Source organism: Paenibacillus uliginis N3/975 (genome assembly GCF_900177425.1).
GTDB lineage: Bacteria > Bacillota > Bacilli > Paenibacillales > Paenibacillaceae > Paenibacillus_AQ > Paenibacillus_AQ uliginis.
The window spans coordinates 16,308-131,650 of record NZ_LT840184.1; the positions used below are offsets into that span (position 1 = coordinate 16,308).

General features: G+C 44.2%; 105 protein-coding genes, 6 pseudogenes and 3 riboswitches (1 of these 114 only partly in view). Of the genes and pseudogenes, 63 read left to right on the forward strand and 48 right to left on the reverse strand.

What is annotated here, in order from left to right; all coding sequences use genetic code 11:
- Positions 1 to 319 (forward strand): annotated as a pseudogene (locus tag B9N86_RS00070) (IS200/IS605 family accessory protein TnpB-related protein); the annotation flags it as partial.
- A 313-nt stretch (positions 320 to 632) separates the two neighbouring features.
- Here B9N86_RS00070 and B9N86_RS30880 read toward each other — a convergent pair.
- From B9N86_RS30880 to B9N86_RS00080, 3 genes and pseudogenes are all read right to left on the reverse strand, one after another.
- Positions 633 to 1,020: pseudogene (locus B9N86_RS30880) on the reverse strand (transposase); the annotation flags it as partial.
- A 106-nt stretch (positions 1,021 to 1,126) separates the two neighbouring features.
- Complete coding sequence (locus tag B9N86_RS00075) at positions 1,127 to 2,557, reverse strand: sensor histidine kinase (protein WP_208920009.1); 1,431 nt, start codon at positions 2,555 to 2,557, stop codon at positions 1,127 to 1,129.
- Positions 2,558 to 2,570: 13 nt separating this feature from the next.
- Positions 2,571 to 3,236: a response regulator transcription factor gene (locus B9N86_RS00080; RefSeq protein ID WP_208917044.1), complete on the reverse strand. Its 666-nt coding sequence runs from the start codon at positions 3,234 to 3,236 to the stop codon at positions 2,571 to 2,573.
- A gap of 193 nt (positions 3,237 to 3,429) precedes the next feature.
- On the opposite strand from B9N86_RS00080, the gene B9N86_RS00085 reads away from it, so the two are divergent.
- On the forward strand, positions 3,430 to 4,227 hold the full coding sequence (locus tag B9N86_RS00085; RefSeq protein ID WP_208917046.1) for a hypothetical protein: 798 nt from the start codon (positions 3,430 to 3,432) through the stop codon (positions 4,225 to 4,227).
- 137 nt (positions 4,228 to 4,364) lie between these two features.
- Here the strand turns inward: B9N86_RS00085 and B9N86_RS00090 are convergent, their stop codons facing one another.
- Complete coding sequence (locus B9N86_RS00090) at positions 4,365 to 5,939, reverse strand: L-lactate permease (RefSeq protein WP_208917048.1); 1,575 nt, start codon at positions 5,937 to 5,939, stop codon at positions 4,365 to 4,367.
- Between the two features lie 32 nt (positions 5,940 to 5,971).
- Positions 5,972 to 6,901, reverse strand: coding sequence for an L-lactate dehydrogenase (locus tag B9N86_RS00095; protein ID WP_208917050.1), 930 nt, complete (start codon positions 6,899 to 6,901; stop codon positions 5,972 to 5,974).
- A 235-nt stretch (positions 6,902 to 7,136) separates the two neighbouring features.
- Here B9N86_RS00095 and B9N86_RS00100 point away from each other — a divergent pair, with 235 nt between their 5' ends.
- The 3 genes from B9N86_RS00100 (at position 7,137) to B9N86_RS00110 (ending at position 9,960) form a co-directional block, all read left to right on the forward strand.
- Complete coding sequence (locus B9N86_RS00100) at positions 7,137 to 7,961, forward strand: Cof-type HAD-IIB family hydrolase (protein ID WP_208917052.1); 825 nt, start codon at positions 7,137 to 7,139, stop codon at positions 7,959 to 7,961.
- 58 nt (positions 7,962 to 8,019) lie between these two features.
- Complete coding sequence (locus B9N86_RS00105; protein ID WP_208917054.1) at positions 8,020 to 8,691, forward strand: YdeI/OmpD-associated family protein; 672 nt, start codon at positions 8,020 to 8,022, stop codon at positions 8,689 to 8,691.
- A 378-nt stretch (positions 8,692 to 9,069) separates the two neighbouring features.
- Positions 9,070 to 9,960 (forward strand): aminoglycoside phosphotransferase family protein, encoded by an 891-nt coding sequence (locus B9N86_RS00110; protein ID WP_208917055.1) that lies wholly within the window; start codon positions 9,070 to 9,072, stop codon positions 9,958 to 9,960.
- Positions 9,961 to 10,115: 155 nt separating this feature from the next.
- On the opposite strand, the gene B9N86_RS00115 is transcribed toward B9N86_RS00110, so the two are convergent.
- The 7 genes from B9N86_RS00115 to B9N86_RS00145 all read right to left on the reverse strand — a co-directional run bounded on the left by B9N86_RS00115 (position 10,116) and on the right by B9N86_RS00145 (position 17,115).
- The gene (locus tag B9N86_RS00115) at positions 10,116 to 11,420 is read right to left on the reverse strand and encodes an NtaA/DmoA family FMN-dependent monooxygenase (protein WP_208917058.1); all 1,305 of its coding nucleotides are present in this window, start codon (positions 11,418 to 11,420) and stop codon (positions 10,116 to 10,118) included.
- A gap of 271 nt (positions 11,421 to 11,691) precedes the next feature.
- Positions 11,692 to 12,519 carry an AraC family transcriptional regulator gene (locus tag B9N86_RS00120; protein ID WP_208917060.1) on the reverse strand — a complete coding sequence of 276 codons (828 nt, stop codon included), beginning with the start codon at positions 12,517 to 12,519 and terminating at the stop codon, positions 11,692 to 11,694.
- Positions 12,520 to 12,695: 176 nt separating this feature from the next.
- Complete coding sequence (locus tag B9N86_RS00125) at positions 12,696 to 13,385, reverse strand: Dph6-related ATP pyrophosphatase (protein WP_208917062.1); 690 nt, start codon at positions 13,383 to 13,385, stop codon at positions 12,696 to 12,698.
- A 199-nt stretch (positions 13,386 to 13,584) separates the two neighbouring features.
- Positions 13,585 to 14,613, reverse strand: coding sequence for an NAD(P)H-dependent amine dehydrogenase family protein (locus tag B9N86_RS00130; protein ID WP_208917064.1), 1,029 nt, complete (start codon positions 14,611 to 14,613; stop codon positions 13,585 to 13,587).
- 101 nt (positions 14,614 to 14,714) lie between these two features.
- Positions 14,715 to 15,548, reverse strand: coding sequence for a MerR family transcriptional regulator (locus B9N86_RS00135; protein ID WP_208917066.1), 834 nt, complete (start codon positions 15,546 to 15,548; stop codon positions 14,715 to 14,717).
- 36 nt (positions 15,549 to 15,584) lie between these two features.
- Complete coding sequence (locus B9N86_RS00140) at positions 15,585 to 16,496, reverse strand: alpha/beta fold hydrolase (protein ID WP_208917068.1); 912 nt, start codon at positions 16,494 to 16,496, stop codon at positions 15,585 to 15,587.
- A gap of 4 nt (positions 16,497 to 16,500) precedes the next feature.
- Positions 16,501 to 17,115, reverse strand: a complete 615-nt coding sequence (locus B9N86_RS00145; protein ID WP_208917070.1) for a TetR/AcrR family transcriptional regulator — start codon at positions 17,113 to 17,115, stop codon at positions 16,501 to 16,503.
- Between the two features lie 197 nt (positions 17,116 to 17,312).
- Here B9N86_RS00145 and B9N86_RS00150 point away from each other — a divergent pair, with 197 nt between their 5' ends.
- The 12 genes from B9N86_RS00150 to B9N86_RS00205 all read left to right on the forward strand — a co-directional run bounded on the left by B9N86_RS00150 (position 17,313) and on the right by B9N86_RS00205 (position 30,448).
- On the forward strand, positions 17,313 to 17,915 hold the full coding sequence (locus tag B9N86_RS00150) for a DUF1349 domain-containing protein (protein ID WP_208920010.1): 603 nt from the start codon (positions 17,313 to 17,315) through the stop codon (positions 17,913 to 17,915).
- Positions 17,916 to 18,132: 217 nt separating this feature from the next.
- Positions 18,133 to 18,390: a FeoA family protein gene (locus B9N86_RS00155; RefSeq protein ID WP_425298564.1), complete on the forward strand. Its 258-nt coding sequence runs from the start codon at positions 18,133 to 18,135 to the stop codon at positions 18,388 to 18,390.
- Positions 18,387 to 20,396, forward strand: a complete 2,010-nt coding sequence (gene feoB / locus B9N86_RS00160; protein ID WP_208917072.1) for a ferrous iron transport protein B — start codon at positions 18,387 to 18,389, stop codon at positions 20,394 to 20,396. The genes B9N86_RS00155 and feoB overlap by 4 nt, the downstream gene beginning before the upstream one ends.
- Positions 20,397 to 20,425: 29 nt before the next feature.
- Positions 20,426 to 20,623 (forward strand): FeoB-associated Cys-rich membrane protein, encoded by a 198-nt coding sequence (locus B9N86_RS00165; RefSeq protein WP_208917074.1) that lies wholly within the window; start codon positions 20,426 to 20,428, stop codon positions 20,621 to 20,623.
- 233 nt (positions 20,624 to 20,856) lie between these two features.
- Positions 20,857 to 22,449 (forward strand): helix-turn-helix domain-containing protein, encoded by a 1,593-nt coding sequence (locus tag B9N86_RS00170; RefSeq protein WP_208917077.1) that lies wholly within the window; start codon positions 20,857 to 20,859, stop codon positions 22,447 to 22,449.
- Positions 22,450 to 22,556: 107 nt separating this feature from the next.
- A complete protein-coding gene (locus B9N86_RS00175) occupies positions 22,557 to 23,531 on the forward strand; it encodes an ABC transporter substrate-binding protein (RefSeq protein ID WP_244562901.1) in 975 nt (324 codons plus the stop codon).
- Between the two features lie 105 nt (positions 23,532 to 23,636).
- Complete coding sequence (locus B9N86_RS00180) at positions 23,637 to 24,695, forward strand: FecCD family ABC transporter permease (protein WP_208920013.1); 1,059 nt, start codon at positions 23,637 to 23,639, stop codon at positions 24,693 to 24,695.
- Positions 24,696 to 25,730: a FecCD family ABC transporter permease gene (locus B9N86_RS00185; protein ID WP_208917079.1), complete on the forward strand. Its 1,035-nt coding sequence runs from the start codon at positions 24,696 to 24,698 to the stop codon at positions 25,728 to 25,730.
- Between the two features lie 31 nt (positions 25,731 to 25,761).
- A complete protein-coding gene (locus B9N86_RS00190) occupies positions 25,762 to 27,477 on the forward strand; it encodes an ABC transporter ATP-binding protein (protein ID WP_208917081.1) in 1,716 nt (571 codons plus the stop codon).
- Between the two features lie 31 nt (positions 27,478 to 27,508).
- Entirely contained in the window at positions 27,509 to 28,345 is an 837-nt protein-coding gene (locus tag B9N86_RS00195) for an ABC transporter ATP-binding protein (protein WP_208917083.1), read from the forward strand.
- Positions 28,346 to 28,388: 43 nt separating this feature from the next.
- Positions 28,389 to 29,396 (forward strand): ABC transporter substrate-binding protein, encoded by a 1,008-nt coding sequence (locus tag B9N86_RS00200; protein ID WP_208917085.1) that lies wholly within the window; start codon positions 28,389 to 28,391, stop codon positions 29,394 to 29,396.
- On the forward strand, positions 29,393 to 30,448 hold the full coding sequence (locus B9N86_RS00205) for an NAD(P)/FAD-dependent oxidoreductase (RefSeq protein ID WP_208917087.1): 1,056 nt from the start codon (positions 29,393 to 29,395) through the stop codon (positions 30,446 to 30,448). The genes B9N86_RS00200 and B9N86_RS00205 overlap by 4 nt, the downstream gene beginning before the upstream one ends.
- A 144-nt stretch (positions 30,449 to 30,592) precedes the next feature.
- Here the strand turns inward: B9N86_RS00205 and B9N86_RS00210 are convergent, their stop codons facing one another.
- Together B9N86_RS00210 and B9N86_RS00215 are read right to left on the reverse strand one after the other, a co-directional pair.
- Positions 30,593 to 31,117, reverse strand: coding sequence for a GNAT family N-acetyltransferase (locus tag B9N86_RS00210; RefSeq protein WP_244562902.1), 525 nt, complete (start codon positions 31,115 to 31,117; stop codon positions 30,593 to 30,595).
- A gap of 63 nt (positions 31,118 to 31,180) precedes the next feature.
- Positions 31,181 to 32,059, reverse strand: coding sequence for a hypothetical protein (locus B9N86_RS00215; RefSeq protein WP_208917089.1), 879 nt, complete (start codon positions 32,057 to 32,059; stop codon positions 31,181 to 31,183).
- Positions 32,060 to 32,273: 214 nt separating this feature from the next.
- Here B9N86_RS00215 and B9N86_RS00220 point away from each other — a divergent pair, with 214 nt between their 5' ends.
- Complete coding sequence (locus tag B9N86_RS00220; RefSeq protein ID WP_208917091.1) at positions 32,274 to 32,627, forward strand: winged helix-turn-helix transcriptional regulator; 354 nt, start codon at positions 32,274 to 32,276, stop codon at positions 32,625 to 32,627.
- 68 nt (positions 32,628 to 32,695) lie between these two features.
- On the opposite strand, the gene B9N86_RS00225 is transcribed toward B9N86_RS00220, so the two are convergent.
- Positions 32,696 to 33,247 carry a helix-turn-helix domain-containing protein gene (locus B9N86_RS00225; protein WP_208917093.1) on the reverse strand — a complete coding sequence of 184 codons (552 nt, stop codon included), beginning with the start codon at positions 33,245 to 33,247 and terminating at the stop codon, positions 32,696 to 32,698.
- Positions 33,248 to 33,396: 149 nt separating this feature from the next.
- On the opposite strand from B9N86_RS00225, the gene B9N86_RS00230 reads away from it, so the two are divergent.
- The 6 genes from B9N86_RS00230 (at position 33,397) to B9N86_RS00255 (ending at position 37,380) form a co-directional block, all read left to right on the forward strand.
- Positions 33,397 to 33,813, forward strand: a complete 417-nt coding sequence (locus tag B9N86_RS00230; protein ID WP_208917095.1) for a DoxX family protein — start codon at positions 33,397 to 33,399, stop codon at positions 33,811 to 33,813.
- A gap of 12 nt (positions 33,814 to 33,825) precedes the next feature.
- The gene (locus B9N86_RS00235) at positions 33,826 to 34,470 is read left to right on the forward strand and encodes an alpha/beta hydrolase (protein ID WP_208917097.1); all 645 of its coding nucleotides are present in this window, start codon (positions 33,826 to 33,828) and stop codon (positions 34,468 to 34,470) included.
- A 23-nt stretch (positions 34,471 to 34,493) separates the two neighbouring features.
- Positions 34,494 to 35,264, forward strand: coding sequence for a DODA-type extradiol aromatic ring-opening family dioxygenase (locus B9N86_RS00240; protein WP_208917099.1), 771 nt, complete (start codon positions 34,494 to 34,496; stop codon positions 35,262 to 35,264).
- A gap of 171 nt (positions 35,265 to 35,435) precedes the next feature.
- A complete protein-coding gene (locus B9N86_RS00245) occupies positions 35,436 to 35,834 on the forward strand; it encodes a hypothetical protein (protein ID WP_208917101.1) in 399 nt (132 codons plus the stop codon).
- Positions 35,835 to 36,007: 173 nt separating this feature from the next.
- A complete protein-coding gene (locus B9N86_RS00250; protein WP_208917103.1) occupies positions 36,008 to 36,925 on the forward strand; it encodes a helix-turn-helix transcriptional regulator in 918 nt (305 codons plus the stop codon).
- Positions 36,926 to 37,005: 80 nt separating this feature from the next.
- Entirely contained in the window at positions 37,006 to 37,380 is a 375-nt protein-coding gene (locus B9N86_RS00255) for a RidA family protein (RefSeq protein WP_208917105.1), read from the forward strand.
- A gap of 133 nt (positions 37,381 to 37,513) precedes the next feature.
- Here B9N86_RS00255 and B9N86_RS00260 read toward each other — a convergent pair whose 3' ends face one another.
- Both B9N86_RS00260 and B9N86_RS00265 read right to left on the reverse strand, forming a co-directional pair.
- A complete protein-coding gene (locus B9N86_RS00260) occupies positions 37,514 to 37,840 on the reverse strand; it encodes an ArsR/SmtB family transcription factor (RefSeq protein ID WP_208917107.1) in 327 nt (108 codons plus the stop codon).
- A gap of 5 nt (positions 37,841 to 37,845) precedes the next feature.
- On the reverse strand, positions 37,846 to 38,268 hold the full coding sequence (locus tag B9N86_RS00265; protein WP_208917109.1) for an SRPBCC family protein: 423 nt from the start codon (positions 38,266 to 38,268) through the stop codon (positions 37,846 to 37,848).
- Positions 38,269 to 38,527: 259 nt separating this feature from the next.
- Between B9N86_RS00265 and B9N86_RS00270 the strand changes: the two genes are divergently transcribed.
- Both B9N86_RS00270 and B9N86_RS00275 read left to right on the forward strand, forming a co-directional pair.
- Positions 38,528 to 38,863, forward strand: coding sequence for a zinc ribbon domain-containing protein YjdM (locus B9N86_RS00270; RefSeq protein WP_208920015.1), 336 nt, complete (start codon positions 38,528 to 38,530; stop codon positions 38,861 to 38,863).
- Positions 38,864 to 39,150: 287 nt separating this feature from the next.
- Positions 39,151 to 40,434 carry an RCC1 domain-containing protein gene (locus B9N86_RS00275; RefSeq protein WP_208917111.1) on the forward strand — a complete coding sequence of 428 codons (1,284 nt, stop codon included), beginning with the start codon at positions 39,151 to 39,153 and terminating at the stop codon, positions 40,432 to 40,434.
- A 17-nt stretch (positions 40,435 to 40,451) separates the two neighbouring features.
- On the opposite strand, the gene B9N86_RS00280 is transcribed toward B9N86_RS00275, so the two are convergent.
- A complete protein-coding gene (locus tag B9N86_RS00280) occupies positions 40,452 to 41,708 on the reverse strand; it encodes an MFS transporter (RefSeq protein ID WP_208917113.1) in 1,257 nt (418 codons plus the stop codon).
- 211 nt (positions 41,709 to 41,919) lie between these two features.
- Positions 41,920 to 42,969, reverse strand: coding sequence for a PocR ligand-binding domain-containing protein (locus B9N86_RS00285; RefSeq protein WP_425298589.1), 1,050 nt, complete (start codon positions 42,967 to 42,969; stop codon positions 41,920 to 41,922).
- A 222-nt stretch (positions 42,970 to 43,191) separates the two neighbouring features.
- Here B9N86_RS00285 and B9N86_RS00290 point away from each other — a divergent pair, with 222 nt between their 5' ends.
- Both B9N86_RS00290 and dhaK read left to right on the forward strand, forming a co-directional pair.
- Positions 43,192 to 44,328, forward strand: coding sequence for a glycerol dehydrogenase (locus tag B9N86_RS00290; protein WP_208920016.1), 1,137 nt, complete (start codon positions 43,192 to 43,194; stop codon positions 44,326 to 44,328).
- 1 nt (position 44,329) lies between these two features.
- Positions 44,330 to 46,090, forward strand: a complete 1,761-nt coding sequence (dhaK, locus tag B9N86_RS00295) for a dihydroxyacetone kinase subunit DhaK (protein WP_208917117.1) — start codon at positions 44,330 to 44,332, stop codon at positions 46,088 to 46,090.
- Positions 46,091 to 46,171: 81 nt separating this feature from the next.
- Here dhaK and B9N86_RS00300 read toward each other — a convergent pair whose 3' ends face one another.
- Positions 46,172 to 46,462 carry a transporter gene (locus B9N86_RS00300; RefSeq protein WP_208917119.1) on the reverse strand — a complete coding sequence of 97 codons (291 nt, stop codon included), beginning with the start codon at positions 46,460 to 46,462 and terminating at the stop codon, positions 46,172 to 46,174.
- A 142-nt stretch (positions 46,463 to 46,604) separates the two neighbouring features.
- Positions 46,605 to 46,922, reverse strand: a complete 318-nt coding sequence (locus tag B9N86_RS00305) for a hypothetical protein (protein ID WP_208917121.1) — start codon at positions 46,920 to 46,922, stop codon at positions 46,605 to 46,607.
- Positions 46,923 to 47,117: 195 nt separating this feature from the next.
- Between B9N86_RS00305 and B9N86_RS00310 the strand changes: the two genes are divergently transcribed.
- The 3 genes from B9N86_RS00310 to B9N86_RS00320 are packed head-to-tail and all read left to right on the forward strand — an operon-like array spanning position 47,118 to position 49,037.
- Positions 47,118 to 47,660, forward strand: a complete 543-nt coding sequence (locus B9N86_RS00310; RefSeq protein ID WP_210190692.1) for a bifunctional transcriptional activator/DNA repair enzyme AdaA — start codon at positions 47,118 to 47,120, stop codon at positions 47,658 to 47,660.
- Positions 47,657 to 48,565, forward strand: coding sequence for a DNA-3-methyladenine glycosylase family protein (locus tag B9N86_RS00315; protein ID WP_208917123.1), 909 nt, complete (start codon positions 47,657 to 47,659; stop codon positions 48,563 to 48,565). The genes B9N86_RS00310 and B9N86_RS00315 overlap by 4 nt, the downstream gene beginning before the upstream one ends.
- Entirely contained in the window at positions 48,558 to 49,037 is a 480-nt protein-coding gene (locus B9N86_RS00320) for a methylated-DNA--[protein]-cysteine S-methyltransferase (RefSeq protein WP_208917125.1), read from the forward strand. The genes B9N86_RS00315 and B9N86_RS00320 overlap by 8 nt, the downstream gene beginning before the upstream one ends.
- Positions 49,038 to 49,042: 5 nt before the next feature.
- Here B9N86_RS00320 and B9N86_RS00325 read toward each other — a convergent pair whose 3' ends face one another.
- The 3 genes from B9N86_RS00325 to B9N86_RS00335 all read right to left on the reverse strand — a co-directional run bounded on the left by B9N86_RS00325 (position 49,043) and on the right by B9N86_RS00335 (position 52,419).
- Positions 49,043 to 49,810, reverse strand: a complete 768-nt coding sequence (locus B9N86_RS00325) for a VCBS repeat-containing protein (protein ID WP_208917127.1) — start codon at positions 49,808 to 49,810, stop codon at positions 49,043 to 49,045.
- Between the two features lie 177 nt (positions 49,811 to 49,987).
- Entirely contained in the window at positions 49,988 to 51,112 is a 1,125-nt protein-coding gene (locus B9N86_RS00330) for an ATP-binding protein (RefSeq protein WP_208917129.1), read from the reverse strand.
- A 194-nt stretch (positions 51,113 to 51,306) separates the two neighbouring features.
- Positions 51,307 to 52,419 (reverse strand): amidohydrolase family protein, encoded by a 1,113-nt coding sequence (locus tag B9N86_RS00335; protein WP_208917131.1) that lies wholly within the window; start codon positions 52,417 to 52,419, stop codon positions 51,307 to 51,309.
- A gap of 310 nt (positions 52,420 to 52,729) precedes the next feature.
- On the opposite strand from B9N86_RS00335, the gene B9N86_RS00340 reads away from it, so the two are divergent.
- A complete protein-coding gene (locus tag B9N86_RS00340) occupies positions 52,730 to 53,086 on the forward strand; it encodes a nucleotide excision repair endonuclease (RefSeq protein WP_208917133.1) in 357 nt (118 codons plus the stop codon).
- 64 nt (positions 53,087 to 53,150) lie between these two features.
- On the opposite strand, the gene B9N86_RS00345 is transcribed toward B9N86_RS00340, so the two are convergent.
- The 5 genes and pseudogenes from B9N86_RS00345 to B9N86_RS00365 all read right to left on the reverse strand — a co-directional run bounded on the left by B9N86_RS00345 (position 53,151) and on the right by B9N86_RS00365 (position 58,878).
- Positions 53,151 to 54,359 (reverse strand): MFS transporter, encoded by a 1,209-nt coding sequence (locus B9N86_RS00345; protein WP_208917135.1) that lies wholly within the window; start codon positions 54,357 to 54,359, stop codon positions 53,151 to 53,153.
- Positions 54,360 to 54,411: 52 nt separating this feature from the next.
- Complete coding sequence (mraY, locus tag B9N86_RS00350; protein WP_208917138.1) at positions 54,412 to 55,374, reverse strand: phospho-N-acetylmuramoyl-pentapeptide-transferase; 963 nt, start codon at positions 55,372 to 55,374, stop codon at positions 54,412 to 54,414.
- 138 nt (positions 55,375 to 55,512) lie between these two features.
- Positions 55,513 to 56,868: a sodium-dependent transporter gene (locus tag B9N86_RS00355; protein ID WP_208917141.1), complete on the reverse strand. Its 1,356-nt coding sequence runs from the start codon at positions 56,866 to 56,868 to the stop codon at positions 55,513 to 55,515.
- 247 nt (positions 56,869 to 57,115) lie between these two features.
- A pseudogene (locus B9N86_RS00360) lies at positions 57,116 to 57,643 on the reverse strand (glycosyltransferase family 2 protein); the annotation flags it as partial.
- Positions 57,644 to 57,885: 242 nt separating this feature from the next.
- Positions 57,886 to 58,878, reverse strand: a complete 993-nt coding sequence (locus B9N86_RS00365; protein WP_425298590.1) for a glycerophosphodiester phosphodiesterase family protein — start codon at positions 58,876 to 58,878, stop codon at positions 57,886 to 57,888.
- Positions 58,879 to 59,034: 156 nt separating this feature from the next.
- Here B9N86_RS00365 and B9N86_RS00370 point away from each other — a divergent pair, with 156 nt between their 5' ends.
- Positions 59,035 to 59,721, forward strand: coding sequence for an FHA domain-containing protein (locus tag B9N86_RS00370; protein WP_208917145.1), 687 nt, complete (start codon positions 59,035 to 59,037; stop codon positions 59,719 to 59,721).
- Between the two features lie 104 nt (positions 59,722 to 59,825).
- Here the strand turns inward: B9N86_RS00370 and B9N86_RS00375 are convergent, their stop codons facing one another.
- Positions 59,826 to 62,018 carry a GH92 family glycosyl hydrolase gene (locus B9N86_RS00375; protein WP_208917147.1) on the reverse strand — a complete coding sequence of 731 codons (2,193 nt, stop codon included), beginning with the start codon at positions 62,016 to 62,018 and terminating at the stop codon, positions 59,826 to 59,828.
- Between the two features lie 36 nt (positions 62,019 to 62,054).
- The gene (locus tag B9N86_RS00380; protein WP_208917149.1) at positions 62,055 to 63,149 is read right to left on the reverse strand and encodes a GntR family transcriptional regulator; all 1,095 of its coding nucleotides are present in this window, start codon (positions 63,147 to 63,149) and stop codon (positions 62,055 to 62,057) included.
- A gap of 420 nt (positions 63,150 to 63,569) precedes the next feature.
- Between B9N86_RS00380 and B9N86_RS00385 the strand changes: the two genes are divergently transcribed.
- From B9N86_RS00385 to B9N86_RS00400, 4 genes and pseudogenes are all read left to right on the forward strand, one after another.
- The gene (locus B9N86_RS00385; RefSeq protein ID WP_244562904.1) at positions 63,570 to 65,126 is read left to right on the forward strand and encodes an extracellular solute-binding protein; all 1,557 of its coding nucleotides are present in this window, start codon (positions 63,570 to 63,572) and stop codon (positions 65,124 to 65,126) included.
- Positions 65,127 to 65,189: 63 nt separating this feature from the next.
- Entirely contained in the window at positions 65,190 to 66,125 is a 936-nt protein-coding gene (locus B9N86_RS00390; protein ID WP_208917153.1) for an ABC transporter permease, read from the forward strand.
- A gap of 12 nt (positions 66,126 to 66,137) precedes the next feature.
- A complete protein-coding gene (locus B9N86_RS00395; RefSeq protein ID WP_208917155.1) occupies positions 66,138 to 67,031 on the forward strand; it encodes a carbohydrate ABC transporter permease in 894 nt (297 codons plus the stop codon).
- A gap of 159 nt (positions 67,032 to 67,190) precedes the next feature.
- Positions 67,191 to 67,631: pseudogene (locus B9N86_RS00400) on the forward strand (hypothetical protein); the annotation flags it as partial.
- On the opposite strand, the pseudogene B9N86_RS30070 reads toward B9N86_RS00400, so the two are convergent.
- Positions 67,616 to 68,080: pseudogene (locus tag B9N86_RS30070) on the reverse strand (hypothetical protein); the annotation flags it as partial. The pseudogenes B9N86_RS00400 and B9N86_RS30070 overlap by 16 nt on opposite strands.
- 756 nt (positions 68,081 to 68,836) lie before the next feature.
- On the opposite strand from B9N86_RS30070, the gene B9N86_RS00405 reads away from it, so the two are divergent.
- The 8 genes and pseudogenes from B9N86_RS00405 to B9N86_RS00440 all read left to right on the forward strand — a co-directional run bounded on the left by B9N86_RS00405 (position 68,837) and on the right by B9N86_RS00440 (position 76,952).
- On the forward strand, positions 68,837 to 69,790 hold the full coding sequence (locus B9N86_RS00405; RefSeq protein WP_210190626.1) for a sensor histidine kinase: 954 nt from the start codon (positions 68,837 to 68,839) through the stop codon (positions 69,788 to 69,790).
- 5 nt (positions 69,791 to 69,795) lie between these two features.
- On the forward strand, positions 69,796 to 70,467 hold the full coding sequence (locus B9N86_RS00410) for a response regulator transcription factor (protein WP_244562905.1): 672 nt from the start codon (positions 69,796 to 69,798) through the stop codon (positions 70,465 to 70,467).
- Between the two features lie 192 nt (positions 70,468 to 70,659).
- Positions 70,660 to 71,676 (forward strand): alpha/beta hydrolase, encoded by a 1,017-nt coding sequence (locus B9N86_RS00415; RefSeq protein ID WP_208917161.1) that lies wholly within the window; start codon positions 70,660 to 70,662, stop codon positions 71,674 to 71,676.
- A gap of 60 nt (positions 71,677 to 71,736) precedes the next feature.
- A pseudogene (locus B9N86_RS00420) lies at positions 71,737 to 72,360 on the forward strand (hypothetical protein); the annotation flags it as partial.
- 212 nt (positions 72,361 to 72,572) lie between these two features.
- Positions 72,573 to 74,096, forward strand: coding sequence for an MFS transporter (locus B9N86_RS00425; protein ID WP_208917164.1), 1,524 nt, complete (start codon positions 72,573 to 72,575; stop codon positions 74,094 to 74,096).
- Between the two features lie 230 nt (positions 74,097 to 74,326).
- The gene (locus B9N86_RS00430; RefSeq protein WP_208917166.1) at positions 74,327 to 75,253 is read left to right on the forward strand and encodes an ABC transporter ATP-binding protein; all 927 of its coding nucleotides are present in this window, start codon (positions 74,327 to 74,329) and stop codon (positions 75,251 to 75,253) included.
- The gene (locus B9N86_RS00435; protein WP_208917168.1) at positions 75,250 to 76,017 is read left to right on the forward strand and encodes an ABC transporter permease subunit; all 768 of its coding nucleotides are present in this window, start codon (positions 75,250 to 75,252) and stop codon (positions 76,015 to 76,017) included. Before B9N86_RS00430 ends, B9N86_RS00435 begins: the two co-directional genes overlap by 4 nt.
- A 398-nt stretch (positions 76,018 to 76,415) precedes the next feature.
- A complete protein-coding gene (locus tag B9N86_RS00440; RefSeq protein WP_244562906.1) occupies positions 76,416 to 76,952 on the forward strand; it encodes an acyl-CoA-like ligand-binding transcription factor in 537 nt (178 codons plus the stop codon).
- 222 nt (positions 76,953 to 77,174) lie between these two features.
- Here B9N86_RS00440 and B9N86_RS00445 read toward each other — a convergent pair whose 3' ends face one another.
- From B9N86_RS00445 to B9N86_RS00460, 4 genes are read right to left on the reverse strand one after another with little or no spacing between them, the layout of a single operon-like run.
- Positions 77,175 to 78,188 carry a FecCD family ABC transporter permease gene (locus tag B9N86_RS00445; RefSeq protein WP_208917171.1) on the reverse strand — a complete coding sequence of 338 codons (1,014 nt, stop codon included), beginning with the start codon at positions 78,186 to 78,188 and terminating at the stop codon, positions 77,175 to 77,177.
- Positions 78,185 to 79,195 (reverse strand): FecCD family ABC transporter permease, encoded by a 1,011-nt coding sequence (locus B9N86_RS00450; protein WP_208917173.1) that lies wholly within the window; start codon positions 79,193 to 79,195, stop codon positions 78,185 to 78,187. Before B9N86_RS00450 ends, B9N86_RS00445 begins: the two co-directional genes overlap by 4 nt.
- A gap of 9 nt (positions 79,196 to 79,204) precedes the next feature.
- Entirely contained in the window at positions 79,205 to 80,140 is a 936-nt protein-coding gene (locus tag B9N86_RS00455; protein ID WP_208917175.1) for an iron-hydroxamate ABC transporter substrate-binding protein, read from the reverse strand.
- Positions 80,088 to 80,939 (reverse strand): ABC transporter ATP-binding protein, encoded by an 852-nt coding sequence (locus tag B9N86_RS00460; protein WP_208917177.1) that lies wholly within the window; start codon positions 80,937 to 80,939, stop codon positions 80,088 to 80,090. Before B9N86_RS00460 ends, B9N86_RS00455 begins: the two co-directional genes overlap by 53 nt.
- Before the next feature lie 152 nt (positions 80,940 to 81,091).
- Here B9N86_RS00460 and B9N86_RS00465 point away from each other — a divergent pair, with 152 nt between their 5' ends.
- The 3 genes from B9N86_RS00465 (at position 81,092) to B9N86_RS00475 (ending at position 84,003) form a co-directional block, all read left to right on the forward strand.
- A complete protein-coding gene (locus B9N86_RS00465) occupies positions 81,092 to 82,180 on the forward strand; it encodes an NAD(P)/FAD-dependent oxidoreductase (protein WP_425298565.1) in 1,089 nt (362 codons plus the stop codon).
- 195 nt (positions 82,181 to 82,375) lie between these two features.
- Positions 82,376 to 82,876 carry a sigma-70 family RNA polymerase sigma factor gene (locus tag B9N86_RS00470; RefSeq protein ID WP_208917181.1) on the forward strand — a complete coding sequence of 167 codons (501 nt, stop codon included), beginning with the start codon at positions 82,376 to 82,378 and terminating at the stop codon, positions 82,874 to 82,876.
- Entirely contained in the window at positions 82,873 to 84,003 is a 1,131-nt protein-coding gene (locus B9N86_RS00475) for an anti-sigma factor (RefSeq protein ID WP_208917183.1), read from the forward strand. The genes B9N86_RS00470 and B9N86_RS00475 overlap by 4 nt, the downstream gene beginning before the upstream one ends.
- Positions 84,004 to 84,140: 137 nt before the next feature.
- Here B9N86_RS00475 and B9N86_RS00480 read toward each other — a convergent pair whose 3' ends face one another.
- The 3 genes from B9N86_RS00480 to B9N86_RS00490 form a co-directional block, all read right to left on the reverse strand.
- Entirely contained in the window at positions 84,141 to 84,968 is an 828-nt protein-coding gene (locus tag B9N86_RS00480; RefSeq protein ID WP_208917185.1) for an alpha/beta fold hydrolase, read from the reverse strand.
- A gap of 342 nt (positions 84,969 to 85,310) precedes the next feature.
- Complete coding sequence (locus B9N86_RS00485) at positions 85,311 to 85,985, reverse strand: lysoplasmalogenase (RefSeq protein ID WP_208917187.1); 675 nt, start codon at positions 85,983 to 85,985, stop codon at positions 85,311 to 85,313.
- A 169-nt stretch (positions 85,986 to 86,154) separates the two neighbouring features.
- Positions 86,155 to 87,252, reverse strand: coding sequence for a PRK06851 family protein (locus tag B9N86_RS00490; RefSeq protein ID WP_208917189.1), 1,098 nt, complete (start codon positions 87,250 to 87,252; stop codon positions 86,155 to 86,157).
- A gap of 319 nt (positions 87,253 to 87,571) precedes the next feature.
- On the opposite strand from B9N86_RS00490, the gene rlmN reads away from it, so the two are divergent.
- From rlmN to greA, 3 genes are all read left to right on the forward strand, one after another.
- Positions 87,572 to 88,630, forward strand: a complete 1,059-nt coding sequence (gene rlmN, locus B9N86_RS00495; protein ID WP_208917191.1) for a dual-specificity RNA methyltransferase RlmN — start codon at positions 87,572 to 87,574, stop codon at positions 88,628 to 88,630.
- Positions 88,631 to 88,742: 112 nt separating this feature from the next.
- Positions 88,743 to 89,504 carry an AAC(3) family N-acetyltransferase gene (locus B9N86_RS00500; RefSeq protein ID WP_208917193.1) on the forward strand — a complete coding sequence of 254 codons (762 nt, stop codon included), beginning with the start codon at positions 88,743 to 88,745 and terminating at the stop codon, positions 89,502 to 89,504.
- 67 nt (positions 89,505 to 89,571) lie between these two features.
- The gene (greA, locus tag B9N86_RS00505; protein ID WP_208917195.1) at positions 89,572 to 90,054 is read left to right on the forward strand and encodes a transcription elongation factor GreA; all 483 of its coding nucleotides are present in this window, start codon (positions 89,572 to 89,574) and stop codon (positions 90,052 to 90,054) included.
- 136 nt (positions 90,055 to 90,190) lie between these two features.
- Here greA and yedF read toward each other — a convergent pair whose 3' ends face one another.
- Both yedF and yedE read right to left on the reverse strand, forming a co-directional pair.
- Positions 90,191 to 90,418, reverse strand: coding sequence for a sulfurtransferase-like selenium metabolism protein YedF (gene yedF / locus B9N86_RS00510; protein WP_208917198.1), 228 nt, complete (start codon positions 90,416 to 90,418; stop codon positions 90,191 to 90,193).
- Positions 90,408 to 91,562, reverse strand: a complete 1,155-nt coding sequence (gene yedE, locus B9N86_RS00515; protein ID WP_425298591.1) for a selenium metabolism membrane protein YedE/FdhT — start codon at positions 91,560 to 91,562, stop codon at positions 90,408 to 90,410. Before yedE ends, yedF begins: the two co-directional genes overlap by 11 nt.
- A 595-nt stretch (positions 91,563 to 92,157) precedes the next feature.
- Here yedE and B9N86_RS00520 point away from each other — a divergent pair.
- From B9N86_RS00520 to B9N86_RS00560, 9 genes are all read left to right on the forward strand, one after another.
- Positions 92,158 to 96,456 (forward strand): S8 family serine peptidase, encoded by a 4,299-nt coding sequence (locus B9N86_RS00520; RefSeq protein ID WP_208917202.1) that lies wholly within the window; start codon positions 92,158 to 92,160, stop codon positions 96,454 to 96,456.
- 220 nt (positions 96,457 to 96,676) lie between these two features.
- Positions 96,677 to 96,964: a DUF6509 family protein gene (locus B9N86_RS00525; RefSeq protein ID WP_208917204.1), complete on the forward strand. Its 288-nt coding sequence runs from the start codon at positions 96,677 to 96,679 to the stop codon at positions 96,962 to 96,964.
- A 177-nt stretch (positions 96,965 to 97,141) separates the two neighbouring features.
- Positions 97,142 to 98,458 (forward strand): XRE family transcriptional regulator, encoded by a 1,317-nt coding sequence (locus tag B9N86_RS00530; RefSeq protein ID WP_208920019.1) that lies wholly within the window; start codon positions 97,142 to 97,144, stop codon positions 98,456 to 98,458.
- 197 nt (positions 98,459 to 98,655) lie between these two features.
- A complete protein-coding gene (locus B9N86_RS00535; protein WP_208920020.1) occupies positions 98,656 to 99,075 on the forward strand; it encodes a hypothetical protein in 420 nt (139 codons plus the stop codon).
- A 253-nt stretch (positions 99,076 to 99,328) separates the two neighbouring features.
- A complete protein-coding gene (locus B9N86_RS00540) occupies positions 99,329 to 100,780 on the forward strand; it encodes an FAD-dependent oxidoreductase (protein WP_208917206.1) in 1,452 nt (483 codons plus the stop codon).
- A 197-nt stretch (positions 100,781 to 100,977) separates the two neighbouring features.
- A complete protein-coding gene (locus B9N86_RS00545; RefSeq protein ID WP_208917208.1) occupies positions 100,978 to 102,369 on the forward strand; it encodes an erythromycin esterase family protein in 1,392 nt (463 codons plus the stop codon).
- Between the two features lie 193 nt (positions 102,370 to 102,562).
- A complete protein-coding gene (locus B9N86_RS00550; protein WP_208917210.1) occupies positions 102,563 to 102,757 on the forward strand; it encodes a hypothetical protein in 195 nt (64 codons plus the stop codon).
- On the forward strand, positions 102,750 to 103,559 hold the full coding sequence (locus tag B9N86_RS00555) for a GNAT family N-acetyltransferase (RefSeq protein ID WP_208917212.1): 810 nt from the start codon (positions 102,750 to 102,752) through the stop codon (positions 103,557 to 103,559). Before B9N86_RS00550 ends, B9N86_RS00555 begins: the two co-directional genes overlap by 8 nt.
- Positions 103,560 to 103,847: 288 nt before the next feature.
- Positions 103,848 to 104,618 carry an SDR family oxidoreductase gene (locus B9N86_RS00560; protein WP_208917214.1) on the forward strand — a complete coding sequence of 257 codons (771 nt, stop codon included), beginning with the start codon at positions 103,848 to 103,850 and terminating at the stop codon, positions 104,616 to 104,618.
- 84 nt (positions 104,619 to 104,702) lie between these two features.
- On the opposite strand, the gene B9N86_RS00565 is transcribed toward B9N86_RS00560, so the two are convergent.
- Positions 104,703 to 105,032, reverse strand: a complete 330-nt coding sequence (locus tag B9N86_RS00565; protein ID WP_208917216.1) for a MazG nucleotide pyrophosphohydrolase domain-containing protein — start codon at positions 105,030 to 105,032, stop codon at positions 104,703 to 104,705.
- A 97-nt stretch (positions 105,033 to 105,129) separates the two neighbouring features.
- On the opposite strand from B9N86_RS00565, the gene B9N86_RS00570 reads away from it, so the two are divergent.
- Entirely contained in the window at positions 105,130 to 105,711 is a 582-nt protein-coding gene (locus B9N86_RS00570) for an LOG family protein (RefSeq protein WP_208917218.1), read from the forward strand.
- Between the two features lie 213 nt (positions 105,712 to 105,924).
- Here B9N86_RS00570 and B9N86_RS00575 read toward each other — a convergent pair whose 3' ends face one another.
- The 6 genes from B9N86_RS00575 to B9N86_RS00600 form a co-directional block, all read right to left on the reverse strand.
- Positions 105,925 to 108,243 (reverse strand): histidine kinase, encoded by a 2,319-nt coding sequence (locus B9N86_RS00575; protein WP_208917220.1) that lies wholly within the window; start codon positions 108,241 to 108,243, stop codon positions 105,925 to 105,927.
- Between the two features lie 104 nt (positions 108,244 to 108,347).
- The gene (kdpC, locus tag B9N86_RS00580; RefSeq protein ID WP_208917222.1) at positions 108,348 to 108,953 is read right to left on the reverse strand and encodes a potassium-transporting ATPase subunit KdpC; all 606 of its coding nucleotides are present in this window, start codon (positions 108,951 to 108,953) and stop codon (positions 108,348 to 108,350) included.
- 55 nt (positions 108,954 to 109,008) lie between these two features.
- Positions 109,009 to 111,042, reverse strand: a complete 2,034-nt coding sequence (kdpB, locus tag B9N86_RS00585) for a potassium-transporting ATPase subunit KdpB (protein WP_208917224.1) — start codon at positions 111,040 to 111,042, stop codon at positions 109,009 to 109,011.
- Positions 111,043 to 111,063: 21 nt separating this feature from the next.
- A complete protein-coding gene (gene kdpA / locus B9N86_RS00590; protein ID WP_208917226.1) occupies positions 111,064 to 112,743 on the reverse strand; it encodes a potassium-transporting ATPase subunit KdpA in 1,680 nt (559 codons plus the stop codon).
- 30 nt (positions 112,744 to 112,773) lie between these two features.
- Entirely contained in the window at positions 112,774 to 112,851 is a 78-nt protein-coding gene (locus B9N86_RS30885; protein ID WP_082112314.1) for a potassium-transporting ATPase subunit F, read from the reverse strand.
- 145 nt (positions 112,852 to 112,996) lie between these two features.
- On the reverse strand, positions 112,997 to 113,407 hold the full coding sequence (locus B9N86_RS00600; protein WP_208917229.1) for a hypothetical protein: 411 nt from the start codon (positions 113,405 to 113,407) through the stop codon (positions 112,997 to 112,999).
- A 122-nt stretch (positions 113,408 to 113,529) separates the two neighbouring features.
- A riboswitch (cyclic di-AMP (ydaO/yuaA leader) is annotated at positions 113,530 to 113,697 on the reverse strand.
- A 107-nt stretch (positions 113,698 to 113,804) separates the two neighbouring features.
- Positions 113,805 to 114,007, reverse strand: a riboswitch (cyclic di-AMP (ydaO/yuaA leader).
- Between the two features lie 329 nt (positions 114,008 to 114,336).
- Positions 114,337 to 114,500: riboswitch (cyclic di-AMP (ydaO/yuaA leader) on the forward strand.
- A gap of 116 nt (positions 114,501 to 114,616) precedes the next feature.
- Between B9N86_RS00600 and B9N86_RS00610 the strand changes: the two genes are divergently transcribed.
- Together B9N86_RS00610 and B9N86_RS00615 are read left to right on the forward strand one after the other, a co-directional pair.
- Positions 114,617 to 115,066, forward strand: a complete 450-nt coding sequence (locus B9N86_RS00610) for a hypothetical protein (protein WP_208917233.1) — start codon at positions 114,617 to 114,619, stop codon at positions 115,064 to 115,066.
- Positions 115,067 to 115,218: 152 nt separating this feature from the next.
- Positions 115,219 to 115,343 carry the beginning of a transposase gene (locus B9N86_RS00615; RefSeq protein WP_208917236.1) on the forward strand. It continues 199 nt past the right edge of the window, so 125 of the gene's 324 nt are visible here — the first part of the coding sequence; it begins with the start codon at positions 115,219 to 115,221; its stop codon lies off the right edge, out of view.

Below are 115,343 nucleotides of genomic sequence, written 5' to 3' on the forward strand. Positions count from 1 at the left end.
TCATCGGAGGATTAAGGACTTGTTTCACAAGACGAGTCATTATATTGTCAGACTAGCTGCCGAGGAGAAGATCGGGACAATCGTCATCGGATACAATCAGGGATGGAAGGTGGAGTCCGATATGGGGCGGAGCAACAATCAGTCGTTCTGTTACATTCCACATCAGATGCTTGTTTCGATGATCCGGTATAAAGCCGCGGCACTCGGAATCGAAGTGATTCTCACCGAAGAGGCGTATACGTCGAAGGCCAGTTTCCTGGATCACGACCCATTGCCCAAGTATGAAGAAGGAGTTACAAGGGCCTTCTCGGGCAAGCGGCAGAGATGATACATCAGAAACCCCCACTTCAATCGAAGCGTCAGCATAGGTAAGTGGTGGGAGTATTCATATGTGTTGAATTCAAGGGATAACTCAGACTTGAATCCAGAAGAAACAGATGTATATCAAGAAGATAGAATGATGCAAAATCAAGAGGAAATATCTCCTCCTTATCAAGACAAGATGGGTCTGTAAGCGGCAAGACAGGGCCTTAGTTCAGATTCAGAAGATATACAAATTTAAAGGGCTGTCCCAAAAGGTAACCTCGCTTTAATCAAAAAGATACGAAAAATAAAGAAATGACGGTGCAGGGTTATTCCCGCACCGTCATTTCTTTATTTCGATCTATTGCTGATTTCTTGATTAGATTATGGGCGAGTGGTAGCCACTAGGGCCTCTAGGCTCACTTTCAGCAAGCCGCGAAGCAGAAAATGACGGAATCCCCGGTTATTCTTTATTTGCACGAATACGCTCTCCGGTTCAATCATTCGTCTGAAAGGGCAGCGCGTAATTTTCCTCACTTCGGGGATTTTCCAGTACTTGCTGATTGTAGGCAGGTACCTGAGATTGACTCGAATCCCCGATTGCCTTTCGCTTTTGGTCGTTTCCTTACTTTCAAAACGAAATATTAGTTTCTTTCCGCCCGCACATGTCCAAGAGTCTGCGTCCTCGTCATAATGCCAGTTATCGATCTTGCTGATGGGGGCAAGGGCGGTCGGAGGAACGATTCGTACACGCAGCGTCTAGAAACAGACAAAGGGGTGTCCCAGGTCAACGGACCTTTTGGGACACCCCCTTTTTTGTTGCTTACTTTATTGATAATGGAATAGTAACTGTGAACTGTACTCCTTGTTCTGTATTCTTCATAGAATACGTAATAGAAAGGGCTTCAAAAATTTGCTTTACAATATATAAACCTAAGCCACTCCCCCCCGTATTTCGATTTCTTGATTTTTCGATTCGATAAAATGGTTCGAAAATATGTTGTATTTCCTCTTCTTTAATTTTCACACCTGTATTGATGACTTTCATTTGGATGTGGTGTTGTTTTGAATCTTGAGTTAGCTTTATATATACTTTCTCGCCATGCGGTGAATACATAATCGCATTATGAATAATATTTTTACAGGCTTTTTCTAAAAGAATACGATCTGTATACACGGTAAGGTGAGAATCAATCTGTTTTATGATTTGAATGTCTTTTTGAGAAGCAAAAAAACCGAGATTTTTTATGAGAGCATCCATTAATTCCGAGAGATTTACTTCTTCTAATTGTAGTTTAAAGGTGTGTTGTTCAAGTTTTGACATGCTTAAAATCTCACGAACCAGTTGTTCCATACTTTCAATAATTTGGTGATTTTTCTTTAAATATTGGTCACGATTTTGATACGGACCAATATTGTATATCATCCCTTCTAAGTATCCTTTCATAACCGTAAGAGGCGTTTTTAATTCATGCGCGACAATCGCAAAAAATTCCCTGCGTTTTATTTCTATCTCTCTCTCTTTTTCAATATCGCTTTTTAATTGTTGATTCGCTTTTTGTAAATCAAGCATCGTTTGTTGTAAATTAATTGACATCTCATTCAAGCTTTTGGATAACTCCCCCAATTCATCATTGGAACGAACTTCAATTTTTTCGGAAAAATCCAAGTTCGCCATCTTTTGTGCTCCTTGATTAATGTAAAGGAGTGGTTTTGTAATGAACCTCGAATACAAATAAGCACTTCCTATCCCAATAACAACGACAATGAGACTGATATAGGGGAGAAAAAGCGCCAAGACCTGTGAAGCTTCACTAATAGGTTGAAATGTGGCGGACACGAAGAGTGTTACGTTACTATCTTGGAATGGAATGGGCACGGCAGCATCATATGAATTGGAATTCCCCGGCGGCTTTGTTACACCGAACTTTATATCATCAGGTGATGATTGGGAATCACTTTGGATAAAAGACAAAAAAGGAGAAAAAATAATGGTTCCCTCTTTATTTTGAAGGTAGAGCGTTGCGTTATTTTTTTGTGCGTACTCTTCAAGAAGCGGTATGGCCTTTTGAAAAGTGAGATCCTTAGATTTATCAATTATTTCTTCTATTCCTGTTTGAAGCTGATTTGTTTTATGCTGCTCATAAAATGAAGGGAGAAAGAAGTATAAAGTTAAATAAATCAGGACTGCAAAGGCTAACAAAATGAGAGATGTAGTCAGGAAAAGTTTATAGGTAATTCGCTTCAACTTCATCGTTCTTAATATCTTATTCATCAATTTTATAACCGATTCCCTTCACTGTTTTAATGTAGGGGATATCTAATTTTTTTCGTATGTTTTTAATATGTGTATCAATAATACGTGTTTCTCCGTAATAATCGTATCCCCAAACTTTTTCGACAATACTTTCCCTTGTGAGTACTTTTTTCTCATTTTGAAGCAGTAGTTGTACAATTTCGAATTCCTTTGTCGTTAATGGGATTTCAACCTCATTTACATAAACTTTATATGCATCGCAATCGACTTGTATTTCTTTGAAAACTAAATGATTACTCGTACTTAGATCATTGCTTCTTCTCAGTACAGCCTCGACCCGTTTAATCAATATATGAAAAGAAAAAGGCTTCGTAATATAATCATCGATTCCAAGATCAAAGCCCTTCAATTGATCCTGTTCTTCTTCTAATGCGGTTAGCAAAATGATAGGTACATTTGACTGATTTCGAATCATTTTAGCAACTTCAAATCCGTTAAGGTTTGGCATCATTACATCCAAAAGAATTAAATCAAAAGATTGCTTATTAAATAGTTTCATTCCCTCTATTCCATCTGATGCAACCTCAACATTATACTGTTGTGTCATTAAAAATTGTTTAATTAATTCCTGAATGTCTAGGTCATCTTCTACCACAAGAATATGAAAGTTCTTCAATATATCACCTCGTGTAGTATTATAACCGCGTTATCTGTAGTTTATGTGGAGAAACATTCGGTATAAATACATAGATAGATAGCGGTCAGCGCCGAACGCACCAAAACTCTACCTGATCTCCATCCTAACTCCAGATGATGGAATTACAATGAAGGCGTCAAGAAAAATACATTTACGAAGGAGATTGATTACTATGAAAAAGAAATTGGCTACTACTGCTTTAGGTGCTGTTTTTGCTCTTGCCTCTTATGGGTCTGTATTCGCTGCTGAAGCACCAACAACACAAACTATTGGAAATGGACAACAGGTAATACAAGGAGAAGTTAGTAAACCTGCTAACCTCGATGACGCTACTCTAGAAAAGGTAAAAGCGATTTTGAACCAATCACAAGCGGGTACACTCACTAAAGAGCAAGTGAAAACACAACTTCAAGCTCTTGGTATCGATTGGGAGATTGATTTCAGTGGAGCTAAGGACATCAAAGTAGAAACAAATAAAGTGATTAAACTAGATAACCTCGATGACGCTACCCTAGAAAAGGTAAAAGCGATTTTGAACCAATCACAAGCGGGTACACTCACTAAAGAGCAAGTAAAAACACAACTTCAAGCTCTTGGTATCGATTGGGAGATTGATTTCAGTGCAGCTAAGGGCGTCAAAGTAGAAATAAACAAAGTAACAAAGCCAGATAACCTCGATGACGCTACCAAAGAAAAAGTACAAGCGATTTTTGATCAAGCACAAGATGGTACACTCACTAAAGAGCAAGTAAAAACACAACTTCAAGCTCTTGGTATCGATTGGGAGATTGATTTCAGTGCAGCTAAGGGCGTCAAAGTAGAAATAAACAAAGTAACAAAGCCAGATAACCTCGATGACGCTACCAAAGAAAAAGTACAAGCGATTTTTGATCAAGCACAAGATGGTACACTCACTAAAGAGCAAGTAAAAACACAACTTGATGCGGTTCTTGGTACCAAAGCTAAATAGAGACACTTAGGAGATAAGCGAAAAAGGTTAGGAAAGAAGAATAGGAGTTAAGAATAGTAAGCGAAAGACGTGTACGAGCTTGATCACTGATAACGATCAAGCACGTCACGTCTTTCGTCTTTTCATGAAAAAGTAAGCTACAATAACAACGACAATACAAATGTCCAAATACATACAAAGGTTAAGAAACCTATGCTATATTTTAAAACCATTTTCGTTAAAACAGATTCTTTACCTGTTTCGCCAACAGCAGCTGTTGCAATTGCAATGGATTGTGGAGAAATTAGTTTTGCCATAGTGCCTCCTGCAGTATTAGCAGCAACTAATAATGCTGGATCTGTTCCTATAATATTACCTGCTGTTGCTTGAATTGGCGCAAACAATGTATTATTGTTCACGACAGACCCCGTCATAAATACTCCTATCCAACCTAAGATTGGCGATAGTAATGGAAAGAAATTTCCGGTTGCTGCAATCTCTTCACCTATTGCACTTGTTAATCCGCCATAAGTCATTAATTTAGCGATACCTAGTATTGCACAGATCATCACGATAGGAATCCAAAATTCTGCAACTGTTTTTTTAAAGAGCGTAAATCCTTTTGAGAAACCGATAGATTTTGTAGTTATTATTGTGATTAGGACTGCCAATAAGATGGCTGTACCTGTTGCACTTATTAAATCAATTTTTGAGGTTAGCGTTGAGCCTGGTATTTTAAAGGTCAATGTAGTAAAATCTAGAGCCCCGCCTTCTGCAAACAGACCCTTAAATGCAGGCAGACTCCATATTAAAACAAATATACTTAATAAGTAAAATGGAGACCAAGCCTTGATAATATTACCTACAGTATGTTTTTCCGTTTGAACCGCTTGATCATTTAGTGAAAAAATACGCTTCGGCTTCCATTTTCTTGAAAATAATGCCAATATCCCTAGAGCTAGTAATGAGGGAATGATATCAGCTAATTCAGGTCCCATCAGTAATGTAACAATAGCTTGAGATACTGTATAGGTGGTAGATACCACCAAAATGGCAGGCAGAACTTCTTTAATCCCTTTGAACCCATCAATTAACAAAATGAGTAAAAACGGAATTGTAAAATTAATTATAGGTAACGTAAATGCCGTCATCATGGATACATCCATGGAAGTAACATTACCCTCTAAATTTAAGGTGCCTATTATGCCAACAGGAATTCCGATTGCACCAAATGCCCCAGAAGCACCATTAGAGATTAGACATAGCATGGCAGCTTGCAGTGGTTTGAATCCTAAGGAAACTAATAGAACGGCGCAAATTGCGATGGGTACACCAAAACCCGCAGCACCTTCAAGAAAGGCATTAAAACAAAAACCAATGAGTAAAAGCTGAAGACGCTGATCTTGTGAAACTCCGGCAATACTTGCACGTAATATGTCAAATTTTCCGGATTTTACAGAGGTCTTATATAACCAAACTGCCATTATAATAATGTAACCAATTGGCCAGACTCCTTGAATTGCACCTTGTATCACACTGCCAATGGATTCACCAAATGGTAAATCAAATACCAACATCGAAATCAAAAAGGTAACCACCAAGTTTAGTAAGGCTGCATGGATCCCTTTCATTTTAAATACGGTCAAACATAAAAGAAATGAGATAATGGGAATAGCTCCAACAAGTGAGGAGATCAACAGATTATTAAACGGGTTAAAGGTTTCTACTAACATGTTAGACTGCTCCCTTTTGTATATTTTTCACTTTAAAATAAGCCGCTCCCAATTTCTTTTAATGTTTTAACCGATTTTGCGAGCTTTTCTTTTTCAATATCACTTAATAAAATCTCAACGATGTCTTTTTTTCCTGAGCGATTTATGATTGTTGGGACACCAATATAGACGTCAGTGTGACCGTATTCACCTTCTAATAGTGATCCAACCGGTAATACTACATCTTCATTTTGTAATATTGCTTTCGTTATTCTCGCTAACCCCATGGCGATCCCATAGTATGTTGCACCTTTAGATTCAATAATTTGATAAGCTGCATCACGAACTTGTACAAATATTTCGTCTTTTCTTCTATCTGTAAAATGATTCTCAATAAATTTTCCTGAAACATTTGCCGAACTCCATACTGGAACAGCTGAATCTCCGTGCTCACCAATGATATAAGCATGAACACTTGTGGGAGCTACATCGAGTTCTTCACCTAATAAATAGCGAAATCTTGCACTATCTAAAATGGTACCTGAACCAATAACTTTTTCTTTAGGTAAGCCAGAAAACCGCCATGTTGCATAAGCTAAAATATCTACAGGATTCGTAGCTACTAAAAATATTCCATTAAAGCCAGAATCCATAATACTTTTTACAATCGATTTAAAAATATTCACATTTTTGTTGACTAAATCAAGTCTCGTTTCCCCAGGTTTTTGTGCTGCTCCAGCACTAATCACAACAATAGCCGCATCTCTACAATCCTCGTACGTACCAAATTTTATTTTTATCGGAGAAGGTGTATAAACAATTCCATGATTTAAATCCATGACATCACCTTTTGCCTTCTCTTCATTTAAATCAACAAGGACTAGTTCATCACATAAACTTTGATTCACTAAAGTAAACGCATAGCTTGAACCAACGGCCCCTGTCCCAACTAAAACGACCTTTCTTCCTGATGTAATATTCAAATTTATGACCTCCAGTTAAGGTGTTTTCATCATCATAATTTTTAACGCTGAAGTGTATTTTTCCCAAAAGACGATATTCTAGACCATTTAAAAAAGGTAAATTTTATGGAATGTAGTATTGGCAAGCAATAGAGTTCAATTATGAGGAACGAGCGAACTAGCGTACCTTATCGCTCTCGAGAAATGATATAGTAGAAATAACTACTCTATTAGATAAGTAAAGGGATGTTGCAATATGAAATATAAAATGATTGTGTTGGATTTAGACGATACACTGCTTCGTGATGACGGGACGCTCTCTTCCCGTAACAAACAAGCGCTGATGGCTGCTCAAGAAGCTGGGGTTAAGGTGGTTTTAGCATCAGGGCGGCCAACCTATGCCATGAAAGCACTGGCAGAAGAGCTGGACCTAGAACGATTTGGAAGCTATATTCTGTCGTTCAACGGAGCGAAGATCATTAACTGGAGGTCGCAAGAAGAGGCGTTCAGCAGTACATTAACGCCTCAGATGGCTCATGCCCTATATGAAATGAGTATAGAAGAAGGCGTATCCGCTCTAACTTATGTAGGCGATGATATTGTGACGGCATCAGTGAACGAATATACTTTGATCGAATCGCAAATTACAGGGATGAAGGTTGTTGAGGTGTCTAGCTTCGTAGAGGCTGTTCAAGTACCTGTCGTTAAGGTGCTGATGGTGGCAGAGCCAGATAAGCTGGTTCTAGTCGAGGAGAAATTAAAAGCGAAACTGGCAGGGCAACTCAACGTCATGCGCTCTAAGCCTTTCTTCCTTGAGTTTACGGAAGATGGCGTGAACAAAGGGACGAGCTTGAATCATCTAATTCAGCAGCTTGGGATCGAGCGATCTGAAGTCATTGCGATGGGCGATGGATATAACGATGTTGCGATGCTCGAATTTGCAGGCCTTGGGGTAGCCATGGGCAATGCACCGGAGGAAATTATACAATTGGCCGACTATGTTACGGATACTAACATGAACGATGGCGTGGCCAAGGTAGTAGAAGAGTTCCTATTAAAGGATTTGGTCCAGACAACGTAATCATCATTCAAATAATTAATAAATGAAAAGATTTGAATACGTAGGGGATGAAGCACAATTGTCTAAATCAATCGTAGAGAAGCTGAGCTTACAAAAGTACGAGCAAGTAGCGATATTGAATCAGCCTGAAGGAACAAATTATTTTGCAGAGCTGACAGGCTATGATACGATGCTCAAGGAGCATGCATATGATCTCATATTTGCTTTTGTGTTAGATATAGAGTCATTAAAGGAACTTGTTGACCTTGTAATTGAACGGCAGCATCTTAATACAAATGGATATCTCTTTGCCGCATATCCTAAAAAGGGAAATAAAGTATACCCCACGTTTATTCATCGCGATGATTTGTTGGAGGGCCTAGGTAGCGACGAAAAAGGATATGTCGGGACAAGCAATATTAAATTTGCGCGCATGGTCGGACTGGATGATGTCTTTACCGTTGTCGGTTTAAAAGAGGACGCTAAGGGTAAGGCCCAGACTTCTTCAAAACCAAGTCAATGTGTAGATGATTATATTTCCTTGATTCCAAGTGTGGAGAAGGATTTGGAGGATACACCAGAGCTGCTTGCCTTATACCAGTCGCTTACCCCTGGGTACCGTAAGGATTGGGCCCGTTATGTATATAGCGCTATACAAGAGGCAACAAAAGCAAAACGCCGCGAAGAAATGAAGATGATTCTTCAGGCGGGTTATAAGAGCCGCGAGCTATATCGCAAAGAACATGCATAGCTCAAGGAAACAATAGGGGCCGTCCCAAAAGTGGTAACCTCACTTGAGGGATAGTTCACTTTAATCAAAAAAAGCTAAAAAAAATAAAGAAATGGCGGTGTAGAAAGTTACTCCTGCACCGTCATTTCTTTATTTTGATCTATAGCTGCTTTCTTGATTAAATTATGGGCGAGCACGAAATAGCGTAGAGGACGAAGCGATTCCGGAGAAGCGTGAGCGGTAAAAGCTTTCCCAAGGAAAGCTCGCATCGAAAGCATACGATGTGTGGGCGAGCACAAAAAGAAGAAGGAGCCATTCTCATGCATCTATTTTCAAGTAAACTCGACACTGTTACTATATTTTTGTTGATTGATAAATAATAATTAGAAGAGGTATTTCATGAATATGATTAACGTCGATTTAGTTGTAAGATTAATAAATGAACAATTTCCCGAATGGTCTGGTTTAGAGGTTAGACCTGTACAATTTAGTGGGCATGACAATAGAACTTTTCATTTAGGTGAGCATATGAGTGTCAGGTTACCAAGTGCAGAATCCTATGTCCCTCAAGTTGAAAAAGAACAAATATGGCTACCCATACTACGCCAAAAACTTTCTTTACCCATTTCTACACCATTAGCTAAAGGTAATCCGAATGAAGAATATCCATGGCCTTGGTCGATCAATAAGTGGCTAGAGGGAGAGACATTGTCTCCAAACAATATGAATGATCTCAATCAATTGGCGAGGGACTTGGGGACGTTTTTAATTGAATTACAATCGATTGATGCGAGTGGAGGTCCGTTAGCTGGGGCGCACAATTTCCACAGAGGCGGAAATATAGTTGTATATGATGAGGAGTCTAGATATGCAATTGAGAATAATAAAGATACTTTTAATGAACACGTATTGAAAGAAATTTGGGAACTGGCATTAGATTCTAAATGGGAGTCAGATCCTGTCTGGGTTCATGGTGATATAGCGCCAGGAAATATATTGGTTAGAGATGGAAAACTTTCTGCAGTCATTGATTTCGGAATATTGGGTGTAGGAGATCCTGCTTGCGATGCTGCAATGGCATGGACATTTTTTGATAATGATAGTCGAAAGATATTCAAGCATGTATTAAATATGGATGAAGGAACTTGGAATAGAGCAAGGGGATGGGCGCTATGGAAGGCTTTGATCACATACAATGGTAACAAAAATTCTAACACAGCAATCGCAGAAGAATCCTATCATGTTATTAATATAATAGTAGATGATTACAAATCAGAGAAAATACAATAATGATTTCAATCTTCGAATGGAGTTTTAGACCAAAGAGCCAGTTACGAATCAAAATTTTATGATGATAACAGCGGCTTCCTTTTTAAACAAACTGGGCAGCACCTCCAAGCTTTTAGCTTAGAAGGGCTGTCCTATGTTTTAATAAGTATCAGGTGTTAAATACCCAAATGTGCCCTCAGAGTCGAACCTGCATATTCGCTTCTGAACAAGCCTCTTTCAACCAACTGCGGCATCAGTTTTTCAAAAAATATTTTCATGGATTCTTCTGAACCGCCCGGAAGAGCTATAAATCCGTCAATAGCCCCAGCCTCAAACCGCTCAATAATATCGTTCAATACGTCCTCAACCGTTCCAACGGAAACCCAGTGAGCAGATCCGACGACCTCGGGCCTTGCCAACACCTCTTCCACTGTAGGCTGATGGTTTGTAATATACCGGCGCAACAGCTCAGCATGTGTCCGGCTGCGGACTGGCTGATTCGGATCGGGAAGCATATCGGCAGTTACGCGATGATCCAAAGCAAAGCTGCTTAAATCAAGGCCCAGCACTGACTTGAGCGATGCATGTCTGCGCTCCACACTCAAGTGCGCATGTGCAGACTTATGTAATTCATGCGCTTCCTCGCGAGTTTCAGCCAAGAAAAAATATAATCCAGGCAAAACTTTGATGGCGTTCGGATCGCGTCCATGTTCCTTGGCTCTTCTTCTCAGATCATTTCGCAATTCCACTCCGGATTCAAGGTCTGGCATCGCCGCAAAAATAGCATCCGCTATTGAAGAGGCGAAATTTCGTCCTGTATCTGACGCGCCTGCTTGAAATAATGGAATGGATCCCGATGTATGGGCAGGCAAAGTAAGAGGTCCCTGGACACTGAAAAAATCACCTGAATGATGAATTGCGGAAACCTTATCCTTATCAGAAAAAATGCCTGACTCGCGGTCAATCACAATGGCTTCATTCGGAAAACTTTCCCAGAGCTTGCGTACGACATCAGTAAATTCCATTGCTTTCGCATATCTTTCTTGCGGTGAAGGCATAGGCGAATCACCGAAATTTTCTGCGCCTTCAATCGAAGTTACGATGTTCCAGCCAGCGCGCCCGTTGCTAAGCCAGTGCAACGACTGAAGCTGCCTTGCGACAACATACGGCGGATTGAACGTGGTGGAAACCGTTGTAACCAATCCAATCCTCTCGGTTTCACGAGCAATTGCCGCAAAAATCATTGTAGGGTCGGGACTGCCAAAATTAGCGGAATCGCCCAGCATCTGCGGACTAACATAAAGATAATCCGCCCTGAAAAGAAAATCGAGCTTTGCCTTCTCCGCCATCTTTGCCAAATCAATGTAATAGTCAATTGACCCCATCTTTTCCACACCGCTGTCTGGGCGCCGCCAACCGTCTCCTTTCATCCAAGTTGCAGATAAGGACAATCCAATACATAATTGTCTATTTGTAGTCAACTCTACCAACCCTCCTCTATAGAAAAATAATTTTGCGCCTAGGAAATATTCCGATCAGTGCATGCTCAAGAAGGCGAAGCCAACCGATTTAACATCCAGCACAGATGCCTCTCCATGGCAACAAGCACCCCGGTGATCATAATGCGACCTCCGAAAACGTTAATAATGATTCTCATTATCAATATAAAGTGTAGCAAGGACTATAAGAAATGCAAATACACAAATCGCGAATGCTATATGTAGGATTATCTAATCCAGGCTTGCTGTGTGATTATTTATGATGTTCTAAGTTATGTGCGTATGCAGAGGGAGACACACCGAATTTGTTTTTAAATACTCTACTGAAATATAGCGGATTGGCATAACCGACACTGACAGCAATATCGCGGATGGGAAATTGACCTGCTTTAAGTAATTCACTCGCTCTTTCCATACGATAATGAATGACATAGTCGATGGGACGGAAACCCGTATATTTGTGAAAGAAGTATGAGAAGCGTTTGGGACTCATAGCATGCAAGTTAGCTAACTCATCGAGTGTCAACGGATTCATGTAATGCCCGTTAATGTATGCAATAGCCTCTTCTATCACTCTTTTACTTGGAAAACTGCCGCTCTCCCTATACCTGCAACCCACCAGAACTTGATACACGATGCTTAAGAATAATTCCTTGACACGAAGTTTCCCAATCCCTCCAAGTGTATGGGCATTCTGATGGAGCAGGATCAGTAATTCTATCACTCTCGGATTTGTTCCCGGTTCAAGCTTAAAATGAGAGTCGCATTCATGACCTCTATTTTCATCACCTATCTTGTCCAATCGATAAAAAAGTGAATAGTACTCGAACTCTGATTGTCCTATAACTTGGGAGTTAAGTTGCATGCCTGGAGCCGCATGAAATACTGATCCTGGAAGTAATTCGTAAGCAGTTCCGTTCACACACATTCTAGCTTCTCCACGAATGATAAATAGAAATCCATGCTTTACGGTCTTAAAGTCACGCAATATACTTTTCGGCTGGATGACTAAACGGTAGACACTTTCTATATCACAGGAACCACTAGCAAATATCTCGGCTAATTTATTCAAATCTATCATGTACTGCACCTGCTCCCTGCACGATTAACGAGAATTGGTACGAAGTGGTTGAGGAAGTGAATGGAGATGATTTAATGAGGTGGCTTAATTATAAAGTGGTCTAATCCCAAGGAGGGCACTCTACGTCAGTACCCTCCTTGGGATTAGATATTTCCGTATCAGGTATCCGTGTCCACCTACTTATCTAACTCTAAAGGCAAAAAAACATAATCCCCATTCCTCAGAATCTCACATGAACGAACGGGAATAGGATGTTTAAAAATAGGTCCATCGATTACGGTAGTATGGAACTCTCCGCCTTCTCCACATGGGTCAATGCCGCGAGCTTCAAGCTCTTTTACATATTCATGAGTCAACGTTCGGCCTAAATCGTCTTCCTGCATTCCTAGCGATAGATTTACAGTAACAACGATCGTTACAAATCCCAGATTGATGAATTCATCGACAGCTTCTCGGTGATCCATTTCCCATAGGGGCATCCCAAGCTTTAATCCCGCATTTTTCGTAACTTTGTCATGCCAACAGCCATGGGCAGGCATATCCAAGTCTCCCGTTACTAACACTTCGGCTCCCTGATCTTTAGCTTTTTCTAAAAGGCCCATATAAATGGTTTCATAATCATCCCAGCTCGCAGCAGCAGTATATACAGGCAACCCTATGGATTCAGCTTGGGCTTGTATTAATTCCGGCGGCATTCCGTGGGATCTGGAACGTTTTCCTTCCTCCTCCAACATCATGATAAGTCCAACGGCTTCTCCAACCTTCATTGCTTTATATAGAGCTAGAGTACTATCCTTTCCACCACTAAAAGAAGCTATAAATTTATGCCCGCGAGCACCATTTTTCCAATCTACTATTTCTGTCATGCATTTCTTACCCCTTTGCTGTTTTTTTTGCACAATGTTTGTTAATGAACAGGTTTAGGTAATGTACGTAACTATTATGAACGAATTACATGCCTCTGCCAAATGGTTGTTCCAAAATGTATCTTTACATGGTGTAGGAAGGGGGGGGATGCAGAAAAAGGCGACAGCTGCGAGCCGTCGCCTTTAGACAAACTTTCATTTATTTAACGTAGTAATGAAGAGGGTATGTGCGGTACTGGGCTGGAGCCATTTTCTCGGTTGTGTGGAAGCCAGCCGGAGCCTGAAGCAACTCAGGGATACGGTTGACCACTGTTGCGCATGTAAGCTCTACCGTTGCCGGGCAAGAGATGTTGACCTCTGTTTTCGGCTCGCCTTTAATGACCCAATCGTTGTGGTCCACTTCGTCCTCAGCATACACTTTGCCGATACACTCTGTTACGATGACCGGTCCTTGATGGGTGACGGTTGTGACGACCGCGGACATGCCTGTGGCATCACCAGCAGGAATTGTTTTGCCAAGTGTGGTGGAATGAAGATCTTGATCATGCGTCATCGGAATCAATTGTTGATCCATCGATTTAATGGTCCATCCGAACTGTGAGCACAACCATTCATTGGCGTTTCTCATAAAGGACGGAAGATCATTGTTGCTGGCAATCTTCTCTTCGAATTCCTTAATCGTTAAGCCTGCTCCGTGAACCTCTGCAAGCGCGATGCCGTACTCTTCGACATTGTAGCTGGACATGCCTTCAATTCTAGTAATCTGATGCGTTGCGCCCGCTAATACGGTGATTAAGTTACCCCAGAACACATCCTGATATCCCGAACCGGTTAAGGTGCAATTGTTGTCTTTAGCAAGCCGGTCCAGACGGTTGGTCAGCGCAGGGGAGGTTGTCCAAGGATAGAACGCTTCTTCACACGTACTAATTGCGTTCACGCCGTGACGAGCCGCCAATTCAAAAGCGTCATACATATCTGTCATTAAGCTTGTCGTGGAAATGATGCACACTTGTGCGTCGCATTCTTTAAATACTTGCTCAGCGTCGGAGCGGATAGGAACATTCAATTTCACGCCCAAACCTGCTACCTCACCTGCATCTTTACCAACGACGTTCGGATTCATATCGATCGCGCCTACGATTTCTGCACCTTTTTCATACAGATATCTGAGGAAAACCTGACCCATTTTACCGCAGCCGTATTGAATGACTCTAATTCTTTCTTTCATGTGGACAACCTCCTACATTGTTATTATTTTCACAAACTATAATGTTAATGATGTTGGGAGCTCCTTATGTCCTTATCATAAACTCTATAGTAACTATAGAGTCAACCTCTTTTGATCGGAACTTGCAATTTCATAAACATATTCCGCTCGTCATGATGAAATACCGGTAATTCCACCACCACTTCACAAATGTAATCCCCAATCACCTCATAACCGTGCTCATGTACATAATCGAATAATTTGCCCGCATACTTCTGCTCATGAAAGAAACTATCGCAATATATGCACAAATAGTCGTGTTCCGGGATGATCTCCACGCCTGCCTGCATTTCAAAATCGGGATCTACGAACAAAAAAACTTCCGTCGATACAAAATGTCCCCGTTCAATCGCTTCTTGCCGGATAATAGAGCCGACATTGCAAAAGTATGCCATTGGCAAATGGTTGACGATCGCCTGGGCACGCAGCTCCCGCAGTATATATTCGTACGTTTCAAGCGTATTCTCATAAATATTGACGTTGCTGTCGTAGCAATAAATTTTGCGCTCCGGAATGCGCTCCAGAACGATATGCCCTTCGCCCGGAGCGCTCATATATGTGTCGTAATTTTTAATGCTGACTTGGACCGCTTTTTTCATCTGATCTAGTTCCTTCATTTTGTGCTCAATGAGAACCGCTTGCTGCCGCAGCATCTCGGGGATAGATTCAACATTTTCGCTGTCGAACCAAGCTTTTATATTGTCCAACGACATGCCTAAATATTTCATATAGTTGATCATATCCAGTCTGGCGCATTGCTTGATTCCGTAGTAACGGTAACCCGTGCTTTCATCAACATACTCAGGCTTTAACAGCCCCAGCTTGGCATAATAGCGCAGCGTTTGAACAGAGGTGTTATTCAATTCGGCCATGCGGCCGATCGATAGTTTATCCATAACGATAGATCCCTTCTCAATCACGCTTAGTCATATCTAATGTTTGTTGGACTCTATGGGGTGGTTTCCAAGAAAATCAATGACAAGCTCGTTAATCTGTTGTTTCTGTTCAACACTTAAAAGATGCCCTGCCTTAGGGATGGTTGCTATCGTGACATCTGGAATGATGCTCGCCTTCGCTTGAACTGTCTTGATGGAATGGCGGTAAATGACTTCGTCTTCCCCGACCATGAATAAAGTAGGGACTGGGAGCTGTGACAGTTCTTCTTCAGTGAATACGGCAGGAAGCAGCCCGAGTCGAGGGACGCAGCTCTGGTAGCTCGCTGTAAGCAGTGATTTATAGGACTCGGGAAGTAGACTCAGGTTATTATGTTTCGACATGCACCATGTGAATGCGCGATCAATAAGCCACGGTTTTGGGAACATCACAGGAGGAAACATCTTTACATAGAACATCCTTGAAAGCGGCGCAAAGGAGCCCGCAGGTGCCAGCAGCCCAAGCGAATGTACATGCGACGGATGCGCTACCGTAAAATTCAAAGACAAAAAACCGCCCATGGAATGCCCCAATAAATGAAACGCGCCCAATTGCAGTTCACGGACTAGCTCCAACAGCCATTGCGCTGCTGCTTCTTTGCTTGAAAGCGGCTTTAGGAGTGTACTTCTGCCAAAGTCTCCAGGGACATCAATGCAATGAACATAATAATTCTTGGACCATTCAGCAATGTTTGCACTCCACATGAGCGAGGTTGCGGTCATTCCGTGAATGAGCAGCAGAGGTGGATTCGCCTTATTACCGCATTTGATCATATGAGTACTTCCGAAGTCAGTTGTAACAAAGCAGGATTCGTAAGAAACAGGCCACTCACTCAGCGCTCGGTCATAAGCGGCTGTGAAGTGCGCTCTCGCACTAACGCTTCTAAATATAGATAAATCCTTCGTATCCATCAACTCACTCCTTTAAAGATGATGTATCGATGAAAATTCTCAAGATCTGATCTACCTGTGGAAAGTCTTCCAACAACGGGTAGGTTAATTGGGTAAACACAACACCGTTCAGCATCGAAGAGTACATAAGAGCTTGCTCCGATGGATCCACCTTGATGAATTCACCCTGCTCCTGACCTTGCTGGAACAGATGCTTAAGCAATTCCAGACTCTTGGCTGAATATTCTTTTGAAATCGCTGATGCCTCTTCCGGGACCGTCTTGGACGTATTGGTTTGCAGCGCGATCAGAAAGAAATGACCGCTCTCCCGAGTGTGAGCAAAAATCCCTTCCGTCATTGCCTTTAGACGTTCATAAGGGCTTCCGTTGCTGTGCACAGCTTGATGAATTGTTTCATAGGAGGTAATAAATGCAGTCTTTGCTAACTCAATATAAATATCTTCTTTGGAAGAAAAATAATGATAAATCAAACCGTGGCTTAGTTGAGCTTCACCCACAATATCGCTTACTTTCGTACCCGCATAGCCCCGCTCTCCAAACACCTTCGCCCCGGCTGCCAGTAGTTGCTGTTTACGTATATCACGAATTTGCTGATTCTGTTCATCCACTCTGGGAGACATGGTGTAAATCCTCCTTGACGAAAATGTTATTTATAAGGTGATCGTAACCATTTTTGATTAATTAGTCAATCAAAAAAATGAAGGTCCGACTCTTCATTGCGATGTCTTCGGAAGCGTAGTAATGTTGAGGATATGGAACACATTGCAACATGTATGATTTAAACGAAATGACTAAATTGGAGGCTGTTATTCCCATGATGAATGTATCTTATATTCCTGATTTTGTTGGTAAGCTTACCATAATGAATGAGCCGTCACATTGGAGCGTGAAAGATGAATCTTTACTCGTCCATACACAATCCGAAACGGATTTTTGGCTGAAAACCCATTACGGATTCGAAGTGATGAACGGACATGTCTTTTACGAGTCGATTGAGACGGACTTCACGGCAGAAGTATCACTTAGTATGCAGCCCGTATCAACCTATGACCAGGCGGGACTGTTCGTCATGGTGTCGGAAACATGTTGGTTGAAGACATCGCTTGAATATATACCGGACGGTCCATCACACTTGGGGGCCGTCGTCACCAATCATGGATATTCGGATTGGTCCACCCGAAATTACGAGAACGCGCATGTCACGAAACCTTTAGCATTCCGAGTCGAGCGTAAGCACGGCGATTATACGATCTCGGCCAAGACGCAGGGTAACCCAGATGAGTGGGAGCAGATCCGGATCTCTCATTTGCACGAAGACCGGCATCCCAATCCGGTCAAAGTAGGCATCTATTGCTGCAGCCCGACCCCAAATGGCGGTTTCGAGACTCGCTTCTATTCTTTTTCTATAGAGAAAAAGTAGCTTGGTGTTTCTAACGCTAAGAACAGTTCAGCCCCCGAACGCATATGGTCGGGGGCTGATGCTCTCTGCCGGTGAAAATTTAAAGCTAAAGACTAGGGCGTTTTTTCTTTTGATGGAAAAGCATCCTAAACCCTTTTCAGCATTCATTATTTATATGTAATAATTACAATATAAAACTATTGCCATATGAGAGTTGTTGCCCTATAATCCAAGGTAATTGATAATAATTCTCATCGAGGTGTTTGAAGTGAAACTAGCGGATATAAACATCAATGCACCGGTTACGATTGTGGAGTTGGGCTGCAGCAATCAGCTGGTCTGTAGACGGCTTAATGATCTGGGGATCGTCGAGGGCTGTCAGGTTTGCATTAAACAGAGGCTGCCATTTGGAGGCCCTATTACGCTAGAGGCTGATGGGCAGTGGATTGCTATTCGCCGCAAGGAAGCTCTTCAGATTGTAGTGGAAGCCGTATGAGCGAGATTGTTTTGGCAGGCAACCCGAATACCGGAAAAAGCTCGCTGTTTAACATTTTGACCGGCTCCTATGAATATGTGGGCAACTGGGCCGGAGTTACAGTCGAGAAGAAGGTTGGACAACTGAAGGCAGGAAAAGGTCAGCTTATCGATCTGCCGGGTCTCTATTCCCTTAATCCTTTATCACATGACGAGGAGGTCGCCTCCCGTTTTTTGCTAAACGAATCATTTGATTCCATTCTAAACGTGGTGGATGCCTCTCAAATTGAACGAAACCTAAACCTGACATTGCAGCTACTGGAATACGGCAAGCCCGTTGTCATCGCTTTGAACATGGTGGATGTGGCGAAGCAGCAGGGGATTGAGATAGACATCGAACGATTGTCCGAGCTGCTGAAGACACCCGTCGTTCCAGTGGTGGCCCGAAGCGGGAAGGGCTGTGATGTACTGCTTCGCATGATTACGGGAGAGTCGTCTGGAAATGCTTGTGAAAAAACGCACATGCTTTCCTATGGAGAGCTGTTAGAAAAGGCGTGTACTGAGCTGACTGCCAAGATGCCGGATCATATCGTCTCCCCGCGCTGGATGGCTGTACAGTTTCTGGAGGGGAACTCGGTTGTACGCGCCGCGCTGGAGAAGGTGATCGACTCCAAATGGCTGAATCAGTTCTATCAGTCCACGGAGCAGTCCGTTATGGAAGCGTATGGTGGAAAGAAGCTGTCCCAGTACATCCGCAATAAACGAAGCGATCATATAAAAGAGATCCTCGCACAGTGTCTGACGCGGACAGAAAGACGCAGTAATCTGTCGGAGCGGATTGATCGGGTCGTTACGAACAAGTATTTAGGCATCCCGATTTTTCTGATGTTTATGTACCTAGCGTTCAAGCTGACGTTTGAATGGCTAGGCAACCCGTTATCCGACCTGGTCGATGGGTTCATTAATGGTGCACTGAGGAATGGAACGGAGTGGCTGCTGAATGGTGTTGGAGCTACATCTTTTATTAAAGCGATCATATTTGATGGGATTTTTGCCGGTGTCGGTGGAGTCCTCGTATTTGTGCCTCAAATCTTCATCTTGTTCTTGATTATTTCCTTTATCGAGGATTCCGGTTATATGGCACGGATTGCTTCGGTCATGGACCGGCTGATGGAAGCCGTCGGTTTGAACGGCAAAGCATTCATTCCTTTGATTATCGGTTTTGGATGTAATGTACCGGGTATTATGGCGGCCCGGACCATCGAACAGCCGAAGGAAAGACTGCTGACGATTATTCTGTCACCGCTTATGTCTTGCTCGGCCAGATTATCGGTGTACAGCCTCTTTGTCGGTATCTTTTTCAAGTCCAATCAGGCACTGATTGTCCTGTCGCTGTATGTGATGGGCATTGTGATAGCGCTGCTGCTCGCGAAGCTATTCTCTTCAACCATTTTGAAGCAGCAGGAGTCCATGTTTGTCGTGGAGCTGCCGCCTTACCGGATTCCGCAGTGGAAGACGCTGGCCCGCAGCACCTGGGAGAAGGGAAAAGGCTTTGTACGGAAAGCGGGAACATTCATTTTCGGTGGATCGGTAATCATCTGGCTGCTAAGTTATGCAGGTCCGGGCGGGTTCGATGTACCGATGAACGAAAGCTTTTTGGCGAAGATCGGCGGAGCGATCGGCTATCTGCTGACACCGCTTGGCTTTGGTACCTGGCAGGCCGGCGCAGCACTGATCACGGGGTTTTTGGCGAAGGAAGTGGTCGTATCGACGATGAACATCATTTATTCCGCTCCGGATACAGCGGCACTGCAGGGGCTACTAGCTGGACATTTCACGGCGCTTCAGGCCTATTCCTTTATGGCGTTTATCCTACTGTATGTACCTTGTCTTGCTACTGTCGGGGTCATTCGCAAGGAGACGATGTCCGCACGCTGGACCTGGTTTTCTATCCTTTACTCGCTGGTGATTGCCTACGGCATTTCTCTGGCTATTGTAACAGTCGGAAGGGCTCTGGGCTTTCATTAAAAGCTTGTAGAGAAAGGAAGTGATGGGCCATGCTGGCAAGCATCTTGATCGGTGTGCTGATCTTCGGTTATGCCGGATGGACACTGCTCTCTTATGTGAAAAAGACGAAAAAAGGAAAATGCGCCGGCTGCTCCATGGCCAAAACATGTGCATCAGCTTGCGATGAGGTGTCTGGTCCACCTGCGACGAATACCCCGTCAGATATGGACTTATATAGCAGAGGGTAGCCTATTAGCGATGATAGGAAATCACTTGTCAAACAATGCTGAACGTCAGGAATAACCTGTTTTATGGAATAGGTTATTCCTGGCGTTCGTTTTTGTCCCTGCAGCTTTTCAGCATAAGTGAGTGAGTTCATTGATGAAGATGATTGCGAAAATACCAAGAAAAATATAGAATTCATTGAGAATGATAATCAATTAGGGAAAACGGGGGAATCTTGCCTTTGAAGGAGGATAAGATGTTACGACAGAACAGAGTGTATAGCTTAAAAAAGGGCAGTCATATATGTACCGATGTCAGGGAGGAAGCGGAATACGAAACAGAACTGACAGTTCTTTTTATTATTTTATCTGGAGCGGCCGAGATTCAAAGTGGAGACCAAATGTTTAACCTTGAGAGCAGCTCGGTGTTGGTCATGAACCCTCAGGAAAAGGTGAAGATCCGAAATATAGGAGGAACAGAACTTATTTATAATGTGTTCTTTTTTTCAATATATGAGCTGATTGGAGTGTCAGAAAAAGAACTGCGCTATCAACATGTATCGGATTTATTTCCGCACAGTGGTTTGTTTTACAGTCAGGTTTCAGCAGAGGTGAAAAATATAGCTGCTCAGCTAATCAAAACAGCTGCGGAAGAAGCCGAAAATTCAAAAGCTATTCATATGCTAAATGATTTGATCGCAAAAATTGAGGATGAATACCTTTCATTGGGGCAGCGTACATTTAGCTCGTCGTTTCATTCCATCTTGCAATATATTTCTTTACATTCTCATCAAGCCTTGTCTAGGGACGCGGTAGCCAAATACTTTGGTTATCACCCAAATTATTTTTCTGAACGGTTTAAAAAGGAAACAGGTTGGAGCTTCTCTGACTATTTGTCGCAAATTCGTATGGATAAGGCTAAGGTCTTTTTGCTTGAACATACGCTGACGATTGGGGAGGTTGCGCGTAAAGTAGGTTATCAGGATGGCCTTTATTTGAGTAGGAAATTCCGTAAGCAGAATGGAATGTCGCCAAGTGAATTCAGGAAAGGAAGAGAATTTGAGCGAATCTTTACCTTTCAGTTTACAGGTGCATTGCTGGCGACAGGAATAAAGCCGGCTGCAGTTCTCTCATCGTATTCGAATGTCCCTGAGCTGTTAAGAGAGGAAGTAAGCTCATCGATCCAACTAGCTCCGGATAGACTGCCTACGATTGAACAATGGCGTGATCTCAAGCCGGATTTAATTATTGCCCCTACTTACTTATATCCGAATCAAAAGATCATCGAGGAGATGGAGTCCATAGCACCCATCATGATGCTTGATTGGGATACACATGACCGGTTGGAAGAAGTAAAGATTATCGGACGGATCGTTGGAAGAGAAGCGCAAAGTAACGAGTGGATTCAGGCATTTGAGGAGAAAGCGGAAAGTGCCCGGAAAATGCTGAAAGGAGCATTACAAGAGGAAGAGACAGTCGGGCTATATGAGTTAAGGGATAATGGGAAGGTAGGAATATGGAGATCAACAGCAAGAGGAGCTTACAATCTGTATACCATGTTGAAGCTGACTCCTGCCAAGCGGATTCAAAAGGAAGTACTCGGGCCCAATAAGCATCTTATCATTTCCGAAAATGAAATTTCTGCGTATGCAGCGGACCATATGTTTGTTGTCATCCATACCGCCATGCAAGCGTCAAGAATTGTTGAAACTGAACATTGGCGTCAGCTGCCCGCAGCAAAAAACGGGCAAATCTATCTCTTACGCCTTGAAGATTTTTGGGCCAGTGAAGGTGTAGCTTTAGAGAAACAACTGGATATTCAAGTGAAATGCATTTTGAACAGATCCTAGACCTGACATTTGTCCATATTAAATTAGTTATCATTGTCTATGTCCTTTGATAAATGCTCTTGCTACAATTGAAAATGGTTATCATTATCATTTGGATTATTAGGAGAGTGAGGATAATTATAGATATATATAAGAAGAGTTTGGTGCTCCTGTCTGTTATCTGTCTTGTCGTATTGACAGCCTGCAGCAGTAAAGAGGTTAGTCAAAGTTCAGAGGTTAAATCAGTAGACAATAAGGCTGCTGTTGCTGAAGGAACGCGTGTCGTACAGACGGTTAATGGAGAGGTGGAGATTCCAGCAAATCCTCAGCGGATTGTGACTCAATCTGGGCTATTAGCTACACTTCTGGCTTTGGATGTGAAGCCGGTTGGGGCAGAGAGTAGGGATATTAAAAATCCTCATATTCAAGCTTTAGTTGAAGGTGTAGAGAATATTGGTGAAGGAACAGATTATGAGAAAATTCTGGAGCTTGAACCAGACTTAATCATTACGCAAATTCATGATGCGGGCAATTATGAGAAGTTATCAAAAATTGCCCCAACCGTTGTATATCCATACTTAACGTTTAAGAATGTCAAAGAGGAAGTACAAGAAGTCGGGAAGCTCATTGGAAAAGAAGAGCAAGCGAAGGAATGGGAAACTCAGTTTGACACCAGGATGGCAGCGGCTAGAGAAAGAGCTCAGGCAGTCGTCGGGGATCAGACCGTATCACTGATCGGTGCGTTTGAGAAAGATATTTATGTATATGGAGATAGTTTGTATCGGGGTGGAGAAGCATTATATCAATATTTGCAACTAACACCGACAGATGCAATTGCTAAAGAGGTCATTGGCAATCCGGATGAATTCCTCAAAATCTCATATGAAGTGCTTGATGACTATGCAGGGGATTATATTTTTGTAGATGAGTCAAAAGGGGGAAGTTTAAATATCAAGAGCCCCATTTGGAACAACCTTAAGGCAGTCAAAAATAAGCAGGTGTTATTCCCAAAACCAGAACGCTTCTGGCCGTATGATCCCATTTCTGTGGCCAATCAAGCGGAGGAATTTGCCGATATGCTGGAAGGGCTTAAGAAGAAATAGTTTACTCGTATCTAGTTTAAGGGGATCTCTATGCTCTTTTTTTAATTGAAAATGATAATCAATTTCAATTAAAAATGGATAAATTAAAGTAAAGGTGAATGGATGATGGGAATGACTGCAGTGAAGGTAGATGGAACGGGGATTGAAGCAGAGGAACCTAAGCTCCGTTCACGTCCGATAGCCGCAACGATCATTATGATAGGTGGAATTGTCGTACTCCTATTTAGTATTGCTCTTTCAATCTCTTTTGGAGCAGCTGATATTAAATTGTCTGTCGTATGGGATTCTGTTCTTCATTTTAATCCGGATCTTAATGATCATCAGATTATCAGAGAATTGCGGATGCCAAGAGTACTAGGGGCAGCGATGATAGGTGCAAGCTTTGCGGTTGCAGGTGCCATTATGCAGGGTATGACAAGAAATCCGCTCGCTGATTCGGGGCTGCTCGGTTTGAATTCAGGTGCCGTATTGGTGATGGCGCTGTGCTTCGCCTTTTTTCCAGGGCTCCCGTATACGTATTTAATTCTATTTTCATTTATCGGAGCCGCAGTCGGAGCGGGACTTGTGTTTGGCGTTGGTTCCATGGCTAAGGGTGGTTTGACACCGCTGCGCCTCATACTTGCTGGTGCAGCAGTCAGTGCGTTGTTCAGTGCCTTAAGTGAAGGGATTGCTTTATATTTTCGGATCGGGCAGGATCTTGCCTTTTGGTATGCGGGCGGAGTAGCAGGGACGAAATGGGAGCAGTTGAAGATTATGATTCCGTGGGTTGGAGCTGCGATTCTTGGTGCCATTATGCTTTCCCGATCGATTACGCTGCTTAGTCTTGGTGAGGAGATTGCCTCGGGGTTAGGACAAAAAACAAAACTGGTTAAGCTTATAGCAACGATTCTGGTGCTGATACTAGCTGGATCGGCCGTTTCCGTTGTTGGTGCAGTCGGATTTGTCGGGCTTATCATTCCACATGTAACCCGATATTTAGTTGGGGTTGATTACCGCTACATTATTCCATGCTCTGCAGTCCTTGGAGGTCTATTGCTTCTGTGGGCCGATTTAATCGCCAGGATGATTAATCCGCCTTATGAAACACCGGTCGGTGCATTAATTGCTTTAATTGGGGTACCGTTCTTCCTCTACCTTGCTCGTAAAGAAAGGAGAGGATTATAAGTGGAATTATCTGATTTATCACCTGCCGAATCCAGGAAAAGAAAACGGAGCATAACGACGTTGACCGTCTTTATGGTTTTAATTGTTGTTGCCTTTATTATCAGTGTGAATACAGGGCATATCCGATTAACACCTATAGAGTTAATTAAAACGTTATTTGGTGGGGGTACGGATAAGCAAGAGCTGATTTTGTTTGAGTTCAGGCTTCCGCGTATTATCATTTCTGTTCTTGTCGGAGCTTCACTTGCGGTTTCTGGCTGCGTCATGCAGGGGCTTTCCCGAAATGCACTGGCAGACCCCGGAATTCTCGGAATTAATGCGGGAGCAGGGCTCGCCGTCATGCTTTACGTTGCTTTTTTCCCAACAGAAACGGTTGGTTCTGTGATGCTCCTGCCGATATTGGCCTGGTTGGGAGCTGGCTTTGTCGCTGCTTTAATTTATGTCCTATCGCTCAAAAAAGGAGAGGGCTTGTCACCTACCAGACTCTTATTAACGGGTATTGCTGTGGCTGCAGGTATTAGTGCGGCTACGATTGTGCTGACTATACGTTTCACTCCAGAGCAATATCAGTTTGTTGCAACATGGATGGCGGGAAGCATTTGGGGTTCAAACTGGAAATTCGTTGGTTCCCTGCTTCCGTTTGTTATTATTCTATTGCCATTTGTATGTTATAAAGCTCGCGTGTTGAATGTATTAAGCCTGGGCGATCAGATGACGATCGGACTAGGAGCTTCTGTGGAAAAAGAACGCTTGGTTCTTCTCGCAGCAGCGGTTGGATTAGCAGGCTCTTCTGTATCTGTTAGCGGTGGCATCGGGTTTGTCGGATTGATTGCCCCCCATCTTGTTCGCCGTCTGATCGGTCCGCAGCATCAATTCCTACTTCCAGGATCTGCTCTGGCAGGGGCGCTGCTCGTTCTGGTTGCGGATACCATTGGGCGCTGGATTATACAACCATCGGAAATTCCAGCAGGTATTGTTGTTGCTGTAATAGGAGCACCTTACTTCCTATACTTACTTGCTCGTTCAAAAGCTTGATGATTCCCAAAGGAGGGAGACCTTACTCCATATGTTGAAGCAATTTTTTTCTTATTATCAGCCATATAAATGGTTGTTTATTGCAGATTTTACTTGCGCGATTTTAGCTGCTTTATTGGAGCTTGTTTTTCCTCTAGCGATAAATAGAGTGATTGATGACTTATTACCAAGCGGCAACTGGAATTTCATTATATGGGCGTGTGTCGGCTTACTTGGGATATATGTGCTTAGTTCTTTCCTGCATTATGTTGTTACCTATTGGGGACATATGCTGGGGATTAATATTGAGACAGATATGCGAAAAAAATTGTTCAACCATGTCCAGAAGCTGTCTTTTCGATTTTTTGACAATAACAAAACAGGGCATCTCGTTTCACGGATGACCAATGATTTAATGGATATTGGGGAAATTGCCCACCATGGCCCGGAAGATTTGTTTATTGCGGTGATGACCCTGGCTGGAACCTTTGGCTTAATGCTGTCGATTAATTGGAAGCTTGCCGTTCTGACATTCATTATTATTCCATTCTTGATTTGTTTATCTATTTATTTCAGCAGGAAAATGTCGCGGGCATTCAGCCAAATGTTTGCCGACATCGCCGATTTTAATGCCAGAGTTGAAAATAATGTGAGCGGAATTCGTGTCGTAAAAGCATTTGCTAACGAAGATCATGAAATTGATCAATTTGCTGTAAACAACGGGCGTTTCCGCACAACGAAGCTTGTTACTTATAAGGTGATGGCCTGGAACTCATCAATCAGCCATTTGCTGATGAAGGTTATATCGATTTTTGTACTAGGATGTGGTACGTGGTTTGTCATCCAAAAGCAAATGACGTTTGGTGAATTTATGGCTTTTGTACTCTTATCTAATATCTTTCTTACTCCGATTAAACAGATTAATTCGGTCATTGAAACTTATCCGAAAGGAATCGCTGGTTTCCGCCGTTATTTGGAACTGCTTAACACCGCACCGGATGAAGAGGATGTACCAGATGCTATTAAAGTTCAACATCTAGAGGGTGATATTGAGTATGAGGATGTTACGTTCGGTTATGAAGGCAAAGGAAAAGTGCTCAACCATATTAATTTTTCGGTCAAGAAAGGAGAGACGGTAGCCCTTGTTGGCCCATCGGGAGCTGGAAAAACGACAATCTGCAGTTTGCTACCAAGATTTTACGATATTGATTCAGGCAGCATAAGGATTGATGGCATGGATATTAAAAATATGGCTATTCAATCTTTGCGCCAGCAAATAGGGATCGTACAGCAGGATGTATTTCTATTTGATGGATCGATTCGAGAAAACATTGCCTATGGAAAGCTTGATGCGACAGAAGAGGAAATATGGGATGCTGCGAGACGGGCACAGATGGAAGATTTGATCCTCGGACTTCCAGACGGGTTGAATACATTAATTGGTGAACGTGGCGTCAAGTTATCCGGAGGACAGAAGCAGCGGCTTTCGATTGCTCGGATGTTCCTGAAAAACCCGCCAATTCTTATTCTGGATGAAGCAACATCTGCGCTGGATACGGAAACGGAGGCGGCGATTCAGAAAGCGTTAAATGAACTGTCTCAGGGACGGACTACGCTCGTGATTGCGCATCGCCTCGCTACGATAAAAAATGCAGATCGCATTCTAGTCATAACAGAAGAAGGTATTCAAGAGCAGGGATCACATAAGGAACTGCTTGAAGCAGGAGGCACATACAGCAGACTACACCATGCCCAATTCCACATGTAGAAGAAGATTAGATAATAGGAGGAAATAGATAATGGCTGATCGTTTATCAACCCAAGACTTAACCATCGGCTATGGGGATCAAACAATCGTCGATAAGCTGAATTTATCTGTACCGAATGGGAAAATCACTGCCTTGGTAGGAGCGAATGGTTCTGGCAAGTCAACCATTTTGAAGACGATGGCACGCATCATGAAACCTATGAGTGGGGGAGTGATGCTTGACGGGCAGATGATTCATACAAAATCAACTAAAGAAGTGGCCAAGGAATTAGCCATTCTTCCCCAAAATCCGACCGCACCAGACGGATTAACTGTATACGAGCTGGTCGGCTATGGTCGCTATCCGCATCAAAAAGGAATGGGCACCATGACCAAGGAAGACCGCAAAATCATTCACTGGGCGATAAAAGTAACCGGAATGACGGAATTTTATGATCGGGCTGTTGATCAGTTATCAGGAGGGCAGCGTCAGCGGGCATGGATTGCCATGGCGCTTGCCCAGCAGACAAGCATCTTGTTTCTTGATGAACCGACGACTTTTTTGGATATGGCCCATCAGCTTGAAGTACTAAAATTGCTGCAAAAGCTGAATAGAGAAGAACAGAGGACAATTATAATGGTCGTTCACGATTTGAATCATGCGGCTAGATTTGCCCATCATATGGTGGCGATCAAATCAGGAGCTGTAGTGAGTTCTGGAGCACCAGTAAAGGTGGTTACCCCTGAAGTGCTGCGCGAGGTATTTGCGATCGAAGCAGATATTATCACGGATCCACGTACAGGCGGCCCGCTTTGCTTGCCATATGAATTAGCAAATGGATCGGAAAAGAAACCAACAAACATAAAAGCATTAGCAGCAGCTTACTAAAATGGTCGGCCGAATAGAAAACTAAATAAAGGATTGAGTATACATGTTCAATCGGAATATAAAAAGATCAGGATCTTGGCTGCTTATGTTTTGCCTGTTGCTCTTTCTTGCCGCTTGTTCAAGCGAAGGCGCCAACAATACAAGTACAAATGAAGTGAAAGAAGAACAAACATCAGAACAGCCAGCTGAACAAACAGCAGAAAAAGATATGAAGAAGACACGAATCATTTCCACGGTAACAGGTGATGTTGAAGTTCCTACCCATCCTGAGCGTGTTATTGTCGACTGGGATCTTGGCCATGTGCTGGCACTAGGGGTAGAGCCAGTTGGGGCTTCCAAAACGATTCTAGAGTATGGACGGTTTCTTGAGCCGTACGTAACAGATCAGACCCAAGATATCGGTGGGGATGGTCAAGTATCTGTAGAAAAAATGCTTGCATTAAATCCTGATTTAATTATTACTTGGGATCCTAAAATGGTTGAGAAATATAGTAAAGTAGCCCCGACCGTCGTGTATGATACAGGGAAATATGACAACATTCATGATGAAATTACGGCAATGGGTGAAATATTGAATAGACAAAAAGAAGCTGAAGAATGGCTCACTTCTTTTGAAGAACGTGTCGAAGTCGCCAAGGAAAAAATAAGAGGAGTGATTCCAGAAGATGCTACCTTTTCCATTATTGATGTGGCTACTACGAAATCCACCATTGTTGTCGGTGAGTCGGGAGAGCGTGGTGGAGATGCCCTGTATCAGATTTTGGGCGTTACGCCGCATCCTCGAGTAAAGAGCGACATCATTGATAAGGGAGAAATCAGACTTGATGTATCGTGGGAAAAGGTAGGCGACTACGCTGGTGATTATGTCTTTATGGTTAGAAATGATGTGGGGAGCGAACTCGAATTGCCAAGCGTTTGGAATTCGCTCGATGCTGTGAAGAATAAGCGTGTATATGAACTAGATATGAAAAAATATTTTACGAGTGATCCATTATCAGCACTGTTACAAGCAGAGGAAATGGCAGCACTGTTAACAGGGGGACCGAAATGACGGAGGAGTTAGAGTTATTTGACGTAACGATTGTTGGTGGGGGACCTGCCGGGTTGTATACCGCTTTTTATAGTGGAATGCGTGATTTAAAAACCAAAATTATTGAGTATGGACCAGAGCTTGGGGGAAGAATGCTCATTTATCCAGAGAAGATGATATGGGATGTGGGTGGAGTTACGCCAATTCTATGTGAACAATTAATCGCTCGATTAGAAGAGCAAGCAAGAACTTTTGATCCAACTATCGTATTGAATCAGAAGGTCGAAGGGCTAGAGAAATTGCAGGATGGAACCTTTATGTTAACGACGGCAACTGGTGAGAAGCATCATACAAAAACGGTTATCTTAGCAATCGGGTATGGTGTACTAACTATGCAGAAGCTGGAAATCGAAGGAGCAGACCGCTATGAGGTCACAAATTTACACTACACGGTACAAGAGCTTGACGTATTTCGTGACAAGCATGTGCTGATATCTGGCGGAGGAAACTCAGCGGTTGATTGGGCTAATGAATTAGAACCCATCGCTGCAAGTGTAACCGTCGTGCATCGACGCAACGACTTTGGCGGACTCGAAAAGAATGTTATTAAAATGAAAGAATCTTCTGTGGATGTACGTACACCTTATGAAGTTGTACAGCTGCACGGTAATGAAGATATGATCGATCACGTAACCATTTCTCATTCGGAAACAGGTGAAATGGAGAGAATCTCTGTGGATGCCGTTATTGTCAATCATGGGTTGAAGTGTGATTACGGCGCATTAACCGAATGGGGATTGGAGATGGAAGATGATGTAGCGGTTGTGAATGCCAAAAGGGAAACGAATATCCCTGGTATTTATGGCGCAGGAGACTTCATTGATCATGAGAGCAAGGTGAGATATATTGCTGGGGCCTTTACAGATGGAGTTCTCGCATTAAATAGTGCTAAGTTACATATCGACCCAGATGCACCGAAAGCGGCATACGTTTCTTCACATAATATCCGGTTTAAAGAACGAAACAAACAGCTTGGGTTGCATGATGAAGATTACAGAGAAGTAAAAGGGTAGCAGGAACAGGAAATATGGATACAGGGAAAAATCCCTCAGGTCACTTAAGGACTTGAGGGATTTTTCTTATTACCGAAAAGTTTCAACGGCGATCGGAGGAATAATCCGCATTGGTAGTGATGCTCAGGCTAAATAAACGTAAATTTAGCTTGAGTGAAGATCTTTAAGGTACCATATATCGCATGAAAAATGCCCGGTGTCACCAAGGGGCTTGTTTAGCTTTACGAAGTTGTATTTCTGGTAAAAGCGGTTTGCAGCTTCCATATTGCTTAAGGTTTCGAGGTAACACTGTTCATAACATGTTTGTGCAAACTCTAGTGCCGTATTCATGAGCTTGTGTGCGATTCCGGTTCCCCTTGCCTCTTGCAGGCAGTACATCTTCTGCAGCTCACAGACACCTTCAAGCTTGTCCATTGGGCCGATGCCGCAGCCGCCTACAATCCTACCATGATGTTCGGCAACCCAGTACCTGGAGTTGTTTCCTCTATAGACTTCTGATAAAGAGCCCAGTAGTGGATCTTCCCACGCCAAGCCCGCTCGATCTCCGCCATATTCTTTTAAACAAGTTCTAATGACGTTCTCGATAGCTTTATTGTCCTGCTCTTGAATCTCTCTTATGATCATATCTCTCACCGCCTGAATGTATGTAAGGGAACGTTTATCTATCATATCATGGAAAATGCATAAAAAAATCATCCTTGAAAACAAGGATGAGAGATTGAACGATTATTTTTAATGGGAGAGGGCATCTACGATTTCTCGATCCAGTGCCTCACCCTTTAGGATCTTAGCCTTTAACTCATCTGTCACGACGGGCCGCTGAAAGCGTACGAAGTCAAATTCCACATCCAGATCAGCATGGTCTTCTTTACTATTATATACGGTTTCGTTAAATGTTTTAGCATCAGTACTAAATGATTTGACAGTGTTGCCATGCGCGTTAATCCCTACCTGAAGAGTCTTTGGTAGTTCTGGGAGGTTCACGCGTCGATGAAGGGTCCAGTTGTCATCATGGTCAAATTTATAGAACTGGAAGAACCACGGTCCAACTTTTGCGATCTTGAGCTGAATCCAATCGGTTGCTACAGGAGTTATTGTATAAGTAAACTGGCTTTTTAGGTTAATTTTGCTATCTAACACTAATTCATTAGCTGTATCTGGGGTACCGTAATTGAGATAAATCCAATTTTCCTGTTCCGGTTTCCAATTAGAAGCTGTTGTGTTTTTGGGCTGTCTTACAAGGAGACCAGCGAGTTCAAAAATTCCTGTAGGGCGTTCTGATTGTTTACCGGACACTTTCAAGCGTGTTGTAACGATAAAGTCACCATTAATTTCTTTGAATGCATACACGCCTCGGAAGTCTCCGTACCATGTACCTGTCTTTGGAATTAAATGAAGTGCACCAGGTTTGCTCTTATTAATGTCCAGTACTTCAACTTGGCTTGGCCATCCTTCGACTTCATGATGCAGCTTCCAATTCGATAGAGAATCTTTATTGGTGAACTCATCACTTAGTTCGATTAAATCGTCTTTCGGTTTGGACTCCGCAGAACCCAGTGCCACGGATGCTGAAGTGAAGGTAATACAAGTAGTGAGTAAGAGAACCATCATTTTACGCATTAAAATAACACTCCTTATTTGTATTAGTCGATTGGAAAACATCAGAAGGGATTGGCCGATTCCCTCGTCGTTTTCCTTGTACATGAGTGCTCTATAATTGGTATAATAAAGCTGCAGCTTATTGAAAATTATAGTTGTAATGGTTATGTATGGCAATAAGTTACAATATGGTTATAGAGTTACTTTGAGGTAAGGAGGAAGCATAATGGTATCGGATAAATGCCCGATTGAAGTGTCGATTGAAGTACTTGGGGGGAAATGGAAACCGTTTATTTTGTATTATCTGCTCAATGGCACTAAGCGATTTTCGGAGCTGCAGCGATATATTCCCAGTGTCTCTCCGAAAGTACTAACTCAGCAACTTCGTGATCTTGAGGAGGATGGAATTATTGTTAGACATGTGTATCCGATTGTTCCACCCAAAGTTGAATATTCTTTAACTACCTATGGTGAATCCATTCGTCCTGTAATTGATATTCTTTTCAATTGGGGAACAAGTCATTTGGAACTAAGCAGGATAGAATCAACCTGTAATCACAAACTAGCTAAAGTCAAGTGAATATCAATAAAGAAAGAGAGGCAGAGTGCCTCTCCTTTTTAATTGAATCAAGAAAAGGTAATGCTTATTTACAGCAAATCCCCTTGATGATCTGTTTCTGTGTAGACGGAAATTAATACAATCGCTTGTTCATCACCGATATTTTTTACCAAATGGGGTGTGCAGGCGTTCCAGGAGAATGAATCCCCCTCCCCAAACTCAGCGTGATCTTCCCCTTGCTCGGCGTAGATTTTCCCTTTAATGACCACATGTACTTCTTCACCCTCATGAGCATGCGGAACTTCACCCGTTGAAGCTCCGGGAGGGAACTCAACAAGCATCATTCTTACATTTTTAGTAGAGCTCAGATGCTCTACCTTTAAATTCTCGACTCCGCTTGTCGTGATCTTTCTTTCCTCTTTTCGAACAATACCCATACGTTCTTCTTTTTTCAACAATAAATAAGCCAGAGGTACCTTCAATGCTTGTGCAATATTTTCTAACGTCGCGATAGATGGTGAGGTTTTATTCGTTTCAACCTGGCTTAAGAAGCCTTGGGATAAGCCTGTTTCTTCGCAAATTTGAGCGATAGTAATGTTTTTGCGTTTTCGGATTGCTCGTATGTTGGAGCCGATGTCCATTGTCTTCACTCGCTCTCAAAATATTTGTAATACAGAATATATATTTATATTAACAAATTTATTATTGACACACCATAGCCCTATGATATAAATTACTCATATGAAATATATTTTATTATTACTAATATTTTAGATTGGAGAGATAAAGAATGACGAAAATGACAGGGGTATCTACTATTATGCGCGTGGTGCTGGGAATTATATTTCTTGTCCACGGAGTAAGTAAGTTTCAAATGGGGTTAGGCAATGTGGACGCGTGGTTTAGCTCGATGGGCATTCCTGGATTTATGGCGTATGTTGCCGCAATTATTGAACTGGTCGGGGGTATTATGCTTATTGTCGGATTGTTTACCCGCTCTGTCTCGGCTCTGCTTGTCCTCATCATGATTGGCGCAATTGTTACAGTAAAGCTGTCTGCAGGACTGCTTGGAAACGATCAGTCGCCTGGGTACGAGTTGGAAATCGCTTTGATGCTCATCTCCTTGCATCTATTAGTAGCGGAACCTACAGCTCTTTCGGTTGATCATTTTATTCGTAACAAGCGCAGTGCCGCAATCCAAAAATAAGGAGATAATGAGATGACACCAGCTTACCAATATGACATTCAACTGCCACGTCATATGGATCCGGACAAAACATACCCAACCATCTTTACACTGCATGGGAAGGGATCTAATGAGGAAGATATGTCTGGTTTGGCTGCTCCATTGGCCGCCGATTTTATTATGATCCATATTCGAGGGAATCTTATGTTTGGTCCTGGGTACCAATTTTATGAGTTAAAGAGTTTAGGAAATCCGGTTCGGGAGATGTTTGATCAAGCGGTTCAGCAGCTGGAAAAATTCATCCATTATGCGTCGGATAAATACCCAGTCGATGTAAACAGGCGTTATGTGCTCGGCTTTAGCCAAGGCGCGATCTTATCAATGACACTTGCGCTTACGATGGGGGATCGACTGAAAGGAATTGTCGCGTTAAACGGATATGTGCCTGACTTTGTAAAGGGAGAGTACTCACTGCAATCGGTTAGAGACGTATCAGTATTTCTCTCTCACGGGGAGTTAGATCCGGTATTTCCTATTTCGATCGGGCACGAGACAGCAGCTTATTTTCAACCACGGACACCGCATCTGACTTTCAATACCTATCCAGCCGCTCATGGCGTCTCGGAGGAGAATCAACGTGATTTTGTTAGATGGTTGAAGCAGGATGTTAGTATTTAACTAAATAAGGAGTGAATCGCTTTATGATGCCATCTTATTTTATCGCGCATGGTGCGCCTTCTCTTGTTCTTGAGGAACATGCCTACACTGATTTATTGAAAAATTTTGCGGCCTATACAACGAAACCAAAAGCGATTGTACTATTTTCCGCTCATTGGGAAGAGCCTGTTCAAACCGTGAGTGCGGTAGATGAGTATAGCACCATATATGATTTTGGCGGATTTCAGGATGAGCTTTACCGGATAACCTATCCGGCCAAAGGCGATCGATCCCTAAGCAACCAGATTCAATCGTTGTTCTCCAAGCAAGGGATTGAGAGTGCATTGGATGAGAAAAGAGGGCTCGATCACGGCGCTTGGGCTGTTCTCAAGCTGATCTATCCCAATGCGGATATTCCGGTTGTAGCCCTCTCCGTCAATCGTTACCTGACCAATGAACAGCAGTATGAAATCGGTAAGGCTTTGTCGTCACTCAGGGAACAGGATGTTCTCGTTATTGGGAGTGGGGGGACCGTACACAATCTAATGGGATTGAATTGGCGGTCGGAAGGCACGGACGCTTGGGCTGAAGAATTCGATAACTGGCTGCAGAGCAAATTGGAGACGTGGGATACTACTTCTTTGTTTAACTATAGAGATCTAGCACCTTATGCCCGGGAAGCCGTGCCGTCCAGTGAACACTTTATCCCGTTGTTAATTGCGATGGGGGCTGGTGATGCAGGCCGAAAAGCTCGTCTACTTCACCGAAGCTATCAGTACGGCAATTTAAGCTTGAGCTGCTGGCAGTTTGATTAAAATGAAGGCGGAATGAATGTAGATTCAGGCTTGAAGGGCACCCTGCCCGAGGGTGTCCTTTTTGTATTGCTTTTGTGGAGATCCTTTATAATTAAAGAGAAATGTTGTATATTGGATGTTTAATGTAACCTTGGGTTCCTTAGATATATTTAATTATGAGGAGGAACAATAATGTTAAAGAAAACATCGGTTTATATAGGGACTTTGATACTTGGAATCGTTCTATACTTATTAAGCTTTATATTTATGGGAAGTGACCTCAAAGCCATATCGGATATACTTATTGGCGCGGGTGCTTCACTATTTGTAATAAGTACAGTCAACTTGTTTACAAAATATTTTGAGCAGCGTAATCCTGCGGTAACGAAGCAAAGCCGAACGGAATACAAAGATGAGCGGAGCTCATCCATGCGCTACAAGGCAAAAGCTAAAGCGGGGGATATGATCCAGTGGCTTGTATTGGGGATTGCTTGCTTATTGATTGTAATCGACGCGAGTTTATGGGTGATCATGGTAACTTTAGGTGTGTTTCTTTTGTACAGTATATTAAACCGAGTATTTTACGAATAGATACCAAAAAGAAATGTAAGTTGGTTGGGATAAGCCGCTCTTAGGAGTGGCTTTTTGCGTTCCATTTTAAAGCAGAGGTCGATGACATGATTAGGTGAACCGTATCATAAGCAGTGGCACAGCCAAATGTTATAATTTTTAACAGAGCCTCATTGCGAAGAGGGTGGTTATTTTTGAAAATAGATAGGTTGCTTGGAATCTTGATCTACCTTTTAAATCGTGAAACGGTTAGTGGACGGTCACTGGCGGAAAAATTTGAGGTATCCTCTCGTACAATTCAACGGGATATCGAAACACTGAGCATGGCTGGTATTCCAGTGACTTCAACACAGGGTACACATGGCGGGTATAGCATTATTAACAGCTTTAAAATGAACAGGCAGGTCTTTAGTACAGATGATTATGTTCTCATCATAACAGCCTTAAAAGGATTATGTTCAGCATATGAAAGTAGACAGATCGAAGCTACATTTGAAAAGCTGCTGTCACTTTCACCGAAGGATGAGCTTGTTCAACAAAGTATTCATCTTGATTTTAGTGTGCTGCGTGAGGGGTTTGATGTTAGAGATTATTTGACCAGTATAGAAACAGCAATTCGTAAAAGAGTTGTAATTGAATTTCAATACACAAACGCTGAACATTTTAAATCACGAAGATTTGTTGAACCCGTAGCGGTCACGTATAAGTGGTATTCATGGTACTTGTTCGGGTTTTGCTGTGAGAAGCAGGAATACCGTATGTTTCGTCTTTCAAGAATTCGAGATTTGAAATTAACATGTCAGGGCTTTTCCAATGTACATGATAATGCAGAAGAGCTTTTAGCCGAAAAGCAGGATACCCGGCCGTATATGAATATTAAACTGGCATGTCAGTCTGACATCAGGATTTCGATCGAAGAAAGCTTTCCTAATTCACGTATAACAGAAACCAGTAATAACGAGTTAATGGTTGAATTCAGTGTTCCGGAAAATGAGAGAGGATGGTTTGGAACCTTGCTCGGGTATGGCAATAAGGTAACCGTTTTGGAACCTGAGAAATTAAAACACACATTGATTACATATGCTAAGGACATTTTACAAAAATATTGTTGAATGACGACATAATGTTGTCTGATATCCTCCTTTATACTGAGCTTAATCTATGAAAATGGAATATGAAGGAGATGACGTAATTGGGTGAAATTATAAGATATGATGTAAATGAAGAAAATGCATACTCTGGTTATGTTGAAGCGGGTGATTTCATTTTTCTCAGCTTTTGCGTTGGTAATGTTGGTCAATCGATTGAGCAGCAGGTTGAAGGAGCCCTTGATCATATGAGTGACAGACTACAGAGGGCGAACCTGACATTGGACTCTATAGTTAAGGTGGATATTTTGCTTCGGGATGTCTGGGATATACCTGTAATGGAAGAGGTTTTTAAACGTAGATTTAAAGGTAACTTTCCGGCTAGAAAAACCATTTCTACCGAGTTTGCACATTGTGGCGGCCCAAATGGACTTAAGGTTCAAATTGATGGCGTGGCATACAACCCCAAGCCAAACTGATAATGGTGATACACCGTAAAGGAACCCCTCCTTTAAAAGGCGATCAGGCATGTACTACTAATGAAACGTAGAAAAGGTAGAAACATCTAAAAAGGCCCGTATTAGCTCTGTAACGAGCTAATACGGGCCTTCACTAATCAATATCGCTCTCTACGAATTCTTTAAGAGCAGCAAGCCTATCATCCCAATACTCATCAAAAAAGGCGAGCCATTGCTTTATTTCGGCCAGGGGTTCTGGCTGAAGCATATACCGTGTTTCCCGTCCTACCCTCTGACTACTGACAAGGCCTGCTTCATTCAGCACTTTCAGATGTTTATTGATAGCGGTACGGGTGATCGGAAAACATGCAGTCAATGCGGCAATCGGCATTTCTTCATCAGCAAGCAATTTCAACAACCTGCGGCGGGTCGGGTCTGCTATTGCTTGAAATACATCATGTTTTGACGCGGATGCTTCCAATAATCTTAAGCCTCTACGTATTTAACAAGGCTTTCGTTGACAATGCTTTCCCATCCGCCGTTCATAACTTCACGAATGACGGAGTGTGGTTGTCCAAACGCTGTGACTTTTTCAGCATCCCAACCTGAATGAATCAGAGTGAACTCTGTCTTTTCGTCTTCTAACGCCTTTAGTTCAAAGGTAAGGTGCCAATCTTTATCCCAGTCAAACCCGACGCGATTCGGAGGGTCAATTTCAGTCACTTTACAAGGTGAATCTCCGAATTGGCCCGCATGAAGTATGAATTCATATCCTATAATAGGTTCAAACGTATTTCCCATCCACCATGAGGCAATACCTTCTGACGTTGCAATAGCCTTCCATACTTTTTCAATGGGTGCGTTAAGTGTAATGGTTTTTCGTATTTCTGGTATTTCTCGATTGTCCATAGTTATGCCTCCTTGGTTTATGTGACACCAAAAGGTGTCATTATTAATTATAACACCTTTTGGTTCATGTAGGAACCCTTAATACGACGTGTGAATCACAAGCTGAATATTCGTAGTGTATCCCTCGTGATCAAGCTTATCCATTAACAAATTATGATGTGCGGCTCATATGCGGGGATATATTTAATTGTAAATGTAGGCAGGTCTATGGCAGAATAGTATGAAATACGAACAACAAAGAAATGGAGAACCTAAAACAATGTCTAATTTGCCAAATTGTCCAAAATGTAATTCAGAATACACTTATGAAGATGGAAATCTTTTTGTTTGCCCGGAATGTGCTCATGAATGGGGCCTGGAAGCCGAAAACAGTGAAGATACCAAAGTCGTCAAAGATGCTAATGGAAACGTCTTGAACGATGGTGATTCTGTAACAGTCATCAAAGACCTTAAAGTAAAAGGAAGTTCATCTGTCTTGAAGATCGGTACGAAGGTTAAAAATATACGTCTGGTTGATGGGGATCATGATATTGATTGTAAAATCGACGGGTTTGGGGCTATGAAACTAAAATCAGAGTTCGTAAAAAAGATATAAAGTCCTATTAACTCAAACATAGTACAGAGTGTTATATATATATGAAAATATCGGTCTGATGACCGATATTTTTTTATTTCCAGAATGTTATCTCCTTAGTAATAAAACGGTCCAACGTGGTATAAAAGCTACTCTGCCGCCATAATCTAACGACATAAGATTACAGAAGAATTCTGCTCATATCATGTTGTCATATGACAACACTAATGACAACACTCACTATATCGATTTTGAGCATTGAACTATATTAATAGCAACAATTTAATTTAAAAGGAGTGATGTGGAAAATGCACCCAATCCAGAATAGATGGAAAATGGTTCTTAACAAGACATCTGTGATCGGTTTGTTTCCGGTAATGGCTACCTCTAAAGCAGGTTCAGCTAAAGAGCTGAATATGATAGAAGTCAGTTCTTCAGATGACCACTTCCTTGCTCTTATGAGTGATGGAACGGTAATGGCTATGGGCTGCAACCAAGATAATCAACTAGGGAATACAACGATGGTTACAGAGCAGGCTGCCCACCTTGTGGTAACAAGTGAAGAGGGAAGATTCTTATCCAACATTAAGGCCATTGCCGCAGGGGGCTTTCATAATCTTGCTTTGGATGATCGAGGTCAGGTTTGGGCTTGGGGAGATCACAGATCAGGTCAGTTAGGCATTGGATGTATGAATGATACAGATCATATGAAGACAGCAACACGTGTTGCATTTCCTCAGGGTGTAAATATTGTAGGCATCTCGGCAGGAGCTGCTTTTAGCCTGGCATTAGATGATCAGGGTCATGTCTGGGCTTGGGGAGATAATGAAGAAGGGCAACTGGGCATCGGATACCACAACAATGGGGGATCACAGCATAATCCGATACAAGTAACGACAGCAGATGGAGTGTTAAACGATATCCAATCGATATCAGCTGGTCAGTATCACAGCCTTGCTCTGGATAAAGAAGGTCGGATCTGGGGCTGGGGAGCGAATTGGAATGGCGCTCTGGGATTTGATGAAACGATTCATTTGGAGAGCGTAGTAGAGGAGATTCTGTTGTCGTGGGGGAATGAAGTAAGCTTCAACTTGGGTGAAGTGGTACGCACGGATCATTTTTACACGTTGATGGATTATATGACTGAATACTATAAGGATGAAATGATCTGGAACTTTGCCAAGCCGATGACGAATGCGGGTGATGTATTCTCCGAAGTGTTTACAGGGAATATGCAGAGCCAAGTGGTAAAAGCGGACGGTTCTGTATGGGCTTGGGGTTACGTGGAAGATCAAATGAATGATGTGGGAAAATATTTAAATTATGAAATAATCGAGTTCAGAGCGGATATATCAACAGGTGTGGAAGCCTTCGATCAATCTTTGTTAGGGCATACTTTGATTAGCAATGGATCAAAATGGAGCTTAGCCCTATGTGAGAACAGCACCCCGTACTTACCCATCAAATTAAATGAAATTATCAAGTTCCACATGATTACAGGTGAAGGGTTTTTCATGATTTGCCGTGGCAGCTACGATTCAGAATGGTCACTCCAAAATAATTACATAAATTATGAAGCGATTTCGATATAACGGGCAGGAAACGCCCATCATGGATTTGAATGAACGGTTGGGCGCTCCACATAAATCTTAAATAACTGAATGTATAGAACAACACTAATTAATGCAAAAACGAGTATGATGCTAAAAATTCCCATAGGTGGAACCCAAGTAGACAGAAAAACGGTCATAGGCGCTAAAAATCTTCCGATCGTAAACTGTGAACTGTTTGCTCCCATGTACTGCCCTCTAGCATGCTCTGGGGCATAACGACTAATAAAGCTCTCTGTCACCGGGGAACGTACAATTTCGCCAAATGTAAAAATAATCGTAACGAAAAATAAGAACCAAATATTCGTGTTTAGTCCTAGTGCGAATGTGCCTACCCCGGACAACAGCGACGAAAGGATGAATACGTTACGCTCCCTCCAATTTCGAAACCATTTCGTAACAGGAAGGATAAATAGAACAAATAAGAGCCCATTTAACCCCAGCAACCACCCAAATATTTCTTTGCTTGTAAGCATAAATGAATCACCATTCCAAGTGAATAGGGCCTGAGACGGGACATAATTGATCACGTACACCGCCAAATAGAGATCCAATTGCATAATGGTCACGAGCGAAAAAATACCTGCCAAAATATACACTAAAAATACTTTATCGCGAAAAATGATGCCATATCCTTTCCATTGTTCCTTGAATACATGGGACATTGATTTCGAATGTTCCATTCTTTTGGCTGACTGTGGTAATGTTTCATGAACCATGAAATAAATGGCGATGAAATACAACAACAAGACGAAAGCACAGGTCCATAACAGTTCATGCCGGTACTGGAAGAAGAAAATGGCCCCCAGCGCAGGCCCGAGAACAGCACCGATGTTATTGGCAGTTGTAAACGTTGCGAAGACCTGCCTGCGATCTTGTGCAGGAACCAGGTCAGCGACCATAGCCGAGCTAGCGGGTTTATAGATTGTCCCTCCTAGTCCAATGCCGATAAATGCAGCATAATCAATCCAATGAGAAGGAGACATCGCAAACAGTACAAACATCACCGTCTGAAGCGAAGCTCCAAGCAGCATGACAGGACGCCGTCCTAATCGGTCCGCTAAAGCTCCCCCAAGCAGGTTACCAATGATGCTGAATATCGGGGGAACCATCATCAAGATTCCGGCAATGTGGTTACCTAATGCAGCACCAAAATATACCGCTATAAAGGGAAAGTACATCCAAAACAGCATATTGAACAGTGCTTCACCGATTAACCGAACTTTTAAATTGTTATCCCATAAACGAATTTGCATAAGAACCCCTCTTTTAATCATTTCTCCGGCCGGGTATTCCAAACTATAGAATATTTTCCTGGTAAAATATAGACTTATAATGATCGTTGATTTATACTAATAATATGAAAGTCGAAAATACCCCGATTTAATTTAAGTGCTCCAAAAAACGAACATTTGTTCTAAATTAAAAAGACGCTCCCATCGAGAGCGTCTTTTTTGGTGCAGATTTTTACTCCACATGATTTCCTTGATAAACCGTTCGGTAAACGGCAGGTGTTAAAGCTTCGAATTTCTTAAAGGTTTTAATAAAATATCCGGCATCACAAAATCCCAATTCATCACCGATCTGATTAATGGATAGATCTGTTGTTTCCAGAAGCTGTTTGGCCCATTCAATTTTTAGACGTGAAATGAAGACGGAGAAGTTTTCACCGGTTTCTTTTACAAAGATTCGGCTGAAATAGCTTGGACTAATGTGACACAGCTTGGCCATCTCACCTAATGTTATATTTTTATTTTTATGATGATAAATATAGTCAAATGCCGGCTGCAGCAGCTTATTGGAAGAACGGAATTCATTCGAGGTCGTCTTTTTTATTTTATTCTCAATTAATGTACTGGAAAGCTCGTGTTGAATCGCTTGTATGTTCCGGTACGTACGATCCGAAGGACTGATGGAATCTTGAGACGGGTTATCGATGTCCAGGGTTAAAGCCTTCTTGTACATATCGATGGTTGAGCTCTTGGTTATCGCTTCTTCCACAATATAGTTGCACAGATGAAATAACATATCGGCGATGGTCGTCACTTCTTCGTATGACAAGGTAGGCAGAGAAAGATAGTCCTGTTTCAACGTTTTGAACTTTTTATTCGTTTCGGAATTGGACGGACGAGTTACGATTTGTTCAAGCGGCTGAGGGTGATCGGTATCACGCAGCTTGATTTGCCCTGCCATGATCGCGCCAATGTATTGATTATCGACAATGATCGGAATGGCAATATCGATAATATTGAAATGGCACATATAAATATACGGTTTATTTAGCCGTACAGCTTCCAAGCCTCCTCTGGCATCACATTTCTGACAGTATGGAGACAGTGAGGGATCTTTTCTGACGGACTGGCAAAAGGATTGACAGTAGCTATGTTTCGTAACAGGAACCCCTTTGTAGTCGACGGTAATAATGGCCATTTTGGTGACCAGCGCAAGGGAGTCCTGTAACGTATGCCACTTCTCCAAATCAATAAGTTTATCTAACTGAAATAATGAATTTTTCATCATGGCTCACTCCCTATAGATTGCTGCGCTTGTGCAATAGTACTGAATAAATCTATTCAATTATACTATGATAACCTGCCAAGAGGACAAGATTATACGATTTGTCAGCTATATGACAAAAAAACACAATCTGAAAGCGCTTAAATACAGGGGTATAGTTCAATGATTAAAATTTGTGGAAAGACTATAATGGAAGCAATGATAGCAAGGGAGGAATTTATGATGAGAAAAGCGTTTATTAGCCCAACGAAGTATGTGCAGGGAGAAGATGAGCTGTTAAATTTGGGGTATTTCGTAAAGACATTCGGGGATTCTGCTTTGCTTATTGCTCATCCAGATGATGTAAATCGGGTCAAGGATAAACTAAAATCTACTATAGATAAATTTAATATCACATTGGTTGAAAGCAACTTCCAAGGAGAGTGCTCCCGCGAAGAAGTGAAGAGACTGCAAGAGCTGGCGAAAGAAAAGGCCTGTTCCTGTACGATTGGATTAGGCGGAGGAAAAGCGATTGATACAGCGAAATGTGTAGCCGAAGGCGAAGCCTTAATCATCGTTCCAACGATCGCAGCAACCGATGCACCAACGAGTCATTCCGCAGTTCTGTATACACCGGAAGGCGAATTTGATGACTATGCATATTTTAAACAAAGTCCTAGCGTGGTAATGATTGATACAACCGTTATTGCCAACGCTCCTACAAGATTTTTGGTGGCAGGTATGGGAGATGCACTCTCTACCTATTTTGAAGCCAGAGCTACTGCAAGATCGTACTCGAACGTTAATGCCGGATTACCGTGTGGTGTTCGAGAAGGAGTATGTGGTGAGGCGAAAGGAACTAATACCGCGCTGGCACTGGCCAAGTTTTGCTATGAAACCTTATTGAAGGATGGTTTACAGGCTAAAGTAGCTTGTGATAGCAATATGGTTACGCCTGCGCTTGAGAATATTATCGAGGCAAACATCCTTTTATCAGGACTCGGTTTTGAAAGTGGAGGCTTAGCTGCGGCTCACGCCATTCACAATGGATTGACTTCACTTGAAGGAACCCATCATTATTACCATGGTGAAAAAGTAGCCTTTACAACCATTGCTCAGCTGGTCCTCGAAAATGCAGATAAAGAAGAGTTGGATGAAGTATTGGCTTTCAGTTCAGCGGTGGGTCTTCCAATATGCCTTCCTGATCTTGGAGTCGATAGCGTAACGTATGAAGAATTGCTGACTGTAGCGAAAAAAGCTTGTATTCCGGAAGAATCCATTCATTCGATGCCATTCCCAATCACGGAGGAAGCGGTGGCAGCAGCCATTATGGTAGCCGACCAGCTTGGCCGGAAATACAAAGCAAGCAAGGAGGCATAAAATGAAAAAAATTATAAATAAACCCGAAACATTAGTAAGAGAGATGTGTAACGGCTTAGTTCTGGCACACCCAAACCTGGAGTTTAATAGCAAGTATAAGATCATTAAGAAAAAAGAACTCAACCAGGAAAAAGTAACGCTGATCAGCGGTGGTGGCAGCGGTCATGAACCGGCGCATGCCGGATTTGTCGGCAAAGGTATGTTGGATGTGGCTGTCGCTGGCGATGTATTTGCTTCTCCTTCCCAAATTCAAGTGTATCAGGCGATTCGGTCCTCAGCATCCAATAAAGGAACGCTATTAATTATCAAGAACTACAGCGGCGATATTATGAATTTCAAAAATGCGGCTCACCTTGCAGGTGAAGACGGCATTGTAGTCGATTTTGTGAAAGTGGATGATGATATTGCGGTGGAGGACAGTCTCTATACCGTTGGAAGAAGGGGCGTAGCGGGAACGGTCCTGGTCCACAAAATAGCAGGCGCAGCGGCTGAGGCGGGCATGGCTTTGGATCAAGTGAAGGAAGCCGCCCAAAAAGCGATAGACCATACGAAAAGTATTGGCTTTGCGTTTACTTCTTGCACAGTTCCTGCCAAGGGAACCCCAACGTTTACTCTTGAGGACAATGAAATGGAATACGGTGTCGGCATTCATGGCGAACCCGGAATCCGCAGAGAAAAGATCGTTCCGGCTGATGAGTTGGCGGGCCGAATGGTGACCGCATTGTTGGAAAGCTTGAAGATAGACGATGATTCAGAGCAAGAAGTTGCTGTATTGATCAATGGTTTTGGAGCATCGCCGATGCAAGAATTGTATCTGTTAAACAACTCGGTCATCCGTGAATTGTCATCCCGTAATAAAAAGATCTATAAAGTTTTTGTGGGCAATTTCATGACGAGTATCGATATGGCCGGCGCGTCTGTTTCGATTATGAAACTGGATGATCAGTTGAAGCAATTGTTGGCTGAACCATGTGATACACCAGCGCTGGTTGTTCATGAGCCTTTCGAACAGGTCAACTTCACTGAGGTTGTATTGAAACAAGAGGAGAATAAGTCTGTATCCTTTACTTGTGAGACGAATGAAGATTATGCCACCATAGAAAGTAATCAATTTTCTTTAAACAATCTCATTTATCTCATCGACAAGATGAGTGAAGTCATCATTGAGAATGAGGTGCCATTCTGTGAACTGGACGCACATGCGGGTGACGGTGATTTTGGCATGAGTGTGGCAAAAGGATTTAAGCAATTAAAAACCGAGTGGAAAGACATTATAAGTAACCATACAACGGATATCGGGGATTTTCTGGATGCTTGCTCCTTGGTCATTATGGAGCATTGCGGAGGAGCTTCCGGCCCGATCTGGGGATCGGCATTCCGGGCAGCCAGTAAACATGCCGGGGATAAACAGGAGCTATCGGTTAAGGAGTTTGCCGGCATGATGTCCGCCGTGGTGAAAGGGATTCAAGATACAGGCGAGAGATCGTTTGGCCGGGGTGCGGTTGTTGGTGACAAAACATTGATTGATGCACTTGCACCTTATGCTGAATCTTGGGAACAGAGTGCCCTTCAAGGCGATGATATTAAAACTGCGTCGGCGAAGGCGGCAAACGCGGCTGTACAAGGGGCGAAGCAGACAGAAAGTATTGTTGCCCGTATGGGACGAGCCGGTACTGTGGGTGAGCGAAGCATTGGTTATCCCGATGCTGGAGCTTACGCCTTAGGGGTTATTTTCACTCAGTTAGATCAAGCTTTACGGTAACTGAATGAAATCTGCCATTGAATTAGAAAGCAGCACAGACGGAGTTCTGTGCTGCTTTTTTTGAATATAAGAAAGTACTTGCTAGAAACATGTAAAGGACTCGATACTTCTTAAATCAAATCCGGAGTAAACCCATCTTCTCCCGGTCCATCTGAAGCCGGCAACGGAAGTGCGGCCGACAAAAGTGGGGAAAAACCAAAAGCCCATTCCGAATCTCGGCCAAATAAAGGTGTTTCGGAACAAACAGCCTGAAATCGCACCAGGGTCGACGGCAAATGTTGTAGCGACAGGCTTTTGGGGGGTAGCTTGAGGGGGCGGGGATGTCGGTGCCTGCTGCGGTCCCTGGGGTCCTTGCGGTGGCATGAATGCCATGAATGATCACTCCTTCTGTAGGATGTAATGAAATCCGAACTGAGCTTTTGAAAAGCCCAGCGTGTATGTGGTCGACCGCCATCATGTGGCGCCTCACTGCGCTCTTGTCATGTTGTACGAGTGAGAGCGTGTTGCCCTAATTCTAGAGCAACAGCAGAGTGATCACGAGCAGTTCGTACAGGACAAGGGGTAAAATAACATCATTGTAGTAATTAGGACCGAAGCCACGCGGACTGCCTTTACCTGGCAATTTTAAGTATAAAATGCCATTATCACAGTGTGCGATGAACCCTTCGAAAACGTCTCCATCGAGCGTTTCCACGCGAACGAGTTGATTGACATGCTGTCTGCATATATGGTGTATGTGATCACGAGTGGATTTTAAGGAGTGAATATTGTTCGATCCAACTTGATGCAAGATATGCTCCTGATGCCCGGAGCCGGGGTGCTGAATGCTCATCGTTTAGACCTCCATCTCTGGGTGTTTATCCATATCTGCAATATATGCGGATGACCATAGGGGGGTGCATCTTCCTTAGACCATAAGAGCAAAAATGAGGACGAATTGAATAGGAATTCCTTGATACAATAAGGTCAGTAACGTGAAAGGAGGCGGAGAATAATCGTGGTTCATATCCATCTTTCTTTTGAAGAAATGTGGGAGAAAATCATTGCGTGCGACCGCATGTATGACGGGTTATTTTTTACAGCAGTGAAAACAACTAAAATTTACTGCCGTCCTTCCTGTAAATCAAAAAAGCCGAAAAAGATAAATGTAGAGTTCTTTCATGACATTGGGGAAGTTGAAAAGGCCGGCTATCGTGCTTGCAAAAGATGTCAGCCAGAGGTTGACCACTCTCCTCATGTTGGACTTGTCCGAGATGTCATAGCCTTTTTAGTAAACCATTATAAACAAAGGCTGGAATTAAAAGATATTTCAAACCACGTCGGTGTAAGTCCCTATTACCTTGAACGACTGTTTAAACAGGAGACATCAGAAACTCCCCGCACCTACCTGGATAAAATAAGAGTTGATAAGGCGGCCTATTTATTAACCAATACATCTGGAACAAATCTTGAGATTTGTTATGAGGTCGGATTCCAGAGTCCTTCCAATTTTTATAAGGTGTTTCGCCGATTGCAAAATTGCTCTCCCAGTGAATATCGAAGCTTGAATAGTAAGGGGGAGCAGCAATGAAAGGGATTCAATCAGAATCTTATATAGAGATTTGTCCACCAACCGAATTCGATTTTTCGGAGTGTTTAGTGTTCTTAGGAAGGTCTGAGCATGAAGTACTTCATCAGATCAAGGATGGTTGTTTATATAAACTGGTGAAAATAAATGACGAAATAATTTTATTGATAATTCGGAGCAGCTCAGGATCAATTCAGATACAATTTCCGATGGGGCCCCCAGCTAATAGTACCTGTGCAGAAGTGGTATCTTTTATACGGGAATGGTTTGATTTGGATCAAAATTTAGGTGATTTTTACAACGCGGTTAGTCAAGATATGGTGCTGGGACAGCTTATCCATAAATATTACGGATTACGGATGATGTGTATTCCAGACTTATTTGAAGCTTTGACATGGGCCATTATGGGACAGCAGATCAATCTAACATTTGCATACACATTAAAGAAACGTTTGACGGAGCACTTTGGGCAATGTCTTGATTTCGAAGGGGAAACCTATTGGCTGTACCCGACATGTGAAAAAATAGCAGCCCTAGATGTTGAGGATCTGAGGAAGCTTCAATTTACGGTTAGAAAGGCTGAATATATTATAGGAATTGCTAAAGCCATGGCTAATGGTGAAATTACGAAGCAATCGCTCCTTCAGAAACGAGATTATGAAAAAATAAAACAATCATTGATGGACATAAGAGGAATAGGGGCATGGACGGCCGATTATGTGATGATGAAATGCTTGCATCTTCCCGCTGCCTTTCCAATGGCGGATGTGGGACTTCAAAATGCGTTAAAGATCCAAATTGGACTTGATCGTAAGCCGACAATCGAGGAAATCAAAGAAATGGCAGCTCATTGGGAAGGTTGGCAGGCATATGCCACCTTTTATTTATGGAGGTCTTTATATGAGTGAATTGTATCAATTGGATTACGAATCACCAATTGGAGTTATCGAAATCATTGGAACAGATGAGGCCATTTACTCTATTATGTTCTCTGAACGAGATACCATAGTCCATATGAAGCAACAGCAAACTCCCAAGGTGTTGGTCGATTGCTGTTGTCAGCTTGATGAGTATTTCAGAGGTGAGCGCAGTGAATTTACGTTTCCCTATCGATTTGTAGGAACCGATTTTCAAAAAAAGGTATGGAATGCTTTGACCGGAATATCCTACGCCAACACGGGGTCCTATAAAGATATTGCTGTCTCCATTGGTCATGAAAAAGCCATTAGGGCAGTCGGAAGTGCAAATGGTAAGAACAAATTAAGTATTGTCATTCCTTGCCATCGGATTATCGGTTCGAATGGACAATTGACAGGTTACGCAGGTGGCTTGTGGAGAAAAGAATGGCTTCTTCAGCATGAACGTACGACGAGCGTATGAGGAAGCTAATAAAGCGCGATTAATTTTGTGCCGAGGATGGATACAGTCAGTCTTACAGACTTGAAGGCAGAACCGTCCCATGACAAAAGATTCTCGACATAGCCCAATGTATCAGCATTCGTTGGTCCAATGATACGCTGGAGAGCAAGTAAATCATAACTCGACCCCTTAATATCAGTAACGATAGGGTATAATGCCCCCAAAGCAAGCACTTCGCCGCTTACAGGCTGCTTAAGCTTCCCTTGATCCGTGTAAAGCGGTGACAAATAATCATAGCCTCGGTTGCTAATATCGATTGTAAACAGGATGTCCAGTTGAGGACTTCCGACACTCACCTTATAAAAGTCTTCATAATTAACCTTAAACTGATAAAGTTCATTATACTTTTGTACGTTAAACAGTTCGTGCAGATGGTTATTGCGGAATGAGTAGATATAAAAGAAGCCGTATCCTCCACTGCCTCCTGATTCCATGCCTAAAAATATGTCCGCGACCCGATCCTTGTTAAAATCACCAAGAAACAGCCCAGCATTATATCCGGCATTGTCTGGAGGATGAACGGCTGTTGTTTGTTTAGTAGCTCCATCCTCGATAATGATCGTAATATGGTCAGCAAACATGCTGGTGGGGTCTTCTTTATTACCAACTAAATACACGGTATCCAGCACACCGTCCCCATTAACATCGCCGCGTTTCATGTCTAACAAGACTGAAGGGCGAGCTTGTCGATAGGATGGATATCCCCAGTAAGGGCTGTGATTTAAATATCCCATAGGACATCTCCTTGCTCATTGTAATATCGTTCTGTTTATCAGAGCCATGTGTTACATGAAAGGCCTCCGTTATGAAAAAGGTATCCACATGCTCCATCGTATGCGAATGCCTATATGGAGGTGCTGCGTCTTACAACAACAAAGGGAGCATCCCAGGTGGACACTCCCTTTTTTAGCTTATTTCATATCACAGTTGTTGAAGTGTACGGATAAGCGAGGATAATTTACGGAGATTTCATTCGTGATTTCCGATACAACACTTGGGTTAAAAGTCGATGTGAAAATGTCACGATCAGGCAAGAAGGTGACACGGGTACCTGTTTCATTCGTTACACCTACCGTCAACAAGGCTGTCTGTGGGATTCCGTGTTTGTACTCCTGACGGAATACCTTGCCCTCTCGCCGAATTTCAACGGTAAGCTTTTCTGAGAGTGCGTTGACAATCGGAATGCTAATCCCCTTTTCACTATTGGGGGCGTTGATGGACCCACTATGATATTGACTTATTTCAGTTAAAACCGCCTGTACCCGAGGCTTCTCTGTATTTGGCAGAGCTTGAACTGGAATACCTCTACCATTGTCAGCCACCGTAACACTGCCATCATGATGTAGAAAAATGTTTACCTGTGAGCAAAATCCGGCTTGATGCTCAAGAATTGCATTCTCTAATACTGACCGAAGGAGAAGGTGAGGATTATACTCATCCGTCGATTGTCCCAAATATGCTCCGGCATTGTTCCTGGCTTCTGTTAATTCTATATAGTCACTCGTATCAAGTAAGTCTGAAACGGCAGCCAGTAACAGGAGGAGTGGGAGTGCCCGATGACCCGGGAGAGTGTATCTTCCGCCGCGTTCCTCTTGAACAAGAAGGTCAGCACCTTGCAAGGCTTTTATGTGATGGTAGAGTTGTCCGGTTGTGCCCATATTCAAGCGGTCTACGAGTTCAGTACCTGTAAGTGGTTCTTTTAAAACAGATCTCAGAATGTCCAACCGTTGTTTGTGGCCCAGAGCGGACAAAATTTTGGCTACTTTATCTCCGTCGAGATCAAGTAATTGACCCACATGCCTCTCTTGTGGTTCCCATCTGTAACGCCTTTTATCTCCGCGATATTGACCTGAGTAAAATACTTTGCCCGTATCTTCATCTATCTGGTTGTTTTCCACTGATATTGTGTCTGATTCATCTGCTTTGACCCGCGAAGCTTGATTCAAATGGTTGTGTGCGATTTGTCCGACAAGCTCTTCAATTTTATTCATCTGAATTTTTAAAGTATCTAATTCTTGACCAAAATCCCGAGACATGAAAATCACCTCATCCATATTATTTAAAAACGTAATTACGTAATTAGATAAATTATATCATGTTGGAAGGTGTTTGTAAATATAATCCAAAAAAGTTCAGAGGAGCCACAGTATTTTATTGATTGATGTACTCAAGACGAAAAAACTGCCAGCCCATAAGCCAGCAGTTCGTCGATTTATGTATAGTAATAATTTTATTTTGCTTTCTCACTAGTCTGCTCCAGCTCAAATATCAATTCATTGGCCATCCGCTTGTTCAAGCGATAGGTTTTCTTTTCGCCTAGTTTGGCAGAAAGCTCTTTAATCTTTGCAATTTGAGTGTCTGTTGGGGGCTGAAGCTCAATTAATCGTTCATAGTTTTGATAAGCTGCTTTTTGTGCGGTTTCCGGGGTAAGGAGATCAATGATTTCGTATAAAGCATGGGCAGCATGAGATGCGTTTAAGCCATATCCCGAATCTGTCGATAACATAAACCGATCCGGATACTGCTCCATGAGCGGTACATAATCCTCCAGCTTATGCTTACTGTCAGGACTATACGCGGTAAAGCCTGCGAAAAAATCGATGTACAGATTTGGGTACTTTTCCAATAGCGGTTTTATATTTTCGGGCATATTATATGCATTGGCATGTCCGAAAATAAAAGTCGTATCCGGGTGCTGTTCTAACGCTTGCTTCAGATGCTCAATGGGCGGGCCATTTGGTGGATCGATATGCAGCAGAACAGGAACGCGGTAGGTCGCCGCCAATTCATAGATTTTGGGAAGATAGCCGTCATTCGGATGCTCGGATTTCCACTCTAATTTGGAGACAATCGGCGAGTAGGTGGAGGCGGCAGCGATTTCGCCAATGTTTAGATAACCCTGCTCCAGATTTTCCTTCACCACGGATAGGCCCTCTTCGTCATAGACCGGGAATCCTGCAAAAGACGGGTAAACATGGGACGGGTTTTTTCGATAGTGATCCCAAGCCAGTTGATCCGTCACTTTAGCACTCGGTTCGGAAATGCTTCCGAATAATACGATTCGATCAATTCCATAGTCGGTCCATGTCTTCACCGCATTAGGATTACTAGCGTCATGGTTGTGAATATCAATGAGTGTGATGTCCCGGTATAACTCTTGTACATCCGAACTCGTATCCTTAGATGTACGAATTTTCTGGATCAAATCCAGTTCCTGACTTGGCTTATAGTCTGTAAGAGGTTCAACAATTACGTTACTGCCTGACCCTGATGAACATGCGGCTAGAACTGAAACACCGAGGCTGAGTATACAAAGTGTGTTTCGCAGCTTCTTTCGAGGCATTTTTCTTTCCTCCATTATCACAATTATTTTTTTGTTTTCCCGCTGCCTCATGCCTATGCCTTGTTTTATCTGGGGAAACTTTACATTTTATAAATAGAGTATGTGGTAAAGCCGCTGTAAACTCAACTGTTAGTTTGACAAGCCCGGGTATAACATATAATTGATGGCTATTTAGACCGTGAGAGGGCCATGTCGACCTAATTCATCCGGAAACACAAGAAGATTATGCGTATAAGCATCAAAGCCAGTGGTTTCGCGTTTGTAAGTGTGATAGTATTTACATCTATATAAGATGAGGAAGTGAGCTTTAGTGATAAACATAACCATTCCAACACCGGATGTTACCATTACCAAACAAGATGCTCCAGAGCTAAGTCATATTTACGGATTTACGGATTTTCACCTGATCTCCAGAGAAAAGGGTGGGATCTTTATGTTTTACAACGATAATGACGAGCTGTTGTTCGTTGGAAAAGCTAGAAAGCTGAGACCTAGAATCAAGAAACATTTCGAGGATTCTGTGTCCGTGATCAAGAACCATAGAAACGAAGTTACGAAAATTGAAGTGTGTATTATCGAAGATGCAGTTCACAGAGAAATCTATGAAACGTACATTATTAATGAGCTCAAGGCCAAATACAACGTAGATAAAGTGTTTTTCAAATAATTAGTAGACAATAAAAAAGCAATAGACGCAGCCTCTCAGGACTACGTTATTGCTTTTTTTGTGTTTAACGGGCTTGCAACGCACTATGTTTACGTTCAACGATGTAGCAGGCCGTACCCAGGATTAGACCGAGCCCTACAAGCAGCGCACCAACCCAAAGAAGGGATGTTATGGACAGATGTGTAATGACCCATCCTCCAATGAAAGCTCCAGCGGCATTACCCAGATTACCGGCAGAATGACTGGAAGTAGAAGCAAGCGCTGGAGCGGCCTGGGCCAGACTCATAATCCGTACTTGCAGTCCCGGCATCACTGCGAAGGAAGCAGTACCCCATAGAAATATAGTCAGTACGGCAGCTAGCGGACTATACACGGTAAAGGTAAAGAGGGTAAGGATGACACATATTGAAAAATATAGCCCCAGTATAGAAGGCATCAGCTTCCAGTCTGCAAGCTTGCCGCCAACGATATTACCAATCGTGACGCCACAGCCGAACAGGACCAGAATCCAGGTTACACTATATTCGGCGAAACCGGTCACTTTTACGAGCAGGGGAGTAATATACGTAAATACGGTGAATAAGCCGGCGTTGCCTAGAGCGCCGATTAGCAGGTATAGGAGCAGCTTGGGCTGAATCAGAGCGGAAACCTGCTGTACAAGACTAGCCGGTTTGTCTTGTTTCATATGCGGAATGAAGGCAATAATGCCGATCAGTGCCACAACACCCATGATTGCAATTGCGCCAAAAGAAGCCCGCCATCCCATGTTTTGTCCGATGAATGTACCCAGAGGAACCCCAATGATATTAGCAATGGTTAAGCCCGCCATCATAATGGACACAGCCCCGGCACGCTTATTCGGTGGCACCAGATTAGAGGCGATAACGGCGCCAACCCCGAAGAACGTCCCGTGGGTTAATGCAGTTATCATGCGGGCTATCATTAGTACAGCATAATTCGGAGCGAACACAGAAATGCCATTGCCTAGAATGAATAGAACCATGAGTAGATACAGCAGCTTTTTTTGCGGGATTCGTTGTGTAAGGATTGTCAGAATGGGAGCACCCACGGCTACCCCTAGAGCGTACATCGTAATGAGTTGTCCTGCGGTTGAAATGCTAACATGCAGATCATCAGCTACATTGGGTAGAATCCCCATAATAACAAATTCAGTCATGCCGATCGCAAAAGCGCCTGCCGTAAGAGATAGTATAGAGACAGGGAATGGTTCTTTACGTACCTGTTTTCTGTTCATACTTTGAGTTAGATTCATGGTGAAGATGTCAACCTTTCTTCTGTCTATAATGAAGTCACTTGGATTACATTTATGAATTTCCACCGAGTACATACTTCCATAGAAGCCAGCAAATAAGCACTGAAAACCAGGAGATAAAACCAAACACCATAACAATCTTGTTCTCGCTCCAGCCATACTTGAGATTGAAGTGATAATGAATAGGGGCCATCCGGAACAGCCGCAACTTCGTACGTTTGTAATACCAGACCTGCAAGATAACAGATAGCTGTTCTGCTAGATAAACAGAGAACAGGATCGGGATCAAAATCTCAACCTTCTCGATCACTGCCAAAATGGAGAGTGAGCCTCCAATCGCGAGTGATCCGGTATCGCCCATAAATGCTCGAGCCGGATAAATATTGTACAGAAACAGACCGAGCAGACAGCCAATCATAACGAGCGAGAATACTTGTACTTCGGGTCTCTCTGAAATCAGAAAGAAGAAAAAATAGGTCGGGATCGACACATTAATTAACAGTCCATCCAGCCCGTCCGTAAAATTGATGGCATTGGCGGAGCCGACCACGAACAGCAGCATGACCGGCAGATATATATAAATGGGCAATTGCAGCTGGAATTCCTGGAACAACGAGATGTTACTTGTCAGACCAAACGAACGGAACAGCACAAATAGCAGCGCCCCAGTAAATGCAAATTGAAAAGTGAGTTTCATGCGACCAGAAATACCTGAGGGATCCTGAAACACGGCCTTTTTGTAATCGTCCATAAAGCCGATGGAGCTAAACAGTATAAACGTAATGCATAAAAACATCATTAGAGGGGTGGGATGAAACTGAAGTGACATCGCTACACCTGTCAGCAAAATAAGGCCTGCCATGAGCGGTGTTCCACGCTTGGCTTGATGGTCTGGTGGCAGTTCCGTGCGAATTGGCTGCGTAAGCTTCAGCGTGTGTAATCCTTTAATGAGCAGCGGCGTCAACACCGCGACTAGTAAGAATGATAAACCAGACACGCCTAAAATCCCGAACATATAATAAACACCGCTTCCTGACGGATTGTCCTTTTTTATTATGTAATTCGATTATATGGACAATTATTCCTTTTGTGAACAATAAAATAAGCCACTCCTTAAAGGAGTGGCCTTCTTTCACGTTATCTTGATGCAAGTTTATTCAAAATTAATAACTCCCGTCGTATGCAGCAGCACGAGGAACACGAGAATCGGTGCTACATATCGCAGCATGAAGAGCCATACACGGAACCAGCCGGATTTCAGGCCTGCGCCTTCGGCGGCCCCTTTCCAGTAATATCCCGCAAAGATCGTAGTTATAAGTCCGCCGATCGGAAGCAGGATGTTGGAGGTGATGAAATCCATCCAGTCAAAGAACGACTTTCCTCCGATATCGTCAAGTAATGGTACCGTACCGAATGACAAGACGGATGGAAGACCGACCAACAGAATGGACACGGTTATAACGATTACGGACTTTGTACGGCCCCAGCCCCAACGTTCCATAGCGTAGGACACCGGTACTTCAAGTAGTGAGACGGTAGAGGTCAATGCTGCGAACGAAAGCAGGACAAAGAACAGACCGCCGAAGAATGTACCAAATGGCATGGCCGAAAAGGCTGCTGGCAGGGCGATAAAGACAAGTGATGGTCCTGCGTCCGGCTCAATACCAAAAGAAGCGGTGGTTGGGAAAATAATGAGACCTGCAATGAATGCATAGATAAGGTCACCGGCTCCAATGGCAAGTGTTGCCGTGCCGAGCGATTGACGCTTGTCTACATAAGCGCCATAGGTAAGCAGAATACCCATGCCCAGGGATAGTGAGAAGAAGGCATGTCCCAGAGCGACCAATGCAGCTTCTGTAGACAGCTTGGAGAAGTCCGGGTTCAGGAAGAAGGATACCCCGGCTCCTGCCCCTGGCAGTGTAACCGCTCGGATCATGAGCACGATCAACAGCATAATAAGGCCCGGAATCAGTATTTTGTTAAACTTCTCAATACCTCCGGATATACCGCGTGCCACGACAAACCCTGTAAGCGCAATGGCTACCACCTGCCATACCATCGGCATATAACCGCCAGTAAAGGCAGTAAATTGCCCTCCGAAATTAGAATCCACAAATAACTGCCCGCTGAACGATAAAAACGCATAATGAAGCGTCCAGCCTGCGATAATGACGTAAAAGGACAAGATGATGAATGGCGCAATAACCTGCAGCAGCCCTAAAGGACCGAATGCCTTGGGCCCGCCTGCCTTGACATAAGAAGTTGCGGCACTTCCACGCCCGGCACGTCCAATTGCAAGTTCAGCCAGAAGCACAGGCAGACCGATAATGATCAGGCAGGTGATGAAGAGAAGGAAAAAAGCCGCTCCACCATGCTCCCCGGTAATGTACGGAAATTTCCACATGTTCCCCAGGCCTACAGAACTTCCGATTGCAGCCAGAATAAAACCCATTGAAGAAAAACGATCATTCTTACCGGGAGCTGTCGGATTCCCTTGTTGTAAACTCATAAATTAACCCCCAGTCGATTGTATTACAGTATTAAAGTTTCTTTATTATATTTCATATCGTGTCAGAAAGTAATGAGTAAAATCTCTAAACCTTAGATAATATACCTATAACTTCTATAGGTTTTCCTTATCAACAGTTACCCCGTGATGGTTACGGTATAATCGCCACTCGCAATCAGATCGGACAGTATTTAGAAAAAGAGCGCTGATTCACTTTGTGAATCCAGCGCACCACATATCACTCAGATTAGCCAAACCGCTGCGTTTTATACCACTTGTTTTGTCGGCCTGTAATCTTATCCATAATTATGGATATAAAAGCTTTTATAGAAACAACCAAGAATAGCTGCGCATAGGTGAAGTAGGATATACAGGATAAAATAAAGTTACGTGTATTGCTTTGTCCGATGTCCGCGGCCAAAGCCAGATTGATCTGCAGCACATAAATGTAATACATGAGCGCCCAGGCAATGACCAGGTATACATACACATCGCTTTGGAACTGAAATGGAGATACGACATTCGGGTTAAACAGAGCAATAATCTGGTAAACAATGTTCGATACAAACAGGATATCCGAGACAATGATAGCAATCATGAACCAGAAATAACTGGCAGCGTAATATAAAACCTGCATCTTGATACGCCAGCTTGACCGGTTGAACAAGTGATGGATATTGTCCGTCACAACCCGGTAGTTACCCTTGGCCCAACGTTCCCGCTGCTTCATATATACACTCAGCTGTTCCGGTTCCTGCTGATAGGCTTCGGCTTGCCGGGTGGGTATCCGCTTTTCGTTGTTAGCAGAACCGCATCTATATAACTCTACCTGTTTATTTCTAAAATAGGAATGGGGGAAAATTTCTATTCATGGGATACAAACTTCAATAACTTTATATAAAGAAGCTGTACCCTATACTGTCAGTCGAGACAGAAGGCACAGCTTTACTAGAGTTGATTCAGACTCGTAAGGAAGTTGTACTCAACGAGATTAGTATTCATATTCTAAATATTTCCTTATGGTTTCAACTCGCCTAGTTTCAGTGCCGGAGCGATCAAATCAATGCGATTTGTCCACAGGCCGCCGCTATAATCAGTGGGCAGTCTTTCCAGGTCCTGCTCTGAATCAAACCCTTCCGACCATCCGCCGTTACCGGCCACCACAATTACCCGCGTATTTACACTATCCATACGGTTCAAAAATTTATCCGGCCATCCCCATAAGTAACGGGCATATTTTTCAGGAATATGTAGCTGAGTATTGCGGCATACCGAGGGTATATATCCCGTCCAGCTAGCGCCTGTATAGGAAACGAGGCAGCTCTTCAGGGTAGCCTTGGACATAACCCGAAGAGAAGGGAGCTGGGCTTTCAAGGTACTAATGGGTGCATCATCACCATACACCGTAAGCTTACTCAAATGCTCTTCCGGCAGATTTTGAAGATACTCCGCCAGTTGAGCCCCTTCTTTTGCATCGCTGCTCTTGATATGGATCAGGAAAGAGCTGTCCGGGAATGTGGATAGAACCTCGCTCAAGGAAGGCATAAGACCCGTTCCTTTACCCCGAAACGGATAAGTAGCTCCTTTGTCAGCCGTGTATCCATAACCGATGTCTATGTTTTTCAGCTCTTCCATGGTATAATCCATGACCATGCCTTGTACGTTCGTACGGCATCCTAAGGTCCAATCATGAAATACGGCAAACTGACCGTCCTTTGTCGGTTTGATATCCAGCTCAACCAGGTCCGCTCCCGCGTCAAAGGCGGCTTCCATGGACGGAATTGTATTTTCCAAATAGGGATGCTCCGGCTCGTAAATGCGAGAGGCCGTGCAAGTGTCCGCTTCAATGCCCTCCATGGTAAATGTTTGGCCAAGACCGCGGTGTGCAAGAAGTAAAGGTTCACCCGTGCGTTCTTTGGTAAGAAGTGAAGTATTATTTAAAAATATAAATATGAACAGTACGAGAATAAACGGTATAATTTTCTTCCATCTTTTTTTGTTTTTCACTATCCGATCCTCCACAATCTGTTTACAATATACAGTAATAAAGACCCTCATATTTAATTTTATCCATATGGAGAGCTCACTCAATAGCTGAACCATAACAATTACATGATAACGATCTGATAATAGCAATATAATGATAAAGATACGGGAGGGCTAGTTATGGATAAATCCTCCTTTTTGATGGTGGAACGGGGAAATCCTTACGAGCGGGGGGATATCATTCCGCTGACAAGCAAGATGATTATTTTGGGCAGAAAGGGAAAGCAGTGGGATCCCGATATTTCCTTTGATAATGTGTTTGTGTCCCGGAAACACGCAGCTCTATTGTATAAAAACGGGCGCTTCTTCATTAAAGATTTGAACAGTAAGCATGGGACTTTCGTGAATCAGGAACGGCTGGCGCCGAACGGGGAAAGACCCCTTCAAAATGCGGATTCGGTTGCGCTGGCGGGTGATTTGATTGTTTTGTCGTTCTCCATCCTCAGCATGGATGAAACGATGGACATTACGCCGCTGATGAAACAAATGGCGGTTGTTGAGGCACCCGGCGGGGTTAAACTGGACCCGTTCAAACAGGAGCTTGTTTTCGGAGAAGACGTTTATGCTTTTTCAGAAAAAGAGTATAAATGCATGGAGATGCTGATCCATCATAAAGGGCAGTTCGTGTCTAAGGAACAGCTAAAGCTGGAGGTATGGCCTGAACGAAGTTATAGCATAGGAGAGATTCCGGATGTGAGCGCGGAGGAGCTAAATGCCCTAATCTACCGGGTAAGGAAGAAAACGCGTCATATTTTGTCTATTGAAAGTATCCGGGGGAAAGGATACATACTGCATTCTAAAGATTAGATGACGGCTATATTAAAAAAGGGACATCCCCGAGACCAGTAAATCTGGCTTGCACGGGATGTCCCTCTTTTCTTGTTAAATGGAGTGCATAATATGATTAATCGTTATTTTTTTGAAATCGAGAATGGAATCTCGTCTTGTTCATATTGGCGGAAGCTAGGAGCCAACCCAAGGCGGAAATCCAGTGTTTTGCCATCCATTATATCCTCATGCTTAATGTACAGCTTGGTGTAGTCTTCGCCGTCCAGCTTAACATTCGCTACGAAATTGGACTGAGGATTATTGTTGTCGGTATGAACCTGCATTTGTTTGCCGTTTGGAAGTTCAATCGTTACGCTGTCGAATAGCGGAATACCGAGTACATATTCACCGCTTCCCGGACATACCGGATAGAAGCCCATGGAGCTGAATACATACCATCCGGCCATACTTCCGTTATCCTCATCACCTGGGAATCCGTCAAAGCCGCTGTTGAACAGGTTCGTCAAAATCTGCTTGATCACAACCTGGGACGAAGCCGGCTGTCCGACATAGTTGAACAGATATGGAATATGGAAGCTCGGCTGATTGGAAATCGCCACCTGTCCGAAATCGATCGCCGCCATTTCACTCATTTCATGAATTTCAAAGCCGTAACCCTTCACATCAAAGTCCGGAGCTTTGTTGCACAATTCGGTTATTTTGTTAAAGAATCGTTCCTTCGATCCATAGCCTTCAATCAATCCTTCGAAATCTTGGAATACCGCAAAGCTGGTCTGCCACGCACTACCTTCGGCATAATCAAGTCCCCAGCTTGTATCGTTGAAGTCCGGACGGAATTGTCCATTCTGGTCCTTAGCCCGCATAAACCCGGTTTCGGCATCAAAAATGTTGCGGTAGTTCAGCGCGCTTTGTCTGTATCGATCAGCCAATTCGGTGTTCCCTAATACATCCGCTACCCGGCTGATACAGTAATCGCTGTAAGCATAATCGAGCGTATGGTTGACGCTTTCGTGATAGTTGCTTGGAACATAACCGTATTTCAAATAATCCAGAGTGCCCTGGCGACCGTAAATGTTCATTTCGCTCTGTGTTGTTGCTGCCTTCAGCATCGCTTCAAGCAGTTCTGGCAGCAGAGGATCGGCAATGCCTTTTACGGCTGCGTCAGCAATAACGGCATCAATCAGTGTACCAGGCATCAGACCGCGCTCATCCGGAGACAGCCATTTTGGCAAGAAGCCGGCTTCTCGGTACGAATTCAGATAGCCCTCCAGCATTTCCTTGTACTCCTGAGGGGCAATAATGGAATAGAGCGGATACACTGTTTTGTATGTATCCCAGAATCCGTTATTGGTGTATAGAATGCCTTTCTTAACGGCTTTGGCGGTCGTATCGTAATGAATCGGTTCCATATTACCATCCAGCTCATAGAACTTTTGAGGGAACAGGAACATGCGGTACAAGCATGTATAGAAGGTCTTTAAATATTCTTCATTGTGATGTGTCACTTTGATTTTGTTTAAATAGTGATTCCAAGCGTTAGCTGCTTCTTCTTTCATATTTTCAAAAGAGGTTGCAATCTCCCGCTGGTAGTTGAGCTCCGCCTGCTCGAGGCTAATAAAGGAGGTGGCAAGTTTGACCTCCAGCGTATCTTTCTCACAATCCGTAAAGCGAATGACAGCATGCTGATCGGTTCCTTCCAGCACTGCAACGTTCTCTAGTTGTTCTTTGGCATTGTAAAAGCCAGAAGTGGATGGATCGATGTCCTTGTTGAATGTCATAACTATATATATTCCAAAATTCTCGTCCTGACAGCCGGAGAAATTGCTAATAAAGCCTGAGACTTTACGGCTTGCTGCATCCCATTGCAGCGAGCTTTTCCCTTTAGCGTTCAGAACAAGACCTGCTTGTTGACTGGAGTTGTATTTAATTCGAAGCGATGCACCGTAACAGGACGGAACGAGTTCAGTCGTTATGTTGTAACGCTGCTGCTTTACGCGAACATAATGTGGTTTGAAGATGGCTTCTTCAGGACGATAGGAGCTTTGACAGGAGAAGATAGACCCTCTGATCTTGTCATCGGCAACCGGCGTCATTAGGAAATGGGCGAAGTCTCCCATCCAAGGACTCGGCTGGTGTGTCAAGCGTATTCCTTGAAAAACACGGTCATTCGGATTGAAGAACCAGCTTCCCTGATCGTTGGTTTGAACAACAAAGTGATTCATACCAAAAGGTACCGAAGTGTACGGCAGCGTATTGCCGTTCGAATACGAATGTTTGTTGTTGGAGCCTTGTCTAGTATCGATATAGTGCAGCATGCTAAGCGTCTCCTTTAGTAATGAAAGTGATGGATATTACAATCTCCTTACGGTCTGTCGTTCGATGAGCTTGACCGGAACGACTACGTTTTCCATTGATTGTTCGTGAGGCTTCTCAATGAGCTGTATTAGGCTCTGTGCAGCCCGATATCCCATTGTGCCAAAGTCTTGTGAAATGGTAGTCAGCTTGGGCTCTACAAAGCTTGCGAGATGGATATTATCAAATCCCACAATGGAGAAATCGTCGGGTACAGACAGACCCAGCTCCTTGGCGATTTGAATAATCTCTATGGCGATAATATCATTCTCAGTGACTATTCCTGTGATTCCTTGCTCCAAGATCGTTTGAATAAAGCGGATATAATACTCTCTCCCGTTGTCATCATCGTGCTTTAAATAACGTTCGGTTACGTCATTCACGCTCTGATCAATCAAATCATAATCAAACAACGCTTTTAAATAGCCAAAGTATCGTTCGCGTATCGAAGAGGAATATTCCACTTTTAGCGAGGAGATAAAGGCTATTTTTTTGTGGTTGTTCTCGATTAGATGCTTGGTTGCCTGGTAAGCACCATCAAAGTTATCCGACACAACGGACAGAAACGGAATGCCTTCAACACCTTTATCCATCGTTATAAAAGGGAATTGGGATAAATGACATTGGTACAAAATGCCGAGGTCCGAGATGCTGCTCACGGGATAAAAAATGATGCCCGAATTCGAACTTTGAAGAGCAGCCTGCAGCAGTTTCCCTTGTCCGACAATCGTGTTGGACTGGATATTGAGGGTGTATTCTGTTCCCGCAAGGTATTCATTGATTCCCTTTTCGTAATCGCCAAGACCCGGATTATGAGTGAACGGCAGGATAAGTAAAATCTCTTTGCTGGCTTTATCCAAGGAACGATTGGCCGGAAGCACGGAATTGACAAAGCTGCCCTTGCCCTGTACGCGATAGATCAGATTGGCATTCTCCAGTTCGGTGAGTGCTCTCTTGGATGTAATTCGACTCACGTTGTATTTTTTGGAGATTTCGGCTTCTGTTGGAAGTTTGTCACCGATCTTTAGTTCACCAGATTCAATCTTCGTTTTTAAGGCAATGACGATATGTTGATATAGTGGAATGTTTCCCATGTACAGTCCCCTTGCTAAATTTGATATATCATTTAATTATGGATATGTCAAAGTATTGTAAATATTTTTTGAAAGCTAAATCGTTGTTACATTGAACTTTTAGAGAGTCATCAAAACACATCCGCTAAAGGGCATCAATAACCGTGATACCATGGGATTATTCAATAATGCTTCTCCATGATAGCTTTCACTTGCAGTTCAACTCTTAGGTTTCAAACCCTGAGAAAGGTCTTAGTCTCATAGTATATATATGTGCTAAAGATTTCAAGGATAATCGCTTACATCACCAAAAAATAGAAATGTAAGCGCTAGACAAATACGATAGTATATCATATAATCAGTTTGTAATTGAACATGATATATCAAATATTGGGGGTTGGTTGAGTGTTTACTTCGAAAAAGGGGAAAGTTGTAATATCAATGTTGCTAGCATCGTCCCTGCTCGTTACAGCTTGTGGTGGTAAATCAGAGGAAGCGAAGAAACCGGATTCTGGTGATGCGAGCACGAAAACGACAGAAATTTCGCTCTTAAGACCAAGCTGGAACAACCTGCGGCCTGCATCAAGCGATTTGTGGATGTGGAAAGAATACGAGAAAATGTCCGGAATTAAAGTGAACTGGGAAGAGCTCACGGATATCGGCGAGAAGAAAAACGTCATTTTGACCAGAGGCGATCTGCCTGATGCGTTCTATCAAGTGGACTGGAACAATGGAGAATTGCTGAAATACGGTAAGCAAGGTCTGTTCTTGCCGCTGGAGGATTTGATCAAGGAGCATGCGCCGAATCTGCAGAAGTATCTCGAGGAGAACGAAGATGTAAGAAAAGGGTTAACCAGTGCGGATGGTCACATCTATGCAACTCCTTATCTCGACCCATATCCGGAAGGTAACCGGACGATCCGCTTGTGGATCAACAAGAAGTGGCTGGACAACCTCGGCATGGAGGTTCCTAAGACCACTGTCGAGCTGGAAGAGGCTTTGATGGCATTCGTTACGAAGGATCCAAACGGCAATGGCCAGAACGATGAGCAGGGCTGGTATATGCCAAGTGGTTCGCTTGGCTGGACCTTCGAGCAGATGATGATGGGTTCCTTTGGCATTGGTAACGGCGGCCGCAAGGCATTAGGTAACTTTATCTATGTTGATGATAACGATGAGATTCAGCTTACGATTACAGCCGACGGGTATAAAGAGCTTCTGAAGTACGAGAACCGGATGTACAAAAACGGGGCTATCAACAAGCAGGCTTTCAGCGGCGTTGACTATGACAAATGGACTGCTGACGCTGCAAAAGATACGGTCGGCGCTTGGAACTGGGCGGCACCGGATTATGTCGGCGAGAGCGTAAAGGATGATTTTGTCGCAATTAACGTTCTTGCTGGTCCTAACGGAGATACCGCTTCCCTGACCGATTCCCAGGTTGCGGGCGCATCCAGTCTTGTCGTCACGAAGGATGCGAAGGACCCAGGAGCTATTCTGAAATGGGTTGACTATTTCTACAGTGAAGAAGGCAGCGTGTTTGGCTATCTCGGTAAAGAAGGCGTTACCTACAATATGGAAGACGGCAAGATGGTCTACATCGATGAGATCTTGAACTACAAAGATGGTATCGGGCTCGGAGCATTCCAGCACGTAGATAACGTGTATGGCGGGTATTTCCCATACATAGAGCTTTCTCCGGAAGTTAGAGCGGCTGCAGGCAAAAAAGAAGCAATGGTCTACACGGATTTGACGGAAGAGACATTGCCAAGTGTAATGCTGCCAGACCTGCCGGCAACCATCGAGGAAGCGAATGAATCCTCCTCTATTCTTGCAGACGTAGGTAACTTTGTCGGACAGATGCGTGTTGAGTTTGTTACAGGCACCAAGGATATCGACAAAGAGTGGGATAACTACATTGCGCAGTTGAAAAAAATGGGTTCGGATAAATACTTGGAAATCAAGCAAACGCAATACAAACGTTATAAAGAGAGCTAAACGATCTGTTGTTTGGGGAGATTCTTAGGGAATCTCCCCAAATTTTAAGGAGAGGGGAAAACTATGGAATCTTCACTTCACAAGAAAAATCTTCTTAAGCCGAAACGCAATTCATTTCGGAAGCATAAATGGTTGTATATCATGATGCTTCTGCCACTAACCTCCTTGATTATATGGAACTACATCCCGATGTACGGGATTATTATTTCGTTTAAAGACTACTCTCCAGCACTCGGAATTATGGACAGTCCGTGGGTGGGCTTTGCCCATTTCGAAAGATTTTTTAACGCCTTCTATTTCTGGGATGTTATTATCAACACCCTGCGAATCAGTCTGTACAGCCTCCTTGTTGGCATTCCGCTGCCGATTATATTAGCTGTCATGTTTAATGAGCTTCGCAGTAAGAAGTATAAGTCTCTTGTACAAACCATTTCCTACATTCCTAACTTTATTTCGATTGTTATCATTGTCGGTATGGTTACGTTTTTTACGTCTCCGGTCGACGGTGTTATTAATGCCATAATTGAGTATTTCGGCGGCACGCCAATTGATTTTATCGGCGATCCGAAGTTGTTTCCACACGTTTTTGTCTGGTCTGGTATTTGGCAGACGGTCGGTTGGGGGACGTTGATCTATACCGCTGCGATGTCCGGCATTCCGCAAGACCAATATGAAGCCGCTTATCTTGAAGGTGCATCCCGAATGCAGTGCATTCGCCACATTACGATTCCGGCGATCATGCCGACCATTGTGATCTGCGCCATCTTAGCCACCGGGTCCGTCATGTCAGTTGGATTCGAAAAGGTACTGTTAATGCAGAATGATGCAAACCTTGCTACATCCGAGGTTTTGTCAACATATACGTATAAAGCGGGTATTTTGAATGCGGAATATAGCTTCTCTGCTGCTGTGGGCTTTTTTAACAATATCATTAACTTTATCGTTCTGTATCTGGTGAATAAATTCGCTCAGAAATTTAGTGAGACAAGCCTGTGGTAAGGAGGGGCAACTATGCAGTTATTTCTATCTAGAGAAGACAAAATTTTTAATTGGATCAACATATCAGTGATTGGAATCATTACACTGATTATTTTGTATCCATTATTGTTTGTTGTGTTTGCATCGCTCAGTGATCCCCGTCAAATATTCGACAATGCCTTATTGCTCTGGCCTCGAGGCTTTACATTAGAAGGATATAAGCGGGTGTTTGATAACCCGGATATATGGATGGGCTTCAAAAATGCTGTGATCTACACCGGGCTGGGAACAGCCGTTAACGTCATGATGACAACGCTGGCGGCATACCCGTTATCCCGGCGGGATTTTCGGGGACGGAATTTTATTACGATCTTGTTTACGTTCACGATGTTCTTCTCCGGCGGTCTGATTCCTACGTATTTGGTTAACCAACAATTGGGCATTATCAACACCATGTGGGTTATGATTCTGCCGGGTGCGGTCAGCGTATACAACATGATTATTATGCGTACCTACTTCCAGCAGAACATTCCCGTAGAGCTGGAGGAAAGTGCATTTATTGACGGAGCTACCGATATGCAGCTGCTGATCAAGGTTGTATTGCCACTTTCAACGCCAATTATCGCGGTAATGATGATGTTCTATGGCGTGGGCAGATGGAACGGTTATTTCGATGCCATGATTTATTTGTCGGATCGTGACTTGTTCCCGTTGCAGCTGATTTTGAGGGAAATCCTCGTACAGAACCAGATGGGCGATGTGGCCAATCAGGCGATCATGACCAGCAACCAAAGCGAGGTCAATATGATCAAGCAGTCAATCAAGTATGCTGTGGTTATTGTATCCAGTATTCCGGTACTTCTTTTCTATCCGGTCGTGTCCAAGTATTTTGAAAAAGGGATTATGATTGGTGCTATCAAAGGTTAAGTATCATACGCTCGTTCTGTGTTCCATGAAAGACACCATTCTTTATTCCTGTGATGGGAAATAGAATGGTGTTTTGTTCGTGCCCCTGAACACTTGCCCAGGCCTCTGCATAGCATATAACACAACTTTTAGCGGCTTCGGGAAGGGTGTGGCCTTGCGATGGGCATTCATTTGACGGCAATTCATTATGTGTATCTGGCGTTTATCGTGTTTATTATGGCGTTGCTGATCCGGCGACGGGATACAACGATGATATGCGTAGCTGGTATTTTTGCGCTGGGGGTGCTGGCGACCGAGACGCTGGCCGGATCGGTATCCGGTATATTCAATTCCTTTATTTATGCGACAAAAGAGCTGATGGGAACCATTATGATCATCTCGATCATTGTAGCCATGAGCCGGGTTCTCATCCTTACGGGCATTAATGAGACGATGGTGTCACCGCTGACCCGCTTCCTGCGAACACCTGCAATGCTATACTGGGGTATTGGTATCATCATGATGATCACGTCATTTTTCTTCTGGCCGTCTCCGGCGGTGGCGCTGATCGGTGCTGTACTGCTACCAGTGGCAGCCCGAGTAGGACTGACTGCACTAGGCACTCCAAGACTTGGGAGGCCCGCACGAATTGCAACAGGTAAGAGAACAGCCCCTAACAGTGCCACAGCTGGTGATGGCCAAAAGAACCACGAAATAAACATCATTAACAGACCAATCGTCCAGTAAGCAAGTGCAGGTGTTTTAATGATTTTTGTAAAAGGAGCAATCATGACCTCATTAATACCAGAAATCCGACTCATGGCAACGATAATAGAAATAATAAGAATAATCGACAACAGCTCTGTAATGGCATAAATAAAACTATTAAAAACACCACTAATGGACGCAGTTAAATCGCCTGTAGCAAAGATTGCTAGCATGAAGATGCCTACTACACAAATGAGGGTGGTATCGCGACGTTTAACCATAAAGCCAATGATAAGGACAATAAAAACAACGTAAATCCAATGGAGAGCCGTGAATTCTATCCCCGTACTTTTCCCCCTCAAAATTCAAGTCTGGTTCTATAGAATATGAAAAAGGTTGGTGATGAATTTGAAAAAATTCACCTTAAGTAGACTTGTTATATGATTTGATAATTGAAAAAGTATATATTTTAGTTACTTCTGCAAATGCTGCTTTAATCTCCTCGATTGTATAAACATCTTCAAGTATGAAGTGTCTCACCTAAACTAACTGGAGTTTCAGTGAAGAAGGAAATGGTATAATTAAAAAAATATGTATATGATAAGTTATAATGTCCTAAATTTATTTTAATTAAAAATACAACGGGTAATTTTCTATAAAAAATCTATTCAACAAAAGGAAATCATCTCTACATTATTTAGTGGGGGAGAAATTAAATAAGGGATATTAATCAGAGTTGTAATAGAGGATAGTAGTTAGAAGTTTAGAACAAATAAATACAAAAAAGAATTGAAAATGTTGACTCTTTTGAAACTACAGTACAGTTTTAATTTATCATCTCCAGGTAGGATTCGAAAATGATTAGTATTAGGAATGATGGTATATACACCGAAGATGGGGGAATAAAAGTGGAAGCAATAATAGATCAAAGGAAATGGCATTGGCCCGACTATTTTCTATTTCTCATGCGTACGGTATGGTTTTCTTTTAATGGATACGCGATATTCGTTAGTACGATTGGTTCGGAAAAGTGGATTATACTTTTATGGGCTAGTTGTTCTTATATCATACCCCATCTATTTTATCGGCCTGGGCTTATAAAGTTCCATTATTATTTAATGGCCGAGGTGTTGTTAACGGGGTCTTTGTTTATTTACTTATCAAGACAGTATGATATATCAGTGACTTACAGTTTTTTACTTGTGCCTATCCTTACTCTTGCTTATGCTTGTCAAGTTAAGCCATTAATTTGGTTAGGACCTTTCGCCGTATTAGCTAGTACATGGGCAGGCAGTCTCTTTACTAATCAGGATTTCTTTAAACTCTTCATTGATACTACTATTTTTTATGGTATTGGGTTTTGCTTAGGAAGGATGACCATCGTCAATAAAGCTAATAAAGAGTTAATTGCCTCTATAGAGGAAAAAAATAAGGATTTGGAGTATTACTCCAAAAAAATTGAGGAACTGACGATAAAGGAAGAACGAAATAGAGTTTCACAAGATTTGCATGATACGGTAGGCCATATTTTCACATCGGTCATAACAAGCTTAGATGCCCTTCCTTTTCTATATCGGGCAGATCAAAAAGAAGCAGAAAAAAGTATAAAAGAGATTTCAGATTTAGCACGGAATGGCTTGAACGATGTGAGAAAGACAATTCACCATATGTCTCCAACGGACCATCAGACACTTGTTGAATCAGTGAAAGAATTGATTGCTGATTTTATGAAACATACATCAACAGATATACAACTGAATGTCAAAGGGGAAGCGACCAAAGTCAGTGAAAGAGTAAAGTTTGCCATTATTCGTTGTATCCAAGAAGGACTTACAAATGCGAAAAGACATGGTCAGGCTACTTTTATTAAAGTAAATATTTCGTTTGAACAAGAAGAATTGATCGTTCTTATCGAAGATAATGGAAATGGTTGTCATAAATTAAATTTAGGATTTGGCTTATGCTCCATGAAAGATCGAATATCGGCATTAGCGGGTACGGTTAACTTTGATTCTAAATTGAATAATGGTATGAGGATCACGTGTAACATACCTATGGCAAAGGAAGTTTAATGATCATGATTAAAGCGGCAATCGTTGAAGATCAAGAGATTCTAAGAAAAAGTTTAAAAATTGTGATTGAAAATATTTCTGACATTGAGATTGTTGGAACTGCAGAAAATGGAGAAGAGGCAATTGCTTTATGCGAAAGGGAAAACCTTGATATTCTTTTAATGGATATTCAAATGCCGGTGATGGATGGGGTTAAGGCAACAGAAGAAATAAAAAAACGTTGGCCCAATATAAAAGTGATCATCCTTACTACTTTTCAAGATGTCACTCATGTGTTGAATGCCTTAAATGCTGGTGCAGAGGGTTATATATTAAAGGCTGTTGATCCAGAATATTTAGTTCAGGGAATTAAAATGGTGTATTACGGAGGCTCCCTCATTCCTCAACAATTAGCAAAAGAGGTGTTTGGTCAAATACAATTAAAAAATAACTCACACACGGATCAAGACCATAACGCTATGATTCATCCCTATGATTTAAATAATCAAGAAATAAAAGTTCTCAAATGTTTAACCCAAGGATTGTCCAATAAAGACATTACAGAAAAAATGTTTCTTTCCATGGGAACTGTGAAAAATTATGTTTCTACCATTTATTCGAAATTGAATGTAAAAAACAGATCTTCCGCTATTACTAAAGCAATGGAAGAGAGTCTTATAGAAGATAAGAAACATTAAATAAGAGAGCGTAGATGAAGTTAAATTGACTTTGTCTATGCTCTTTTTTTGATTGCAGCCCCTTATTATAAAAAATTAGCCAAAGGTCATAATTTGTCGTTTTATTTATAAATATTTATGACTTATTAGTGACTTACCGGTACTACAGTATATTACTTTTCATTTGTATAGTATTGATTAAGGAGGGATTAGATGAAAAACTTAAAGAGATTAATAAAATATGTCGGTGTATTCATTATTATAATACTGGTAATCGCACTTTTCAGGCCCACATGGACTTCGAATATAAAAGGGGATAACAGTATTAGCGTTCTAGAACAAGTTGAGATCAATGGTACCAAACAGCAAATCATGATTAGAGGTCGTGATCAAAATAACCCGGTCATTATATATGTACACGGGGGACCGAGTGTGTCCGAAATTCCTTATGCCAAGTACGAAGACTTATTAGAAAAGGATTTCACTGTCGTTAATTACGATCAAAGAGGAAGCGGCAAATCGTATCATTTTAATGAGGATTATTCTAACTTAACGGCAGACGTACTTGTAGATGATTTATTAGAACTTACGGATTATATTTCGAAACGATTTGGTAAAGAGAAAGTGATCTTAATAGGTCATTCTTACGGCACATATTTAGGAACAACGGCTGCTTATAAAGCTCCAGAAAAATATGAAGCCTATATTGGGACTGGTCAGGTGAGTAATATGCAAGAAAGTGAAATAGATAATTTGAATTATACAATAAGTGAAGCAAAAAAAGCCGGAAATACAGAAGATGTGAAGTACTTAGAGGGGATCGCTGAAAAAATATATAAAGGAGAGGCAGCGGCTCCAAGAGGTTATGTAGGGAAGTACGGCGGCGCTACAAGACTTATTAATATGTCGGATGGCGAGATACTATTAAGTCGTGAATATAATTTGTTGGATTTTATTCGTTATAACAATGGAGTTGCTAAGACACAAGAACAACTTGTAAAAGAGGTTTTTGATAAGCCACTACCTAAGGCAGTTACCAAACTTGATTTACCATTTTATTTTGTAATGGGTAAATACGACGCTATGACTTCATCTAATGCAGCAAAAAAATATTTTGATAGGATTGAAGCGGATAAAAAAGAGTTTATTTCTTTTGAGCAATCAGCCCATTATCCACAATTTGAAGAGAAGGAAAAATTTTATAACTGGATGTGCGACACATTTAAATAGGGTAGCTTTTTTCTTACATTGAATGCGAGATTGTGAAGAATTGTACTTTAACAGGCAACCGCTGCAATGTTCTTACTAAAACTGCAGGGCGGAGATGCTACGGCACTCGTTGGTGGTACAGCCGTGTTTATTCTGATCGTCGTAACTTTGCTTGCACATCGTAACCAAGGTCTGGAGAAGGTCACATCCTATCTGATTGATGGATTTGTTTTTGGATTTAAAGTGTTCGGCCCGGTTATTTCGATTGCCGCCTTTTTCTATCTGGGCGATTCGGCATTCACAGATCTATTCGGCAAAGTGCTGCCGGAGTCTTCGCATGGCATTGTGAACGACCTTGGCGTGGCTCTGGCTGGTAGCGTGCCGATGAATGGAGCAGTAGGTGCTGTAACCCTGACAATTACCGGAGCGATTACGGGATTGGATGGGTCGGGCTTCTCCGGTATCTCGCTTGCAGGATCGATCGCGCAGCTGTTTGCCGTCGCAACCCACTCGAGTGCGGCAACCTTAACGGCGCTCGGTCAAGTAGCAGCGATCTGGGTGGGTGGTGGCACGCTCATCCCGTGGGCTCTTATTCCGGCCGCCGCCATTTGCGGTGTGAGCCCGTTTGAGCTGGCGCGGCGGAATTTGAAGCCGGTATTGATCGGTCTGGCTGTGACGACCGTGGTTGCCATTTTTCTTGTATAAGTCAGGGATCTGCCCCGGGATGTGTTCCCGGGCTTTTTTGCGTTGTCCAGGCGGTGCATGACTGAAGAGAGTAACCTTGTCGATTGCCGTACGGATGGGAGGAGGTCGTTGTCAGATGCTTTAAAAGAACCAGGAATTAACAAAAAATAATTTGACAGTGACTATCAAGTGAAATAAACTCTCATTATTGATATTGAAAGGTGGTAACTCTCATGATTAATCAAGGGAATCGAAGATGGTGGGTGCTAGGTGCTCTTGCAGTGGGAATCATTGCGGTTGGACTAGATATGACAATTCTTAACCTCGCTCTGCCCGTTCTTGCTACGGATTTGCATGCAACGAATGGGGATCTGCAGTGGTTTGCGGATGCGTATAACCTTATATTTGCTGCTATGCTTTTGCCAGCAGGTTTGTTAGGAGATCGATTGGGACGAAAGAAGATGCTTATTATTGGCTTGATTGTGTTTGGGGCGGCTTCTGCAGCATGTGCTTATGCTAGTTCATCCTGGGAGCTGATTGCTGGACGCGCAGTTTTGGGGCTTGGTGCTGCATTTTTGGTACCATTATCAATGTCAATCATACCAGTATTGTTCTCAGAGGAAGAACGTCCTAAAGCAATAGGCGTATGGATGATGGCGAACGCGCTCGGTATTCCGCTGGGACCGGTTGTGGGAGGCTGGTTACTGAATAACTATTGGTGGGGCTCGGTTTTTCTTATCAACATCCCGTTAGTCATTATTGCTTTAATCGCCGTCTCTATATTGTTGCCTGAAACGCGCAGCGAAGTTAAGCAAAAAGTGGATACGATAGGGATTCTTGCTTCGAGCCTTGGATTGATCGGCTTAACGTACGGAGTAATTGAAATTGGCGAAAGAGGATGGGGAGACGTTACAGCATTATCTTCTATAATTGGCGGGATATTGTGCTTAGCCGTTTTTATGTTGTGGGAAAAACGAGTCAAACAGCCGCTTATTGATCCATCGTTATTTCGATCATCCAAATTTACATGGGGATCGATACTGGCTACTGTAATTTCCTTTGCCATGTTTGGTGTATTGTTTGTAACGCCTCAATATTTCCAAGCAGTTCAAGGTGTGGATGCGTTAGGCTCCGGACTACGCTTATTGCCATTAGTTGGCGGGCTTTTGTTTGGAGCTCCGATATCCGATAAACTTCAATCGAAGTTTGGTACCCGGGCTACTATAGCACTTGGTTTCTCGATACTCTTTGCCGGTTTAGCTGTTGGAGCCAATACGGGTGTGGATAGTGGCTACGGTTTTGCTTCCATATGGGTCACTGTAGTGGGATTAGGGATAGGATTTGCTTTACCTGCGGCAATGGATGTTGCAATGTCGGCACTTTCAGCAGAACGCAGCGGTGTAGGTTCGGCTTTAATTATGGCACTACGTCAAGTTGGGGGGACGATGGGGGTTGCTATATTAGGGACCGTTCTCAGCACTTACTATCGAAATAATCTTGATTTAAGCGGTTTACCGGGAGATGTTGCAGAAGTTGTGCAGCGCAGCGTATCTGCTGGAGCAGCCGTGGCACAGAAAATCGACTCGGCAGCTTTATTGAATTCAGTACGCGCTTCCTTCGTTGCTGGAATGGAAATGATGCTGTGGGTATGCGGAGGAGTAGCGGTTCTAGGACTCCTGTTAACAGTAATTTTTATACAAAAGAAGACAAACTCCAACAGAACGCTAGAGTTGAATCAAAATGTGATTGGGGAATAAGCAAGTTTGTTACATAAAGTGCGTGTTCAAAAAGGTCGGTTTTCAGCACCGAGAAGGTTGGATGAAGCTAGGAACTGAGGAGCGGAGCGTACGTTTTGGGTACGTGAGCACCGGAAGGACTGGTTGAATTCAAGATTCGATGCCGAGCCCACTTCCTGATTCACTTCGTGATCAAAAGCGGACTTTTTGAACAACCTCGTAAAGTAAAATCACTAATAAGGTGGTGTAGTATGTCTGCCATTCTTCTCCGGAATCTGAATAAAACATACAGCGGCAAGCGTGGTGTGATTGATCTGAATCTAAAGGTAGAGCGAGGTGAAATCTTCGGATTTATCGGGCCTAATGGGGCTGGAAAATCGACGACGATACGATTGCTTTTGCAATTGATTGCTCCTACATCAGGAGAGATATTTGTTTTGGGACATCGTGTCAATGGTGACGACCCGCGACTGCGCAAAAAAATAGGTTATCTCCCATCCGAGGTTCGGCTTTATCCAGATATGACAGGCAATCAAGTTCTGAATTTCACGGCAAACGTACACGGAGTAAACTTAAAAAAGTCTCCGATTCATGAATATGCAGACAGACTTCAATGGAATGGAAATCAGAAAATCAAATCCTATTCATTGGGAAATCGAAAGAAACTCGGCATTCTTCTTGCACTTATTCATAATCCCGAATTACTTATTCTAGATGAACCAACCTCGGGATTGGATCCGCTCGTGCAGCAACAATTTTTCCAAATACTCCGTGAATGGAATGAGTTAAAAGGAACAACTGTGTTTTTCTCAACTCATATACTGACTGAAGTTGAAAAATTATGTGACCATGTTGCTATTATTCGAAACGGGCGCTTAATACAAGTATCAACGGTATCAGAGATTTCTGCTGCTGGCGATCATTTCATCGAGGTTTCTTTTTCTGAAATGGATGAACGCGATCAGCTGCAAGAACTGTATAAAATTGATCCGAATACAAAATGTGAAAACGGTATTTACCGATTCCGTGTTCAAGATAAGGAACTTCGTTCTCTTCTTGCCGTGCTGTCCAAAATGCCAATTAAGGATTTGAGCGTGCGCAGAACGTCGCTTGAGGAAAAATTTATGAGCGAGTATGTTTCGGAAGTCAATGAATCAGGTGGGGTGGCTCGGACATGAATAAAATGATGCGTTATGAATTTAACCAAAATCAAAGAAGCTTCTGGATTGCTTTACTGGTCGTAGGGCTTCTCCAAGCCATCCCCGCGGCAGCCTCCAAGTCATATTTGGAGAGTGTGAAGAAAAAAATGCAGGAAGAGCGATTGGAAAACTACTCCGAAAACCTCACTACTTTTGAAGGATGGGTATCCGGGCAGCCATTCACGTTTTTTTTACTTCTCCTTGGTTTTTTCTCTTTGAGCTGGGCAATTGGCTCCATTGTCAAAGAGCGAGATCGTCATACAGTGGAGTTCTTATTTACGCTTCCGTATAGCCGAACCTCTATTTATTGGGCTAAATGGCTCGCGCATATTTATCAAGTGATTGTCATTGCTGTTGTATCGACAGGAATTGTCTTGTTGATAGGGAGATTTATCGGCATGCTGAATGCGCCTTTGGCAGTAACGAACGTTATGTTGGCAGGATTATTGACCTCACTAGCATTTATGGGAATCGGATTTGCATTATCTCCATGGCTGAACTCTGAACGCGGAGCTTTGTCGATTGGGATTGGAATAGTATCAATTATGTTTTTATTAAATATAATCTCTAGCTTGAATGATAGTTTTATGTGGATGGCAAAGGCTAACTTGTTTAATTTGTTTGATGCAGCAGCCATTAGTGAGGGAGAGGGGCTGCCTATCACATCAGTGTTCGGCGCATTGGGGCTGCTTGCAGCGGGGAGCTGTGCAGGATGGGCCGGTATTGTTCAAAGGGACTTGTGATATTCGCGGTGAAAATATAAAAAACCAGTGATGATACAAGAACAGTTGAATGATCATGCTAGAGTATGCTAACTTCTCATCATTTCGTAATCATGCTAAACTTACATATGATTGATTAAGATGTGGGGGCACGTGACACGTGGAATAACGCCACATAACAGCTGATGAAGCAAAGAGACTCGATTTCGAAATGATTCCTATTGCTCGATTCCTAAATTCCTTTGTGGGTAGCTTGTGTTTGGATTCGCTAAAACGTATCTTGTTGGGACGGTTCATGGGATCGAATAAATGGAGTTCGAGCAAAATACCATTGGGGAGTGAGCAGGGTGTCATCAAATAACAAAAAAACCATTGGGTTGCGAGAACGCAAAAAAGCCAAAACCATGGCGGCAGTTCAGATGCATGCGTTGCGTCTTTTTAGAGAACTGGGCTATCACGAAACTACCGTCGAACAAATTGCCGAGGCTGCGGAAATATCACCGAGTACTTTTTTTCGATATTTTCCAACCAAGGAAGAGGTAGTCACTACAGATAATTACGATCCGCTTCTTAACGCTGCTTTTGAAGATCAACCTTCAGATCTGAGCCCGATTCAGGCCGTCCGTCAAGCGATGGTCTCGGGAGTTAAAGAACTGTCGGATGGTGAGCTGGCCACGATGCGAGAACGAGATCAACTGATTATGAGCATTCCCGAGCTCAGGGCGGCAACCTTGAACAACATGACCGAGACGATGAAGTTGATTTCGGAGATGGTGGCCAAGCGTATCGGCTGTTCGCCGGACGATATGGCAGTTCGTACTTTTGCCGGGGCGGTCATCGGCGTGAATATTTCAGTCATGCTGCATTATGCAGAGCATCCGGATGCTGACTTCAAGCAATTGTTGGATACGGCCTTAGGCCAACTGGAGGCAGGCCTGCCATTGCCGGGAAAGTAACATAAACGATGAGATTTTCCTAGGGACATCTGTCTTAAACGTTATAGCGAAGAATACTTGTTACGGAATCAGAAGGGAGCACCGCGCATTCGTCGGGTGCTTTTTTTCATGAGACGTGTTCGGCGAAGGGTTCGTTGATATTTCGAAATAAGCAAGGTGCCGGTCAATCATATAGACCCTTGCGTAAAGCCGTAGAATTTCAACTTTTTTCGGACATCGCTGTCAATCTGTTTTTTTCAGCAACAAATACATAAAGTAAGGTCCGCCGATCAACGCGACCATAATCCCCGCCGGAATGCCGTCAGGATCAACGAGATTACGGCCAATCGTGTCAGCGAACATCAACAGCCATCCGCCGACCAGAATAGCGACAGGGATAAACATCTGGTTTCGCGGTCCGACCAACGCTTTCGCGATGTGCGGAGCCATGAGTCCGATAAAGGCGATTCCGCCTGTTACCGAAACCGCGGAAGCGGCAAGCGCCACGGCCGTCAGGAGCAGAACAAGACGTTCTTTTTCAATGGATACCCCAACGCCGACAGCGACTGGCTCGCTGAGCCCCAGTAGATTCAACCGATTCGCCTTGTACAGCGTAAATGGTATGAGAATGATCAGCCAAGGGAGAATAGCCCATATAAATGGCCAGTCCGAGCCCCATATGTTTCCGGCGATCCATTTTGCGATAAAATCGACTTTGGAACGCTCTGCGGATGAAGTGATGACAATCATCACGCCCGACAGAGCCATCGAAAAACCAACACCAATCAGTACTAATCTTGTCGGCTGCAGGCCTGAAATGCGGTTGTACGACAGCGCGTAGATCAGAAATGCTGTAATCAATGCACCGAGGAATGCGACCAAAGGAAGTATATACACGAATGAGCCAGCCTCAATAGGAAAGAACAGAAAGAATATGGCGATCGCTACACCCGCACCCGAGTTAATGCCGATGATCCCCGGGTCTGCGAGATCATTACGTGTGATTCCTTGCAAAATAGCACCGGATAACGCCAGCGCCATTCCTGCGAGCAGGGTAATTAGCAATCGTGGTAAACGAATAGAGAATAGCACAAAGTTTTCTTTAAACGTCCCCTGACCGAGCAGAGTCGGGATCAGCCTGTCATAGGACAAGGAGGAGTAGCCCATCCCCATGCTGATGACGGCTGTTACAACAATAAGCGCAGTCAATCCGATGAGAATCAACCGTCGTTTTTTTATAAGTGCTGGATGGATCATGAGAATGCTTTTCCTCCTTTACGAACGATTATCAGGAAGAAAGGCAAGCCCATCATCGCCACGATAGCCGCCACTGGAGTTTCGAACGGAGCATTGAGGGTACGTCCGAGCGTATCAGCAAACAGCATAAAGGTTGCGCCGGAGATTGCCGACATCGGTATGATAAACCGGTAATCCGTTCCGACAACCGCTCTAACAATATGGGGAACCATCAGTCCGATGAATGCCATGTTCCCGACGAGGGCAACCGATGCACCAGCAAGCAAAATCGTGACAATAAACAGAATGGCTTTGATACGCACCGTCTTTTGGCCCAAGCTTACTGCGACCTCTTCGCTTAGACTAAGAATTGTAAGTTGTCTTGAGAGGAGGAGGGCAATGATGATACCGAGCACGATAACAGGGACGATAACCTGAAGCTGGCTCCAGGTGGTCCCGATCATACCTCCGGCTGTCCACATGGAGACATCTTTGGATATTTTGAAATAGATGCCGACGCCTTCAGCGATCGCGTACAAGAACGCGGATACGGCAGCTCCCGCCAGAACAAGACGAAGAGGAGAGAAGCCGCCTTTTTTGATCGCGCCTAAACTGAACACCATGAAGGAACCGACAGCAGCACCGATAAAACAGGCAATCATAATGCCGAAGTAATTCACAGAAGGCATCCATGCCATCGTTATAGCCAGTGCCGCATTGGCACCAGCCGTGAGCCCAAGTAGACCGGGATCAGCCAACGGGTTACGGGTCATACCTTGCATAACAGCACCGGAGACCGCCAGCGCGGCACCGACAAAGATGGCGGCCATTTCACGGGGCAGCCGGATTTCTCGGAGGATCGTAATCTTATCTCCGTGGGCATTCGAGGTTAGCGCCAGCCATACATCGTTTATGGTTGTATCGGCTGCTCCAAATAGCATGGCGACGATAAACATGGCAACAAACACCGCTACACCGGCTAACAGCTTATAAATAAATGGAATGGTACGTTTAGTTTCAGTACTCATGATCGTTCATCAGCTACCAAGAAATGATTTTTTAAAGAAGTCCAGCTGGAAGTCGAGCGTAAGCGGATCATTGAAGTAGAACTCATTCATATTGACCTCAAACACTTGATTGTTCTTCACAGCGGGAATGTTCTTGTACGTTTCGGTTTCCTGGAAGGAGTTATCCTGACCTGGGTCTTTGCTCAGAATGACGTAATCACCTGCGAATTCCGGGAGAACTTCTGAAGATAGGGCATAATAGCCAGCTTCGAGCGCCGTTTCTTTTACCTTCTCCGGCATGTTCAGCTTCATTTCCTGGAACAGAATTTCAGTACCGCGGCCCCAATTGTCGCCGTAGACGTACAGTTGTTTATCGAAATTTTCGATAACGGATACGGTCTTGTCCGGACCGATTTTAGCTTTGATGTCTTCTCCGACTTTCGCCGCACGTTTCTTAAAGTCATCTACCCATGCAGCAGCTTCCTTCTCTTTGTTGAGCAATTTACCAATTTCCAGATGCTGTGTCAGGTAGTCTACTTTACCGTAGGTGTACGTTACGGTCGGCGCAATTTCTTTTAATTTATCAACATTGTTAATACTGGACAGACCAATGATCAGATCGGGATCGAGCTCGATGATTTTCTCAAGGCTTTCATCGCTCACTTCCGGAACATCTTTTAGTTGTGGTTCAAAGCGAGGATTTTTCTTGGACCAGGAATCGACGCCGACAACGTTAACGCCAAGTGACATAACGTTCCCTGTAAAACTGGACAGCACGACGACACGCTGCGGATCAGCAGGAACCTCAACAGGACCATTCTCCGATTGGTATGTTATGGTTGATGACTCGTTTTTTTCTTTATCGTTAGGGGTTGCGTTCCCCTCTTTATTAGTTGACGGATTACCGCAGGCACTAAGAGCCAGCAGTAACAGTAGAATGAACGGGATGTATATTTTTTTTCTCATGTTGTGTAGTTTCTCCTTTTAGTAAGTTGTATGTGATACACATCGGTTTACCCGTTCGGGGATCCTTGCCAATTTCGGCATCAATCTGAAACACCTTTCGCAGCACATCATGATGGATCACTTCCTCGCAGCTTCCGGATTTGACGATTTCACCGTCTTTCATGGCGATGATATAGTCGGCAAAACGGGCGGCCTGATTCAGGTCATGCAAAACCATGACGATGGTGCGTTCTTGCTCTAGATTTAGCTTTTGCAGCAGCTCCAGAACTTCCAGCTGGTGCGCCAAATCCAGGTAGGTAGTGGGCTCATCCAGAAAAATAATGTCTGTTTCCTGGGCTAAAGCCATGGCAATCCAGACCCGCTGACGCTGTCCTCCGGACAAGGCATCTACAGGGCGGAACTTAAATTCTATGGTTCCTGTCACCTCAAGAGCCCAGTCGATGACTTCGTAATCTTTTTTCGTTAAACGACCGAAGCCTTTCTGGTATGGAAAGCGGCCGTAGGATACAAGCTCGCCGACGGTGAGTCCGCTGGCACTTTCGGGTGACTGGGGGAGAATCGCCATCTTTCTGGCTAGGGCTTTGGTGTCTTCTTTAGCGATATGTTTTCCATCCAACAGGATCGTTCCGTCTTGATGTGAGATAATGCGCGTAATGGCTTTTAACAGTGTTGATTTACCACAGCCATTGGCCCCGATAATCGTGGTGATTTTTTTGTCGGGAATCTTCACACTAAGCCGCTTCACAATGAGACGTTCACCATAGCCAATGCTTAAGTCCTCTGTATATAGGCGAGTCATTAGGGAACCTCCATTTAAATTGATTAAAGATTGGTTTTGTTGATAATGATTATCAGTTTCACTACTTTTATTACTTTAAAGTTATGCAATTATGTTGTCAACCTCTAATTTTAGTTGTAAAAAGAGCGGAATGAGATTATATTGTATTGAGAATGATAATCATTAACAATTATTTCAGGGGGTGGGCGATTGTGGAACAACAAGATTTGTTTGATGTGACGATAATCGGAGGAGGGCCTGCAGGGCTTTACTCTGCTTTTTATAGTGGGCTTCGGGAGATGAAAGCGAAGATCATTGAGTATCAGCCGCATTTGGGCGGTAAAATACATGTGTATCCGGAAAAAATGATCTGGGATGTTGGTGGACTTACGCCGGTTACCGGAGCAAAACTCATTGAACAATTGATTGAGCAGGGATTAACCTTTAATCCGGAAGTGCATCTTAATGAGAAAGTGGAGTCGATTACACGGAACGATGACGGAATATTCGTATTACATACCGTTTCAGGACAGAAGCATTATTCAAAAACGGTGATCGTTGCTGTCGGAGGCGGGATTCTCAATCCGCAAAAGCTTGAGATCGAAGGAGCAGAAAGATTTGAAGTGTCTAACCTAAATTACACGGTGAAATCTTTAAAGCGGTTTAAGGATAAAACGGTAATTATTTCAGGGGGAGGCAACTCGGCCATCGATTGGGCCAATGAACTTGAACCGATTGCTAAGAAAGTTTATCTGACCTATCGAAAAAGTACACTGGCAGGACATGAGGCTCAAGCAGCGCAGCTGATGAACAGTTCGGCAGTTTGTTGTTTGAATACGTCGATCACCAAGCTGATCGCTGGTGCCAATCATGAAACGATCGAGCGAGTGGAGCTCACGAATCATGAGACGGGTGAGGTAACGACATTATCCATCGATGAAGTAATTATCAATCATGGATACGAGCGGGATAAAACCTTGCTTGAGAACAGTGAGCTTAATATTGAAATAGCGGATCAATATTACATTGCAGGCGATGCCAATAGTGCCTCATCGATTGAGGGGCTATATGCGGCAGGAGACATTCTGAAGCACGACGGGAAGCTACATCTTATTGCAGGAGCCTTCCAGGATGCAGCTAACGCTGTTAACCAAGCGAAGCAGTATATCCAACCCGATGCGTACAAGTCGGGTATGGTATCCTCACACAATGATTTATTTAAACAGCGTAACCGGGAACTCGTAAAAGAGATGATGCGCTAGAGCCGATGCATAAAGTGGTGAATAGAGTTGGGAACAAACAGACATGGTCTTCATTAGATCATGTCTTTTTTCTTGTCGTTATAGCGGTGTTATATAAGCTATTAAAATGAAACTTCATTGGCTCTTTGGGGCTGATGAAGTTTTTTGTGTAACTTTTGGCAGGGTCAATACGTGTATAGGGTGAGGGGGGAGGCAATGAAACGAGACGACTTGGACCGGATCTATCAAAAATATATGAAAGACGTTTATCGTTACTTGTACTCTCTCTGCCGGGATCATCATATGACCGAGGATATACTGCAGGAAACCTTTTACCGCGCATATTTGCACTTGGAAAACTGCAAGGATGATCAAGTAAAGCCGTGGCTGTTCCGAGTGGCTTATCATGCGTTCATAGATGCAAAGCGGAAAAACAAACGCACCATAATTCAGGATATCGGATTTTTCAACACATTATCTCAGCCTAGTACGTTGGAGAAGCAAGTAATGGAGCAAGAACGGTGGGACGAACTGAAGCTGGCGATCGACGAGTTGCCGGAACAACAGAAGCAGGCCATTTTACTGTATGAATTTCACCAGATGTCATATCAGGAGGCATCGGATCTGATGAAGGTGGGGCTGTCTCATTTTAAAATACTACTGTTTCGTGCGAGACAAAAACTTCGGCAACAGAAAGGGAAGGGTGGGTCAGAATGAGTGACGATTTTCGGCGGAAACTACAGGATTACGAAGAAGGTAAGCTGTCTGAAGAGGAACGGGTGGAGATCGAGAAAGAGCTTGAGAAAATGGAAGCCTATCAGGCGCATTTGGATGAGTTGCTGGGGAAGGAGCGTGCCGGGACCGACAATCAGGCAGAGACGCGTCTCGAAGGGGAAATTATACGGCGAGGGAAATGGAAAGCGCGTTTGAATACGGTTTTAAGTGTGTTGGTCATATTCATTTTGGTTTCGTGGGCCAGTAATATTTTTAGTTCTATTTATTATGGTGAGGGTAACCCTAGCCGAAGGGAAATCTATAGTGATGTGGCTTCTTTTGCGATCGCGGTAACCCACCCGAATGTGAGTGTTTTCTTAAACAGTAATACGAATGGATTTTTCAATTTTGAGCTGACCGGGGATATGAAAAAGCAGGTGGGTGACGAAAGGTATAAGATTGGCGATTACTCGTTGTCCTTTAGGTTTGGAAAACCGAATATACAGCAGATGACATGGTCCAATGATTATCAAAATAACAATTATTTTAAGCTTCCTGAAGAAACTTACGAAGATATGGAGCAGGATTGGAGTACATTAGAGAAACTTCCGGAAGGAACCGTAGCCGAAGCCTATGTATCATTGGACCGTTTTTTTTCGACCGATGAGATATTGAAGCAGTTAGAGGGCAAGAACATGGATCCCGTATGGTTTGCGGTAGATGCCGGGTTAGAGGAGAATGATCTGATCGGATTTCCTTATAACCCGATGTGGCACCACGATGATTTAACGATTACGAGCTACAAGGAAGAGAAATCAGGCTGGTTTGGCAAAACGGTTATGCAGGGAGGCGCTTATCCGCCTGTTGAGGAATACGGAAGCGGTGATTTGAGAAATGAGAATTTCATAAAAACACTTCGATTGATGCAAGATCACTCGTCCATTACCCGGAGGATTGCTCCGTTCCTAAATATCGAACAAGTCACGCAGTATGTTGAGTCGAATGGTGTTAACATCTATGGAGTTGTGATTACGGGACCGACAAAAGAGCTGTTAAAGCTCAAGAAAGAGCCCTGGGTAAGGGATATTCATATGGGAGAAGCCCATTTATGGAATTGGCAGGATAGATAATAAATTAGAAAATAATGGTTAGAATTCAAAATCGACTGGAACACCAGAGATTCAATGTACAGCCTTAGGCTATGGCATTGGATCTTTTTTTGTTAGCTTCCGAAGTCCAGTTAGACTTCGGAAGCTGCTCTTTTTGCTTAATGCTTCGTAATGACCTCAATGATTGTGTCCCACACTTCCCGTGGTAATTCGTGCCCTATACCTTCCAGTGTAGTTAGGGAAGCCCCAGGGATGACATCCGCCAGGTGAACACCATGTGCATAAGGAATGATGGGGTCGTCCGTGCCATGGATAACTTGCGTTGGAACACTGATTTCTGCCGTTCTGCCAAGATAGGATTCACCGCCGGCAATAAGTCCGTGATTATTTAAGCTGGCTGCATTGTCGGAGTGTTCCCATTCTTCCTCAGCCAGTCGGGCTATTCTTTCCTCATCAAAAGGATATTTTCGACCGGTAAGCACGTTCCACCTACCGATCGTAAATTGAATAAACGCTTGCTTATCCGACAAGTCCATGGCGGCATTCTCGGCGAAATACTTCATCACCTTTTCCTCGATCTCGGGCAGATGAGAGGCAAAGTTCGAAGTCATTATGAGCGTAATGGCGGACACTCTGTCCGGATGACGCAGAGCAATCATTTGGGTTAGCATCCCGCCCATGGACATGCCCACGATATGCGCCTTTTCGATTGCGTAGGCATCCAGGATGTGTATAGCATCATCCGCCATGTCCTCAAAGGTGTATTCCGGATGGCCCGGTTCATACGTTGTAGAGCGGCCCACATCACGGTTATCATAACGGATCACAAACCGGCCTGTGTCGCCTAAACGTTGACAAAATTCTTTTTCCCACCAAATCATGGAGGACTGAGCTCCCATGATGAGTAAAACAGCTGGATCGCTGCTGTTTCCGAAGCTTTCCGTATAGATGTGGATTCCGTTACTTTCAATTCGTTGTTTCTTCATAGATAATTCCCTCCACGGTAATAAAAATAAAAAACACAGGCAAAGTGCCTGTGTCACCAGTAGTCGGAAAAAGACAACAAATAAAAGAACATCTCAGGATGCTATATATGTCTTGAAGCGACATAAAGTCCCGTTCATGGTTCCGTTATTATATATCATCAAATAAGGTTAGTTACCTGTAGGTAGACCATTTTCCGATTACATGCACACACAGCACAGCCCAAATCAAGTGCTATTATCTCAATGCGCAATGAACAATCGAAAAATTAGTTAACCACACGTAACCCTCCGTTCCTATGAATTAATGCCATGGTAACATAACACGGTGTATACTAACAACCATTAATTTACAGGAAAATGTCTGGCTGAAGAATATCGGTTCGAACCTTGAAACGCCGCAATGCTCCGTGCAATCAGGAACTGTGCGCTGTAGTAGGTTGTCATAATGAGCACATCGGAATAAGAAATGTCAGATACAAACATATTCCAGGACAGAATCGAGTCAGAGATCACAAACAGAATGCTTCCGGCGATTGCCCACAGGTTGCCGGTCATGATGGCTGACCACAGCATGAGGGATATCACAGTAATGTATGCCAGTACCGGGATGATCAAAGACTCTTGTCCGTTCAATTGCAGTGCAGCGATAAGTTCCTTACCGATGAAGAAAGAATACACCGCAATAGGTACGATGCAGGCGAAACGGATGACAGAAAACTTCCATCGGGTAAAGAAGCCCATCATATAAAACAGATGACCGATCAGGAATGCGGCCAGTCCGAACTCGAACCACCATATGATCAGACCATCGCCCAGCATGCAGAAGAACAATCCGGTCAACATCATATAGTGTATACGTGTTTTTGAATAAGGCATATGCAGGTAGGCATAACCGATAATCAGCATCATAGGAATCAACTTGAACAAAGTTTTGATCGCTACTTGGTCGGATGGAATGAAGAAAATGTAAAGAATGCTCATCAAGAGGATGATCAAAGGCAACCCGTATTTTTTCATAATAGACACGTCCCCCCGAAAAAATGTACTGCAGTACACTTCCACCATATGCCCCGGGAATCCTCTTTATATTGAGTTTTTCATAATAAAAACAGCCGCGCTATGCAGGACGTATCCCGTACCTCACACGGCTGTTTTTTCGATTGAATGTTATTTTTTGTGATTATCGTTAAGATTTCTGCGCTATACCGAGAACTTCACGTCGGAGATCCTCCTTGATCTCTTCAACTTTGTCATGATTAACAAAAGGTACATAGATCTCTTTAAGCAGATCCAATTGTGATTTGGCATTTGTAAGATGCTGGATTGATTCTTTCATTTTGGCCGAATAACGCTGTTTGAAGTCATTAAGAACTTCGGCATGCTGTTCATCCGTTCCCGGTTGAATGCAGCGTGCATACGTATCGACGATCTCATCGGATGGTCGGTCAGGGAAGTACTCATGCGGTGCTGTGCTGTCAAAGATCGCAAATCCGGCTTCTCTCACAATAACCATATCGAGACTGTTCGGATCAAAACCGCAGTGGTAGATTTCCACATCGAACCCTCGTTCCTCACCGGCTGCTGCTATTTTCTTGAGCATGGTTGATTTGCCGGAACCGGCTCGCCCCTTTACGAGATACCTCTTCAAGCCGTTAGTCAGATCGGGGACATAATCCACTGCTCCTTTTGGAGTTGCTGCTCCAAGGAAGCGGTGGTCTACGCGGGGCTGTTTCTCCAGCTTTTGCTCACCATACAATTGTTGAATATATTCGTCAGTCATCTCATTAGCAGCACCAAAATCCATATTGTGTATATACAGTTTTTCCCAATCATCATGTATACGAAGAGCTTCCGCAAAACCGGCGTAGGCATCCTCATGGAACTGCTTTATTTGGAGATTTAGATTTTTAATTTTACTTTGGGAGCCGCTCAGCCCTTCCAGGTCAATACAGGTATCGTCCAGGTTAAGATACTGGATAGCTGCTCCTGTCTCATCAACGTCCATGCCCCGGAAGGCCGCGCCAGTGATCATACCGGTCTTCAAACCAGGAGCGATCCAACCGTCAATTGAATCATTATCCGAAGCAGAGTGCAGGATCCACAGCTCATAGCCGAGTCGGGACGCTTCGTCTCCGATAACCTGTATGAGATTCGTATTACCGCTGCCGGGGGAACCATCGACGATAAAAAGAGACTCTATTTCCTGCAGGGAAGAGTGAAGAAGGCTCGTAAAGCCGCGGGCCGTATTGCCGCTTGTAAAGAAGTTTCTGATGACTTCAGTCATAACTATCACACCTTTCTAGGCTGCTGTCATGGGTTTACTTCATGGTATTATCTTTGGGCGAAAAAGGTGCGGAGTATTCCTGAACGATTCTGTTTCACAAGAGGCAAAGGAAGAGTCAATAACTACCCTTGTGTTCATCATGGAATTTTGGGACAATAATAATCAGAATATTGATGTATATAGATTGAACTAATGAAATAGAAGAACTTCGGGCGGAGAATAATCCGCATTCGTAGTGATGCTCAGGCTAAGAATCTTTAGTTCAACATATAGAGTAAGATTAAATTTTACTGTTTTCGTAAAAAGAAAGGACAGATAAATGAACAAACCATCCATATATGGATTAACTTTAGATCAACTGGCTTCATGGCTTGAAGAACGAGGACATAAGAAATCTCGCGCAGCACGGGTATGGGACTGGCTATACCGGAAGCGGGTCACGAGCTTTTCGGACATGGCGGACGTTAATGAGGAATGCCTTCAGCTTCTTGAGGATCATTTTTCTATATTGACGCTAGAAGTGCACACGAAGCAGGAGTCTGCAGACGGTACTGTAAAATTCCTGTTCAAGCTGGTGGATGGCAACCTGATCGAGACGGTGCTGATGCGTCATAAGTTTGGATTGTCCGTGTGTGTCACCACCCAGGTTGGCTGTAACATCGGCTGCAGCTTCTGTGCGAGCGGACTTATTAGCAAGAGTCGTGATCTGTCCAGTGGAGAAATCGTTGAACAGATCATGAAGGTTCAGCATCATTTAGACGAAGCGAACAACGATGAGCGGGTGAGTCATATCGTTGTTATGGGAATTGGTGAGCCGTTTGATAATTTTGAGAATATGTCTGACTTCATTCGTGTTATTAAAGACCATAAAGGTTTAGCGATCGGACCGAGACATATAACCGTTTCAACGAGCGGACTGGCTCCCAAAATTATTGAATTCGCTGATAGCGATTTGCAGGTAAACCTGGCGATTTCTCTACATGCGCCAAATAATGAGCTTCGTACCCGAATTATGAAGATTAACCGTGCTTATCCGCTGGAAAAACTGATGCCAGCCATTGATTACTATCTTGAGAAATCCAACCGGAGAATTACGCTGGAATATATTTTGCTGAAGGATGTTAATGATCAGAAGGAGCACGCGCTGGAGCTTGCAGAGCTTGTGGGCAACAGAAAAAAATTGGCGAACGTGAACCTGATCCCATACAACCCGGTAGATGAACACAGTCAATACCAACGCAGTACACAGGAATCGATCACAGCCTTCTATGATACCTTGAAAAAGCAGGGAGTCAGTGTCAGTGTCCGTCTTGAGCATGGAACCGATATTGATGCTGCCTGCGGACAGCTCAGAAGCAAACAAATTAATAAAGCATAGTAAGGCTTTTTAAATAACATCAGGGGAAGCAGCAAAGCGTATCGGATTTTTGTGGTACGCTTTTTTTCTAGCATGACATTCCCGGCTTTCATAATAAGGAGGACTTTCATATATGCATACCAAATCCAGTTTATTGAAAGAACTTGAAGACTTGGGTATTGACCGGACAGGAACTCTTCTTGTCCATTCTTCTATGAAAAGTATTGGTGAAGTTGAAGGAGGCGCAGAAACGGTACTAGATGCCCTATCGGAATATATGGAGGGTGGATTGCTTGTCCTGCCTACCCATACATGGTCGTATATCAAGGCCGATAACCCCAAATTTGAGGTGGAACACTCGCCTTCCTGTGTTGGGATTCTTCCAGAACTGTTTCGCAAGCGTACAGGAGTAATCCGTTCATATCATCCGACCCACTCCGTGGCGGCTCTTGGAAAGGATGCTGCAGCATTTACCGAAGGGGCTGAACGATTCGACTCGCCATGTCACCGGGAATCGGTATGGGGCAAGCTTCTGGATCGTAAGGCGACCATTATGCTGCTGGGTGTGGACTTGCGACGGAATACTTTCATTCATGGCATTGAGGAGTGGGTAGATGTACCAGGCCGCCTTACTGAGGGACATGAGGCGCTGTATACGGTGCTGGAAGACGGTACGGAAATTCCGGTACCTTCTCGCAGACATGCTGGCCCAGCCTCTTCTGAATATTTTTGGAAGGTGGATGAGCTGCTGGAGGAACAAGGGGCTATGTACAAAGGGAAGTGGGGAGATTCGGTTGTACGGGTGTGTGACACGGTAAAGTTAACCGACATTATCTCGCCTATGCTGCGGGACAATCCACTTCTGTTTTCAGACAACGAGCCGCTTCTGCGGTAGGCTTAATGAACACAGTTCTCCGATTTAGGGTACAATGGAATAAACCAAGATAATAGGAGCTGTAAAAATGTCTAAAGAAGAAGAGGTAATTGTCACCGCCGAGGGTTACGCCAAGTTGGAAGAAGAACTGAAGTATTTGAAAGGGCCCAAACGTAAAGAGCTGGCAGAACGCCTGAAACTGGCTATCAGTTATGGTGATCTGAAGGAGAACAGTGAGTATCACTCCGCGAAAGATGACCAGTCGTTTATGGAGACCCGAATCATCGTGCTTGAAAAGATGTTGACCAAGGCCAAAGTCATTGACGCGGACAATTTGAACTTAGACAAAGTTAGTGTGGGCTCTGTCGTTGTCTTAAATGATATTGAATTTTCTGAAAAAATTAAGTACCGGATCGTTGGACCGGCTGAGGCGGATGTTGCAGATAATAAAATATCCTACGAAAGCCCGCTGGGTAAAGAGCTGATGGGTAAAGAAGTGGGAAGCGTTATTCATGTAAGTGCCCCTATGGGGATCATTAAATACGAGCTGCTTGAAATTAAAGCGGACTAATGAAACACAAATAAATAAGGGGGTGTCTCAAAAGGTCTGTTGACCTGGGACGCCCCCCTTTTTCTGTTATATAAAAAGACGAGCTGCATTTGGCTCGTCTTTTCTTGTTGTTGCGGTATGACGTAACTGTGATCTTTTAAACCTGGATAAATAGACTGAACTCCTGACCGGTCTTTTCGGGCTCTTGAGCCATGGTGTAGCCATGCTTAACAACTTCCTCAGGCACGTTACGGAAGGCGGACGGGCAGTCAGAAATGACTTGCAGCAGTTGGCCTTTCTTCATATCGCGCAGCGTTTCCAATGTGTAAATAACAGGATAAGGACAAGATTCTCCTCGAAGATCAAGCGTGAAATCAACGGACATTTGTATAATCCCCTTTCTTAAATCCAACGCCGAAGCGGTAGTTTTTTTGCCAATAGACAGCAATGGTGAAGCCGATAGCCAAGACGATCAATGTGACAGCGAGTGCGGCAGCAGGGCCCATCGTTGTAATCAGGTTCACCGGCGATCCGCTCTTCACGAGCAGGTTATAAACACCCATATGATCCCAAGCGTAAGCAAGGCCGGTAGCTCCCAGAATGTTGCCGACAAATACAGGTAAAAAGACAATCTGACCCTCCATCAACCGGTACATCATACCTGTTTCGCAGCCGGCAGCCATTACGATACCGATGCCGAACAGCAAGCCGCCGACAAAGGTGCTTGGAGCGGCAATTTTCGTAATCGGGTCCAGCCCGTATACGAGGATGATCACCAGGGTGGCGACGGAACTGACTGCCATACCGATCGTGATTGCTTTTGTCATTGTAGCACGTCCGCTAATCCACAGGTCGCGGAAGGCAGATGTGAAACAAATCTGGCCGCGTTCGATCAAGATACCAAATGCAGCACCGAAGAGGGCAGCTGTGCCCAACATGTTACGCCCAGTTACAAAGAAGTACACAATAAGTCCAACATAAGCAAGTCCGAGAACAGCTCCGACAAGGGGCTGAATGTTGCGTCTCGGTTTAGCGGCAGGAGCCATGCTGCCTTTTTTCAGGACAGGCTTGCCTTTCCACCATCTTGTGTTTACGACTTTGGCTCCCAGGAATGTACCGATTGCAGTCGCCACAATGAAAATCCAGGAGTGAAAAGAGAATTGGGGAACCCCTGTAAAGAAGGCTGCCAGGTTGCAACCCAGTGCAAGCCGCGCGCCGAAACCGGCAATAATTCCACCGGCAAATCCCTGCACATAACGGCGCTTTTGCTTCGGAATCCGGATCTTGAAGTTGCTGCTAAGCAGAATGGTGATCATGGCACCAATAAACATGCCCCACACAATCCAACCATCAGTCCGTGTCCATGTGGTTCCATCCATATGAACGAGATTGAAATATGCCCAATCCGATATATCCACCCCGAAAAATTCCAGTATATGACCTCCCAGCCGGGTAAATTCGCCGGTTACCGCCCAGACGGTTCCGGTAATTCCGAAATAAACCGCACTTAGGATGCCTGCGATGCTCATGACCAGGTAAGGGCTCCAATAATTTCCGAACCATTTGATGTACAAGTTTTTCACGGTCTCTATATCTCCTCAATCGGTAAGAGTCTACAACCCTTCCATGTTTGCTGAAAAAGCACAAGTTTCATTTTACTACAAACATACGCTGCTTGGGGCATAATTTTGACCTGATATTTTCTCCTGTGGAGGGGTTTAAGAGTGAGATCCGAATATTTGGAATTTTTGGAGGCAGGACTCCAGAACGAAATATTCAGAACAACCTGATGTCTGAAAAAATAATATAAAAGGCCCAGGAACAGTCGATTTCACTCAAAAGGACGATGTTTTTCCGTATTCTGCGACAAGGTGTGATAGCAAAAGGGTATCTATGTCGACAAAATGCTCAAATGAATGACATTACGTTCCACTTGCTGGATTGTACATGCCAATATTCCAAATTCTTCATAATATAGTAATATATCAAAATAGGTGATACTATATTTCCAAAATTAACTATATAACATAGGAATCCATATGATTACGAAAGGAGAAGAGTGCGAAGCAACATGACCGGTGTACATAACCCAAGTTGATATTATAAGAGAATCGAGGGAGTTCATTGAAAAAGAAATCATTTTTCCGAAAATTACCCATAGTCTCACTTGCTCTACTACTGTCAGCTAGCTTTGCTGTTCCGTCAGTTGGCTACGCCGACCTGAATCCGGATATTCGCTCACAGATTGAGTTGAAAGCGGTTCAAAGTGGTGTACATGCCGAAGAAACGGCAGAGGCGTATATTTCACCTGAAATCAGCACCTCTTCTTCGAGAGAGATTAATGTCATTGTGCAGCTCAGCAGTGAGCCTGCTGCCGTCGGCAAATTTGCTGCCCACATGGGGCTTCGCAGCATGTCGGCTGCCTCGATGGAATCAGCTGCAACAAGGGAGCAGTCATCCTTTGAGGATCAGGCCAAGAGACTCGGTATCCCGATCCAGGTCAATTACCGTTACAATACGGTGCTGAATGGTCTGGAGGTTACGGTTCCCGCCGACCGGATTCCAGAGCTGGCGGCAATACCCGGTGTGAAATCCGTATACGAGAATAAAACGTATTATTCCATTCCTGTGCAAGAAGCGCCTGTTTTGTCCGCAGACCAAGCAACCTATGATAATGCTCCGCTGGACCAGATCAACGTTCCGGAAGCGTGGGCTAAAGGCTTAACGGGCAAGGGTCTGAAAGTAGGCGTTATAGATACTGGCGTAGATTACAAGCATCCGGACTTGATTGATGCCTATAAAGGCGGGTGGGATTCGTTCGAGCAAGATAATGATCCGTATGAAGAGCCGCCGATATCTATCGAGGATGATCCCTTTGGAATAGGATTTGCGGGAACGTCTCACGGTACACATGTATCCGGTACGGTTGCGGGTAGAGCGGCTAATAAAAACTCTGATATATATCAAAAAGGGGTAGCCTACGAGGCCGACCTTTATGTATATAAGGTGCTTGGGCGAAATGCCGAAACGGGTCGAGCATCGGGTTCTTCAGCCCAGGTCATTGATGGCATTGAAAGAGCTGTAAAGGACGGCATGGACGTGATCAATCTCTCTTTGGGTTCAGATGTAGAGAAGGACGCGAACTCGCCGGATTCGATGGCTGTGAATAACGCTGTATTATCTGGTGTTGTGGCAGTAGTAGCGAACGGTAACGCGGCAGACAAAGGTCCTTATTACTATTCAATGGGTTCACCGGCAGGTGCACAGCTGGCGATCTCTGTCGGCGCTGTAACGAGCCCTAGTTATTACTTTAACGCTTCGGCTTCCGTCACGCAGGCCACATATCAGGGGGAAGCTGAACCTACGGTCAGTGCAACCGAAGCGACTTACTCGGATATGGACCTTAATGTGATGGGCTGGAAGGTTGCGGGGGAGGACTTTGCTTCTATTCTGGGAACCGAGCCGATTGAACTTGTATATGCGGATTTGGGACAGGCTGAGGACTTTGAGAATCTGGACGTTAAGGATAAGGTTGTCCTTATTTCCCGAGGCAATTTGGCGTTTGTGGACAAACTGGCTAACGCCAAGCTGAAAGGCGCAAGAGCGGTGATTTTCTTCAACGGAAATACGAAACCGGGGAATGCAAATGAAGCGGATCTGTCGGAATCTATTGCAAATCGGGATGGTTTCATTGCCACCATTCTCGGCGAAAGTTTTGAATTTATCCCAACCTTTGATATGCAGGGAGCGTTAGGACGAGGGATTGCACGACAAATTGTGGGTCATCCGGATGAGGCTGTAACCGTCACGTTCGGAGGGGCTTATCCGCGGATCGATGTGAGAGGCGATACGATGGCTTCCTTTAGCTCACGCGGACCGAACGCAGACGGATTTCTGGGCATCAAGCCGGATTTGGTAGCACCGGGTGTTAACATCCGGTCGACATGGCCGGCCTATGGACTGGGTAATCCTGACGCTTCTTATGATGAAGCGTATAACCGAAACAGTGGAACAAGTATGGCTTCACCGCATGTAGCCGGACTAGCTCTTCTGCTTTTGCAGCAGAATCCGGATTGGTCGCCGTTTGATGTGCGCGCTGCTTTGGCGAATACATCGGACTCCCTGTTTGACGAGAACAATCAGTTGTATGATGTATATTCCCAGGGTGCAGGACGTGCTGATGTAGGTAGTGCTTTGGAAACACCGGCATTGCTGCAAACAGTAGAACAGCTTACCATTCTGGACAAACAGCTGAATCCGAAGCAGGTCGTGAATTATGGATCGTCTGCAAGCTTCGGCATTGGGAAAGCTGGAAGCGGTGCTCAGATGATGGAGCTGCAACTGAAAAATATTTCGGGAAGCAAGGTTCAGTATAAGGCAACTATTGAATTGCATGACAGTGTTACATCCGATCCGTTGAACCCGATTAAGACGCCGGATGTAAATGGAATATCAGCTAACCTGGTTGGTATCAGTACAGAGGGAACCATATCGGCGGAAGCGGGAAAAAGTCAGCCGTTCTTCCTGTCGGTCGAAAGGAAGGATACAGCTGTAGATGGAGTATATGAGGGGGCTGTTGTGCTGGAGGCAAGCGGCTTGCCGTCACTGCATCTTCCATTCTCTTTGCATGTCGGTGAAGCACCTCCGGCTACTGGATACGGCATTCAGGAACTGTCCTTTACCCCTACGGTCATTACACCGAATGGGGATGGTAAGCATGATTCGGCTAATCTGTCCTTCCGGATTACGGAAGACGTAAACTACATGCGGTTACTGGTAATAGACTTGCAAGGTAATGAGCTCGGTATCGTAGGCGAATTCATAAAAGAAGACGACACGGGCGGAATCGAACTGCTCGATCAAGGCTATTACAAGATACCTATTGATGGTACCTACACGAAGTTAGATAAGAATGGCAGCCCTGAAGTAGATAAGGATGGAAAGTGGGTGAAAAGCAAACTCAAAGACGGGACGTATTCAATTGGTGTATATGCTTACTTGATTGGAGACAAGGGCTTGCTCAAGAAGTATGAAGCCTACAGAGCGTTCCGGGTCGATAATACGCCGGCGACGAATCCAGGAGACGGAAACGGCTCCGGAGGCAATAACGGTGGAGGTAGCAGCGGGGGATCTGGCGGTGGTGCAGGAGGAAGTTCAACCACTCCGACACCGACACCAGGCCCAGCTCAGCCAGCCCCTTCAGGAGCGCCGGCATTACAGTCCGTGATGAAGCAAGGACAGGTCGTTAAGAGTGTACCGACTGCAGCGGTTGTTAAAGATCAAATTCAGTCTTTAACTGTGAAAGATGAGGATTTGCAGGCTGCTGTGAGTGCAGCAGGCACAAGCCCGTCAGCCATTGTACTGTCAGTTAGCAAGCCGGAAGGACAGACAACCAAGGCCGTTCTTACACCTTCCCAGTTGGCGATATTGTTAAAGTCAGCAACCGGAAGCAGCCTTATTATAAGTAATACAAGCTCTTCGATGTCCGTACCTATAGCGGTGTTGAAATCAGTGCCTGCCGGATCAAGCCTAGAGCTGATCATTGGTAAAGGTGACTCCTTCAGCGGAGTGTTTACGAAAGGTTTTCCAGGTGTAACGTTGATAGGGTCTCCGGTCACTTTCGACATTCAAACGGTCAATAGTGGAACAAATAAAGGGATTAAATTACCGGCAGGTCAGAGGATTCTCAGCTCCTTCACCGTACCTGGGCAGCTGGAAGCTTATTCGGCAGGTGTCCTGTATGCGGAAGATGGCAAGGTAAATCCGGCACCATCTGTTCTGACGAAACAAAAAGACGGAACTACGGTGGTAACCGTGAGTCGTTCGGGCGTATCCACTTATGCTGCGGCCTCACGCCCGGTGAAGTTTACTGATATTTCGTCTTCATATGCTCAATCCCAGATCAAAGCGCTGGCAGGTAAACTGCTGATGAACGGTACATCGGAAACGACATTCTCACCGAAGAACAATGTAACCCGTGCAGAATTTGCGTCGATGCTGTCCAGAGCACTTGGTTTGACACCATCTACGGCGACTCCGTTTACAGACGTGAAAGCAGGAAGCTGGTATGCAGGTCACGTTGCCGCCGCTTATGAGGCGGGACTTATAGGTGGACATGCCAATGGAAGCTTTGATCCGAATGCGAGCATCAGCCGTCAGGATATGTCTGTCATGCTTGCCAAAGCAATCGCTCTGCTTCAGATTGAGCCGAAGGCTGAAGGGCCAGCCCGCGTACCTTATGGGGATGCGGCATCACTAGCCCGTTATGCACAGCAAAGCATTGAAGCTGTAACAGCGCTCGGCTTGATGAACGGTGAAACTTCGGGGGGTGTATCCTACTTCCGTCCGCAGGCACCGACTACGCGCGAGGCAGCGGCAAAAGTACTGTACATTCTTCTTCAGAAGGGAGAATTGATCAATTAAATTTAGAACGAATTGAGAGAGAGCTGGCGCCGAAGCTTTTAACTTCGGAGCCAGCTCTTTCGTTCTGGGTTAATCTTCATTTAGAATGAAGTCACAATAACTCCTGCCGACAGTTTTCTGCTGGAAATGACCACGCTAAGCCCCAGCAGTGCCTATTTAATTCTTAACCATCGTTATAATGTGTATAATGATAGGTATCGTGTTTTGAAAGGATGATCACATGCTAACGATAAAAGAATACACTGCTGAATTTGTTAAAGATCCGTTCGGAATATTGACTGGTAAAAGGTATGAATATGTGTTTGATCTGGACGTTCCGGAAGATGACGAGCTGTTTCGAGAGAATGGAGTTTATGTACGTGTCATCTTTTTATCCGATGAAGACCAGTCCCGAATTGTGAAATATGATTTCTACGAGAGAACGAGCGATTTGTATCTGGACTTTGATATGGAACCTGAAGAAGAAGAGCAGCTGGCTGCCTTTTGCAAAGATAATATACCGGATTAAATAGCAAAATAGAGTAAAGGGCATTCCTGCGGGGGTGTCCTTTCTCTTTGTGCGGTTCTGAATGATCATGCATAGGTGCTGTGATAACACCAGTTATCTTATGAATTCTGCATTACATTGAAGTATATGGATTTCTTCGGCATAATGAACAAAAAAGATATCGAGGGGAGTGTATCTATGCTCAAAGAGCGTGTAGAGTTTCTATGCAAGAAGAAGAATATCTTGCGAAAAGAGCTTGTTGAGGGTCTGGTAACCCAGGCTCATTTTGCTAACATTCTGGCTGAGCGGTACCCGTTCGTAGAAGATTTGGTCGAACAAATAGCGCAGCGCCTGGGAGTTTCCATGTCTTATTTATCAGGCGCAGCAGCAGCGGATGATCGCACATTGGAACAAGCGGAAGTCATCTTCCAGGAGTTGTCTCAACAGTCGGTGACTGAGCAACAAGTGGATGCCTTGGAGGATCGGCACGATGCCCTGACCGTCGAGTTCACCACGGCGCTGATGAAGGCTGTGTATTATCAACGGATGAATGATCAAGCAGCTTTCGATTATTTACATACATCTTATTTGAATTTTTATCTCGAAAAGTACGGGCGGGCTGACGAAGTGGATGTGCCGTTGCCTCTCAAGAAGGCACTGTTGTTTTATAAAATTCAGTATTTCCGGTCAAAAAATCATTATTATGACGTTCTGAACGAGGCAACAAGATTATCCGACCTGCTTGATAAGGGATCTGAAATTTGGCTGACTGCACAAAATATTAAAATGGAAGCCTACACTTACCTCAAACAATTTGAGCAGGCCAAGCAGGTGTTCGAACAGACGATGAGATATGTGTATGAGCACCGGCTGTTTCACCGCCTATCCGGATTATATGTTTCTTACAGCGGTTACTGCTTCTCGATGGGGATGACTCAGGAGGCGCTGCTGGCACTGTCCATGGCGGAGGCCAATCTGGTCTATCTGAGTCATCAGGGGGACGTGATGCCGACTATACTGCACAATCGGATCATTATGCTGACACTGTCTGGTGAGTTGAAGAAGGCAATGGATGAAATCATTCGCTTTGAAGAGATGATTCATCGGGAGCCGGAGGAAGCGCAGTTGCAGCTCAGACCGGTTACACTTGTATATCGCTGTGAAGCCGCCTTGGTGCAGAGAAATTGGGGGCTGTTGTCACAGGAAGCCGAACATTTGAGAGGATCTTGTAACAACGAGGATCAGCATATGTCTCTTGCTTTTTATGAATGCCAGCTGTCCCTCGCCCAAGGCGATAAGGAATCTTTTCTGAAATATGCGCTGGAGTGTTTACCATATTATGAGTCCACCGCCCAAGCCCTCCGTTTGGAGGTATTGTATGAAACGCTGGCGGCTGTATCCGAAGAGCAGCGACGCTATAAGGAATCATCACTTTACTACCGCAAATTGGTGTATTTACTGCGGAATAACAAGGCAGATGGGGTTGAAATCAAGTCTCAGGAACAAAACAAATAGTTACAGAAAGCAGTAAGCTCCATTTGGAGAACAAAGTTTTGTAGGAGAGCCCCCTTTTTAACAATAAAACAGCTTTAAAATTGTAATTAAGATCTCTAATCTCACTTTCTTTTATATGTATTGATTTCTATTGTTTGGTAAATGGGTGGACCCTATACTTAAAGTACAGTAGAACAATATGAAAAAAAGGAGTGACTATCATGGGTTGGTTTAACAAAAATAAATCAAATCAGGATGCATTGGAGCAGGCCGATAAAGTGGTGAATAAAGGACTATCCGGTTTGTTGATGAAAAGTTTTGTACCGAAGGAGCATCGGGAACGGATCAATGAAAGTCTTCAGACGGCGAAACAGGCGCAGATGGCTGCTGAGGGAGCTATTCCCCTCACGGCAACCGCGGTCGTGCTCTCCGTGTCGGACACAGGGAAGCTGGTGAACTTTGATCCTATTGTGGTGCTAACGCTGGATGTGACGGAAACGAACGGAAGCCGATATCAGAAGACACAGGAGACGTTGGTATCTAAATTGCAAATTCCACGTATAGGAGATCGGGTAGCTCTGGGCCACAATCCGGCTAATCCTTCAGAGCTGATCTATATGGGATTATTGACACCCTAGCTGCGAAAGGGAGAATCATGGAGAAGAGGTATTTAAGTCCTAAACCCAATTGACCTGGATGAATGAGGTCGGTTGGGTTTTTTGGTGTATACATATCTCATTAAGTAAAAGAATCAAGTAATTGAAAGGAATAAACAAGTATGTTACCATGTGGATGGAAAATATTGTGGCGTTTTTTGAATAGTTCCATTTTCCCATAGGCTCTATATATGTGATGCCGGCTATTATACTCGGAGGGAAGTAACTACAGTACATGAACATTTTAAAAGTAAGTTTTCGGTCCATCACTGCACTTCTTATTGCTGCTTTGATCGTCCAATGGATTGTACCTTATCCGCAAGCCAAGACGGTTCAGGCTCCAGCCTCCTGCGGTTCGGGCTGCATCCGGTATGATATCGTAGTCATTGGAAGTGAAATACAAGGTGTTCTCCTTGCAAGGGAAGCCATGAAGCACGGACTTGATGTGGTTATTCTTGATCCGCGCAGTAAGCTGGGTGGAGAGTTGGTTTTGGGGCAGATGCATTTTTTGGACGAGCCTAACGATAAGAACAAGAAGAGTCTCGTGCAGGGTGACATCAAAGAGTTGTTTGATGGATTCAAGAAGGGGTCAATCCGTAAAGCCTCCGAGTTTAACAAGTACTATGACAAAATGATTAAGGGTATTCCGATAAAGAGCGGGATTGAGATTCAATCGGTGAAGACGGTTGCAGTCAAGGGGGAGAAGTCCCTTCAATCGCTGACTTACCAGATGAATGGCCGGAGCCATCAAGTACAGGCTGGTTACTGGGTGGAGAATACAGACTTTAATGCCTTGACCGGAAAGCTGGATGCCAAGCGGATACCAGGAATCGAAAGCTTATATCAAGGAAGCGGACATGATCCTGATCATATGGCGGCTACGCTTATGCTTCGATTTAAGAAGGTGGACTGGCGCAAGCTGCATCAAGCAATTTTGAATGATTATCCGCTTACCAACGTACAGAAGAAATATGGCCCGAACACTTATGTAGATTGGAACATTGCGACAGGCCTCAGTAACATTATGATGAAGTACAAGCCGCGTGATCCTCAGCTGGTGCTTAGAGGGATGAATACGCTCGATCAGGGGCATGGGGAAGTCATCATGAATGCTCTATTGATATATGATGTTGATCCAGCGGACAAGAAATCGGTTCAAAATGCGATTAACAAAGGAAGAGCTGAAGCGCCTTACGTACTGGAGTATATGCGGAAGAACATTCCGGGTTTCTCCAAGGCTGAACTGAATGGCTATCCGGAATACTTATATATCCGGGACTATAACCGGTTTGAGACGGAGTATGTTATGGAATATGAGGATGTGAAGAACAGCCGCATGTTCTGGGATAACGTCAGTATCGGTGGATATTCGATAGATCTTCAAGCTACGACCCGCATTCCGAAAGGCATCGGATTCGGCAAAACCGATCGGTACGGGATGCCGCTGCGCTCGTTTGAGTTGAAATCTTACGAAAATGTGCTGGTCATCGGTAAAAATGTAGGTGCCAGCATCAAGGCCTACGGCACTGCGCGGATCATGCCGAATACGGCATTGGCAGCCCAGACGATGGGCATCATTCTGGGTCGTGAGATGAAGGATAAGAGGCTGAAGGATCTTACCAAGGATGATTTCCTTCGGATTCATGCTTACTTGAAGAAGGATTATAATATCGTTCTGGATAAATAGAGCATGCAACAGTGAAGTATACAACGAAAAGCAGCAGGGACCCTTTAACCGGAAGGGGCCCTGCTTTTTTTTATGTGCGGAACTTCTAGTGTTTTTTAAATGAAAGTTAAACGCAGCTTAAACCCTTTTTAACTTCCTGATGCTACCATGAGAAGGAACTAAAAAGTTGACCATCAGGATAGAGAGGGGAAGTAAAGATGATACGAAATTTGCACAAGTGGGCTATCGTAGGTGCGATCTGTATGTTAGGAGGAACGATCCTGCCAATGACAGATTCTGTAGTGGCCGCAGCTGCCGTTCAACAACATAAGGATGAGGTAGCCGTATGGAAGCAATGGGTAAAAGAGAATGCTGTTCCTATGCAAATCGAGCCAGAGAATGTGGAATCCATAAAGAAGAAGGACGTATTTCAGGATTTGCAGTTTTTAAAACCGCTGCTGAAGGACAAACGAATCGTCAGTCTCGGGGAAGCATCGCATGGAGCATCGGAATACAATTCGGCTAAAGTGAGATTCGTTCAATTTCTTCATGAAGAGATGGGATTCGACGTCATTGCGTTCGAAACTCCGTTAGGAGATGCTACCGCTGCATATGCACGGATTGGTAAGGATAAGTCGGAAGAGACGATGAACAAGGCTGTTTACGGCGTATGGCAGGTGAAAGAGAACTTAGCGCTGTTTGAATATATCGCTAAGCAGAGCAAGACGGACCGGCCGCTCATTTTGACTGGTTTCGATGTCCAGGGGACGACGGAGCTGTTTATGGCGTTTGGGAAGGAGTGGTTTGACACAGTAGACCCGAAGCAGGGCCGTCGCTTCGAACAAGCTGAGAAGCTCTTTATCGAAGTACATAGCTATGATGACATGAAGAAGTTCCGTAACGTACAAAAAGATCTGATTCAGGAGTATAAGACGCTTCAAACATTCATTGTTAAAAATGAAAAGAAGCTGAATTCTCCAATGCCGCAGCATAAGGACATGGTACCGATCATGAAAAGGGTATTGCAAAATCGAATCGACATGTTGGATAACTATGTGGAGCACATGGTCCAGATGTTTGCTGACAAGGATACGAAGCACCTTCCGAAAGCGAGCTATCTTCGAGACAAGATGATGGCAGACAATGTAGCTTGGTTGGCAGAAGAGATGTACTCTGACAAAAAAATGATACTATGGGGTCATAATTACCATATTCGCAATCATAACTCGACAATGATTACCGAGCATAACGGTCTAGGATTTACTAATGACCCATATCCGACGATGGGCGAGATGCTTCCGGTGGAGCTGCAGCGTCAGCATTATGCAATTGGTCTGTATGCCTATCAAGGAAGCTCTCTGAAGAACAACAACGAGACGGAGGCCGTCCAGTTGCCGCATCCAGCTGGCAGTCTTGAAGATATTCTGAAGGCAAGTGGGCACCCTGCTTCGTTTGTTGATCTGGAGAATCAGTCGCTGAAGCAAGGGACAACGTGGATGTACACGCCTCGCGTTGCGAAGTCCTGGGGAGTGTTGGATGAAGTTATGATTGTCCGTGATCAATACGACGGTCTCGTGTTCATCGATACGATTCATCCTTCGAAGCGATGAAAACAAACCATTGACTAGATGATTGTCTAACATAGGGTCTGTTAAACAGAACGTGTAAAAAGGCGACAAATCAAGGGTGATTCTGTCGTCGTTTCATACATAAGTTTGTTTAATTAGGGCGTTTCTTGAATGTGGTTCGGTAGATAGATACTATTTTTATTCTTGACGGGAAAAAATGGATGTTATACACTGGATGAAATTTAATCGTAAATGCACACAGAATCCTACCGTTATCATAAGGGCATCATTGGTCGATGATGGCAGAGGAGCGTGCGCTTTTAACGGCACGAATCAGGGTGGTAACGCGGAAGAATACTCCGTCCCTTTTTGGGGGGCGGAGTTTTTTGTTTTTTCAAATTTGATGGAGGGAGATGAAGAGGATGTTTGAAAAGGTTGATCCACAGTATCTTTTAGAAGGGGTAGACGGCTTTATTCAAGAGGAGGTATCGTACAATCTGTTTTATCTGATTACCGGGTTTGAAGAAGCGCTAACAATCAAATCTTGTGATAGTAAAGTTCTGTTCGCCCAATCTCCAAGAGGAAATCCTTGGTTGTGGGTCAACAGAGACCTGCCGGAAGAGGAAAGGGAAAACGCGCTAAAGCTGCTTATTGAGTACTTGGATGAGACTCCGCTGACAGGAGTATCCAGTGAACCCCGGACGGCAGAGATGTTTGCTAATCTGTATGGGGCAAGGTATCACACAAGTATAAAAAGGCGTATGGACATGGAGGCGTATGCTTGCCCGCAGGTTGTAAAACCGGAGGGAGTGAGCGGGTGTTTGCGGTCTGCCCAGCTAGGGGATGTAGAGACGGTGGCGCAGTATTTGGCTGGATTTTCTGAGGACGGTTATGGAATCGTTGTAGACCCGGCAAGCCAGATGGAAGCTGCAGAGATAATGGTCTGTAAGGGCGGATTGTATATGTGGCTGGTAGACGATCGCCCTGTTTCCATGGCACAAATTGCGCATCGTTCTCCCAGACATGGACGGATCAATGCGGTCTTTACACCGAGGAATGAGCGGAGAAAAGGGTATGCTGGGGCTGTCGTATCAGGCTTGTGTTCCATACTGCTGGGTGAAGGGCTTGTACCGATGCTTTATGCGGATATGGTCAATCCTGCTTCGAACCGGGCGTATCAGAAGATAGGCTTTATCCAAAGCGGTCAAATTTCAGATATTCGTTTTGAATAGGTTTGACCTTAACTGGAAGGTGCTGGTATAATGGCGACGGAGATGTAGTGAAAGGGGAATTGAAACTTCATGGCAGGTACTTTGTAATGGTTATTTCATGAAATAGAACACCTTTATCGTGGATAGGATCACGGGATAGGTGTGTCTGTTCATACCATTACGAAGGACGCTAGGTAAGGAGTTATAAATGACCTGGCGAATACCTTTAGGGTATTCGTTTTTGTGTTTGTCAGATTCATCTCCTTTAACCCTTGCTGTTGCTTCCTTAAATATCAGGAGGAGTTATATATGAAAGCATTACAGGGTAAAATCGCAATCGTAACTGGAGCCAGCCGTCGGATCGGTATTGGCTCGGCTATTTGTCAGGCACTCGCTGAGGCGGGAGCCGATATCTTTTTCACGTATTGGCGGCCATACGACCGTACGATGGAGTGGGGAGAAGATCACGATTGGCCGCAGCTTCTTGTTAAGCAGCTGGAACAGGAAGGGGTTCGTGCGTATGGCATGGAAGCAGACTTGTCTCATCCGGCGACACCAAAGCAGATTATAGAGGAAGTCTTTTCGGTGCTTGGACCGCCTTCCATTCTTGTAAACAATGCAACACACTCGACCTTGGACGGTTATGAAAATTTGAGCGCTGACATTCTGGATGCGCACTATGCTGTGAACGTGCGTGGTACATGCATGCTCTGTGCGGAGTTCGCCAAGGCTTTTCAGCTCCCTTCTGGAGGAAGGATCATTAATATGACCTCAGGTCAGGATAAGGGGCCGATGCCGGGCGAGCTTGCTTATGTGGCTACCAAGGGAGCCATCTCTGCATTTACCGTCTCATTAGCTGCTGAACTGGCACCGCTGCAGATCACGGTGAATGCCGTTGACCCCGGTCCGACCGATTCCGGATGGATGAGCGAGGAGTTGAAGAGCTACCTGCTCCCAAGGTTTCCGATGAAGCGCATTGGTCAGCCTTCGGATGCTGCACGTCTGGTGAAGCTGCTGTCTTCGGATGAAGCTAGCTGGATTACCGGACAGATTATCCATTCGGATGGCGGATTTATGTGAATCCGATGTTTATGTATGTTTTGAGGCTAATATATAAGAAGGACCGACAGCATGCTGTCGGTCCTTCATCGTTATAAGGGCTAACTATGAAAGGCTGCTTTCTGAATAGCGCTGAAATAATTTTTGTTGATGTGATTGAAAAACATCTTCAAGGTTAATGTCATATTTATTGGCGATAACGATCAGGTTTCCCAGGACGTCACCAAGTTCCTCCACCAGTTCTTGTTTATGCTCAAGGTATGTACCGTTGTCTTCATCGGGCCGATCGCGTCCAATCTCCAAAGCTCTAATGGCCCGTGCCACCTCGCCCGTTTCTTCAGCTAAAAATCCGATTCGTATAAAGATATCAAGCTCAGACCACCCGCGGGATTCGTAATATTCTTTGACCCATTGTTGAAATTGATTGACGTCCATAGCTGTTTTCCTCCCCAAATGCAATAATTTAAATGAAGCAGATAATCATATATATTAAAGAAGTATAATTCAAAAAGAAAACATACGGAGGGACAACATGAAGAGAATTGCTGTATTTTGCGGATCTAGTGACGGTGCTTCACCAGCATATAAAGAAGGTGCTGTCCAGCTGGGCAAGGAACTCGCCAGACGGGGGATTACGCTCGTATACGGAGGGGCCAGTGTCGGAATTATGGGGACTGTAGCCGATGCGGTTTTGGAAGCGGGAGGGCAAGTGATTGGCGTCATTCCCCAAATGCTGGAGGACCGGGAGATATCTCATCGTAATTTAACGGAATTGATTGTAGTTGGTTCGATGCATGAACGAAAGACGAAAATGTCCGATTTAGCGGACGGATTTATTGCTCTGCCGGGAGGGCCCGGAACGCTGGAGGAATTTTTCGAAATTTTCACCTGGGCTCAATTGGGACTTCATCAAAAACCGTGTGGAATTTTGAATGTTAACGGCTATTACGACTTGCTTATTTCATTCTTTGATCATATGCATGGACAGCAATTTTTACATGAAAAATACCGTTCCATGGCTCTTGTTGATTCCGATCCGGCGGGTTTGATTGAGAAATTCAATACATATACCCCGCCTTCCGTGAAAACTTACATTAAGGAAGACCAAACCTAAACAACATAGAACAGGCGATGCACTATAAGGGGCCTGACCCCGAAACTCATCCACTAAGATCCCTCAATCAGAAAAATTCAGATGCATGAGCGATTAGAGGAATGATTCGTAGGCGTAGTGTCTCTTAACAGAGAATGGGGGTGTCCCAGGTCAACAGACCTTTTGGGACACCCCCATTCTTATTCCCAAGTGCTGACGGCAGTTTCTATTCCGTTATTTCATCGGTTCATAGTCTGCGACCACAAGCACATCCATGTGCCTTGCACCCCGGAGTAATGTTTTTGCGATATTCCCTTGACGTATCTGCTTCCAGGCAGCCCTTTTGGATTGGCCGATAATCATCTGGGTTGCTCCTGCTTCGTCGGCCTTTGCGATCAACAGATGAGGGATTTCTTTATGGTGATTTACCTTCAGAATTCCAAACGTTCCTCCTAAGCGCTCTGTCAAGGTGTGCAACGCCTCTAATCGCTCGGGGAGTTCAGGACTTTGCGACATATGCTCCACCTGAACAAAGGTCACATACCAAGTTGCTTTTAGGCGGTGGGCAATCCGGAAGCCACGCCGAATCAATCGTTCCGCTTGAGATTCGATGTCCACGCACACATAAATGACCTCTTGACGCCTCCAGGGTCCCCGGAGTGAGCTGCTTCGTTCCCATGATTCCAGTCTCTCATCCACATCATCTGCAATTTCCCTCAGAGCAAGCTCGCGCAGAGCGATCAGGTTTCCTGTCTTGAAAAAGTGGCTGAGCGCCTGATTCACTTTTTCCATATCATAGATTTTTCCATCCTTCATCCGCTGCTGCAGTGACTCAGGGGTCACATCAATGAGCTGGACTTCGTCAGCCAATCGTAAAATATGATCCGGCACGGTCTCCCGGACGCGGACACCCGTAATTTGCTCCACCGAATCATTCAAGCTTTCCAAATGCTGTACATTTACGGTTGTGATGACGGAGATGCCTGCGGCCAGTATATTCAGCACATCTTCATATCTTTTCTTATGCATGCTTCCAGGTACGTTGGTATGTGCCAGCTCATCCACAAGCACGACATCAGGATTCCGGGAGATAATGTCCTCGGTGTTCATTTCCTCAAGTTTTTTCTCGCGGTAGTCAATGATATTGCGGGGGAGGACTTCAAGGTCACCAACCTGATCTTGTGTATCCGTGCGCCCATGGGTTTCCAGTAATCCGACCAGGACATGCAGCCCTTTTTTGAGAAGGTCGTTGCCTTCCCGGAGCATTGTATATGTCTTGCCAACGCCTGGAGCGGCTCCGATATACACCTTGAACCGGCCCCGCTTAATCTGCTTGATCTTCTGGTCAATCTCCTGTGAGTTCAGCCGGTGGAACGGCTCGAATGGACCGGGAGGCGGGTTGATCTGGGCTGGAAGAATGCGTTCCCCGTCTGACTCGGCACGGTCGGCCACGATAAAAATATCAACGCCTCGTGTTTTTAGAAGCAGATCTTGAATGATGGAGCCTTGAAGCAACTCTTGCCAACGCGTCTGCTTCGAATGGCCGAGTACAATCCGGGTAACGTGATGCTCTAGCGCATATTGGACCAGTACATCAGCCAGCTTTCTTCGGGAACAAAGGGGAAGCTCGTCGAATTTTGCTCCGATTCGTTTGGCGAGCTTCACGATAGAGCGTTTGAAGGCAGCCTGCTCCTTGCTGAGCTCCTTATCCTGATTCACAAAAGTAACGACCAGCAGATCACCGTTCAGCCGCTTTGCAATCTGCTGTCCGCGGCGCATATAAATCGATCCGTTCCAGTGATATTGGGTGGATACCAATATCCGTTCATCGGCCCCTGATGGTCCGATAAGCCCCAGCTCCTTGCGATACCTTTCGAGGGATTCGTTAACACCTTCCGCTACAAGGCGCAGGGTTAGCTCCCGTAGTACAGCCAGATTGCCGTGCTTGAACAAATCGCTGTCTCCGCCGGATAATCCGTCGGCTGCGCGGACCAGCATCGTTTCGGGTGTTACGTCGATTAATACGACCTCATCCGCCAATTCCAGCGTGTCTGCCGGTACGGTATCAACCGCGCGAATTCCGGTCAGCTTGCTTGCAAGCTCCCGTACATCCTCCAGTTCATAAACGTTAACCGTTGTAATCACACTGATGCCGCGGCTCAGCAGGAATCGAATATCCTCGAGCCGGGTAGCATGTTGTGCTCCTTTCCGGTTACGGTGTGCCAATCCGTCAACGAGCAGCACCTCAGGATTTCGCTGCACCAGCAGCTCCAGATTTAAATCCTTTTTTTCCTCATTGCCCTTATACCAATGAATACTAGGTACCCGGTCCAGATCGCCGATCTGCTCTATCGTGTCCGGACGCCGCATGGTGGATACCGCACTAATGACAACGTCAATGCCTTGATTTTTTAGGATATGGCCTTCACGGAGCATATGATAGGTTTTCCCGGAGCCGCTTACGGCCCCGATATATACCTTCAACCGGCCTTGATGTAGCTTTGAGATGGACAGCAGGATTTCCTCTGGTGATTTTTTTCTGAACGGGTCCATGGATTTCTACGCTCCTTGCCACTTCATTTAAAAGGAGTAAAGCCGGACCCTTTAAGTGGAAGGGCCGGCTGCTATTGGGTTTTGCCTGAGCTTTTGTTACCTGATTATTTCAAAAGTTCACTTAGCGCAAGATTCAGCTTCAGTACATTGACACGCGGTTCACCGAATATACCCAGATCCCGGCTATCGGTATGTTGATCAACCAGTTCTCCGAGCTCTCCTTCGGAGATGCCTGTCAGTTTACTAATCCGGGGAATCTGGACCTCAGCCGATTTAGGTGTGATATGAGGGTCCAGACCAGAGCCAGAGTTCGTGATAAGGTCAATCGGAAGCTCGCTTACCGGCACATCCGGATTGTTGTTCTTCCAGGACTCAATCGTTGCTTTCGTTCTTTCCATCAGGTCCGGATTGGAGGGAGCGTAGTTATTGCTTCCCGATCCAGCGCCGTTATACTCAATACTCGATACTCTGCTCTGAAAATATTTAGGGTCCGTAAAGTTTTGCCCGATGAGCTCGGAGCCGACTATTTTTCCTTCGCTGTTCTTGATCAGGCTTCCGTTCGCATGGTCCGGCATCAGAAGCTGCGCCGCGCCTGTCGTTACGAGCGGATAACAAATACCGCACAGGATGATAAATACAAGACTTGCTCTTAGAGCGGTACTAAACAAAAATCGGGCCGTATGAGCTTTTTTTTGTTCATGGTTATTCATCGTTATTCGACCTTTCCATATCTATCTTTAGATTAATTTCCGCTCTGTCTCTTCATTAAATCCACAAGTGGACAATCATATCAATCAGCTTGATACCGATAAACGGTACGATCACACCGCCCAAACCGTATATCAAAATGTTACGTTGTAGCAGCTTGGTTGAGCTCATCGGCTTATAAGCTACGCCTTTCATTGCAAGTGGTATGAGCAGCGGGATAATAAGGGCGTTAAAAATCAAAGCCGATAAAATCGCGGACATAGGGGAACCCAGCCCCATGATATTCAGTGCGTTCATGCTCGGAATGGCTGCCGTAAACATCGCCGGAATGATGGCAAAATATTTGGCTATGTCGTTCGAGATACTGAAGGTGGTCAATGCGCCGCGGGTCATCAACAGTTGTTTCCCGATGGCAACCACTTCAATAATTTTGGACGGGTCAGAATCCAGGTCGACCATGTTAGCGGCTTCTTTGGCAGAGGTTGTGCCGCTGTTCATGGCAAGACCGACGTCCGCTTGCGCCAGTGCCGGAGCATCGTTCGTTCCGTCACCAGTCATGGCGACCAGTTTGCCATCGGCCTGCTCCCTGCGGATGACGGCGATTTTATCTTCAGGCTTACTTTCGGCGATGAAGTCATCCACACCTGCTTCTCGGGCAATGGTAGCTGCAGTCAGTGGATTGTCGCCGGTACACATAATCGTCTTGATGCCCATTTTGCGGAGCTGGTCAAAACGTTCCTTCATGCCCGGCTTCACCGTATCCTTCAGGTAGATGAGACCGTAAATCCGGCTATCTACCGCCACAGCCAGCGGTGTTCCCCCTTCGGTAGCGATGGCGTCTCCTTTGGCAATCAGATCGGACGGGATCATGCCTTCTTGAGACTGAACCCAGGCTCTTACGGCATCGACTGCTCCTTTGCGAACTTTTCGGCCGTCTTTCAGATCCATACCGCTCATCCGTGTCTCGGCCTTAAACTCGATGAATTCGGCACCGGATGTAATGGATTCGTCAAATCCTAAGCTTTCTTTCTTCATCAGTTCGAGAACAGAGCGGCCTTCTGGCGTTTCATCCATAACTGAGCTGATAGCTGCCCACTGGGCGACAGAGCCGACAGGTTCTGAACCGACCGGGATAAACTGGCTTGCCATCCGGTTACCAAACGTGATTGTTCCTGTCTTATCGAGAATCATCGTATTGATGTCGCCGGCAGCTTCAACCGCTTTACCGGACATTGCCAGTACGTTGAACTGCGTTACCCGGTCCATACCTGCAATCCCGATTGCGGACAGCAGACCACCGATGGTGGTTGGGATCAGACAGACGAGAAGAGAGATCAGGACGGGAATCGAAAGCTCGATTCCGAGATATTTGGCGATCGGGGCAAGCGTGACAACCACGATCAGGAATATTAATGTTAGTACGGTCAAAAGGGTATTCAGCGCAATTTCATTCGGTGTTTTCTGACGAGATGCACCTTCTACGAGCGAGATCATCCGATCAATGAATGACTCGCCGGGGTCGCTGGTGATCCGGACTTTAATCTGATCGCTGACAACCCGTGTGCCGCCGGTTACCGAACTGAAATCCCCGCCGGCTTCTTTAATGACCGGGGCTGATTCCCCGGTAATGGCCGATTCATCGACAGATGCCAGACCCGCAATGACCTCACCATCACCAGGAATCATCTCACCCTGCGAGACGACTACGATGTCACCTTTACGTAAATCGGTAGACGGAACACGCTTGATGCCGCCGCCGTCCATAACCTTGTTGGCCGCGATTTCCTTCTTTGACTGTTTTAAGGAGTCAGCCTGGGCTTTACCGCGCCCTTCAGCAAGAGCTTCGGCAAAGTTGGCAAACAAGACGGTTAGGAGCAGAACCACAAATACGGTCAGATTAAAGCTGATGCTGTCTTCTGTCCCAAAATAATGGGGAAAGATAGTCATGAGGAGGACGATAAATGTACCAACCTCGACGACAAACATCACGGGGTTTTTCATCATGGTAATAGGGTTTAACTTGATGAAGCTATCTTTTAAAGACTGGCGAACCATATCTCCGTTTAATACCTTTTTTCTATTGTTATTCATTGGGATAATCCACCTTTTCTATTAACGGATCATTAAATGCTCGGCAATCGGGCCAAGCACCATCACGGGCAGGAATGTCAGCGCCCCGATGATCAGGACTACCGCAATCAGAATAAAGGCGAACAGCCGGTTATCCGTGCGGAATGTCCCTAGTGTCTCAGGAATCCACTGCTTACGCAGCAGAGAGCCGCCTACCGCTAGAAGCGAAATCATCGAAATATAGCGGCCGAAGAGCATGACAAGCCCTGTTGATATATTCCAGAACGGCGTGTTATCCGCAAGACCTTCAAAGCCAGAGCCGTTATTCGCTGCCGAGGAAGTGTACTCATACAGCACTTGTGAAATGCCATGAAAGCCTGCGTTCGTAATGCCCGCCTGACCAGCGTCCGTCATGAGAGCGAGAGCAGTCGGCGCCAGAATAATGAGGGGATGAGCCAGAATGGCAATCGCAATCAGCTTCATCTCCCGGGCTTCGATTTTCCGCCCTAGAAACTCCGGCGTTCGTCCAACCATGAGCCCGGCGAGGAACACGGCCAGAATGGCGTACATTAACATATTCATCAGACCGACGCCTTTTCCGCCGAAGACAGAGTTCAGCATCATGAGAGACAGCGGTGTTATACCGCCAAGCGGTGTCAGCGTATCGTGCATGTTATTGACCGATCCGGTTGTGGCCGCTGTGGTTACGGTCGTAAACAGAGCAGACTGGGCAATACCGAACCTGACCTCTTTGCCTTCCATATTGCCTTGGGAAGCATCGATTCCTAGCCGATTCATCGCCGGGTTACCGTTAGATTCCGATACGTAGGCAAGTGACAGGAATCCGATGAATAGAACCATCATGGCTGAGAAAATAATCCAACCTTGCTTGCGGTTTTTAGCAAATAAGCCGAACGTATAAGGCAGAGCCGCCGCAATACACCACATTGATAAAATCTCGATTACGTTAGTTAGCGGACGTGGATTCTCAAACGGATGCGACGAGTTGACACCGAAATGTCCGCCGCCGTTCGTGCCCAGGTGTTTGATCGATTCCAGTGCGGCCACTGGACCAACCGAAATTTGCTGCTCGGCGCCTTCAAGTGTCGTTACGTTAATAGTAGGTTTTAAGGTTTGAGGAACATTCAGCGCCACGAGCACCATGGCAACAACAAAGGCCAGAGGGATCAACACCCGTGTATGTGCCTTAACAAAATCTTCAAAGAAGTTACCTATCGTTGTACCCTTGCTGGTAATCGCTCGAATAAATGCGATCGCGACACACAGTCCGGTAGCAGCGGATGTGAACATCATCATAGTGATGACGGCCATCTGCGAGAAGTAGGAGAGACCCGATTCACCACTGTAGTGCTGCAGGTTCGTATTGGTCATGAAACTGATAATGGTATTGAACGATAACGTCGGCTCCATGTTGTCGATCCCGTTTGGATTGAACGGCAGTATCTTTTGTAGCCTTAGAATGAGATAACCGGCCGCGACCAGGACTAAGTTGGTCACCACAAAGCTGATTGCATATACCTTCCAGGTCATGCCTTTGCGCTCTTTAAGCCCGATCAAACCGTAGATCGGTTTCTCCGCCCAGGAGAACCATTTATCTGTGCCGTTGGCTTCATTGCGAAACACATTATATAGATGGGTTCCGAAAGGCTTAACGAGCAGCACCAGAACCAGAATAACGATGGCAATTTGTACAATGCCCATGATTGATTGCTTCCTCCTTCAATAACACCCCTAGAATTTTTCCGGGTGAATCAGCGCGTAAATCAAATACAGAAAAATAAAGATCATAAATGCCATAATGATGATCATTGGTTATCAGCCTCCGGTTCATTGACCAAGCGTCCGCACCAGGATAAAAACAAGGTGAACAGTGCGTAAGTTCCTCCCAGAATGAGCACCATGCACAGATCCTGCATGTAAATCCCTCCAAAACATATTTAATAAATAATAGTGGCTAGCTGACGAGTGATGAAATTAAGAAGGAAACATTGGTATGGTTCGTGTGCAGCACGATCGTTGCGCCAAGTCCTTTATAAATTAATCTTGGATTGCTTGAATGAGTGATGACATAGATCGGATCCGAGGTCCATGTACGGCAAATCCGCAAATAACGGCAGCACAGGTTCAGACTGCTTTCAAACAGAAACACCTTGCTGACGGAAAACTCGGGAATGATCCAGGTTTGTTCATCAGTAGTGTCGATCAAGATCATGTTTTTGGCTCCGAGCTTATCCAGACGATCTTGCTCTGCCCGGTTGTTCACGATGGCTGCAAACGGAATTTTATTTCGAATAAGCTGGGTTACGAATTCCTCCCCTGCCTTGGTTGGAGCGGATACGATGATCAGATCTTGTAATTTTTCCATGTTTTCTCCTCCTGATTACTAGAAAGAGAAGGCAACAAAAAGAAGCCTCAGGGAAGGAGAGTCACTCTTCCCGTGGCTTCTGATGACACAGTGAAATACACCGTGCCTTGCACACGACAATCGTTGCCTCTCTCGATACGCTTACGAGGTTAGCTGACGGATTCGGGCGTGAGAGTCGCCCTACCCATAGGCAGTTATCCTGCCGATGTGATTCACCCCTGAGAGAAATACACGTCTCTCGTTTGGTTCCCCCGTTCCTTTTCCATTCAAGGACTCAGCGAATAAAAAGCATTTTTTGATAAAAAAACCACAGAGGCATCAAGCCCTGTGGTCGTGTTTCTCGATCACAAGCTTCATCATCCTCTCCTTGTGAGCAGACCGCGTCAATTAAATGCGTGACTGCTTAACTCAACGCTTACGAGGTTAGCTGTCGGATTCGGGCGGTGAGAGTCGCCCTACCTGATCCGAATTTCATGGAGTCTTCGGATCAGGATTCACCCCTGGAGATGTTCAATGGCGGCTCTCACACCACCTGGCGCATCTCCTTGTTTGGTTCCCCCGTTTCCCTTGCCTAGCAAGGGAATTCAGCGATTCATGAGAAAACATTGTTCAATTCATGATTCGTATCATACGTCTGGCGGTTCGTAATGTAAATCGAGGGAAAGGCACATTTGAGGTGTTTTTTAACGGGATAGCGGGGGGAAAGAAGTCCGATCACCCGAATACTGCTTCATACTCTGTATTTCTCTGTATTTCGTTAATTTTTCGTAAAGTGGCAAGATACTGTGCATTTGTATGGATAATCGATGTCAAGCCCTAATGTACACGTTTTCTTTTGGCTTTTTCGTCGATATTTTGAATTTATAGACCATAAATGAACATTTACTTTGAAAGGGACAATGACGTATGATTCATCCAACTTTAACCATATAATCTACACGCTGAGTTCCCGAAAGGGAGGCGGGGGAACCAACCTCACCATAACTAATGGTGAATGGGGTGAATCCTTAGAGCTTGCTGCGCAAGCACAGGGTAGGGCACTCTCAAGCCCGAATCCGACAGCTAACCTCGTAAGCGTATTGGGAGAGAACACGACCCATCATACTTTAGGTGGCACGATTGTGCCGCATTCAGCGCCTGGGGAGCGGGTTTCTCTGCTCTTTCGGGCTTTTTGTGCTGCAATTGAACCCTAGAAAAGGAGACTGTGAGATGGCTAAAATAACAGACTCTTTACCGCAATTAACGGAACATAAACTACACGAAACTATGATACGTTATATGGAGATTTTCCGTTTTGACGGTAATTCGGCTGAACAGGATATTCCGTGGAACGATAAGAGTACGAACTGTGGATTGTTTAAAATATCTTGTAGCGGTGCTTCTGGTTATGCGGAGTATGCACTGCCGGATACGAGAGAGTATGCAGATCTTGTGCGCTGGTCGTCTGTGTTTATGCGATTAAAGGGACTGACGGTGGCCGAGGCCATAAGCACTGTTCAGAAGCAGCAGTGGGGAGCGGTCCGCACGATGCTGGCGGAGTCCGCTCTAAAGGATCTTTCAGCGAATCTGATCCAGTGTAATGAGCGCCAGCGCCTAGGAAGCCTTCCGCTGGAGCGCTCTTTTCTGATAGATTGTTCGCGGGCTTATTTTTTATTCTGATTCATAATTTATGGAGTGCTCACTATAAGACTGTTTATTTGCCGGACAATGAGTAGGTTTGGGAGCAAACGGACTCAGCTTTATAGCCCCCTAATCCAATTGGACACTCCAAGGTACCTCAGATACACTAAAAAGAAATGAGGAGTCCGTCCATGAAAAGACGATTTCGATGCCCGGTTGAGGCGAAAAAAGAGTATGTCGTAGAGGTGTTGTCTGGTTACCGGACAGAGATGGTTGCGAGAAAATACGGCATGTCTCCCAAAACGTTAAGCGGCTG

Excerpts from the sequence above, each read along its gene's own strand:
- B9N86_RS00075 (WP_208920009.1), bottom strand. The coding sequence starts at position 2,557 with ATGAAGTTGAAGCGAATTACCTATAAACTTTTCCTGACTACATCTCTC.
- B9N86_RS00085 (WP_208917046.1), top strand. The coding sequence starts at position 3,430 with ATGAAAAAGAAATTGGCTACTACTGCTTTAGGTGCTGTTTTTGCTCTT.
- B9N86_RS00090 (WP_208917048.1), bottom strand. The coding sequence starts at position 5,939 with ATGTTAGTAGAAACCTTTAACCCGTTTAATAATCTGTTGATCTCCTCA.
- B9N86_RS00100 (WP_208917052.1), top strand. The coding sequence starts at position 7,137 with ATGAAATATAAAATGATTGTGTTGGATTTAGACGATACACTGCTTCGT.
- B9N86_RS00110 (WP_208917055.1), top strand. The coding sequence starts at position 9,070 with ATGAATATGATTAACGTCGATTTAGTTGTAAGATTAATAAATGAACAA.
- B9N86_RS00120 (WP_208917060.1), bottom strand. The coding sequence starts at position 12,519 with ATGATAGATTTGAATAAATTAGCCGAGATATTTGCTAGTGGTTCCTGT.
- B9N86_RS00125 (WP_208917062.1), bottom strand. The coding sequence starts at position 13,385 with ATGACAGAAATAGTAGATTGGAAAAATGGTGCTCGCGGGCATAAATTT.
- B9N86_RS00130 (WP_208917064.1), bottom strand. The coding sequence starts at position 14,613 with ATGAAAGAAAGAATTAGAGTCATTCAATACGGCTGCGGTAAAATGGGT.
- B9N86_RS00135 (WP_208917066.1), bottom strand. The coding sequence starts at position 15,548 with ATGGATAAACTATCGATCGGCCGCATGGCCGAATTGAATAACACCTCT.
- B9N86_RS00140 (WP_208917068.1), bottom strand. The coding sequence starts at position 16,496 with ATGGATACGAAGGATTTATCTATATTTAGAAGCGTTAGTGCGAGAGCG.
- B9N86_RS00145 (WP_208917070.1), bottom strand. The coding sequence starts at position 17,115 with ATGTCTCCCAGAGTGGATGAACAGAATCAGCAAATTCGTGATATACGT.
- B9N86_RS00150 (WP_208920010.1), top strand. The coding sequence starts at position 17,313 with ATGAATGTATCTTATATTCCTGATTTTGTTGGTAAGCTTACCATAATG.
- feoB (WP_208917072.1), top strand. The coding sequence starts at position 18,387 with ATGAGCGAGATTGTTTTGGCAGGCAACCCGAATACCGGAAAAAGCTCG.
- B9N86_RS00165 (WP_208917074.1), top strand. The coding sequence starts at position 20,426 with ATGCTGGCAAGCATCTTGATCGGTGTGCTGATCTTCGGTTATGCCGGA.
- B9N86_RS00170 (WP_208917077.1), top strand. The coding sequence starts at position 20,857 with ATGTTACGACAGAACAGAGTGTATAGCTTAAAAAAGGGCAGTCATATA.
- B9N86_RS00180 (WP_208920013.1), top strand. The coding sequence starts at position 23,637 with ATGGGAATGACTGCAGTGAAGGTAGATGGAACGGGGATTGAAGCAGAG.
- B9N86_RS00190 (WP_208917081.1), top strand. The coding sequence starts at position 25,762 with ATGTTGAAGCAATTTTTTTCTTATTATCAGCCATATAAATGGTTGTTT.
- B9N86_RS00195 (WP_208917083.1), top strand. The coding sequence starts at position 27,509 with ATGGCTGATCGTTTATCAACCCAAGACTTAACCATCGGCTATGGGGAT.
- B9N86_RS00200 (WP_208917085.1), top strand. The coding sequence starts at position 28,389 with ATGTTCAATCGGAATATAAAAAGATCAGGATCTTGGCTGCTTATGTTT.
- B9N86_RS00205 (WP_208917087.1), top strand. The coding sequence starts at position 29,393 with ATGACGGAGGAGTTAGAGTTATTTGACGTAACGATTGTTGGTGGGGGA.
- B9N86_RS00210 (WP_244562902.1), bottom strand. The coding sequence starts at position 31,117 with ATGATAGATAAACGTTCCCTTACATACATTCAGGCGGTGAGAGATATG.
- B9N86_RS00215 (WP_208917089.1), bottom strand. The coding sequence starts at position 32,059 with ATGATGGTTCTCTTACTCACTACTTGTATTACCTTCACTTCAGCATCC.
- B9N86_RS00220 (WP_208917091.1), top strand. The coding sequence starts at position 32,274 with ATGGTATCGGATAAATGCCCGATTGAAGTGTCGATTGAAGTACTTGGG.
- B9N86_RS00225 (WP_208917093.1), bottom strand. The coding sequence starts at position 33,247 with ATGGACATCGGCTCCAACATACGAGCAATCCGAAAACGCAAAAACATT.
- B9N86_RS00230 (WP_208917095.1), top strand. The coding sequence starts at position 33,397 with ATGACGAAAATGACAGGGGTATCTACTATTATGCGCGTGGTGCTGGGA.
- B9N86_RS00235 (WP_208917097.1), top strand. The coding sequence starts at position 33,826 with ATGACACCAGCTTACCAATATGACATTCAACTGCCACGTCATATGGAT.
- B9N86_RS00240 (WP_208917099.1), top strand. The coding sequence starts at position 34,494 with ATGATGCCATCTTATTTTATCGCGCATGGTGCGCCTTCTCTTGTTCTT.
- B9N86_RS00245 (WP_208917101.1), top strand. The coding sequence starts at position 35,436 with ATGTTAAAGAAAACATCGGTTTATATAGGGACTTTGATACTTGGAATC.
- B9N86_RS00265 (WP_208917109.1), bottom strand. The coding sequence starts at position 38,268 with ATGGACAATCGAGAAATACCAGAAATACGAAAAACCATTACACTTAAC.
- B9N86_RS00270 (WP_208920015.1), top strand. The coding sequence starts at position 38,528 with ATGTCTAATTTGCCAAATTGTCCAAAATGTAATTCAGAATACACTTAT.
- B9N86_RS00275 (WP_208917111.1), top strand. The coding sequence starts at position 39,151 with ATGCACCCAATCCAGAATAGATGGAAAATGGTTCTTAACAAGACATCT.
- B9N86_RS00280 (WP_208917113.1), bottom strand. The coding sequence starts at position 41,708 with ATGCAAATTCGTTTATGGGATAACAATTTAAAAGTTCGGTTAATCGGT.
- B9N86_RS00285 (WP_425298589.1), bottom strand. The coding sequence starts at position 42,969 with ATGAAAAATTCATTATTTCAGTTAGATAAACTTATTGATTTGGAGAAG.
- B9N86_RS00290 (WP_208920016.1), top strand. The coding sequence starts at position 43,192 with ATGAGAAAAGCGTTTATTAGCCCAACGAAGTATGTGCAGGGAGAAGAT.
- dhaK (WP_208917117.1), top strand. The coding sequence starts at position 44,330 with ATGAAAAAAATTATAAATAAACCCGAAACATTAGTAAGAGAGATGTGT.
- B9N86_RS00300 (WP_208917119.1), bottom strand. The coding sequence starts at position 46,462 with ATGGCATTCATGCCACCGCAAGGACCCCAGGGACCGCAGCAGGCACCG.
- B9N86_RS00305 (WP_208917121.1), bottom strand. The coding sequence starts at position 46,922 with ATGAGCATTCAGCACCCCGGCTCCGGGCATCAGGAGCATATCTTGCAT.
- B9N86_RS00310 (WP_210190692.1), top strand. The coding sequence starts at position 47,118 with ATGTGGGAGAAAATCATTGCGTGCGACCGCATGTATGACGGGTTATTT.
- B9N86_RS00315 (WP_208917123.1), top strand. The coding sequence starts at position 47,657 with ATGAAAGGGATTCAATCAGAATCTTATATAGAGATTTGTCCACCAACC.
- B9N86_RS00320 (WP_208917125.1), top strand. The coding sequence starts at position 48,558 with ATGAGTGAATTGTATCAATTGGATTACGAATCACCAATTGGAGTTATC.
- B9N86_RS00325 (WP_208917127.1), bottom strand. The coding sequence starts at position 49,810 with ATGGGATATTTAAATCACAGCCCTTACTGGGGATATCCATCCTATCGA.
- B9N86_RS00330 (WP_208917129.1), bottom strand. The coding sequence starts at position 51,112 with ATGTCTCGGGATTTTGGTCAAGAATTAGATACTTTAAAAATTCAGATG.
- B9N86_RS00335 (WP_208917131.1), bottom strand. The coding sequence starts at position 52,419 with ATGCCTCGAAAGAAGCTGCGAAACACACTTTGTATACTCAGCCTCGGT.
- B9N86_RS00345 (WP_208917135.1), bottom strand. The coding sequence starts at position 54,359 with ATGAATCTAACTCAAAGTATGAACAGAAAACAGGTACGTAAAGAACCA.
- mraY (WP_208917138.1), bottom strand. The coding sequence starts at position 55,374 with ATGTTCGGGATTTTAGGCGTGTCTGGTTTATCATTCTTACTAGTCGCG.
- B9N86_RS00355 (WP_208917141.1), bottom strand. The coding sequence starts at position 56,868 with ATGAGTTTACAACAAGGGAATCCGACAGCTCCCGGTAAGAATGATCGT.
- B9N86_RS00370 (WP_208917145.1), top strand. The coding sequence starts at position 59,035 with ATGGATAAATCCTCCTTTTTGATGGTGGAACGGGGAAATCCTTACGAG.
- B9N86_RS00375 (WP_208917147.1), bottom strand. The coding sequence starts at position 62,018 with ATGCTGCACTATATCGATACTAGACAAGGCTCCAACAACAAACATTCG.
- B9N86_RS00380 (WP_208917149.1), bottom strand. The coding sequence starts at position 63,149 with ATGGGAAACATTCCACTATATCAACATATCGTCATTGCCTTAAAAACG.
- B9N86_RS00385 (WP_244562904.1), top strand. The coding sequence starts at position 63,570 with ATGTTGCTAGCATCGTCCCTGCTCGTTACAGCTTGTGGTGGTAAATCA.
- B9N86_RS00390 (WP_208917153.1), top strand. The coding sequence starts at position 65,190 with ATGGAATCTTCACTTCACAAGAAAAATCTTCTTAAGCCGAAACGCAAT.
- B9N86_RS00395 (WP_208917155.1), top strand. The coding sequence starts at position 66,138 with ATGCAGTTATTTCTATCTAGAGAAGACAAAATTTTTAATTGGATCAAC.
- B9N86_RS00405 (WP_210190626.1), top strand. The coding sequence starts at position 68,837 with ATGGCCGAGGTGTTGTTAACGGGGTCTTTGTTTATTTACTTATCAAGA.
- B9N86_RS00410 (WP_244562905.1), top strand. The coding sequence starts at position 69,796 with ATGATTAAAGCGGCAATCGTTGAAGATCAAGAGATTCTAAGAAAAAGT.
- B9N86_RS00415 (WP_208917161.1), top strand. The coding sequence starts at position 70,660 with ATGAAAAACTTAAAGAGATTAATAAAATATGTCGGTGTATTCATTATT.
- B9N86_RS00425 (WP_208917164.1), top strand. The coding sequence starts at position 72,573 with ATGATTAATCAAGGGAATCGAAGATGGTGGGTGCTAGGTGCTCTTGCA.
- B9N86_RS00430 (WP_208917166.1), top strand. The coding sequence starts at position 74,327 with ATGTCTGCCATTCTTCTCCGGAATCTGAATAAAACATACAGCGGCAAG.
- B9N86_RS00435 (WP_208917168.1), top strand. The coding sequence starts at position 75,250 with ATGAATAAAATGATGCGTTATGAATTTAACCAAAATCAAAGAAGCTTC.
- B9N86_RS00440 (WP_244562906.1), top strand. The coding sequence starts at position 76,416 with ATGCATGCGTTGCGTCTTTTTAGAGAACTGGGCTATCACGAAACTACC.
- B9N86_RS00445 (WP_208917171.1), bottom strand. The coding sequence starts at position 78,188 with ATGATCCATCCAGCACTTATAAAAAAACGACGGTTGATTCTCATCGGA.
- B9N86_RS00450 (WP_208917173.1), bottom strand. The coding sequence starts at position 79,195 with ATGAGTACTGAAACTAAACGTACCATTCCATTTATTTATAAGCTGTTA.
- B9N86_RS00455 (WP_208917175.1), bottom strand. The coding sequence starts at position 80,140 with ATGAGAAAAAAAATATACATCCCGTTCATTCTACTGTTACTGCTGGCT.
- B9N86_RS00460 (WP_208917177.1), bottom strand. The coding sequence starts at position 80,939 with ATGACTCGCCTATATACAGAGGACTTAAGCATTGGCTATGGTGAACGT.
- B9N86_RS00465 (WP_425298565.1), top strand. The coding sequence starts at position 81,092 with ATGATAATCATTAACAATTATTTCAGGGGGTGGGCGATTGTGGAACAA.
- B9N86_RS00470 (WP_208917181.1), top strand. The coding sequence starts at position 82,376 with ATGAAACGAGACGACTTGGACCGGATCTATCAAAAATATATGAAAGAC.
- B9N86_RS00475 (WP_208917183.1), top strand. The coding sequence starts at position 82,873 with ATGAGTGACGATTTTCGGCGGAAACTACAGGATTACGAAGAAGGTAAG.
- B9N86_RS00480 (WP_208917185.1), bottom strand. The coding sequence starts at position 84,968 with ATGAAGAAACAACGAATTGAAAGTAACGGAATCCACATCTATACGGAA.
- B9N86_RS00485 (WP_208917187.1), bottom strand. The coding sequence starts at position 85,985 with ATGAAAAAATACGGGTTGCCTTTGATCATCCTCTTGATGAGCATTCTT.
- B9N86_RS00490 (WP_208917189.1), bottom strand. The coding sequence starts at position 87,252 with ATGACTGAAGTCATCAGAAACTTCTTTACAAGCGGCAATACGGCCCGC.
- rlmN (WP_208917191.1), top strand. The coding sequence starts at position 87,572 with ATGAACAAACCATCCATATATGGATTAACTTTAGATCAACTGGCTTCA.
- B9N86_RS00500 (WP_208917193.1), top strand. The coding sequence starts at position 88,743 with ATGCATACCAAATCCAGTTTATTGAAAGAACTTGAAGACTTGGGTATT.
- greA (WP_208917195.1), top strand. The coding sequence starts at position 89,572 with ATGTCTAAAGAAGAAGAGGTAATTGTCACCGCCGAGGGTTACGCCAAG.
- yedF (WP_208917198.1), bottom strand. The coding sequence starts at position 90,418 with ATGTCCGTTGATTTCACGCTTGATCTTCGAGGAGAATCTTGTCCTTAT.
- yedE (WP_425298591.1), bottom strand. The coding sequence starts at position 91,562 with ATGAGCATCGCAGGCATCCTAAGTGCGGTTTATTTCGGAATTACCGGA.
- B9N86_RS00525 (WP_208917204.1), top strand. The coding sequence starts at position 96,677 with ATGCTAACGATAAAAGAATACACTGCTGAATTTGTTAAAGATCCGTTC.
- B9N86_RS00530 (WP_208920019.1), top strand. The coding sequence starts at position 97,142 with ATGCTCAAAGAGCGTGTAGAGTTTCTATGCAAGAAGAAGAATATCTTG.
- B9N86_RS00540 (WP_208917206.1), top strand. The coding sequence starts at position 99,329 with ATGAACATTTTAAAAGTAAGTTTTCGGTCCATCACTGCACTTCTTATT.
- B9N86_RS00545 (WP_208917208.1), top strand. The coding sequence starts at position 100,978 with ATGATACGAAATTTGCACAAGTGGGCTATCGTAGGTGCGATCTGTATG.
- B9N86_RS00550 (WP_208917210.1), top strand. The coding sequence starts at position 102,563 with ATGAAATTTAATCGTAAATGCACACAGAATCCTACCGTTATCATAAGG.
- B9N86_RS00555 (WP_208917212.1), top strand. The coding sequence starts at position 102,750 with ATGTTTGAAAAGGTTGATCCACAGTATCTTTTAGAAGGGGTAGACGGC.
- B9N86_RS00560 (WP_208917214.1), top strand. The coding sequence starts at position 103,848 with ATGAAAGCATTACAGGGTAAAATCGCAATCGTAACTGGAGCCAGCCGT.
- B9N86_RS00565 (WP_208917216.1), bottom strand. The coding sequence starts at position 105,032 with ATGGACGTCAATCAATTTCAACAATGGGTCAAAGAATATTACGAATCC.
- B9N86_RS00570 (WP_208917218.1), top strand. The coding sequence starts at position 105,130 with ATGAAGAGAATTGCTGTATTTTGCGGATCTAGTGACGGTGCTTCACCA.
- B9N86_RS00575 (WP_208917220.1), bottom strand. The coding sequence starts at position 108,243 with ATGGACCCGTTCAGAAAAAAATCACCAGAGGAAATCCTGCTGTCCATC.
- kdpC (WP_208917222.1), bottom strand. The coding sequence starts at position 108,953 with ATGAATAACCATGAACAAAAAAAAGCTCATACGGCCCGATTTTTGTTT.
- kdpB (WP_208917224.1), bottom strand. The coding sequence starts at position 111,042 with ATGAATAACAATAGAAAAAAGGTATTAAACGGAGATATGGTTCGCCAG.
- kdpA (WP_208917226.1), bottom strand. The coding sequence starts at position 112,743 with ATGGGCATTGTACAAATTGCCATCGTTATTCTGGTTCTGGTGCTGCTC.
- B9N86_RS30885 (WP_082112314.1), bottom strand. The coding sequence starts at position 112,851 with ATGATCATCATTATGGCATTTATGATCTTTATTTTTCTGTATTTGATT.
- B9N86_RS00600 (WP_208917229.1), bottom strand. The coding sequence starts at position 113,407 with ATGGAAAAATTACAAGATCTGATCATCGTATCCGCTCCAACCAAGGCA.
- B9N86_RS00610 (WP_208917233.1), top strand. The coding sequence starts at position 114,617 with ATGGCTAAAATAACAGACTCTTTACCGCAATTAACGGAACATAAACTA.